Annotated in this window: 99 protein-coding genes and 1 tRNA gene (1 of these 100 running past the window's edge); 43 read left to right on the forward strand and 57 right to left on the reverse strand. The window is 33.3% G+C overall.

Annotated elements, in window-relative coordinates; translation table 11 throughout:
- Positions 1-320: 320 nt before the first annotated feature.
- The 4 genes from AAYQ05_RS18870 to htpG form a co-directional block, all read right to left on the reverse strand.
- Positions 321-1,073, reverse strand: coding sequence for a DUF4369 domain-containing protein (locus tag AAYQ05_RS18870; RefSeq protein ID WP_343544896.1), 753 nt, complete (start codon positions 1,071-1,073; stop codon positions 321-323).
- A gap of 133 nt (positions 1,074-1,206) precedes the next feature.
- Complete coding sequence (locus tag AAYQ05_RS18875) at positions 1,207-2,040, reverse strand: hypothetical protein (RefSeq protein ID WP_343544897.1); 834 nt, start codon at positions 2,038-2,040, stop codon at positions 1,207-1,209.
- Positions 2,041-2,185: 145 nt separating this feature from the next.
- The gene (locus tag AAYQ05_RS18880; RefSeq protein ID WP_343544898.1) at positions 2,186-3,451 is read right to left on the reverse strand and encodes a patatin-like phospholipase family protein; all 1,266 of its coding nucleotides are present in this window, start codon (positions 3,449-3,451) and stop codon (positions 2,186-2,188) included.
- A gap of 176 nt (positions 3,452-3,627) precedes the next feature.
- Positions 3,628-5,508, reverse strand: a complete 1,881-nt coding sequence (htpG, locus tag AAYQ05_RS18885; RefSeq protein ID WP_343544899.1) for a molecular chaperone HtpG — start codon at positions 5,506-5,508, stop codon at positions 3,628-3,630.
- A 203-nt stretch (positions 5,509-5,711) separates the two neighbouring features.
- Here htpG and AAYQ05_RS18890 point away from each other — a divergent pair, with 203 nt between their 5' ends.
- From AAYQ05_RS18890 to AAYQ05_RS18900, 3 genes are all read left to right on the forward strand, one after another.
- Positions 5,712-6,218, forward strand: a complete 507-nt coding sequence (locus AAYQ05_RS18890; protein ID WP_202005805.1) for a lipocalin family protein — start codon at positions 5,712-5,714, stop codon at positions 6,216-6,218.
- Between the two features lie 19 nt (positions 6,219-6,237).
- Positions 6,238-6,933 (forward strand): YiaD family glycine zipper/OmpA-like lipoprotein, encoded by a 696-nt coding sequence (locus tag AAYQ05_RS18895; RefSeq protein ID WP_111424469.1) that lies wholly within the window; start codon positions 6,238-6,240, stop codon positions 6,931-6,933.
- Between the two features lie 106 nt (positions 6,934-7,039).
- Positions 7,040-7,990, forward strand: coding sequence for an ABC transporter ATP-binding protein (locus AAYQ05_RS18900; RefSeq protein WP_343544900.1), 951 nt, complete (start codon positions 7,040-7,042; stop codon positions 7,988-7,990).
- A gap of 108 nt (positions 7,991-8,098) precedes the next feature.
- On the opposite strand, the gene AAYQ05_RS18905 is transcribed toward AAYQ05_RS18900, so the two are convergent.
- Positions 8,099-10,510 carry an alpha/beta hydrolase family protein gene (locus tag AAYQ05_RS18905; protein ID WP_343544901.1) on the reverse strand — a complete coding sequence of 804 codons (2,412 nt, stop codon included), beginning with the start codon at positions 10,508-10,510 and terminating at the stop codon, positions 8,099-8,101.
- A gap of 261 nt (positions 10,511-10,771) precedes the next feature.
- Between AAYQ05_RS18905 and AAYQ05_RS18910 the strand changes: the two genes are divergently transcribed.
- Together AAYQ05_RS18910 and AAYQ05_RS18915 are read left to right on the forward strand one after the other, a co-directional pair.
- Positions 10,772-11,779 carry a 3-oxoacyl-ACP synthase III family protein gene (locus tag AAYQ05_RS18910; RefSeq protein ID WP_008464493.1) on the forward strand — a complete coding sequence of 336 codons (1,008 nt, stop codon included), beginning with the start codon at positions 10,772-10,774 and terminating at the stop codon, positions 11,777-11,779.
- Positions 11,780-11,916: 137 nt separating this feature from the next.
- On the forward strand, positions 11,917-12,588 hold the full coding sequence (locus tag AAYQ05_RS18915; RefSeq protein ID WP_343544902.1) for a copper homeostasis protein CutC: 672 nt from the start codon (positions 11,917-11,919) through the stop codon (positions 12,586-12,588).
- 94 nt (positions 12,589-12,682) lie between these two features.
- On the opposite strand, the gene AAYQ05_RS18920 is transcribed toward AAYQ05_RS18915, so the two are convergent.
- On the reverse strand, positions 12,683-15,103 hold the full coding sequence (locus AAYQ05_RS18920; RefSeq protein WP_343544903.1) for a TonB-dependent receptor: 2,421 nt from the start codon (positions 15,101-15,103) through the stop codon (positions 12,683-12,685).
- A gap of 330 nt (positions 15,104-15,433) precedes the next feature.
- Between AAYQ05_RS18920 and argS the strand changes: the two genes are divergently transcribed.
- The 5 genes from argS (at position 15,434) to AAYQ05_RS18945 (ending at position 23,558) form a co-directional block, all read left to right on the forward strand.
- Positions 15,434-17,212: an arginine--tRNA ligase gene (gene argS / locus AAYQ05_RS18925; protein WP_343544904.1), complete on the forward strand. Its 1,779-nt coding sequence runs from the start codon at positions 15,434-15,436 to the stop codon at positions 17,210-17,212.
- 416 nt (positions 17,213-17,628) lie between these two features.
- The gene (locus tag AAYQ05_RS18930; RefSeq protein ID WP_343544905.1) at positions 17,629-20,826 is read left to right on the forward strand and encodes a SusC/RagA family TonB-linked outer membrane protein; all 3,198 of its coding nucleotides are present in this window, start codon (positions 17,629-17,631) and stop codon (positions 20,824-20,826) included.
- A 14-nt stretch (positions 20,827-20,840) separates the two neighbouring features.
- Positions 20,841-22,271 carry a SusD/RagB family nutrient-binding outer membrane lipoprotein gene (locus AAYQ05_RS18935; protein ID WP_343544906.1) on the forward strand — a complete coding sequence of 477 codons (1,431 nt, stop codon included), beginning with the start codon at positions 20,841-20,843 and terminating at the stop codon, positions 22,269-22,271.
- A 14-nt stretch (positions 22,272-22,285) separates the two neighbouring features.
- Positions 22,286-23,047: a BT_2262 family domain-containing protein gene (locus AAYQ05_RS18940; protein ID WP_343544907.1), complete on the forward strand. Its 762-nt coding sequence runs from the start codon at positions 22,286-22,288 to the stop codon at positions 23,045-23,047.
- Between the two features lie 58 nt (positions 23,048-23,105).
- Positions 23,106-23,558 (forward strand): lipid-binding protein, encoded by a 453-nt coding sequence (locus AAYQ05_RS18945; RefSeq protein WP_343544908.1) that lies wholly within the window; start codon positions 23,106-23,108, stop codon positions 23,556-23,558.
- Between the two features lie 89 nt (positions 23,559-23,647).
- Here AAYQ05_RS18945 and AAYQ05_RS18950 read toward each other — a convergent pair whose 3' ends face one another.
- Entirely contained in the window at positions 23,648-24,550 is a 903-nt protein-coding gene (locus AAYQ05_RS18950; protein ID WP_343544909.1) for a DUF6607 family protein, read from the reverse strand.
- Positions 24,551-24,655: 105 nt separating this feature from the next.
- On the opposite strand from AAYQ05_RS18950, the gene AAYQ05_RS18955 reads away from it, so the two are divergent.
- The 11 genes from AAYQ05_RS18955 (at position 24,656) to AAYQ05_RS19005 (ending at position 38,890) form a co-directional block, all read left to right on the forward strand.
- The gene (locus AAYQ05_RS18955) at positions 24,656-26,722 is read left to right on the forward strand and encodes a TonB-dependent receptor plug domain-containing protein (protein WP_343544910.1); all 2,067 of its coding nucleotides are present in this window, start codon (positions 24,656-24,658) and stop codon (positions 26,720-26,722) included.
- Positions 26,723-26,748: 26 nt separating this feature from the next.
- Positions 26,749-27,375, forward strand: a complete 627-nt coding sequence (locus AAYQ05_RS18960) for an HmuY family protein (protein WP_343544911.1) — start codon at positions 26,749-26,751, stop codon at positions 27,373-27,375.
- Positions 27,376-27,653: 278 nt separating this feature from the next.
- Positions 27,654-29,132, forward strand: a complete 1,479-nt coding sequence (locus AAYQ05_RS18965) for an SGNH/GDSL hydrolase family protein (protein ID WP_281633829.1) — start codon at positions 27,654-27,656, stop codon at positions 29,130-29,132.
- A complete protein-coding gene (locus tag AAYQ05_RS18970) occupies positions 29,129-30,550 on the forward strand; it encodes a GDSL-type esterase/lipase family protein (protein WP_343544912.1) in 1,422 nt (473 codons plus the stop codon). The genes AAYQ05_RS18965 and AAYQ05_RS18970 overlap by 4 nt, the downstream gene beginning before the upstream one ends.
- A 1-nt stretch (position 30,551) precedes the next feature.
- Positions 30,552-32,234 (forward strand): MBOAT family O-acyltransferase, encoded by a 1,683-nt coding sequence (locus AAYQ05_RS18975; RefSeq protein ID WP_343544913.1) that lies wholly within the window; start codon positions 30,552-30,554, stop codon positions 32,232-32,234.
- 249 nt (positions 32,235-32,483) lie between these two features.
- Positions 32,484-33,848 carry a signal recognition particle protein gene (gene ffh, locus AAYQ05_RS18980; protein WP_095929402.1) on the forward strand — a complete coding sequence of 455 codons (1,365 nt, stop codon included), beginning with the start codon at positions 32,484-32,486 and terminating at the stop codon, positions 33,846-33,848.
- 155 nt (positions 33,849-34,003) lie between these two features.
- The gene (locus AAYQ05_RS18985) at positions 34,004-34,891 is read left to right on the forward strand and encodes a bifunctional 5,10-methylenetetrahydrofolate dehydrogenase/5,10-methenyltetrahydrofolate cyclohydrolase (protein ID WP_281633826.1); all 888 of its coding nucleotides are present in this window, start codon (positions 34,004-34,006) and stop codon (positions 34,889-34,891) included.
- A gap of 393 nt (positions 34,892-35,284) precedes the next feature.
- Positions 35,285-36,211: a magnesium transporter CorA family protein gene (locus AAYQ05_RS18990; RefSeq protein WP_281633825.1), complete on the forward strand. Its 927-nt coding sequence runs from the start codon at positions 35,285-35,287 to the stop codon at positions 36,209-36,211.
- A gap of 314 nt (positions 36,212-36,525) precedes the next feature.
- Positions 36,526-37,140 (forward strand): hypothetical protein, encoded by a 615-nt coding sequence (locus AAYQ05_RS18995; RefSeq protein WP_343544914.1) that lies wholly within the window; start codon positions 36,526-36,528, stop codon positions 37,138-37,140.
- Positions 37,141-37,148: 8 nt separating this feature from the next.
- Positions 37,149-37,439 (forward strand): winged helix-turn-helix domain-containing protein, encoded by a 291-nt coding sequence (locus AAYQ05_RS19000; protein WP_343544915.1) that lies wholly within the window; start codon positions 37,149-37,151, stop codon positions 37,437-37,439.
- 59 nt (positions 37,440-37,498) lie between these two features.
- Complete coding sequence (locus AAYQ05_RS19005; protein WP_343544916.1) at positions 37,499-38,890, forward strand: DUF4153 domain-containing protein; 1,392 nt, start codon at positions 37,499-37,501, stop codon at positions 38,888-38,890.
- A 41-nt stretch (positions 38,891-38,931) separates the two neighbouring features.
- Here the strand turns inward: AAYQ05_RS19005 and rluF are convergent, their stop codons facing one another.
- The 5 genes from rluF to AAYQ05_RS19030 all read right to left on the reverse strand — a co-directional run bounded on the left by rluF (position 38,932) and on the right by AAYQ05_RS19030 (position 43,219).
- Positions 38,932-39,795, reverse strand: a complete 864-nt coding sequence (gene rluF, locus AAYQ05_RS19010) for a 23S rRNA pseudouridine(2604) synthase RluF (protein ID WP_343544917.1) — start codon at positions 39,793-39,795, stop codon at positions 38,932-38,934.
- A 115-nt stretch (positions 39,796-39,910) separates the two neighbouring features.
- Positions 39,911-40,258, reverse strand: coding sequence for an antibiotic biosynthesis monooxygenase family protein (locus AAYQ05_RS19015; RefSeq protein ID WP_343544918.1), 348 nt, complete (start codon positions 40,256-40,258; stop codon positions 39,911-39,913).
- Between the two features lie 37 nt (positions 40,259-40,295).
- Positions 40,296-41,168 carry an alpha/beta fold hydrolase gene (locus AAYQ05_RS19020; RefSeq protein WP_343544919.1) on the reverse strand — a complete coding sequence of 291 codons (873 nt, stop codon included), beginning with the start codon at positions 41,166-41,168 and terminating at the stop codon, positions 40,296-40,298.
- A 173-nt stretch (positions 41,169-41,341) separates the two neighbouring features.
- Complete coding sequence (locus tag AAYQ05_RS19025; RefSeq protein WP_091496387.1) at positions 41,342-42,121, reverse strand: zinc ribbon domain-containing protein; 780 nt, start codon at positions 42,119-42,121, stop codon at positions 41,342-41,344.
- Between the two features lie 3 nt (positions 42,122-42,124).
- Positions 42,125-43,219 (reverse strand): Nif3-like dinuclear metal center hexameric protein, encoded by a 1,095-nt coding sequence (locus AAYQ05_RS19030; protein WP_343544920.1) that lies wholly within the window; start codon positions 43,217-43,219, stop codon positions 42,125-42,127.
- A gap of 98 nt (positions 43,220-43,317) precedes the next feature.
- Between AAYQ05_RS19030 and lpxK the strand changes: the two genes are divergently transcribed.
- Positions 43,318-44,340: a tetraacyldisaccharide 4'-kinase gene (lpxK, locus tag AAYQ05_RS19035; protein ID WP_343544921.1), complete on the forward strand. Its 1,023-nt coding sequence runs from the start codon at positions 43,318-43,320 to the stop codon at positions 44,338-44,340.
- Between the two features lie 24 nt (positions 44,341-44,364).
- On the opposite strand, the gene AAYQ05_RS19040 is transcribed toward lpxK, so the two are convergent.
- From AAYQ05_RS19040 to lipA, 3 genes are all read right to left on the reverse strand, one after another.
- Entirely contained in the window at positions 44,365-46,536 is a 2,172-nt protein-coding gene (locus tag AAYQ05_RS19040) for a tetratricopeptide repeat-containing hybrid sensor histidine kinase/response regulator (protein WP_343544922.1), read from the reverse strand.
- A gap of 26 nt (positions 46,537-46,562) precedes the next feature.
- Positions 46,563-47,561: a type I glyceraldehyde-3-phosphate dehydrogenase gene (gap, locus tag AAYQ05_RS19045; protein WP_343544923.1), complete on the reverse strand. Its 999-nt coding sequence runs from the start codon at positions 47,559-47,561 to the stop codon at positions 46,563-46,565.
- Positions 47,562-47,637: 76 nt separating this feature from the next.
- Complete coding sequence (lipA, locus tag AAYQ05_RS19050; protein ID WP_343544924.1) at positions 47,638-48,504, reverse strand: lipoyl synthase; 867 nt, start codon at positions 48,502-48,504, stop codon at positions 47,638-47,640.
- A 299-nt stretch (positions 48,505-48,803) separates the two neighbouring features.
- On the opposite strand from lipA, the gene AAYQ05_RS19055 reads away from it, so the two are divergent.
- Together AAYQ05_RS19055 and AAYQ05_RS19060 are read left to right on the forward strand one after the other, a co-directional pair.
- Positions 48,804-49,679: a M48 family metalloprotease gene (locus AAYQ05_RS19055; RefSeq protein WP_343544925.1), complete on the forward strand. Its 876-nt coding sequence runs from the start codon at positions 48,804-48,806 to the stop codon at positions 49,677-49,679.
- A 201-nt stretch (positions 49,680-49,880) separates the two neighbouring features.
- Entirely contained in the window at positions 49,881-50,756 is an 876-nt protein-coding gene (locus tag AAYQ05_RS19060) for a M48 family metalloprotease (protein ID WP_343544926.1), read from the forward strand.
- Between the two features lie 57 nt (positions 50,757-50,813).
- On the opposite strand, the gene AAYQ05_RS19065 is transcribed toward AAYQ05_RS19060, so the two are convergent.
- The 11 genes from AAYQ05_RS19065 to recF form a co-directional block, all read right to left on the reverse strand.
- Positions 50,814-51,194, reverse strand: a complete 381-nt coding sequence (locus tag AAYQ05_RS19065) for a PH domain-containing protein (protein ID WP_095929421.1) — start codon at positions 51,192-51,194, stop codon at positions 50,814-50,816.
- 63 nt (positions 51,195-51,257) lie between these two features.
- Entirely contained in the window at positions 51,258-51,995 is a 738-nt protein-coding gene (locus AAYQ05_RS19070; protein ID WP_343544927.1) for a DUF4184 family protein, read from the reverse strand.
- Positions 51,996-52,084: 89 nt separating this feature from the next.
- Positions 52,085-52,906, reverse strand: a complete 822-nt coding sequence (locus AAYQ05_RS19075) for an energy transducer TonB (protein WP_343544928.1) — start codon at positions 52,904-52,906, stop codon at positions 52,085-52,087.
- 159 nt (positions 52,907-53,065) lie between these two features.
- On the reverse strand, positions 53,066-53,617 hold the full coding sequence (locus AAYQ05_RS19080; protein ID WP_281633811.1) for an RNA polymerase sigma factor: 552 nt from the start codon (positions 53,615-53,617) through the stop codon (positions 53,066-53,068).
- On the reverse strand, positions 53,608-54,714 hold the full coding sequence (locus tag AAYQ05_RS19085; protein ID WP_343544929.1) for a glycosyltransferase: 1,107 nt from the start codon (positions 54,712-54,714) through the stop codon (positions 53,608-53,610). The genes AAYQ05_RS19080 and AAYQ05_RS19085 overlap by 10 nt, the downstream gene beginning before the upstream one ends.
- 84 nt (positions 54,715-54,798) lie before the next feature.
- Positions 54,799-55,413 (reverse strand): FMN-binding negative transcriptional regulator, encoded by a 615-nt coding sequence (locus AAYQ05_RS19090; protein WP_343544930.1) that lies wholly within the window; start codon positions 55,411-55,413, stop codon positions 54,799-54,801.
- Between the two features lie 64 nt (positions 55,414-55,477).
- Entirely contained in the window at positions 55,478-56,491 is a 1,014-nt protein-coding gene (gene murB, locus AAYQ05_RS19095; protein WP_343544931.1) for a UDP-N-acetylmuramate dehydrogenase, read from the reverse strand.
- A gap of 108 nt (positions 56,492-56,599) precedes the next feature.
- Positions 56,600-57,703: a pyridoxal phosphate-dependent aminotransferase gene (locus AAYQ05_RS19100; RefSeq protein WP_343544932.1), complete on the reverse strand. Its 1,104-nt coding sequence runs from the start codon at positions 57,701-57,703 to the stop codon at positions 56,600-56,602.
- 158 nt (positions 57,704-57,861) lie between these two features.
- On the reverse strand, positions 57,862-58,908 hold the full coding sequence (locus AAYQ05_RS19105; protein ID WP_343544933.1) for a glycosyltransferase: 1,047 nt from the start codon (positions 58,906-58,908) through the stop codon (positions 57,862-57,864).
- A gap of 101 nt (positions 58,909-59,009) precedes the next feature.
- Positions 59,010-59,687, reverse strand: coding sequence for a DUF2461 domain-containing protein (locus tag AAYQ05_RS19110; protein WP_343544934.1), 678 nt, complete (start codon positions 59,685-59,687; stop codon positions 59,010-59,012).
- 195 nt (positions 59,688-59,882) lie between these two features.
- A complete protein-coding gene (recF, locus tag AAYQ05_RS19115; RefSeq protein WP_343544935.1) occupies positions 59,883-60,962 on the reverse strand; it encodes a DNA replication/repair protein RecF in 1,080 nt (359 codons plus the stop codon).
- A gap of 242 nt (positions 60,963-61,204) precedes the next feature.
- Here recF and AAYQ05_RS19120 point away from each other — a divergent pair, with 242 nt between their 5' ends.
- The 7 genes from AAYQ05_RS19120 to AAYQ05_RS19150 all read left to right on the forward strand — a co-directional run bounded on the left by AAYQ05_RS19120 (position 61,205) and on the right by AAYQ05_RS19150 (position 68,338).
- The gene (locus tag AAYQ05_RS19120; RefSeq protein WP_177212178.1) at positions 61,205-61,984 is read left to right on the forward strand and encodes a tetratricopeptide repeat protein; all 780 of its coding nucleotides are present in this window, start codon (positions 61,205-61,207) and stop codon (positions 61,982-61,984) included.
- A 78-nt stretch (positions 61,985-62,062) separates the two neighbouring features.
- Positions 62,063-62,635, forward strand: coding sequence for a 6,7-dimethyl-8-ribityllumazine synthase (gene ribH, locus AAYQ05_RS19125; RefSeq protein ID WP_343544936.1), 573 nt, complete (start codon positions 62,063-62,065; stop codon positions 62,633-62,635).
- Positions 62,636-62,771: 136 nt separating this feature from the next.
- On the forward strand, positions 62,772-63,452 hold the full coding sequence (locus AAYQ05_RS19130; RefSeq protein ID WP_343544937.1) for a DUF6624 domain-containing protein: 681 nt from the start codon (positions 62,772-62,774) through the stop codon (positions 63,450-63,452).
- 159 nt (positions 63,453-63,611) lie between these two features.
- On the forward strand, positions 63,612-65,552 hold the full coding sequence (gene mutL, locus AAYQ05_RS19135; protein ID WP_343544938.1) for a DNA mismatch repair endonuclease MutL: 1,941 nt from the start codon (positions 63,612-63,614) through the stop codon (positions 65,550-65,552).
- Positions 65,549-66,361, forward strand: coding sequence for a rhomboid family intramembrane serine protease (locus AAYQ05_RS19140; RefSeq protein ID WP_343544939.1), 813 nt, complete (start codon positions 65,549-65,551; stop codon positions 66,359-66,361). The genes mutL and AAYQ05_RS19140 overlap by 4 nt, the downstream gene beginning before the upstream one ends.
- Positions 66,362-66,403: 42 nt before the next feature.
- Positions 66,404-67,267: a rhomboid family intramembrane serine protease gene (locus AAYQ05_RS19145; RefSeq protein WP_343544940.1), complete on the forward strand. Its 864-nt coding sequence runs from the start codon at positions 66,404-66,406 to the stop codon at positions 67,265-67,267.
- 18 nt (positions 67,268-67,285) lie between these two features.
- Positions 67,286-68,338: an endonuclease/exonuclease/phosphatase family protein gene (locus AAYQ05_RS19150; protein ID WP_281633799.1), complete on the forward strand. Its 1,053-nt coding sequence runs from the start codon at positions 67,286-67,288 to the stop codon at positions 68,336-68,338.
- Here the strand turns inward: AAYQ05_RS19150 and AAYQ05_RS19155 are convergent.
- The 7 genes from AAYQ05_RS19155 to AAYQ05_RS19185 form a co-directional block, all read right to left on the reverse strand.
- On the reverse strand, positions 68,335-68,949 hold the full coding sequence (locus tag AAYQ05_RS19155) for a WbqC family protein (protein ID WP_343544941.1): 615 nt from the start codon (positions 68,947-68,949) through the stop codon (positions 68,335-68,337). The genes AAYQ05_RS19150 and AAYQ05_RS19155 overlap by 4 nt on opposite strands.
- 124 nt (positions 68,950-69,073) lie before the next feature.
- Positions 69,074-70,654, reverse strand: coding sequence for a signal peptidase I (gene lepB, locus AAYQ05_RS19160; RefSeq protein WP_343544942.1), 1,581 nt, complete (start codon positions 70,652-70,654; stop codon positions 69,074-69,076).
- A gap of 57 nt (positions 70,655-70,711) precedes the next feature.
- Positions 70,712-71,413 (reverse strand): 4-hydroxy-tetrahydrodipicolinate reductase, encoded by a 702-nt coding sequence (dapB, locus tag AAYQ05_RS19165; protein ID WP_177212186.1) that lies wholly within the window; start codon positions 71,411-71,413, stop codon positions 70,712-70,714.
- Positions 71,414-71,453: 40 nt separating this feature from the next.
- Positions 71,454-72,014, reverse strand: coding sequence for a DUF5683 domain-containing protein (locus tag AAYQ05_RS19170; RefSeq protein WP_177212187.1), 561 nt, complete (start codon positions 72,012-72,014; stop codon positions 71,454-71,456).
- Positions 72,014-72,916 (reverse strand): ParB/RepB/Spo0J family partition protein, encoded by a 903-nt coding sequence (locus tag AAYQ05_RS19175; protein ID WP_281633797.1) that lies wholly within the window; start codon positions 72,914-72,916, stop codon positions 72,014-72,016. Before AAYQ05_RS19175 ends, AAYQ05_RS19170 begins: the two co-directional genes overlap by 1 nt.
- 5 nt (positions 72,917-72,921) lie before the next feature.
- Complete coding sequence (locus tag AAYQ05_RS19180) at positions 72,922-73,689, reverse strand: ParA family protein (protein ID WP_008464569.1); 768 nt, start codon at positions 73,687-73,689, stop codon at positions 72,922-72,924.
- Positions 73,690-73,907: 218 nt separating this feature from the next.
- On the reverse strand, positions 73,908-74,312 hold the full coding sequence (locus AAYQ05_RS19185) for a septal ring lytic transglycosylase RlpA family protein (protein ID WP_343544943.1): 405 nt from the start codon (positions 74,310-74,312) through the stop codon (positions 73,908-73,910).
- Between the two features lie 227 nt (positions 74,313-74,539).
- Here AAYQ05_RS19185 and AAYQ05_RS19190 point away from each other — a divergent pair, with 227 nt between their 5' ends.
- Positions 74,540-76,711, forward strand: coding sequence for a pectate lyase-like domain-containing protein (locus AAYQ05_RS19190; RefSeq protein ID WP_343544944.1), 2,172 nt, complete (start codon positions 74,540-74,542; stop codon positions 76,709-76,711).
- A gap of 240 nt (positions 76,712-76,951) precedes the next feature.
- Here AAYQ05_RS19190 and AAYQ05_RS19195 read toward each other — a convergent pair.
- Positions 76,952-77,026: transfer RNA gene (locus tag AAYQ05_RS19195), tRNA-Pro, on the reverse strand.
- Between the two features lie 176 nt (positions 77,027-77,202).
- On the opposite strand from AAYQ05_RS19195, the gene trxB reads away from it, so the two are divergent.
- Positions 77,203-78,150, forward strand: coding sequence for a thioredoxin-disulfide reductase (trxB, locus tag AAYQ05_RS19200; RefSeq protein ID WP_177212190.1), 948 nt, complete (start codon positions 77,203-77,205; stop codon positions 78,148-78,150).
- Between the two features lie 123 nt (positions 78,151-78,273).
- On the opposite strand, the gene AAYQ05_RS19205 is transcribed toward trxB, so the two are convergent.
- The 5 genes from AAYQ05_RS19205 to AAYQ05_RS19225 all read right to left on the reverse strand — a co-directional run bounded on the left by AAYQ05_RS19205 (position 78,274) and on the right by AAYQ05_RS19225 (position 82,647).
- Positions 78,274-79,134, reverse strand: coding sequence for a GIN domain-containing protein (locus AAYQ05_RS19205; protein ID WP_343544945.1), 861 nt, complete (start codon positions 79,132-79,134; stop codon positions 78,274-78,276).
- 83 nt (positions 79,135-79,217) lie between these two features.
- Positions 79,218-79,952: a head GIN domain-containing protein gene (locus tag AAYQ05_RS19210; protein WP_343544946.1), complete on the reverse strand. Its 735-nt coding sequence runs from the start codon at positions 79,950-79,952 to the stop codon at positions 79,218-79,220.
- 3 nt (positions 79,953-79,955) lie between these two features.
- Positions 79,956-81,707 carry a PspC domain-containing protein gene (locus tag AAYQ05_RS19215; RefSeq protein ID WP_343544947.1) on the reverse strand — a complete coding sequence of 584 codons (1,752 nt, stop codon included), beginning with the start codon at positions 81,705-81,707 and terminating at the stop codon, positions 79,956-79,958.
- Between the two features lie 3 nt (positions 81,708-81,710).
- On the reverse strand, positions 81,711-82,043 hold the full coding sequence (locus AAYQ05_RS19220; RefSeq protein ID WP_008464689.1) for a PadR family transcriptional regulator: 333 nt from the start codon (positions 82,041-82,043) through the stop codon (positions 81,711-81,713).
- A 124-nt stretch (positions 82,044-82,167) separates the two neighbouring features.
- Positions 82,168-82,647: a DUF4870 domain-containing protein gene (locus AAYQ05_RS19225; RefSeq protein WP_343544948.1), complete on the reverse strand. Its 480-nt coding sequence runs from the start codon at positions 82,645-82,647 to the stop codon at positions 82,168-82,170.
- Positions 82,648-82,877: 230 nt separating this feature from the next.
- Here AAYQ05_RS19225 and AAYQ05_RS19230 point away from each other — a divergent pair, with 230 nt between their 5' ends.
- Entirely contained in the window at positions 82,878-83,330 is a 453-nt protein-coding gene (locus AAYQ05_RS19230; protein ID WP_281633791.1) for a DUF4442 domain-containing protein, read from the forward strand.
- Positions 83,331-83,449: 119 nt separating this feature from the next.
- Here the strand turns inward: AAYQ05_RS19230 and AAYQ05_RS19235 are convergent, their stop codons facing one another.
- The 9 genes from AAYQ05_RS19235 to AAYQ05_RS19275 form a co-directional block, all read right to left on the reverse strand.
- Positions 83,450-83,608 carry a hypothetical protein gene (locus AAYQ05_RS19235; protein ID WP_281633790.1) on the reverse strand — a complete coding sequence of 53 codons (159 nt, stop codon included), beginning with the start codon at positions 83,606-83,608 and terminating at the stop codon, positions 83,450-83,452.
- A 117-nt stretch (positions 83,609-83,725) separates the two neighbouring features.
- On the reverse strand, positions 83,726-84,409 hold the full coding sequence (locus AAYQ05_RS19240) for a hypothetical protein (RefSeq protein ID WP_343544949.1): 684 nt from the start codon (positions 84,407-84,409) through the stop codon (positions 83,726-83,728).
- A 6-nt stretch (positions 84,410-84,415) separates the two neighbouring features.
- The gene (locus AAYQ05_RS19245; protein WP_343544950.1) at positions 84,416-84,838 is read right to left on the reverse strand and encodes a hypothetical protein; all 423 of its coding nucleotides are present in this window, start codon (positions 84,836-84,838) and stop codon (positions 84,416-84,418) included.
- Positions 84,839-84,944: 106 nt separating this feature from the next.
- A complete protein-coding gene (locus AAYQ05_RS19250) occupies positions 84,945-87,188 on the reverse strand; it encodes a multicopper oxidase family protein (protein ID WP_343544951.1) in 2,244 nt (747 codons plus the stop codon).
- A 201-nt stretch (positions 87,189-87,389) separates the two neighbouring features.
- On the reverse strand, positions 87,390-89,924 hold the full coding sequence (locus AAYQ05_RS19255) for a heavy metal translocating P-type ATPase (RefSeq protein ID WP_343544952.1): 2,535 nt from the start codon (positions 89,922-89,924) through the stop codon (positions 87,390-87,392).
- Between the two features lie 304 nt (positions 89,925-90,228).
- Positions 90,229-90,789, reverse strand: a complete 561-nt coding sequence (locus tag AAYQ05_RS19260) for a helix-turn-helix domain-containing protein (RefSeq protein WP_281633787.1) — start codon at positions 90,787-90,789, stop codon at positions 90,229-90,231.
- A gap of 2 nt (positions 90,790-90,791) precedes the next feature.
- Complete coding sequence (locus tag AAYQ05_RS19265) at positions 90,792-91,322, reverse strand: DUF3347 domain-containing protein (RefSeq protein WP_343544953.1); 531 nt, start codon at positions 91,320-91,322, stop codon at positions 90,792-90,794.
- A 98-nt stretch (positions 91,323-91,420) separates the two neighbouring features.
- The gene (locus AAYQ05_RS19270; protein ID WP_343544954.1) at positions 91,421-91,696 is read right to left on the reverse strand and encodes a hypothetical protein; all 276 of its coding nucleotides are present in this window, start codon (positions 91,694-91,696) and stop codon (positions 91,421-91,423) included.
- Positions 91,697-91,846: 150 nt separating this feature from the next.
- A complete protein-coding gene (locus AAYQ05_RS19275; protein WP_177212555.1) occupies positions 91,847-92,680 on the reverse strand; it encodes an AraC family transcriptional regulator in 834 nt (277 codons plus the stop codon).
- A gap of 103 nt (positions 92,681-92,783) precedes the next feature.
- On the opposite strand from AAYQ05_RS19275, the gene AAYQ05_RS19280 reads away from it, so the two are divergent.
- From AAYQ05_RS19280 to AAYQ05_RS19295, 4 genes are all read left to right on the forward strand, one after another.
- Positions 92,784-93,950: an MFS transporter gene (locus tag AAYQ05_RS19280; RefSeq protein WP_343544956.1), complete on the forward strand. Its 1,167-nt coding sequence runs from the start codon at positions 92,784-92,786 to the stop codon at positions 93,948-93,950.
- A 628-nt stretch (positions 93,951-94,578) separates the two neighbouring features.
- Positions 94,579-97,824, forward strand: a complete 3,246-nt coding sequence (locus AAYQ05_RS19285; protein WP_343544957.1) for a SusC/RagA family TonB-linked outer membrane protein — start codon at positions 94,579-94,581, stop codon at positions 97,822-97,824.
- Positions 97,825-97,842: 18 nt separating this feature from the next.
- Entirely contained in the window at positions 97,843-99,645 is a 1,803-nt protein-coding gene (locus AAYQ05_RS19290; RefSeq protein ID WP_343544958.1) for a RagB/SusD family nutrient uptake outer membrane protein, read from the forward strand.
- A 37-nt stretch (positions 99,646-99,682) separates the two neighbouring features.
- Positions 99,683-101,254: a DUF5123 domain-containing protein gene (locus AAYQ05_RS19295; RefSeq protein ID WP_343544959.1), complete on the forward strand. Its 1,572-nt coding sequence runs from the start codon at positions 99,683-99,685 to the stop codon at positions 101,252-101,254.
- 115 nt (positions 101,255-101,369) lie between these two features.
- Here the strand turns inward: AAYQ05_RS19295 and AAYQ05_RS19300 are convergent, their stop codons facing one another.
- From AAYQ05_RS19300 to AAYQ05_RS19315, 4 genes are all read right to left on the reverse strand, one after another.
- Positions 101,370-101,942 carry a pentapeptide repeat-containing protein gene (locus AAYQ05_RS19300; RefSeq protein WP_343544960.1) on the reverse strand — a complete coding sequence of 191 codons (573 nt, stop codon included), beginning with the start codon at positions 101,940-101,942 and terminating at the stop codon, positions 101,370-101,372.
- 25 nt (positions 101,943-101,967) lie between these two features.
- The gene (locus AAYQ05_RS19305) at positions 101,968-102,168 is read right to left on the reverse strand and encodes a hypothetical protein (RefSeq protein ID WP_281633779.1); all 201 of its coding nucleotides are present in this window, start codon (positions 102,166-102,168) and stop codon (positions 101,968-101,970) included.
- 70 nt (positions 102,169-102,238) lie between these two features.
- On the reverse strand, positions 102,239-103,156 hold the full coding sequence (locus tag AAYQ05_RS19310) for a helix-turn-helix domain-containing protein (RefSeq protein WP_343544961.1): 918 nt from the start codon (positions 103,154-103,156) through the stop codon (positions 102,239-102,241).
- A 1-nt stretch (position 103,157) separates the two neighbouring features.
- The gene (locus AAYQ05_RS19315) at positions 103,158-103,721 is read right to left on the reverse strand and encodes a DUF6642 family protein (RefSeq protein ID WP_281633777.1); all 564 of its coding nucleotides are present in this window, start codon (positions 103,719-103,721) and stop codon (positions 103,158-103,160) included.
- A 171-nt stretch (positions 103,722-103,892) separates the two neighbouring features.
- On the opposite strand from AAYQ05_RS19315, the gene AAYQ05_RS19320 reads away from it, so the two are divergent.
- The 4 genes from AAYQ05_RS19320 to AAYQ05_RS19335 all read left to right on the forward strand — a co-directional run bounded on the left by AAYQ05_RS19320 (position 103,893) and on the right by AAYQ05_RS19335 (position 107,880).
- Positions 103,893-104,498: a 5'-methylthioadenosine/S-adenosylhomocysteine nucleosidase family protein gene (locus tag AAYQ05_RS19320; protein WP_343544962.1), complete on the forward strand. Its 606-nt coding sequence runs from the start codon at positions 103,893-103,895 to the stop codon at positions 104,496-104,498.
- A 316-nt stretch (positions 104,499-104,814) separates the two neighbouring features.
- On the forward strand, positions 104,815-106,617 hold the full coding sequence (locus tag AAYQ05_RS19325) for a glycoside hydrolase family 2 protein (protein WP_343544963.1): 1,803 nt from the start codon (positions 104,815-104,817) through the stop codon (positions 106,615-106,617).
- 100 nt (positions 106,618-106,717) lie between these two features.
- Positions 106,718-107,347 carry an MgtC/SapB family protein gene (locus AAYQ05_RS19330; RefSeq protein ID WP_343544964.1) on the forward strand — a complete coding sequence of 210 codons (630 nt, stop codon included), beginning with the start codon at positions 106,718-106,720 and terminating at the stop codon, positions 107,345-107,347.
- A gap of 11 nt (positions 107,348-107,358) precedes the next feature.
- Positions 107,359-107,880 carry a GNAT family N-acetyltransferase gene (locus AAYQ05_RS19335; RefSeq protein ID WP_343544965.1) on the forward strand — a complete coding sequence of 174 codons (522 nt, stop codon included), beginning with the start codon at positions 107,359-107,361 and terminating at the stop codon, positions 107,878-107,880.
- 60 nt (positions 107,881-107,940) lie between these two features.
- On the opposite strand, the gene AAYQ05_RS19340 is transcribed toward AAYQ05_RS19335, so the two are convergent.
- From AAYQ05_RS19340 to AAYQ05_RS19360, 5 genes are all read right to left on the reverse strand, one after another.
- The gene (locus tag AAYQ05_RS19340) at positions 107,941-108,783 is read right to left on the reverse strand and encodes a DUF4249 domain-containing protein (protein ID WP_343544966.1); all 843 of its coding nucleotides are present in this window, start codon (positions 108,781-108,783) and stop codon (positions 107,941-107,943) included.
- 4 nt (positions 108,784-108,787) lie between these two features.
- Positions 108,788-111,406 (reverse strand): TonB-dependent receptor, encoded by a 2,619-nt coding sequence (locus tag AAYQ05_RS19345; RefSeq protein WP_343544967.1) that lies wholly within the window; start codon positions 111,404-111,406, stop codon positions 108,788-108,790.
- 99 nt (positions 111,407-111,505) lie between these two features.
- Entirely contained in the window at positions 111,506-112,348 is an 843-nt protein-coding gene (locus tag AAYQ05_RS19350; RefSeq protein WP_343544969.1) for a FecR family protein, read from the reverse strand.
- A gap of 13 nt (positions 112,349-112,361) precedes the next feature.
- Entirely contained in the window at positions 112,362-112,571 is a 210-nt protein-coding gene (locus AAYQ05_RS19355) for a hypothetical protein (protein ID WP_177212225.1), read from the reverse strand.
- Between the two features lie 46 nt (positions 112,572-112,617).
- Entirely contained in the window at positions 112,618-113,139 is a 522-nt protein-coding gene (locus tag AAYQ05_RS19360) for an RNA polymerase sigma factor (RefSeq protein WP_343544970.1), read from the reverse strand.
- A gap of 304 nt (positions 113,140-113,443) precedes the next feature.
- Here AAYQ05_RS19360 and AAYQ05_RS19365 point away from each other — a divergent pair, with 304 nt between their 5' ends.
- Positions 113,444-115,343, forward strand: partial view of a cyclin family protein gene (locus tag AAYQ05_RS19365; RefSeq protein ID WP_343544971.1) — the 5' portion only. Its footprint extends 1,730 nt past the window's final position; 1,900 of the gene's 3,630 nt are visible here — the first part of the coding sequence; the start codon lies at positions 113,444-113,446; its stop codon lies beyond the right edge, outside the window.

Genomic DNA, 115,343 nt, shown 5'->3' on the forward strand with positions numbered 1-115,343 from the left:
GATGTAGCTCAGCTGGCTAGAGCAGCTGATTTGTAATCAGCAGGTCGTGGGTTCGAGTCCCTCTATCGGCTCAAAAACCATCACAGAAATGTGGTGGTTTTTTTTATGCCCGAAAATGAAAATCCAAGAATGAAAATCTAAAACCATAGCATTGTTTTGACCACGGGAAACGCATTGAAGGGATAAATCGTGTTGTGATAATTTATTTGCGTTTTAAAGGTTGAAAACTACTAATGGTATATTTTGTATGTCTTGCGGAAATTTAATTGATTTAAGCATAAAAAAAACGCCCTGAATTATCAGGGCGTTTTTTTTATGTTTTATTCAGCTGGAGTGGGAGCTGTTGCAGCTGCCGGAGCTTTTTGTTCTTTTTTGATTTCAGCTACATACTTGGTAAGCTTTTTTCCATAAAGTGATTGAGCTACTTTTGGAGTCATCGATTTTTGAATCGTATCTAAGAATTTGATATTGATGTCGTAAATCTCTGCTAAAGCAATGTAAGGCGCTACTTCGTGATCTTTATTGTTAATGGCGAAGTTTGTAGCGTACAAATATTTTCTTTTAATGTTTGAATCTTGTTTTGCCTCAAGGCTATCAAGAGCTTTTTGATCTTGTCTTTTTAAAGCTTTAAACTTTGCTTCAACCATAGATAGGTTCTCATCTCTAAAACGAGTATTTATTTTTTGATATTCTTCGTATAACTCCTGGTTTTTAGATCCAGTAATTTTTGCGCTAGCGATGAAGTTGTCTAAATTGGTTTCAATATTAATATTTCCTGGTTCAGCAAAGAATAAAATATTATTGTCTAATGAATTTGTTACTCCTCTGTCTAAATATAGATATAACATTTCAGGAGATTCTAATTTAATATCTCTTTCAAAAGCAGAGTTTCCATCGATTTTGATGCTATCGATAGCAACAAGGGAAGTGTCAACAATTCTTTGGATATATAAAGTTCCGGTTTTTAAGCCTTTAATGTTTCCTGTGATGTGTAAATTATCAGCAGCTGTTTCTTTTTTGCTGCAAGATGCTAATACTGCAAGAGTAACAAAAGCAATTAATGTTTTTTTCATTGGTTTTTGAGATTTTGGTGCAAAATAAAGAAAATAGTTTAAATGTAAAGAGGCAGATGTTTTATTTTTTATAAAAAAAATAAATCCCAATCTATTTCTAAATTGGGATTTTAAAGTCGTGCAATAAAAGGTCTTACATCGATAAATTAAATGAAGAGCCGTTTTCGTGTGTATAAGTGTAAAGTGCGTCACAGTCATTGTTGCCATAATCTACCACGCCGTTTAAAATGCCTCCTTGTACTTTTAATTGTCCTTTAGAAATAAATAGGCAAGAATATTTTTTGATCAATGGTTCTTTTACAGTCAAAGTAAGTGTTTCGCCATTCGAAGCTGTTACTGTATGCGTGCCTTCTGTAACTTCATATACATTGTCAGATAAAACAAAAGGAGTATCTACACCAGCAGTTTGTTTGGTAGTGTAAATTCCTGAATTGGTATAAACTCCTCCTTCCAGGTCAGTTAATTTACCATTAGTAACTTTTCTAGTCCATTGCGGTACAGTGGCAACTGTTGTAGTATTGGTGTACTCGATAGTGCCTTCCAGTTTTATACCTTTTATAGAATAGTCAATTCTCTCGATTGTCATTTTACTTCCTGTTTCAGTGATTGGTCCAAAAAGTGTGACTTTTAGTTTTCCTTTTCGTGTAAGGTTGTTTCCGTCTGTACATCCCGCAGTTCCAAAATCTGCTAAAAAGACTTTAGGATAATTTCCTCCGTTCGGCGTAGTAATGGTAATCGTTGCGCAAACTCCAGGAGCTGTCTCTGCGGTTTTTCCAGTTGTTGAGGTAGTTGTTGAGATTAAAAGACCAGTGTTAAGATCCATTTCGTTTGAAGTGTCAACAGCAATTGAGGCTCCAATGCTTGTTAGGTTTGTTGAGACTGTGTCTTCGTGATTGTCGCTTGAGCAAGAAACGTATAAAAGTGCTGTAGCGCAAATAGCTGATAGTAAAATAGCTGTTTTTTTCATAATGGGGTGTTTTGGATTAGATTAATAAGGCAATCAAAAGTAATAAAAAAACGAATTACAATTAAAAAATCCTGTAATGGTTAGTTACAGGATTTTATAACGGTTTTTTGAAAAAAAAATTATGGTTGGTGTTGTTAGGAGTAGTTTAAACAGATTTGTAATAATTGCTTTTGGCCTTTCTGATTTTTTTGTATTCTTCCCAATTAAATCGGTTTAAGAAATCGGCAGCATTTTGAGCGCCACGAATAAACAGATCAATTTTTGCATCATCGGTAAGATTAAAGTTTAGCCAATTATGGCTTCCGGTATCAATATATCCGATGAGGTTTTTAAAATCTGGATTCTTTTGAAGGAATTCAGAATCGTAGCCGTAGCGTGAAGTGTCAAATATTGAGCCTATTAAGTTGGAGAATTTTTCATTTTTATTGATTTCGTTTTTGTCGTAACCCAATTTGATTCCGAAAGTTGGAGAAGCTGGAACATTCATGTTTTCATGAAAAATATCTATCGGGAAATTTGAAATAATACCGCCATCCATAAACATAACTTCCGAAGGCACTGATGTTCGTAGACAGGTTGCATCATTCCATTTGTTCCAAGCATCTATTCCGCTTGGAATATTTTTAATTTTAAAAGGAGTAAAAAATAAAGGAATCGACATAGAAGCGCGAACAAAATCGGCTGGATTTTGAACATCAGGGTTGGAGTAAAACAAATCGATCATTTTTGGAAAGATGATTTTGCTTTCGGTAGTAATATCGGCAGTAATTATGGCCATTTGGCTCCAATGATCTACCCGAGTATATTCTTCTTTGTCTCCATTATTTAATCTGTTTATTCGATATAATTGATTTTTGTCTGAAACGCCTTTTTCTCTCAAAGCTTTCAAATCGGCATAATTTTTTATTCCTTTTTGCGAAAGGAGATTGGTCATCCATTGATGAAAATTATTTCCAGGATTCAGTCCTAAATCATCTTTAAAATTGTCCACCACCTGACAGCCTTTCATTATTAATTTTAGATTTCCAGCATCACTTAAAAGTGCATCAATAAATTCGCGTGCATCATGATCGCCATCAACAAAATCGTATAAATTTTTATTACATAAACAATCTAGAATCCATTCCGATTTTTCAATATCACAAGTTCCCGCAGCAGCCATCAGCATGGTGTTGATGCTTCCTGCAGAAGTTCCTGCGAGACTTAAAAAACGGATTCCCATTTTTTCTAATACGTATACATATCCAACAAGTGCAATTCCGAGCACGCCGCCACCTTCTTGTACAAGATCTACATATTGGCAATTGTTGTTGTCGACAATGTCAGAGAATTTTTTGCCTTTAATCTGTTCTTTTAAATCCTTTATAATTGCTAGAATTTCTCCATTTTCTGTAAATTTTCTTTTATCCATGATTTCTAGAATTTTAGATTTGTTGTTTTGGTTTTAATTTATTGACTTTCAAAATTATGCAATCATGTTTTGCAAGAAAAGGGGAGAATAGCCCTTTTATTAAGGGTGATTTTAGTGCAAAAAAAATCCTGCAAAACTTAATTTGCAGGATTTTGGAAATATTTATTTTCGAATGATTATTTAATCATCTCGAAACTTCTTTTTACGAAAGCGGTAAGCGCTTCACCTTTTAAAAGGTTTTGAGACAATTTAGCTAAATCTAATGCTTGTTTAACCAAATGCTCTTGGTGCGTTTTGTCTTCTGTATTTAAGATGCTTGAGGCCAAATCAGAATTGGTGTTTACAACCAGATTGTACATTTCTGGCATATTGCCCATTCCGAACATTCCGCCGCCTGTCTGACTCATTTCTTTCATTCTTCGCATAAATTCTGGTTGCGTTATAATGAAAGGAGCAGCCTGAGAATCCATAGCTTCTAGCTGAACGCTGTATGCTTTTGGAATATATGCTTCTAATGAAGTTTTTAAAGCAGCTTTTTCGTCATCAGATAATTTTGAAATCGTATTTTCTTCTTTTTTGACTAAGTTGTCAATATGGTCAGAATCTACACGAACAAAAGTTACATCTTTATTGTCGTTTTCAATTTTTTGAATCAAATGCGAAATAATCGGAGAATCTAAAAGCAATACTTCGTATCCTTTGTCTTTCGCTGCTTCAATATAAGAGTGCTGTGCATCTTTGTTTCCAGCATAAAGAACTACAAGTTTACCATCTTTATCAGTTTGGTTTTCTTTTAGTTTTTCTTTTAATTCTTCTAAAGTAAAATATTTATCGTCTACAGTTGGATACAAAACAAATGCGCCCGCTTTTTCGTAGAACTTATCTTCAGAAAGCATTCCGTATTCTAAAACGATTTTAATATCATTCCATTTTGCTTCAAAATCAGCACGGTTTTCATTGAATAAAGCTTTCAGTTTATCGGCTACTTTACGAGTAATGTAGTTCGAAATTTTCTTAACCGCACCGTCAGCCTGTAGACCAGAACGAGAAACGTTTAATGGAATATCTGGAGAATCGATCACACCTTTTAACATCGTCAAGAATTCAGGTACAATTCCTTCTACGTTATCTGTAACGTAAACTTGGTTTTGGTACAGCTGAATTTTGTCTTTCTGGATCTGCATGTCACTTCCTAATTTCGGGAAGTACAAAATACCAGTTAAGTTAAACGGATAATCTACATTTAAATGGATGTTAAACAACGGATCTTCAAACTGCATTGGATACAATTCTCTGTAGAAGTTTTTGTAATCTTCATCAGTTAATTCAGAAGGCTGTTTTGTCCAAGCTGGATTTGGGTTATTGATGATGTTATCAATTTCAACAGTTTCATTCACATAATCCTCTGGAGCATCTTCTGGTTTTGGAAGCGTTTCAGTTCTTGTTCCGAATTTAATCGGAATAGGCATGAATTTATTGTATTTGTTTAATAAGCCACTGATTTTAGAATCGTCTAAGAATTCCAAAGAATCTTCTGCAATATGAAGAATGATTTCTGTTCCGCGTGAAGTTTTGTCAGCTGGTTCTAGAGTGAATTCAGGACTTCCGTCACATGTCCAGTGTGCAGCTGGCTCATCTTTGTATGATTTTGTAATGATTTCAACTTTTTCAGCTACCATAAAAGCAGAATAGAAACCAAGACCAAAATGTCCGATAATACCAGAATCTTTAGCAGAATCTTTGTATTTGTCTAAGAATTCTTCAGCGCCAGAAAAAGCTACTTGATTAATATATTTTTCAACTTCATCAGCAGTCATACCTAAACCTTGATCGATAATGTGGATTTTTTTTCCTTCTTTATCCACTTTTACTTCGATAATCGGGTTTCCGTATTCAACTTTAGCTTCACCAATGCTGATAAGGTGTTTTAATTTTAAAGTAGCATCAGTACCATTAGAAACAAGCTCGCGTAAGAAAATTTCGTGGTCGCTGTATAAGAACTTTTTAATTAAGGGAAAAATGTTTTCTACTGAAACATTAATTTTACCTGTTGCCATATTTTTTAATTTTTGATTTAATTTGATGATTTTCATTTGTTCAAATAGAATACCAATTGTTTTTTGGGTGACAAAATGTCGCAAATGTTAATTTTGAAAGAAAATAAATGGATTGTAAAACAAAAAATAACTGAACGAATCGTATATTTGTGGTACAATAATTGTTAAAAAGACAAATATTAATCCTAAAAAAATTGTACAAAATGAAGAAGAGTATTTTAATGTGTATGATTGCCGCTCTGTTTTTTGCGTGTAAATCATCTTCGTCCACTGCAGCTTCATCTTCTGAGGCTACTACACTTTCAACTAAACTTGACAAGAAAACTCAGGTAGCTCTAAAAGGGAATTGGGTTCTAACTAACGTATCTTATCCAGGTTCAGATTATATCAAAGTAAATTCTTTCGATCTTGCCGATTCTAAATGTTTCATTGGAAGTACTTGGAGTTTTATTTCTAATAATAATAAAGGAAATATGGCTTTAACATCACCAAGTTGTACTGGATTTTCTTCTCCAATTGTATGGAGTATAAACAGCCAAGGTTTGTTTGTGCTTAAAATTCTTAACGCAGGTGAAAAAGCGAAAAAAGTAAGAGATGGATATTTACTAAAAGTTGATGGAGTGACTGAGAGTTCATTTCAGTTAGTAGACAATATAAATGTTGGAGGTCAGGTAAAAGATGTGGTCTACCAATTTCAAAGAGCTAATTAATATTTTAAAGGTATAAAAAATGAGAAAGATAAAGGTTTTAGGTTTAAGTAGTTTATTGGTATTAGCTAGCTTTTTTACAAGTTGCGATTCAGTAAAAAATGCAAATAACACGCAAAAAGGAGCAGGAATTGGTGCTGTAGCAGGTGGTGTTATTGGTGGTATTTTAGGAAATAATATTGGTCGAGGCGGTAACGCTGCACTAGGAGCTGTAATTGGAGCTGCTGTTGGAGGTGGAACTGGAGCTTTGATTGGTAATAAAATGGATAAACAAGCTCGTGAAATCGATCAGGCGCTTCCAGGTGCTGATGTTGAAAGAGTTGGTGAAGGTATTCACTTGACTTTGAACGAAAATGCAGTTCGTTTTGATACTAACAAATCATCTTTGACTACTCAAGCAAAAGCTAATTTAGATAAATTGATTCCTGTATTCACTGAGTACGGAGATACTAATATTGAAATTTTTGGTTATACTGATAATACAGGAAAACCAGAATATAATTTGACACTTTCAGGACAAAGAGCTGCGTCTGTTCAGGCTTATTTAGTTGCTAAAGGATTAAAAGCTAGCCGTTTCAAAACTTCAGGTTTAGGAATTGCAGATCCAATTGCAACAAATGATACTCCAGAAGGAAGAGCGCAAAATCGTCGTGTTGAATTCTCAATTACAGCAAACGACAAAATGGTAAATGACGCTAAAGCGGAAGCTGGAAAATAATTTCACAATAAAATAAAATATAAAAAAAGCTGTTTCATAATTGAGGCAGCTTTTTTTTGACTTTAGAAATTAAACATTGTAAATTTGACGTCTCATATTACAACTCATGCTCGACATACAAAATATATCTTTTTCGTACACCGAAAATCCTGTTATCAAAAACATCTCTTTTTCTATTGAAAAAGGTCAGAACATAGCCATTATTGGCGAGAGTGGCTGCGGAAAAAGTACCCTGCTCAAGCTTATATATGGACTTTACGATCTAGATGAGGGAAAGATTTTTTATGGGGATAAACCAGTTTTAGGACCAAAGTTTAATTTGATTCCAGGAATGCCTTATATGAAATATCTGGCACAGGATTTTGATTTGTCTCCTTATGAAACAGTTGCAGAAAATGTTGGTAAATTTCTATCCAATGGTTTTGCAAACATGAAAAAACTTCGTGTTCAGGAATTATTAGAGATGGTAGAAATGGATCAGTTTTCTAATGTAAAGACAAAATTCTTAAGTGGAGGACAGCAGCAGAGAGTCGCTTTGGTAAGAGTTTTGGCTTTAGAACCAGAAGTAATTTTATTAGATGAGCCATTTAGCCAGATTGATGCTTTTAGAAAAAATGCATTGCGCCGTAATTTATTTCGTTACCTAAAGCAAAAAGGAATCACTTGTATTATTGCAACTCACGATAGTACCGATGCTTTGTCTTTTGCAGATCAGGCAATCGTGATGCGAAATGGAGAAGTCTTGGTAAAAGATGATCCAGCAAAAATATATGAAGATCCGCAAATTAAATATGTTGCTTCTTTGTTTGGAGAAGTAAATGAAATCCCAACTCATTTATTATTATCGTACAAAGACGAAAATCATAAAACGCTAGTTTATCCGCATCAATTTAAAATGGTTTCAGAATCAAAACTAATGGTAAAAATTAGAAGAACTTATTTTAGAGGAAGCCACTATTTAATTGAAACTGTTTATAAAAGACAATTGATTTTCTTTGAAAGTGAAATAGATTTACCGCTTGAGCAAGAAGTTTTTCTGGCTTTAAATTATTTATAATTAGGGAATGTGTCAATTAGAAAATTAGATAATTTCTAATTGTTAAAATAATAAACCCGACAAGTTTTAAAAACCTGTCGGGTTTACTTTTGGAATCAAATTATGAATTTAGTTTTTCAAATATTTTTCTAAAAATTGATCTTGTTCCCAAAGCAAATGAAGAATGTTTTCTTTAGCTACATAACTGTGAGATTCTTTTGGTAGAATAACCATTCTTGCAGGAGCTCCTAAACCTTTTAATGCCTGAAAGTAACGTTCTGTCTGTAAAGTAAAAGTTCCAGGATTGTTATCTGCTTCTCCGTGAACCAATAAAATCGGAGTTTTCATTTTTTCTGCATTCATAAATGGAGACATTGCATTGTAAACTTCTGGAGCTTCCCAGTAATTTCGTTGTTCAGATTGGAATCCGAATGGTGTTAGAGTTCTGTTGTACGCACCACTTCTCGCAATTCCGCAAGCAAAAAGATTAGAATGTGTCAATAAATTTGCCGTCATAAATGCTCCGTAAGAGTGTCCACCAACAGCAACTTTTTTACGGTTAATATATCCTAAAGCATCAACAGCATCAATCGCCGCCGCCGCATTGTCTACTAATTGCGAAATGAAGTTGTCGTTTGGTTCTGTAGTTCCTTCACCAATAATTGGAAAAGCGGCATCATCTAAAACAATATATCCTTTAGTAACCCAATATACAAATGATCCATAATAAGGGAATGTGAATTCGTTCGAATTTTGAGTCGATTGCGAAGCGCTGTTTCTATCTTTATATTCTGCAGGATATGCCCAGATTAATAGCGGTAATTTTTCTTTTTTAGTTTTATCATAACCTGCAGGGAGATATAAAGTTCCCGAAAGTTCTAATCCGTCTTTACGTTTGTATTTAATAACTTCTTTACTAACGTTTTTAATGCTTTCAAATGGATTTTTGAAATCAGTAACTTGTGTTAGGCTGTTTTGTTTTTTTATATTCCTGAAAAAGTAATTCGGGTATTCACTCTTTGATTGAATCTGAACTAATATTTTCCCAGACTTAAAATCTTCAATTTCTAAGATATCCTCTTTTTTATCTTTGTATGGAGAAGTATAAATACGTTTTGATTTTAAAGTTTCCAGATTGAATTCGTCAACAAAAGGAAATTGTCCATCTTTGGTGTAACCTTCGCCAATTCTATACAAGTTGTTTTTTTCGACAGCTAAAACATATTTGTTGTAGGCATTTTTTCTTGTTTCGAAAACTCCAGGATCTGAATAAACATCCTGAGAATTTCTATCTGTAATCAATTTTGGCTCCTGACTTGGATTTGATGGATTTATTAAAAACGTTTTGGTATTTCTAGTATCATACCATTCTTCTGAAAGAACCGCTAAATTGTCATTCCCCCAAGTAATATCACTGAAACGCTGTGGTGTTTTTGCTAATGAAGATGCTTCTTTGTCGAAAGGCGCATCCCAAAGAAAAACTTCATCTCTAAAATTAACTTTGTTAGCAGGATCTCCTTCATCTAAAGCTACAACATAAGATAATGTTGCAGGTTTGTCGTTTCTCCAAGCCATTTCTCTTTTTCCTTTTCGAACAGCCATAAAACCTTTTGGCATAATTTCATTTAAAGGAACCTCATTTACCGTTTTAATTTCTCTTCCGCTTAAATCATAAACAACAGTTTTGAATGGAAATCTGTTCAAAGGAACTACATAAGAAAATGGTTTTTGAATTGTTGTCAGCATAATGTAATTGCCATCTGGTGAAATTCTTTCTCCTGCAAACATAGCAGCATCTTTATACAAAACAGCGTCACCATTTAGTTTTACTTTGTATAATTCAGAAGTTATGCAGTTTTCAAAATTAGCTTCGTCATTTTTGTTTTTCAACATATCAGGATAGGTTCTGTTTTGCGATTTCTCTCCTGAGGTATTCGAAATAATTGGGCCAGTAGGCAGATCCTTTTTAGAGTCCAAAAGCGGCTGTCTGTTTTTAGGAAGCATTTTTACTAATATAGTTTCACTATCCAAAAACCAGCTAAACGGATTTCCAAGATTTGCATTTACTCTAGCCTCTGTAAGTTTTGTTGCTTGTGCTGTTGCCACATCCAAAACCCAAAGCTCAACGCCAGAATTTGTAGTATGAGAGAATAAGATTTTTTTGTCGTTTGGCGACCAAAGAATGTTTGTTATTTTTGGATTTTCAGGCAGTCCTTTAACTTGAATTTCTTCCTTTCCGCTTATTTTTCTTAGTTTTAGATTGTTTAGGTAAGTTGCAGTACTTGAAATATTAGTAACAGGATTAATTCTTAAACCTGCCAAACGAACTTCGTCTTGATTGAGATCATCGAGCGTTTTATAAGTATTGCGATACATCAAGAGCATGTTTTCTTTTTTTGTATCCATAGACACAGAAGGCGCTCTTTGATAATCTGCCAAATCTAAAATGGATTTAGAAGGTTTTTGATAAGTTAGATTCTCTTGAGCAAAAGAGAAAAAACTTATATTTAAAAATAAAAACAGCGTAACCTTTAATTTCATAGTTTAAATTTTATGGGTTCGTAATAGTATTCAAAATGTTTGTCTAAAATACTTTTATGTTGTTACATCTTGGCTCTTATTTTTAATTTTTTTCAATATTTGTGTCTTAATATTGTCTTTTCAAGAAGTAAATGATCATAAGTCACTTTAGAATTAAAATATATTAAATTGCTAATAACGAAAAAAATAGTATTTTGTGTACGTATATTTTAAAGTATGCGTAAATTTGCAATCCAATTTTTTAATAAATAATAATAGATTATGTATCATTCAAAAATAGCTGGTTTAGGATATTATGTTCCTTCCAATGTAGTGACTAACGATGATTTGTCTAAGATAATGGATACCAATGATGAATGGATTCAGGAAAGAACTGGAATTCAGGAAAGAAGACACATCATTCGTGGAGAAGACACTACGACTTCAATGGGAGTAAAAGCAGCTAAAATTGCAATAGAACGTTCTGGTGTTGCCAAAGAAGATATTGATTTTGTAGTTTTTGCTACATTAAGTCCAGATTATTATTTTCCAGGACCTGGAGTTTTGGTTCAAAGAGATTTAGGTTTAAGAACAGTCGGAGCGTTAGATGTTAGAAATCAATGTTCTGGTTTTGTTTATGCATTATCTGTTGCAGATCAATACATTAAAACTGGAATGTATAAAAATATCTTGGTTATTGGTTCTGAGGTTCACTCTACAGGATTAGATATGACCACTCGCGGACGTGGAGTTTCTGTAATTTTTGGAGATGGAGCAGGAGCGGCAGTTTTAAGCCGTGAAGAAGATTTGACAAAAGGAATTTTATCTACGCATTTGCACTCTGAAGGAGAGCATGCAGAAGAATTGGCATTACAAGCACCAGGAATGGGAGCGCGCTGGGTAACTGATATTATTGCAGATAACGATCCAAACGACGAAAGTTATTACCCTTATATGAATGGACAATTTGTATTTAAAAATGCTGTTGTTCGTTTTGCAGAAGTAATCAATGAAGGATTAGAGGCGAATGGTCTTCAGGTTTCAGATATTGATATGCTGATTCCGCATCAGGCGAATTTGAGAATTTCTCAATTCATTCAGAATAAATTTAAGTTGACAGACGACCAAGTTCACAACAATATTCAGAAATACGGAAACACAACGGCAGCGTCTATTCCGATTGCTTTGACTGAGGCTTGGGAACAAGGAAAAATCAAATCTGGAGACACTGTAGTTTTAGCAGCTTTCGGAAGTGGATTTACTTGGGCAAGCGCTATTATTAAATGGTAAATTAATTCATCTTACATTATATTTAAAACCTGCTTCTTATTGGGAGCAGGTTTTTTTTATACTTTAGTATTGAAAAATAAATTGCACAATTTTTGTTGTTCTTTGCAATAACAAAACAGAAGAAATTATTCTATTAAATGAAAAAAAATCAACTAGAAATAGCTTGTTTTAATTATGAATCGGCATTGATTGCTCAAGCAAGCGGTGCGGATAGAATTGAGCTATGTGAAAATATGAAACTGGGAGGAACTACTCCAAATTCTATTTTGGTAGTAAAAGTTCGTGAAAGCGTAAATATAAAAATGCATGTTATTATAAGACCTCGTGGAGGTGATTTTGTTTATTCGGATGAAGAGCTTACCGAAATGAAACAAGATATTAAGCAATATAAAAAATTAGGGGTTGACGGTTTTGTTTTCGGAATTTTAAAAGAAAACGGAAAAGTTAATAAAAAGCAGAATAAAGAATTGGTGCATCTTGCGCATCCTTTATCGTGTACTTTTCACCGTGCGTTTGATGTCGTTAAAAATCCTGAAAAAGCACTTGAAGATGTAATTGACTGTGGCTTCAAAACCATTTTGACTTCAGGTCAAGGTGTAAATGTAGAAGAAGGAATTTTGGCTTTAGAAAGACTTCAGGAATTGGCAGGAGATCGAATAGAAATTATGCCAGGTGGCGGTTTAAGGTCTTCAAATATAAAATTATTGCAAGAGAAATTAGATCTTACTTTTTATCATTCGTCTGCAATTACAGATAACTCAGAAACGGCAAATCCAGAAGAAATAAGGGAATTGCGTAACTTTTTATAGAACTAAAAATAAAAAAGTCTGGAGGTGGCAATCTCCAGACTTTTTCTACAAGAAATTATTTAAAATAGTATTAAAAAAATCTTCTTAGGTGAGATTAGAACATTCCGCCCCCGCCTTTATTAGTATTATCATCTCTTTGTTTACGCTGTAAATTTTTGATTTTTCCGCCTCCAAAGTTGTAAGTTAAACCAAAATAAACTGTTTGGCTTTCCCATTTAAACTGACCTGCTTGAGGATAAGGGTTTAATGTGTCGAAAGCATATTTCATAGTATTGAAGACGTCGTTGAAACGAACACTTAAATTCATTTTATTGTCTAGCAATGTATAACGTGTACCAATGTCCATTTTGTACATTTCGTGGCTATTGTTCTGAAGCCCGTCAGTAGCGCCTCTATAGAATCCGAAAGCTAAGAAGCTTAAACGTTTGTTTACTTTAAAATTAGAGTTCATACGTCCATTAAATGCAGCAACAGTAACGGTTTTATTTGTTGGTCCAATTTTATTTTCTTCTGGGATAAAGGCATATATAACTCCTGATTGATCAATGCTAGAAAAATCAATCGACGGCTGAATGTCCCACCATTTTGTAATTTTATAATTGAATGACATTTCAAATCCGTAGGCAGTATTATGATCAAAATTTGTATAACTCATAATTTGCTTTTGCTCACTTGGATCGTTAGGATCTGGATATAAAATCCTGCTGATTTGATCATTAATGCTTCTCACAAAAACACCCGCTGTAAAACTTCCTTTTTCAAGCGTTTTAGTATAATTTACTTCGATAGAGTTAGTAAATTGAGGTCTTAATTCTGGGTTTCCTATTGAAGTTACTAGTGGAGTAGCAAATTCACGAATAGGTTTTGTCTGCTCTAAACTTGGGCGATCTACACGACGGCTGTAGCTTAATTGCAAAGTATTTTTCTCAGTCAAATTATAGGTCAAATATGCCGATGGATATAAAGTGATGTAATCATCATCAAATTTCTCTTTTCCATAATTTAAATTTGCCTGTACTTTATAGCTTTCAAAACGTGCACCTACTTGATAGCTTAGCTTTTTAAATTTCTGCCCAAATGTTACATAAGCAGAATAAATATCTGTGTCATAAGTATAGTGAGACGTTTGATCTGCTACAGGAAGTAAAGGATTTCCGGTAATATAATCGTTTTCTGTTCTTGTGATTCTTGCTTCAGCTCCAGCTTCAAGCGTTGTTTTTTCGTTTAATGGATTAACGTAATCAATGTTTACAGTACTTAATTTTCTGGTTCCTTTTAAATAATCTTCATAGAAAACATTTCCAGCAGTATTGTCTGTTTTTGTCGTTTCCGTATCAAAAGAAGCATTTTGTGTTTCTTTATTATCACTATAATTTGCTTCAAAATCTAAAGTATGGCCTTCTTTTTTAAAGATGTGTTTGTAAGCTAAATTATAAGTTCCAACTCGGTCTGGTCCCCAATATTTTGACTTTTGCAAAATATTTGAAATGTCAGAACCAGTTACATTATTGTAATCAATATTAGTATCTACATAACCTTTTCCGTCAGATTTGTTTTGGTTGGTATAAATAGATAAAGTGTTGTGATCATCAATTAGATAATCCATACCAATCTTGTATAAATAAGACTCATTATCATTCAAAACATCTATATTTTGAGTAATATCTTCATCAAATCTTTGGATAAAACCTTTATTATGATATGTTCCAAAGTTTTGCCCCACATTTCCAAAGAAATTTACTTTCCCTGTTTTATAGTTCAAATCTAAAGACTGATTGTATTTTGCAGTTTCACCAAAAGTAATACCACCACTGTAGCTTCCATTAAAACCTGTGTTAGCATTTTTATGCAAAATAATATTAATGATTCCAGACATTCCTTCCGGGTTATATTTGGCACTTGGATTAGTAATTAACTCAATTTTTTTAATTGAAGTTGATGGAATCTGTTTCAATAACTGAGCAGGGTCAATGTTTGTAGGGCGTCCGTCAATTAATACACGAACATTATCATTTCCGCGAAGCGAAAGTTTTCCGTCTTGATCCACATTTACAGAAGGAATATTATTCATAATATCAGATGCCGAAGCTCCTGCAGTTGTTAAGTCCTTTCCAACTGTAACTACTTTTCTGTCAATTTTTTGTTCGATAGTAGAGCGTTCGCTAACAATGTTAACACCTTTAAGCTGAGTTGCTTCTTCTTCTAAAGAAACATTTACAGTTGCATTTTTTTTGTTTTCGCTCAAAAGGACAGAACCGATATATTTTCTAAATCCAATGTATTGAATTTCGATCGTGTAACTTTTTAAAGCAATATTTTTAAATGAAAAGTCTCCGTTATCGTCTGAATTAACGCCTGAAACTACTTTTCCATTTTCTTTAAGCGAAACAGTGGCGTAAGAAATTGGTGCATTGTTCGATTTTTCTGTAATTTTTCCAGAAATACTTCCATTATTCTGGGCCTGTGCTGTTGCGATTATACCTAATAACGCAAACAGAAAGAGTTTTAATTTCATGATTTTTTACTGATTATTTTTGATTTGATTGATGATGATTTCGTTTTGTTAGCTTTTTCTTTTTTGTTTTTCCTGACTTCAAAAAAAAATTAAAGTCTCTATTAAGACTCTTTTACGGTTGATATGTTACAAGAAATTCTATAAAAAAGTATATTTTTTTTCTCATTGACTGTTTTGTAAGAGATTACGCTTTTGGATTTTTGATAATTTTAATAATTAATATCTATATCTTTTTGTCAAATTGAAACTCTTTTCTTGAATTTAATATGTTTTTGATTTTCTCTAATTGATGAATAAGCAGTATCTTTGCTCACTTTAAAATAAGTTTACATGTCATTATCACAAATTCTTACACCTTCTATACAAAAAGCAATACAAGCATTATTTGATGTTACTGTTGATAAAATCGAGTTTCAAACTACTAGAAAAGAGTTTGAAGGAGATATTACGATGGTAATTTTCCCTTTGCTAAAAGTGATTAAAAGTAATCCGGCTGAATTGGGAAATAAAATTGGAAATTATCTAGTAGAAAATGTTTCTGAAGTTGCTCGCTTTAATGTAGTTTCTGGTTTCTTGAATATTGTGATTTCAGATAGTTATTATCTAGATTTCTTTAATGGAATAAAAGACCAAAAACAATTCGGTTTTGTAGCTCCAAATCCTGAAGAAAAGGCTGTTATGGTAGAATATTCTTCTCCAAATACCAACAAACCTTTACACTTAGGACACGTTCGTAATAATTTATTAGGATATTCTGTTGCAGAGATTTTAAAAGCTTCTGGTAAAAAAGTGTACAAAACTCAAATTATCAACGATAGAGGAATTCATATCTGTAAATCGATGCTGGCTTGGGAGAAATTCGGAAACGGAGAAACTCCTGAAACTTCTGGTTTAAAAGGGGATAAACTAGTTGGTAAATATTATGTAGAGTTTGATAAAGCTTACAAAGCCGAAATAAATGGTTTAATAGAAACTGGTAAAACAGAAGAAGAAGCTAAAAAACAAGCACCAATTATTATCGAAGCACAAGATATGCTGAAAAAATGGGAAGCTGGTGATGAAAAAGTAATTGAGCTGTGGAAAAAAATGAACGAATGGGTTTATGAAGGTTTCGCAACAACTTACACTAATCTTGGAGTTAATTTTGATAAATATTACTACGAAAGCAATACTTATCTTTTAGGAAAAGATGTTGTTCAGGTAGGTTTAGATAAAGGAGTTTTCGAAAAAGATCCAGACGGTTCTGTTTGGATTGATTTGACAGATGAAGGTCTTGACAGAAAAATTGTTTTACGTTCTGACGGAACAGCGGTTTACATGACACAGGATATTGGAACAGCCATTCAGCGTGTAAAAGATATGCCAGATGTGGGCGGGATGGTTTATACAGTTGGTAACGAACAAGATTATCATTTTAAAGTATTGTTCTTAATTCTTAAAAAATTAGGTTTCGACTGGGCTTCAAGTTTATATCATTTATCATACGGAATGGTAGATTTGCCATCTGGAAAAATGAAAAGCCGTGAAGGAACTGTTGTAGATGCTGATGATTTGATGCAAGACATGACCGATACAGCAAAACAAATCTCAGAAGATTTAGGAAAATTAGACAGCTATTCTGCCGAAGAAAAAGCAAAACTGTACAAAACAATTGGTTTAGGTGCGTTAAAATATTACATTTTAAAAGTAGATCCTAAAAAACGTATTTTGTTTAATCCAGAAGAATCTGTTGATTTTGCTGGAAATACTGGTCCTTTTATTCAATACACATACGCGAGAATTCAATCAATAATCCGTAAAGCCGATTTTGATTTCTCAAACAAGATTGAAATTGAGGAATTGCATGAAAAAGAAAAAGAATTGGTAAAACAAATTGAACTTTTCCCAGAAGTGATTCAGAACGCTGCTCAAAATCATAGTCCAGCGTTAATTGCCAACTACACTTATGATTTAGTAAAAGAATATAACTCTTTTTACCAATCGGTGCATATTTTAGGAGAAGTTGATTTGACAAAAAAAATATTCAGAGTGCAGCTTTCTCAAAAAGTTGCCGAAGTAATTAAATCTGCATTTCACTTATTGGGAATTGAAGTTCCAGAAAGAATGTAGGAAAAAAGATTAAACAGTTAACAGTGAAAAAAGCCAATAGTTTTTAGACTATTGGCTTTTTTTATTACTTTTTTGGCTTTTACGGGACAAAAGTAGGAATATACTTCTTTATTTTTGCTTCTGTAGAAATGATTATAAAAATAGTTTGTTGCTTAAGCTATGCTCAGTATTAGTATAGTGTGTTATCTATGAGCTTTTTAAGATATTTTTCCTATTATTATTTTTAACTATTTTGAATTAGTAAGCTTTTAGAAAAAGTGATAAAGGAATAAAAACCGTATGGATTTATAATCTATGCGGTTTTTTATTTTTTGTAGGTAAAATATTTCAATTTATTATGTTAATTAGTGATTAATTCTTGTTAAAATTATTTTAATTTTTTAAGTTCGCCCCATAATAACTCAAAATAAAAAATAATGAAACAAAAATTAAAAGGATTAACAGTGCTTTTTTTTGTGTTTGCGTTGCAATTTACTTTTGCCCAACAAAAAAAAATTACGGGGATCGTTTCAGACAATGCAGGAGTGCCTTTACCAGGTGTTAGTGTTTTGATCAAGGGAACTAAATCAGGAGCTCAAACTGATTTTGATGGAAAATATGTGATTAATGCCAGCTCGAATCAAGTTTTGGTGTTTAGTTACATTGGGATGAAAACGCAGGAAGTAGCTGCAAGTTCTTCTATAATTAATGTAAAAATGGTGGATGCGGGTGCACAAGAACTTGAAGGGGTTGTTGTAACAGCCTTTGGTATTAAAAGAGAAAAAAAATCTCTCGGTTATGCTACAACTACTTTGAAATCAGATGCGCTTACTCAGGTTGTTAACACTAACCCATTTGAAACACTTTCTGGTAAAATTGCGGGAGTTGATATTACAGCTCCATCACAACCGGGAGCTGCTACAAAAGTGGTTATTCGTGGTTTAAATACGATTACTGGTAATTCAGGTCCTCTCTACATAGTTGATGGTACTCCTATAAACAATACCTCTACAGGTACTAGTAATAACGGAGTTGCATCTGTTAACAGATCTTATGATGCTGGAAATGGAGTAAGTGACTTAGACCCTAATAATATAGAAAGTATGACGGTACTAAAAGGAGCTGCTGCTTCTGCATTGTATGGATCACGAGCTGGTGGAGGTGTAATTATTATAACTACTAAAAAAGGAAAAGCGAATTCAGGTATTAAGGTTGACTTGTTAGCTTCAACAGAGCTAAGCGAAGTTGCACGAGTGTCCCATTTGCAAAATGAGTTCGGACAAGGATGGAGTGGAGCTGGATATACTGCTGGTGGACCTAGTAATGAAAATGGTTCTTGGGGGCCAAAATTTAATGGAGAAATCAGGCCATGGGGAACAGTTTATAATAATAGTCAACAAATTAAACCATACGTAGGTTTAAAGGATAATATTAGAGATTTTTATAATACAGGAATATTATCTACTCAATCTGCAAATATTAGTGGTGGTGGTGATACTTCAGATTTCTCTTTAGTATTTTCAAATGTAAATAGTGATGGAGTAGTACCAACAGATGTTGATTTGTATAAAAAGCAATCTTTAGGTTTTAATGGCGGATTAAAAGGAAAAAGAATTAGTTTAAAAACTTCATTAAACTATATATATAAAGATCAAAGTGTTGTGAATTCTGGTCAGGGTGATAATGCAGGTCAAGGAACTACATTACAGCAGAATTTAATCCAAATGCCTGTAGATATTAGTATAATTGATCTAAGAGATTATAAAAATAATATTTTTAATTCTCCAAGCTACTTTTTTACTCCTTATGCTGCGAATCCATATTTTACAATTAATGAAAATAGTACAAAAATTTACGGTAATAATATTTTTGGGAATGTAAATTTAAGCTATAAAATAACAGATAAGTTAATAGCTACTTTTCAGATTGGTGGAAATATAAGAGAGGAGAGATTAAAGAGTTACGGAGCAATCGTTGATTACCTGCCAGGAAGTGCTCAAGCTAAGGCTGGTGCTAGTAAAGTTGTGGGTGGAGTTACAGAAAGTAGATCAGAATATAGTGAATTTGATACATTTTTCAATCTTAACTACACTACAAATTTAAGTGAAAACTGGACATTGAATCTTTTAGGTGGTATAAATTACAATAAAAGAGAGTCTGATCGATTGGTTAATACTATTACGAATTTAGGAGTTCCAAACTATTATGAGCTTTCCAATTCTTCTATAATGCCTACAATTACTCAAACTAATACTTTGAGAAAGACGGGAGCAGTTTACGGATCGGCTGAGTTTGCTTTTAAAAATAGATACTTTGCAACTATTACAGGTAGAGAAGATATAACTTCTACCTTACCAATAGGAAACAATGCCTATTTTTATCCATCTTTATCATTAGGTGCTAATGTAATTGATACGGAGAATACATTTCTAAAACTGAGAGGAGCCATTTCTAAAATTGCAAATGACACCGATCCTTACAAGACAGCAAATTCTTATGTTCCTGGCGCAGCAGCAGCTTATTTTGGTAACATCTTATCTCCAATTGGCGGGGTAAGTTATTATGAAGCATCTGGAACACTTGGAAATTCAGAATTGAAGCCTGAAAGTACTGTTGAATATGAAGTTGGTGCCGAAGGATCATTCTTTAAAAACAGAATTAGCTACGATGTTGCTTTATATTACAAAAAAACTTCTGACTTAATAGTTAGTTCTCCGTTAGACCCTTCTACCGGTTTTTTAACGAAATCTGTTAATGCGGGAGATCTTATAAATAAAGGTATAGAGTTTTCGCTTAGTGCAAGTCCTATTAAAAATAAAGACTTTACCTGGAGCTTAACTTACACATTTACTAAGAATCTTAATGAAGTAACAGAATTAAAAGGAGAACAGTCTTATGTTGATATAGCAACTGCATATGGAGTAACTTATAGAGCTGCCAAAGGACAACCTATTGGCTCATATTATTCTTTAGTGCCAAAAACGACCCCAACCGGTCAGCCTATTGTAAGTGCAGCAACAGGTATTAATGTTGGAACTAGCGATGTGCAACTTATCGGAAATTCTCAACGAGATTTCGTTATGGGGTTACAAAATACATTTAAATATAAAAACTTCAATTTAGGTCTGTCATTAGACTGGAAGCAGGGAGGAGAGTTTTATTCTTATACAAAAAGATTATCGCATTTTGTAGGGAACGGTATTGAAACGACTTATAATGACAGAAATCCATTTATAGTTCCTAACTCAGTTAATGAGGTTGTAAACGCAACAACAGGTGCGGTAACATATGTAGAGAACACAACTCCGGTTGCTTGGGATAATATAAGTAATTACTATAATACGTCAAGTAATTTAGGTATTGAACAAACCCATGTTATAGATAAAACTTTTGTGAGATTGAGAGAGGTAAATTTGAATTATGACTTTCCTTCTGCAATTAGCAAAAGTATAGGATTAAATAAGATAACACTTGGTATTTATGCGAGAAACCTATTCATGTGGACTCCAGGAGATAATCCGTATGTTGATCCGGAAGTAAGTACTTACGGAAGCGGCGTGCTTTCAGATTTGGGAGAATTTGGGGCCAACCCATCACAAAGATCACTAGGTGGAGTTTTAAAATTATCATTCTAAAAAAGTATTTAAAAATGAAAAAAATAATAACATTAATAACAGCTGTTTTTTTATTGGTGTCATGTGATGAAACATTTGATATTAATAGAAATCCAGATACATTGGGTTCAGGGCAGGCAAATAGTACCATTTTCCCTGCGGGTATTACAGGGCTTGTAGGCGCACAAGGGTCATATTACGCCATAATTGGTGGCTTTTGGTCTCAATTTTGGACTCAAAATAATACTTCTAACCAGTATAAAACTATCGATCAATATAGTATAGGTACAAATGATTTTGGAGCTGCTTATACAGCAATGTATGATGCTTTAAATGATATTAGAGTTGTAAAATCGCAAGCTGCTAAAGAAGGAAACACAAAATATTATTTAATGGCAACTATACTTGAGGTTGAAGGGTCGCAGGTATTAACAGACCTATATGATGCGATTCCATATAGTGAAGCTAATAATCCAAATATTTTACAACCTAAGTTTAATAGTGGAAAAGAAACTTATGATTTAATGATTTCTGACTTGAAATTAGCTTTATCAAAAGATTTAAGCGCTTCTGTAGGAGATGGACCAGGAAATGATGATTTTCTTTTTAAAGGAGATATGACAAAATGGACAAAGTTTGGGAATACTTTATTGTTAAAACTTTACATGAGATTAACAAAAGTAGATCCAACATTAGCACAATCTGGGATTACAAATTTAATTAATTCAGGTGCAACATTTTTGGATACTGATGATGCGGGAATGACTCAGTTTATTGATGCAGCTGATAGAAGTAACCCATTATACGAAACTGACAGAAGAAAATTAAACAGTACTTTAAATTTAAGAGCAAGTAAAACTTTATATTCTTATTTGCAAACTAATGCAGATCCGCGTTTGTCGAAATATTATGGAGCTGGAAATCCAAACAATCAGGGAGATTTCTTAAATACTGCTACTAATCTTTCGTTAGTTACGTTGAGTCCTACAACATCAGTATTCTTTATTAGTAAAGAAGAAAGTAATTTTCTACAGGCAGAAGCTCTTGTGAGATATTATGGAGGAGCAGGAGCAAAAGCTAAATATAATGCAGCTGTTACAGCTGCCATGGCAAGATTTGGAGGAACAGCAACTGCGTTTCTAACGGCTGGTGGGAAATATGAATTTCCAGCAGCGGGAGTAACTGCACAAATTGAGGCAATTATTACTCAAAAATGGATTGCTAGTTTCCCTGGTAATGGTTATGAATCATTTATAGAACAAAATAGAACTGGCTATCCAAAAATATCAGCTGTTCCTCAAACAAGTGATTCTTATGTTCCTGGGCAATTTGCTATTTCTGTAAACAATCAAACAGGTAATCTATTCCCAAAAAGAATTGTACTTCCTAGTACTGTAAGAAATAGAAATCCAAATGCACCAGCTTTAAAGTTAATTACTGACTCAGTTTGGTGGGATGTTAAATAATAAAAAAATAAACGATGAAAAATATATTTATTAAACTGACAGTTATGGTATTTTGCAGCATGCTTTTTATTGCCTGTGATACAGACTCAACTGGAAATGTGTCGAGAGTTACCAATTATCCTATTATAGAAATAAACGGTGCTAATACAGTATTTACACCAATCGGTACAGCTTTTACGGATCCTGGAGTTGTAGCAAAAGAAGCTGGAGCTATTATACCTACAATAGTAACCTATTCGGGAAATTTTAGAGGAGCTAAAACATTAGATATTAATCAGGCAGATGAATATACCCAGACTTATACTGCCACGAATAAAGATGGTTTTAAAACAAATTCAACTAGAAAAGTAATTGTTTATAAAACGGGTGATTTAGTGAACAGCATTGAAGGAGTTTATCTTTCTACAACAACTAGAAACGGCACATTATTACCTGCCTCTCAAGGAAGTTCAGTAGATCAGAAATATATCTATATCTGGAAAAATAGTAATGGAACTTATGGAGTATCTGATGCCTTTGGCGGCTGGTACAGTATTGGTAGAAATATTGGTATAACTTCTGCAACTCAAGGAGGAACGATTTCAGGTACGATTTCTACAAATACTTTTACTTTTCCAGGGGGTATTTTAAGTAATCAATATTTTGGTGGTACAGCCAGCATAACCAAATTAACAGTTAACGCTGGAAGTAAAACATTAGTATTGACAACTAATTGGACCGCAAGTGACGGTACGCCTTATTCTTTTGTTTCAACATTAACTCAAGTGCAATTTTAAAAATCTAAAAATGAAAAAAATAAAACTAAACGTAATATACATATTTGTAACAATGCTGATGCTTGTATCGTTTACGGCTTGTGATGAAGTTGGGAATACTGATCCAGGAGGAACATCAGTAGAAGCTATGGCAGGAAGTTGGTATATTACTCTTACTGATTCAGATGGACATATTGTGAAAGAACACGCTTTGCATTCAACTTATAATACTGCGGCAAATGACAACACTATGTGGATTGATGATGCAAAAAAAGGATATGTGATAAAATGTATAGTAACAGTAGATACTAAAACTGGAACTTTTTCTGCAGTCTCTGCTGATAATGTATTAGACAAAGGAACGAAAGTTACTATCACTGATGGTAAAATTGAAAAGGGAGTTGGATTGTCTAAAGGTGGACATAAAGTAGATAAAATATCATTTAGGGCTCATTTCGATTATGATAAAACCGGATATGATATTCTTTATGAAGGTCATAGAAGAACAGGTTTCTTAGAAGATGAGTATTAATAACTTTTCACGCTGAAAGATCAGTCTTTTACAAACAAAAAAGCCGGAAGTGTAGAAACTTCTGGCTTTTTTATAACAACTAATTCTAATTATTTAACAAATTTGTCAATGATTTTATCAGATTCTCCTTTTGACGCATCTGGTTTCAAATCAAATAAAAGAGAATAAAGTGCTTTTCTATCAACTTTAGCTTCTAGGTTTAAGTCTTGGTGTCTGTCAAAAAGAGTTTGCCATTTGTCACGAACATTTTTCCAAAGAGCATTGTTTTCTTTCCACCATTTTTGTCCTGCAATACATTTTGAATCAGGAACTTTTGTGTAAACATCAAATCCTTTTTCTTGCGCTAATAAAACATCTTTTCCTGCATCATCGCGAACCAATTTGTCATTGTCTTGCTCATGATTCCATCCTGTAGCAGTAATTTCGTGGATGTTTCTTCTTTTTAAAACATTATAATCGTTACGTTTTGTCTGCTCTCTTCTTGGAAGTGGTGCATCGGCAACGTTTGCCCAATAGTCTTGTCCGTCAACATGTACCCAAGTTGAAGATCCTTCATATCTTGGACTATCGTCTACTTGATATACTTTTTGAGTCCACTGACCTTTAACCGCTTTTTTATCTAATTTCTTGTATTTCCAAGAATTGCCTTTGTCAAAAGTATATAAGTCTGTGTTTTCGTAAAGCCAATCTTGTCTCCAGTGTTTGATAATCATATCAGGACTTACAATAAGTAAATGCTGCATTACAATTTTGTTTGGAGTATCTTCTAATAGCTCAACCCATTCTAAAGCAGATTCGTGTTTAGTCTCAGAAGGTTTATAAGTAAGAGAATCTTTTGGGTAAGAGAAAGTTTCTGTGAAATTGAACTTCACCTCATAACAACCGCACATCGATTTAATAGATTTTATGTCTTGTTGTTTCTTGTCCTGACTAAATCCAAGACCACATGTTAAAGCCATAGCGGCTGACAAAAAAAGGCTTTTTGAAATCATAACTTATTGTTTTGTTTTTAAATTTTTCGCAAATATATAAATTTAATTTAGAACAATTAAAAATAGTTATATATTTGCATCGATTATTAAGACTGAATAAAAATAATGAACTTTAAAATTACTCTTTTTGCTGTTGTGCTTTTTTGTCAAATTTCTGTTTCTCAGAATGTTAAAAAAGACAGTGTGGAAACAAATGAATTATCGGAAGTAAAAGTTACTACTGCAACTAGAACAGAAAGAGTGCTTTCATCTTTGCCTTTGCCTATGACAATTATTACGTCTGAAGCAATTATGAAGTCTGGTGTTACAAGATTAAATGAAATTTTAAGCGAACAAACCGGTATTATTTTAATTCCTGACGAAAGTGGTTTTGAAGGAATTCAAATGCAAGGATTGGATGCGGCTTATACTATGATTTTAATTGATGGAGTGCCGTTAGTGGGTAGAAGTGCTGGTGTTTTGGACTTATCTAGGGTTTCTGTGGGAAATATAGAAAGAATAGAAATTGTTAAAGGGGCTTCTTCAGCATTGTATGGATCTGAAGCAATGGGTGGAGTAATAAATGTAATAACAAAAAGACCAAAGAAAGATACATTTACAGGAAGTCTTTCTTATAGATATGCGACTTTTAACACCAATGATGCTAACACGAATTTGTTGTGGAAGAAGAAGAAGTTTTCAGCTAATCTTTTTGCTAATTTTTATTCTACAGATGGTTATGATTTAGATAAAAGTACGCCACTAAAAAATGTGGAGCCATTTTATAATTTTACAATCCAGCCTAAGATATATTACGATTTTTCAGAGAATTTAAAGTTAATTGTAAATAATCGTTTTTATGATATGAAAATGGATAATGTGGCAATTATCGATTCTGAAAACTATAAGGGTGATGCAAAAGAAAAAGAATGGAATTCGCAAATTAAATTTGAGCATAAATGGAGCTCAAAAGTGTATTCTGAATATGAGTTTTATACCACAAATTACAAAAATGATTCCTTTTTAAATGATAAGAATAACGCTCTATATGAGAGTGCTTATTACAATCAATGGTTAGTTCGACCAGAAATTCGAACAACGCTTTCATTAAAAAATGATAAACTAACAGGTGGAGTTGGATTAAATTATGAGACTTTAGACAGAACTTATTTTGAAAAGCAAGTAAATTTTAACTCGCAATATATTTACCTGCAATACGATTACAATCCAACTGAGAAATGGAATGTTCTTGCTGGATTTAGATATGATAATCATAGTGAGTATGCCTCACAGTTTAGCCCAAAATTAGCAGTCAACTATAAGGTTAATGAGAATTTTTCTTTAAAATCTTCTGTTGGTTATGGCTACAAAGCACCAGATTTTCGTCAATTGTACTTTGATTTTACAAATCCATCGGTTGGATATACGGTTTTGGGATATAATGTTGCAGAAGATCGTTTGAATCAACTTGAAGAACAGGGGCAACTTTTGTCTAGAGTAGATGGAGTAAATTTTGGTGAACCGTTGAAGCCAGAAAGTTCAATAAATGTCAACCTTGGAACTTTTTACAAAAAAAACAAATTAAGACTAGACGTGAATGCTTTCTATAATTCAATAGAAAATTTAATTGATACTCGAGTTGTTGCCCAAAAAACTAATGGTCAGAATGTCTTCAGTTATTTTAATATTAGTAAAATCTTTACTTACGGTCTAGAGTTTAATTCAACTTATGATTTTACAAAACAATTATCAGTATCATTTGGCTATCAGTTTTTAACAGCAAAAGACAAATCAGTTCTGGATAATTTTCAAGATTACCAATACATCCGTAACTCGGATTTACAAACGATTCAAATTAAAAAATCGGATTATTTCGGATTGTTTAACAGATCAAAACATACGGCCAATGTTAAATTCTCCTACACGATCCCTAAGATAAAAACCGATATCAACTTACGTGTTTTTTACAGAAGCAAATACGGAATGTTTGATACAAACGGTAATCAGATACTTGACAAATATGACACATTTGTTGATGGTTACTTCTTGACAAACCTGTCAATTTCAAAATATATCGGAGATAAATTTATGCTTCAGGCAGGAGCCAATAATTTATTTGATTTTACAGATCCAAGCCAAATCAGCAACTTGGCAGGCAGACAGTTTTTTGCACGAATTCAATATAATTTTTAATCAATATTTATTTAAACCTTTTCAAAATGAAAACAAAATTCTTAAAACTTTCGCTTTTAGCATTATTTATTTTTACAGCATCTTGCAGCAGCGATGATGATAAAAATACAGTAGCACCAGTAGTAACTACAAAAGTTTCTAATATTGCTGCACCACAAACAGGTGGTCAAGGACAGCCAGCTGGAGGAGCATTTGCAAAATTCAGTTTTTCCCAAAATAAAATTGTAACTGACGATAGTTGGGATATCGCTTTCCGTGGTACATCAATTATTGTTAATGGAGGAGCAAAAATTAATGCTACTGATACAGGAGAACCAGAAAGAAAAGGACAAGGAGCAGTAAGTATTGTTTCAGGTATTTTTGCAAACGTAACGGCATTTCCTGCTTCTAGTACTTTTGCTCAAGATGCATCTACCGTTTATTCAATCCCAACAGGAAGCGGAAAAGGCTGGTATTCTTACAATGCAGAAACTCATATCATTTCTCCTATTGCAGGAAAAGTATTTGTTGTAAAAACACACGATGGTAAATATGCAAAATTTGAAATATTAAGTTATTATAAAGATGCACCTGCAAGTCCAACACAAACTTCGGAGTCGCCTTACTATACTTTTAATTTTGCTTACCAAGCAAACAGCACTACTACATTCTAATAAAAAATAATAATCTAGAATAGTTTATTTTATAAAATGTACTCTTAAATAAAAAACATCAAAAATCTAGTTAATCATTAGCTTTGTTTTTTTTATTTTTTTTTGATAAGGAGGTTAGAATTTTTCTAACCTCTTTTTTTGTTCTACTTTCTTGTTAAAATCAAATAGAAACAAAATGTTATTCTATCTTTGCACAAATTTTTTCTGCAGTAAGTTAACGATTATTGAATTGGTTTAATTTTTGAATGCAGTTCCTCATATTTTATTATAATTATTAAGTGAATACAAAGTCTTATTTTTTTCAGTCTTTTGCAATCGTGGCTTTAGCGCTGGTTGCTTTTATTGGGTTTAAACAAATCCTTCCAGATAAAATATTTTCGGAGACTAAATTAGATTCTAAAAATATATTGATAGATAGTATGCTTTTAGAATCTGTTGCCGACGATTCATTATCGCTAGACAAAGACAGTATTGCAAAAAGTGAGCAAGCGCTAAACGGGCAGAAAATTGTTTTTGATGAAACAGAGGGAATTGAATTTCCTGCGGAAACATTTGAAAACTATAAAGGATATCAATATCTGATTTCTTTCTATGAGAAATTGTATCAGTTAGAAAAAAATCCGCAGAACAAAGTAAGAATCGCTTATTACGGAGATTCTATGACCGATGGAGATTTAATCGTTCAGGACGTTCGTACCAATTATCAGGAACGTTTTGGAGGAAACGGTGTTGGTTTTGTTCCTATTACTTCAGAATCTGCAGCATCGAGAGGATCTGTAAAATCAACTTATTCTAAAAACTGGAAAACACAGTCTTATTTAAATGTAAAAAGACCAACGAGCCCTTTTGGAGTTAACGGACATGTGTTTTTTGCCAATGATAGATCCAATTCAACTTGGGTTCAGTACGAAGCTGGATTGAATAAATATTCGACTTCATTAGATAATGCAACATTATTTTATGGACGTTCATCTAAGGTTGGAAAAGTGAATTTCATTATAGGAAAAGATACTCTTAAGAAAAGTCTTTCTCCAAATAGTTTAGTTAACACGCTAAAAGTTTCATCAGGAAGTTTAAAAGCCTTTAAAGCAAATTTTGTACAAGCAGACTCTATTCCGATTTATGGATTTAATTTTGATAATGGAAGCGGAGTTCATGTCGATAATTTCTCTCAGCGAGGAAATTCAGGACTTCCAATTTCGACGTTTAATGCAGATGTAATGAGGGCTTTTAATAATAGCTTAAGATACGATTTGATCATTCTGCACTATGGAACCAACGTTTTAAATTACGGCACAAAAAATTATTCTTGGTATGAAAAAGGAATGACGAAAACCGTTAATAAAATAAAAGAATCATTTCCAGGCGTTTCGATTCTAATTGTTTCAACTGCTGACAAGTCAACAAAATATGATTTAGAAATGAAAACCGATTCGGCTGTAGTTCCTTTAATGAAAGCACAAAAGCATTATGCATTAGAAACTCATGCAGGATTTGTAAACCTATATACTTTGATGGGAGGAGATGGTTCTATGATAAAATGGGTTGATGAAACTCCAGCCAAAGCCAATAAAGATTACACACACTTTAACCAGCGCGGTGCAAAAGCAATCGGTAATTTACTTTATGGACAGTTAAATAAAGGATACGAAGAATATAAGGAACTCAGACAAAAAAGAGATGCTGAAGGGACTAAGCCAAAACCAGTAAAAAGAGCCAAACCCGATTCCGTTTCAGTAACAAAAGACAGTGTATGATAAATAAATTAATGGTTTTCTTTTGTTGTCTTTTTTTTACAACAAATGAAAAAACTCCAAAAACAGACGTACAGCCAATACCAAAAAGCATGATTCAAAAAATGGATACCGCAGCAATTGATGCGCCTTCTGATGGTCAGATTTATAACGCAAAAGCGATAAGTGATTTTTTTCATAAACTGGAAAAAAATGAAGATCAGAAAAATCAGAAAATCAATATTGTACATATTGGAGATTCGCATATTCAAAGTGATTTGATGACAAATGAAATCAGAAAAAAACTGCAGCAGCAATTTGGCAACGCAGGACGTGGTCTGGTTTTTCCGTATCAATTAGCCAGAACAAACGGATCTTATAACGAACGTTTCAAATCGAACAGAACTTGGGAGAGCTATAGAAATATTTACCCAGTAAAGCAATGCCCTATTGGATTATGCGGTATTGGTCTTTGGAGAGATTCAGGCGGATTTGTAATGGAGATGAACATAAAAGATCCAGCGTACAAATTCAATACAATAAAAATTATTACGCCTCAAAATCAGAATATGTTTGATTTGGCTATTTCTTCTAAGATCAATTCTATTCAGACAACAGAACGAAGAGTCATTACGCATAAAATTAAAAAAGGGGAAGTGCTTGGAAGCATTGCAGATAAATACAATGTTTCTGTTGCCGAGATTAAAAGAGAAAATCGTTTAAAGTCGAATAATATCCGTGCAGGAAGAACTTTAAAAATCTCAACAAATGAAACAAGGCCAAAGACCATTTCAATGTCAGAGTTTGTTCCGTTGGCAATCGAATCAGATTCTTTCTCACATTATTATAATTCAGAAAATGCTTTAAGCCGAATTTTCTTGATTCCGAATAAAGAAGCAAAAGATTATGAGTTAAACGGAATTATCTTAGAAAAAGATGCCCCAGGCGTTATTTATAGCAGTATTGGAGTAAACGGAGCTAAATATTCAGATTACAATAAATATCCTTTATTTTTTGAACAGCTGAAATCATTACATCCAGATTTATTGGTTTTTTCATTAGGAACAAATGAAAGTTACGAGAAATTGGATGCTGGAGGTTATATTAAAGAATTACGAGAATTTATACAGAATGTAAGAGCACAGAAAATAGATGCGCCAATAATTGTAATGACACCACCGCCATCTTTGCTAAGAAGAAAACCAAATACATATATCGATGATTACACTCGTCACATTATTGATATAGCCCAAAAAGATGATTTTGCTGTTTGGGATTTGTACGATGAGTTTGGAGGCATGAGCGGAATCAAACAATTGAAAGTTCAAGGATTAATAGGGCCAGATTGGGTTCATTATTCAAAAAAAGGATACGAGAAACAAGGAAATCTGTTTGCTCAGGCGTTTTTAAAATCATACGATAATTTTAAATTAAAGAAGTAAGTTGACAACAATAGATAGCATTAATAATTGGTTCATTCAAAATTTTGGTGCAATTACAATAGAACAAGTTAAGAGTTGGTTTGTTTACAACGAAGACGAAAAACTTTTATTCAATACCGGTTTATTCTTAGGTTTATTTCTGGTTTTCTATTTTGTGTATGGTTTTTTACGCAAAACATTTTATTTGAGATTAACGTATGTTATTCTCTTCTCATTATTCTTTTACTATAAATCAAGCGGGATTTATTTTCTGCTGTTATTGCTTTCGTCAGTCGTAGATTATGGTTTGAGCCAGATTATTTACCGAGAAAGCAGAGATGGAGTTAAGAAATTTTATTTGGTAATTAGTGTCATTTTGAATTTGGCACTTTTAGGCTATTTCAAATACATGAACTTTTTGATCGTGACGTACAACGATATGTTTCATGGTCATTTTGAACTTCATAATGTTTTTCTTCCTGTTGGAATTTCGTTTTATACGTTCCAATCTATGAGTTATATTATTGAGATTTATAGAGAAGAAATTAAACCGACAAAGAATTACATCGAATATTTATTCTTCGTGTCATTCTTCCCTCAATTAGTTGCGGGACCAATTGTTCGTGCGAAAGACTTTTTGCCTCAGATTTATCAAAAATTAAATCTAACAAAGCAAGATGTAAACAACGCCTTGTTTTTGATTATTGGAGGTTTAATCAAGAAAACAGTAATCTCAAATTACATATCTGTAAATTTCGTTGATCGTGTTTTTGATACGCCAATGAGTTATACTTCGTTCGAAAACTTAATGGCTTCGTACGGATATGCCATTCAGATTTATTGTGATTTCTCTGGATATTCAGACATGGCAATTGGTATTGCATTATTGCTTGGATTTAAATTGCCAGTCAACTTTAGAACTCCATACAAATCGACTTCGATTACCGATTTCTGGAGAAGATGGCATATTTCGCTTTCGACTTGGTTAAAAGACTTTTTATACATTTCGATTGGAGGAAATCGAGAAGGATCTTTCGCAGGATATTTATTCCCAAGTTTATTTTTCTTCGGATTATTGCTTTGGGGAATGTCTTGTTATAATGAGAGTGTAATTCCGCTTATTATTGCAGGAGCCAGTATTTTAATTTTCGCTTTGTCATTTTTACTTTCAAGCAAAATAAAACAAACTTTAGTAACCAATTTTAACCTGTTTACTACAATGCTTTTAGGAGGTTTGTGGCACGGAGCAGGAGCACAGTTTATTGTTTGGGGGGCATTACACGGATTAGCATTAGCGGTTCATAAAATATTTATGGAATTCTTTCCTTCGAAGAAAGATAAAAGTCCGAATTTCTTATGGAGATTTTTTTCAATCGTAATCACTTTCCATTTTGTAGTTTTCTGTTGGATTTTCTTCAGAGCAAGAGATTTTGAAACGGCATTACAAGTAATTAATAACATCGGTCAATTAACATTTGAACCAGAACTTTGGAAAACAATTGTTTTAGGTTATAAAAATGTTTTCGGATTAATGTTGTTCGGTTACGTTTGGCATTTCTTACCAGAAACATTCACCAACGGAATGAAATCTATTTTTGACAAAACACCATTATTAGTAAAAGCAATAATTTTAGGATTTGTCTACTGGATTGTTTACGCAACAGCAGTAGCAGGATCACAACCATTTATATACTTCCAATTTTAAAGGTTCATAGCCACAAAGGTACAAAGGCGCAAAGGTTTTATTCTTTGCGCCTTTTTTCTCTCGCAGATTTTGCTGATCTAGGTGATTTTTCTCATACCCAATTTAAAAAATAATCTTTTGAATCTGCTAAATCTGCGAGAAACAAAAAACTTTGTGCCTTAGTGGCTTCGTGGCAAAATTGGGTGGAAATAAAAATTGCCTGAAATATCTAATTAGATTATCTTTGCACTTCTATATAAAGAAAATGATATGTTTGATAATTTAAGTGATAAGTTAGATAAAGCGTTCCATATATTAAAAGGACACGGTAAAATTACAGAAGTAAACGTTGCCGATACTTTAAAAGAAGTTCGTCGTGCTTTGCTTGATGCCGACGTTAACTTTAAAATTGCTAAAGATTTTACGGCTAGAGTAAAAGACAAAGCAATTGGTCAGGACGTATTGACAACCTTACAGCCAGGACAATTATTAGTAAAACTGGTAAAAGATGAGTTGACAGAATTAATGGGTGGAGATGTTGCTGGTGTTAACTTATCAGGAAATCCAACTGTTATTTTGATGTCAGGACTTCAAGGTTCTGGTAAAACTACTTTCTCAGGAAAATTAGCAAACTTCTTAAAAACGAAGAAAAACAAGAAACCACTTCTTGTAGCGTGTGATATTTACCGTCCTGCGGCGATCAACCAGTTACATGTTGTGGGAGATCAAATAGGTGTTGAGGTTTACTCGGAACCAGAAAATAAAAATCCTGTAGAAATTGCTCAAAATGCAATTAAGCATGCTAAAGCAAACGGATTCAATGTTGTTATCGTCGATACAGCAGGACGTTTAGCAGTAGATCAGGAAATGATGGACGAAATTGCACGTGTTCACAAAGCAATTCAGCCACAAGAAACATTGTTCGTTGTAGACTCTATGACAGGACAAGATGCTGTAAATACAGCAAAAGCGTTCAACGATATCTTGAACTTTGATGGAGTTATCTTAACGAAATTAGATGGAGATACTCGTGGTGGAGCTGCACTTTCAATCAAATCGATTGTAAACAAACCAATTAAATTTGTTGGTACTGGAGAAAAAATGGAAGCAATTGATGTTTTCTATCCAGAACGTATGGCTGAGCGTATCTTAGGAATGGGAGACGTTGTGTCTCTTGTTGAAAGAGCTCAAGAACAATTTGATGAAGAAGAAGCAAGAAAACTTCAAAAGAAAATCGCTAAAAACGAATTTGGTTTTGATGACTTTTTAACCCAAATTCAACAAGTAAAGAAAATGGGTAACATGAAAGACTTGGTTGGAATGATACCAGGTGCTTCAAAAGCCATGAAAGATGTTGAAATCGAAGACGACGCTTTCAAACATATTGAAGCGATCATTTATTCGATGACTCCAGGAGAAAGAAGCAAACCAGCTATTATCGACGTAAAAAGAAAAGCTAGAATCGCTAAAGGTTCGGGAACTAAAGTCGAGCAAGTAAATCAGCTGATGAAACAGTTTGACCAAATGAGCAAGATGATGAAGATGATGCAAGGCCCAGGCGGAAAAAATCTGATGAAAATGATGGGTGGTATGAAAGGGATGCCGGGTGGTATGCCAGGAGGAATGCCGAAATAATAAAAAGAGTTTCAAGTTTAAGGTTTCAATTTAAGAGACCAAAACTTGAAACTTTTTTAATTCAATAAAAATTAAGTTTCGCAAGTAACGTGACCCGAGGCTAAAGGCCGACTTGGCGAAGCAAACATGAAACGTTAAACTTGAAACAACACACAATGCAACTACTAGACGGTAAAAAAACATCTAACGACATTAAAAACGAAATTGCAATCGAAGTTCAATCTATAAAAGCAGCTGGAGGAAAAGTGCCTCATTTAGCAGCAGTTTTAGTGGGTAATAACGGAGCAAGTTTAACTTACGTAGGAAGTAAAGTAAAATCATGCCAAGAGATCGGATTTGATTCAACTTTAGTTGCTTTACCAGAAACCATTACAGAAGACGAATTATTGGCTAAAATTAAAGAGTTAAACGAAGACGACAATCTAGACGGATACATCGTTCAGTTGCCTTTGCCAAAACATATCGACGAACAGAAAATCTTATTAGCAATCGATCCAGACAAAGATGTAGACGGATTCCATCCAACTAACTTTGGAAGAATGGCGCTTGAAATGGAAAGTTTTATTCCGGCAACCCCATTCGGGATTATGGAATTGTTAGAGCGTTACAAAGTAGAAACTGCAGGTAAACACACAGTTGTAATTGGAAGAAGCCATATCGTAGGACGCCCAATGAGTATCTTAATGAGTCGTAAAGGAAATCCTGGAGATTCGACAGTTACATTAACTCATAGTAGAACTAAAGATTTAGCAGAATTCACTAAAAATGCAGATATTATCATTACGGCTTTAGGAGTCCCAGAATTCTTAAAAGCAGACATGGTAAAAGAAGGAGTAACGGTTATCGATGTTGGAATTACACGTGTAGAAGATGCATCAAACGCAAAAGGATACGTTATTAAGGGAGACGTTGATTTTGACGGAGTAAGCAAAAAAGCATCTTTCATTACACCAGTTCCGGGTGGAGTAGGACCAATGACAATTGCAATGTTACTTAAGAATACACTTTTAGCAAGAAAAATGAGAAGCGCAAGAAATAAGTAAAATTGCGTCAAAATATATTATAAAGCCTGTTCGATTGAGCAGGCTTTTTTATTTTTTAAACACATAGAAACATAGAATTTAATTTTTAAAAAAGAATACAAAAGAGAAACAAATTTCTTCCACATAGTTTGCTCAGACTCCTACTATGTTTATTTAAAAAAGTGAAACGCCTTTTCTACAGTTACAATATCTATGTCTCTATGTGTTTAAAATCATCTCAAAGTGCCATTTTAATATATTATTAATAGATTAAAGTTTTGGTTCTTAAAAATAAAGGATACTTTTGCACCACTTAAAAAACACTTCTCCAAATGGACGATTATTATTCGTTAGTATTAAATTAAGCAGCTTTTGAAAATTTCAAAATGCTGCGCTAAAAACCTGTATTTTGAAATGAAAGCCTTTTACACAAACAACAACGGATTGGTAGAAATCCAAAAATGGACTTCAAATTGCTGGATTCATATCGAATCTCCAACAGAATCAGATAAAAATTACTTATTAGAAGAACTTCAACTTCCTGAAGCCTTTTACAATGATATCGAAGATATCGACGAAAGACCTCGTATCGAAATAGAAGACGGCTGGACGCTTATCATTATGCGTATTCCGATTAAAAGCGGAGATGTCAAAATTCCGTTCCATACCGTTCCACTCGGAATCATATTTAAAGACGATATCTGTGTTACCATCAGTTTTTATAAAACAGAAATAATAAAAGATTTTGTTGCCTATTCACAACGCAAAAACATCGAAATCGAAGATAATTTCAATTTAGTGCTAAGATTGCTTTTGTCGTCAAGCGTTTGGTATTTGAAATATCTAAAACAAATCAACCATAAAATAAAACTGGCAGAAGATAATTTAGAGAAATCGATCAAAAATGAAGAATTGCAAGCGCTACTTCAAATCGAAAAATGCTTTGTATTCTTTATTACCTCTTTAAAAGCAAATGACGTTTTGTTTCAAAGAATCAAAAACTTAAAAGCACATAAAGCTAGTTACGATCCAGAATTATTAGAAGATGTTGAAATCGAATTAAATCAGGCACAAGATACAGCCAATATTTACAACAACATCTTAACAGGAATGATGGATGCTTATGCTTCTGTAATTTCTAACAACATGAATAATATCATGAAACAGATGACATCAATTTCGATCATTTTAATGATTCCAACCCTAATCGCCAGTTTGTACGGAATGAACGTACCAAACGGATTAGAAGAAAGTAAATACGGAATCTGGATTCTGCTTCTAGTTTCAATAATCTTATCCACTTTTGGAGTATTTTTATTCAAAAGAAGAAGATGGTTTTAATTTAAAATCTCGTAATAATAAAAGCCTGTTTGTTAAGAATGGGCTTTTTCGTTTTTATATTTTGGGCGTGACCGTATCGAGATAAGAAGGCAAACATACTTTACTCATATACGCCTTCTTATCTCGATACGGTCGGGCTATCCGCGCTACTTCGGTAGCTAGCTTCTATCCCTCACGCAATCATTTTCATAAGAAAGTTTCGTTTTTAAAAAGGTTTGCAGAATCCCAGAGGGCCGAAATATTAAAAATAAAATCACTTTTTTATTTGCCAATTCGAAATAAATAATAACTTTGTAACGCAAAGTACTTTAATTATGAATCAAAAGCACCAAGAAGATTTAGCACATATTCGTTCCATGATGGAGCGCTCTTCAAGATTTATATCATTAAGCGGACTTTCAGGAGTTTTCGCTGGTCTTTCAGCTTTAATTGGCGGAATCTATGTATATCAGCTTTTCAAAGTAAACGGTATCGATTATCTAAACGATGGGCATAGATTATATTCAACCAATCTGGTTTCAGAATTATTCTGGATCGGAATCATAATTATGGTTGTTGCATTGGTATTTGCTGCTTTTTTTACCATTAGAAAAAGTCGAAAATACAATTTGCCAATTTGGACTTCGGCAACAAAAAAAATGCTGTTTCATTTGGCAGTACCCCTTATAACTGGCGGGATCTTTTGTCTGGCTTTAATACATTATGGGAACTTTGGTTTAGTGGCTCCTGCAACATTAATTTTTTACGGACTTGCTGTTGTAAACGCAGAAAAATATACATTTTCGGACATAAAATATCTTGGTTTCTCGGAACTGATTTTAGGATGTATTGCACTTTTTAATATAGGGTATGGATTGATTTTCTGGATTTTAGGATTCGGAATCTTGCATATCGTATACGGATTAGTGATGTTCAAAAAATACAAATAAATAACCCAATGGGAATTATTGATAAACTAAATAAAGATTTTGAAAGCCGTGTCAGACTGGGGATTATGTCCATTCTGATGGTTAACGACTGGGTAGATTTTACCGAGATGAAAACGCTTTTAAATATCACCGATGGTAATTTAGCGAGTCATTCCTCTGCGCTTGAAAAAGCAGGTTATATAGAAGTAAAAAAAGAATTTATAGGCAAAAAGCCTAGAACCTCTTATCAAGTTACCGATTTGGGGCGTGTTGCCTTTAAAGAGCACTTATCGTACCTTGAAAAATTAATGAAATCCTAATAACGCTATTTTTTTATCTAAAAACTTTGAATTGCAAAGTACTTTTAAGTCTATCGATCATGAAAAAACATCAAATTATCTTAGCTTGTACAGCGGTTTTTATACTGCTTTTTTACAACGAATCTGTTGGAATCAATATTTCTATTTTTGGCGTTTTACTCACGCTTTTAATTAGTTATTTCTTTCAGGAAAAGATGGTAGAGCGATCACATCTTGTTCTTGTAATGACCTCTATTTTGTCTTGTTTTGCTTTTGCTTGGTACGGAGATGCGGCATCATTTTTTGCTTTAGCACTATCAATTTTATTTTTGCAATTCAAAACACAAAATGATGAACTCAAAATAATTCAGGTTTTTCCTTTAATATTTTTAAACGGATTTACTTCAATCGGCCGAATATTCATCTTTAAACAATGGCTTCCAGAACGAAAAATCCATAATGATTTTGCGAAAAAACTAGTAGCTTTTGTTCTTATTCCGGTTATCTTTCTCGGATTGTTTTTCATTGTTTACTCTTTCGGAAGCGATCATTTCTCTTCATTATTTACAGATTATGAACTAGATATCAATTTACCGCAATTAATTGCAATGTGTGTTTTAGGATTTTATATCTCGTTTAGTTTCTGGAATTATTGGGTTCCTGATGTTTGTTACGAATACAATCCGAAATTGAACAATGATTTCACAAATGTTTCTGAAGTAAAAAATCAAAGCACTTTTTCTTTTTTAGATCTTGATTTTGAAAGAAGAAGCGGGGAAATCACATTGTTTCTGTTAAACATCATGCTTTTAGTTTTTATTGGAACTTACAATTATGAGCAATTCTTTGAAGTGGTCAAAAAAACAAATTTAAGTGCAGATACACACGAACGTGTAAATGCTGTAATTTTTTCAATTCTAATGGCAGTTGGAGTAATTCTGTTTTATTTTAAAGGCGGATTTAACTTTGACGAAAAAGCCAAGTCTTTAAAAAACTTAGCTAAAGTATGGCTTGCACTAAATGTCATCTTAATTGTAAGTGCTATGATTAAGAACACAGAATATGTTTCTTTTTATGGTTTAACATACAAACGTCTTGGAGTTTATGCTTTTTTAATCTTAGCTATTATCGGATTAGCAGTTTCATTTCAGAAAATAAGAAAGCAAAAAACCAATGCTTATCTTTTTAACCAGATGGTTTGGTATTTCTACGGAACAATTCTTTTATGCAGTTATATCAATTGGGGAAACCTTGTTACGAATTATAATATTTCAGTTAATAAAGGAGTAGAACCTGTCTTCTTAAGCGGTTTAAACTTTAATGATGATGCACGTCGTGAATATTTTGAAAAAAATAATTTAAACGGAAAATATGTAGAAGCTCTTCGAGAAAATTTGATTTGGAATTATCAAGACGCCAGTTTTTTATCTAAAGCGCTGTATTATGAATTTTTGAATAAAGAAAAGAAATAGAATAAAATGAGAAATCCCATTCAACTGAATGGGATTTTTTTTTATTTATTATCTCCTCTTTTTTTAAAGCGAGGATCGTGTTTTGAAATAAATGTTGTTCTTCGACTTGAATTTTGAGTCGAACCTTGAGTTGAACTTCTGTTTGAATTTCTATTCTGATTTTCTACTTTCGGAAGACTAGCTTCTTCTGTTTTGCTAGAAGGTTCAATTAATTGATTTAATTCTTTTATCTCAGCATCGGTTAAATCTCTATATCTTCCAACAGGAACATCCAAAGAGATATTAATGATTCTAATACGTTTTAAGGCTGTAACTTCATAACCCAAGTATTCAGACATTCTTCTAATCTGACGGTTTAATCCTTGCGTTAAAATGATTTTGAAAGTGAATTTGCTAATTTGCTCTACTTTACATTTTTTGGTAACCGTATCGAGAATCGGAACACCATTTCCCATTCTCTGAATAAAACGTTCTGTAATAGGTTTGTTTACTGTAACGGTATATTCTTTTTCGTGGTTATTTCTTGCACGGAGAATCTTGTTGACAATATCGCCATCATTGGTCATAAAAATTAATCCTTCACTGGCTTTATCCAGTCTTCCAATTGGGAAAATACGTTTTGGGTAATTAATATAATCAACAATATTATTTTTAACTTCAAGGTTAGTCGTGCATTCAATTCCGACAGGTTTATTGAAAGCCAAATAAACTAATTTTTCATTTTTCTCTACGATTAATTTACCATTAATACGTATTTCATCATCTGGCGAAACTTTAGTCCCCATTTCAGCCACAGCGCCATTTATTGTCACGTGTCCTTCTTCAATTAATTTATCAGCTTCACGACGAGAACAATATCCTGTTTCACCAATAAATTTATTAAGACGTTTTAAATTTTCTTCCATACTGCAAAAGTAGACAAAAGTTTAGACATCTTGGGATTTTAGATTTCAGACTTTAGAGAAAAACTTAGTCCCGATAGCTATCGGGATAGTGGCTTAGAATCTTAGTACCTTTTTTTTAAGATTCATGAAAAATAGAACTGTCTTCCGGAGTTTCTTTTCTGTCAAACATTCCATAATCACGGACTACAGATGCAATTCTTAAATGATAATCTTTGAAAACTTCATTTCTGCCTTTTGCCTGAGCTGCACGATGCATCTCTAGATTTCTCCATTGTTGAATGCTTTCTTCATCTTTCCAAAAAGATAAAGACAGCACTTTTGAAGGATCAGTAAAACTTTGAAATCGCTCTATCGAAATAAATCCTTCAATATGGTCTAATTCTGGACGCAGACTCGCTGCGATATCCAGATATTCTTCTTTTTTTCCTTCGTTAGGGATTACTTCAAAAATTACGGCAATCATTTTGATTTTGGATTTTAGATTAAAAAAGCTTAGAGTCTTAGCGACTTAGTGGCTTAGAAACTTCAGAAAACAGAAACTCAATCACCTTGTCATACAATTCATCATCATGCATTCCGTGACCTAAACCACTGGTTTCGATAAACTGGCTGTTTTTCCAGTTGCTGGCTATTTTTTTTCCTTCTTCAAAAGCTACAATCTTATCTGTCGTATCATGAGCAATAAAACCTGGAATAGTAAATTGAGAGGCAAATTTTTGTCCCGAAAAATCTTCCAGTTTAAAATTGAAACGATTGACGAATTTGCTTTCCAAAAGAGGCAGCATTCTTCTATTCAAACTAAGCATCGAAATATAATTGTTAATCAAAGTTTTTAAATCAGAAGGAGCGCCAAGAACTACCATTTTGCTAATGCTTGTATTCGGGAATAAATATTGATGATAGACACAGGCAGCACCGCCAATAGAGTGTCCAATTATGATTTCTGGCTGATATTTTTCTACGGCTTTATTTATAAATTCGGCGTAAAGTGGCACATTAAATTCTTTTCCGCTACTTTGTCCGTGTGCAGGCGCATCAATTGCAATAATAGTGCTTCCAGATTTTTGAAGATGCGGTAAGGTTTTTTTCCATCGTGCAGCATTGCTTTCCCAGCCATGCACTAATAGAATTTTGGTTTCATTTCCTTTCCAGATGTAGGTTTGAAAATGATGTTCATTATGATGAAATATTTCTGTTTCTGTATGTCGCAAAACTTTTGGAAGCTCCTCTTTTTTTAATCGGCCAATTCGAGGCTGGCTAAAAAGAGCATAAGAAAGTTCCATAGCTTTTTGCGGACGAACATAGCTCAAAAAATTAATGTAAGATCCAACTGATTTTAATGTTATGAACCGAATTCCTTTTTTAATTCCCAAAACTTAAATTTTTTCTAAAGGTAAAAAATGTTTTGCCACTCCCGATAGCTATCGGGATAAAAGGATTAAAAAGATTTTATTCAGCATAAGAATAATTTAATCTGAGTTAATCCTTTTAATCTGTGGCAAAAAATAAGTAAAAAAAAAGTCCCGATTTAATCGGGACTTGATATTTAGAATTTTGCGAACAATTGTTCCATTTTTTCTTTTTCTTCTTCAGCTAATTGTGTATCAACTAAAATTCTTCCAGAGTGCTCATCTGTGATGATTTTCTTTCTTGAAGCAATTTCAACCTGAGTTTGTGGTGGAATTGTAAAGAAAGATCCAGCAGAAGCTCCTCTTTCGATAGAAACAACAGCCAATCCATTACGAACACTGCTTCTGATTCTGTTGTAAGCAGCTAATAATCTATCTTCGATTTGTGCAGCATACTCAGCAGATTTCTCAGTTAAGAAAGTTTCTTCTTTCTGAGTTTCAGCCATAATAGCATCTAACTCAGATTTTTTATGTTTTAAATGAGAGCTTTTAGCATCAAGTTTTTCTTTTAAATTAGAAATAACTTCTTTTTTGTGCTCGATAGAAGCTTTCATTTCTTTGATTTGCTTTTCAGCCAATTGAATTTCTAATTCCTGAAATTCAACCTCTTTTGTCAAAGAATTAAATTCTCTGTTGTTACGTACTGATTCTTGTTGTTTTGTGTACTTCTTGATAACCTCTTTATGCTCCTCAATAGCAATTTTTTTTGCTTTGATTTGCTCCTCAATCACTTCAAGTTCACCTTTCAGTTTCTCTGAACGAGTGCTCAAACCTGCAACTTCATCTTCTAAATCTTCAACCTCTAAAGGAAGTTCTCCTCTAACGTTTCTGATTTCGTCAATTCTAGAGTCAATAAGCTGTAAATCGTATATTGCTCTTAACTTGTCCTCAACACTTAATTCTTTCGTATTCGTCATATTTTATAAGTACTTAACTGGATTTGTATTTTCTTCCGATAAAATGATTGCAAAATTAAGAATTTTTTTTCGAAGATAATCAACAATATAATTTTTTGTATAGCGTTCGCTCTCAAAATGACCAATATCTGCCAAAAGTAACTTGTTTTCAGCTTCATAAAACTGGTGATACTTCAAATCAGCAGTCAAAAATGCATCTGCTCCAGCACTTATTGCGTTTCTAATTGCAAAACTTCCAGAACCTCCTAACACAGCAACTTTTTTTATTTTTTTGCCTAAAAAAGCAGAATGGCGAATTCCGTCGGAAATCATTTTTTCTTTTACGAAATGCAGGAAATCTTTTTCATCCATTTCAGTTTCAAATTCACCAATCATTCCTAAACCAATATTCTGATGAGAATTTTCAAGATTATAAATTTCATAAGCGACTTCTTCATAAATATGATTGGCAAAAAGCGCTTTTAAAATTCGGGATTGCAAGTGCTTTTCAAAAGTAACTTCAATTTTTATTTCTTCAGTTTCGGTTAGTTCATGACGTTCACCAATTACAGGATTACTTTCAGAATTTCCTTTGTATGTTCCAATTCCGTTTGAGTTGAAACTGCAATTGTCATAATTTCCAATTGTTCCTGCGCCAGCTTCAAATAAGGTCTTACGAACTTTATCTGCATTATCTGGAACGGTATAAGTAATTAGTTTTTGAATGAAATTCTGTTTTGGAACTAAAACTTTGGTATTCACTAAACCTAATGCATTACAGAAAATTTTATTAACGCCTTGAGAATGATTGTCTAATGCTGTGTGGACTGCATATATTGCAATGTCATTTTTAATTGCTTTTAAAATTGCACGTTCAACATAATTTTTACCAGTGATTTTTTTAATTCCAGAGAATAAAATTGGATGAAAGCAAACTACCAGATTGCAGTTTTTTGCAACAGCTTCGTCAATTACATTTTCTAAGGCATCGTGGCAAACTAAAACACCAGTGCTTTCGGTTTCCGAATTGCCAACTAAAAGTCCAACATTGTCAAAATCTTCGGCGTAAGCCAAAGGAGCCATTTCTTCAAGAACCGATATAATATTTTTGATTTTCATTTTAAGATTTGTTTCAAGTTTTAGGTTTCATGTTTCAAGTTCTTTGACTTGTGCCAAAACCTTAAACAAATTAACGAAAAAAATTATACTTTCGTAAAATGAACTTACTTCGAAAAATACTTTTCCCATTCGCAATTTTATACGGATTCATAACTTCAATCCGAAATTTTCTTTTTGATAAAGGAATTTTAAAATCGACTTCATTTGATCTTCCTGTTATTGCTGTTGGAAATTTAAGCGTTGGCGGAACTGGGAAAACACCACAAATAGAATATTTAATTCGATTGTTGTCTGATAAATATAAAGTGGCAACTTTAAGCCGTGGATACAAAAGAAAATCAGAAGGTTTTGTTTTAGCAGATGAAAATTCGAATGCTGAAATTTTGGGTGACGAACCCTTTCAGTTTTATCAAAAATTTCCAAATGTAATGGTGGTTGTAGATGCCAATCGTACAAATGGAATTCAGAAGTTGCTTTCGCAAAATGAGAAACCGGAAATTATTTTACTGGATGATGCTTATCAGCACCGAAAAGTTAAAGCAGGTTTTTATATTTTGCTGACTTCTTACGGAGATTTGTATGCAGATGATTTTATGCTGCCAACAGGAAATTTGAGGGAAAGCAGGAGTGGAGCAGAAAGAGCCAGTATTGTAGTCGTTACAAAATGTCCAGGTATTTTAACGGAAGAAGAGCAAGCAATAATAAAGTCAAGATTGAGGCTTAATTACAAACAACAGTTGTTTTTTAGTTTTATTGATTATGATAATGTGATTTATGGTAAAAATGAAAAAATTACTTTAGGCGAAATTAAACCAGAATCAAAATTGCTGCTGGCAGGAATTGCAAAACCAAAACCATTTTTTGATTATTTAAAGAATGAAAACGACGAATGTCTGATTTTTCCAGATCATCATCATTTTTCTGATAATGATTTAGATGCGATTCAGAATAAAGCAAACGGAAGAAAAATCATTACAACCGAGAAGGATTATGTTCGATTAAAAGACTCAAAGTTAGTTTCGCAATTATATTATCTTCCAATTAAAAGTTCCTTCATCAATCATCAGCAAGACTTCGATGCTGCGATTTTAGAGTATGTAAAAGAAAACTTAGAATCTTAGCTTCTTAGCATCTCAGAACCTTTTTTAATCAAAAAATTTAGCAATTGTAGTATAGAATTCATCTGGAACAAAAGGTTTTGTAATCACATCATCCATTCCGTAAGAAAGAAGCATGTCGCGATTTTCATCGAGCGAAATAGCTGTTAAAGCTATAATGGGAGTCGTCTTGTCAAATTCACGAATCAGTTTAGTTGCTGTAGTTCCGTTAATGCCAGGAAGATGGACGTCCATTAAAATCATATCAAAACGTTTGATTTTTAGAAGTTCAACAGCATCTTCTCCATTGTCAACAATCTCGCAGGTAATGTTTTTGTTTTCCAGCATTTTGCGAGTGATCATTTGATTGATTTTGTTGTCCTCAATCAATAAAATAGATTTGTTTTTCAATTGTTTGTCATTATAAGGTTTTACTTCTTCGATTACTTCCAATGGTTCGTTATTGATTTTGAAATTTAATTTGAAGGTAAACGTAGAACCTTTACCAACTTCACTTTTTAGTTTTATTTCGCCTCCTAAAAGTTCGATTAACTTTTTTACAATAGTAAGACCAAGACCTGTTCCGCCGTATTTTCTGTTTACTTCGATAGAACCTTGAGAAAAGCTTTCAAAAACTGACTGAAGTTTGTCTTCTGGAATTCCAATTCCAGTATCGACGATCTCAAAATAAACAGTTGCTTCTTCTCCTTCTTGCGAGTATAATTTAGCAATAACGTTTACATGTCCGTTTTGAGTAAATTTTAAAGCATTGTTGATTAAATTAAGTATGATTTGAGACAGTTTTGTTGGATCGCCAATTAAATTATCAGGAATCGCTTTGTCTATTTCTAAGTTGAAGTAGTTTTTGTTGGCAGTAGCTAGTTCTTTTAATGAGCTTTGAATATTAAAAAGCAATTCTTTTAAGTTAAAGCTAATATTTTCAACTTCAACTTTGGTTGAATCAATTTTATTAATTTCTAAGATTTCATTGATAAAAGTAGTCAAATAGTTTCCAGAGAATTTTAAAGATTCTAAATATTTGAGCTGTTTTTTCTTTGGTTTGTCTTCGAGCAAGATATGCGTAATTCCGTTAATAGCATTCAACGGTGTCCGGAGTTCGTGACTTACGGTAGACAAAAACTCAGATCTTGCTTTTGATGCTTTTTCTGCTTTGTTTTTGGCTAAAATCAATTCCTTGTTTTTTTCGCGAAGCAGTAAATTGTTCTGGTTTCTTATGATGTTGTTTTTGTACAAAGCCAAACTCAAAAGCGATAAAATAGAAATTAAGGCAATGGCCAAAATGCTGACTAGTTTAGAATAGCGATAGGTCTTAAGCTGAAATTTTTCTTCGCTTTCTCTTTTAATAGTATTGTTTAAAGATTGATTTTTTTTGAATTTTTCATATTCATTCAAATCAATTTTAGCATTTTTTAATCTTAAAAGATAATTTTCTAGCTGATAATGTTCGTCAAGATAAGAATACGCCAAATCATAATTTTTATTCTGCTTATAGTATTGGCTTATTGCTAAAACGATTTTCGATTTTTTAGGGAAATCATTAATTTTAGAATTGTAATCTAATGCTTTGTCAAAATATATAATTGCTGAATCATTTCGTTTAAGCTGTCCCTCAATTAAACCAAGCTGATAATAGGCGTCTACTTTTGTTTTTATATTTGCACTATTATCTGGTTTTTTAGCAATAGTTTTAAATGTTTTTACTGCAGATTTAAGATCGTTGTTAGTCTTAAATGCCAAAGCTTTTTGATAATCTAATACCTCCGCATTATCTTTGATGTTTAGCTGTTTTAATAAATCTTGAGCTTTTGTATAATAAATAGAAGCTGTTTTGTAATCGCCTTTGGCAGTATTGGTTACGCCAATATAATGCAATGCTAAAGCTTTTGTGCAGCTAGGTTTTAGGGTGTCAAATAAAGAAACTGTTTTATGAAAGTTTTTTAAAGCGTCTTCAAATTTTTTCTGGTTGTAATAAATTTTACCGAGTTTAAAAGTCTGATTGGCCAAATTTTCTTTTTTGCCATTTTCTTCGCAAAAATTAATTGACTTCTCTGTGTAAAAAATTGCCTGATTGTATTTTTTATTGTTAAGATTGGTGTTGGCCAGTTTGTTATAATAGGTCACGCTATCCGTATTCTTTATGGTTTGAGAATACAAAAACGAGTTAAAAAAACAAACAACAATAAAAAGACAGTATTTCATGTATGGCAATGCTATTACAATGAATCTTATTTTTTTCTTATTAGTAAAATTAAATCGATCAACCTTGATGAATAGCCAATCTCATTATCATACCAGCCTACAACTTTTACCATTTTATCGCTAACCGATGTTAGCTGAGCATCAAATAAACAAGAATGTGTATTGCCAATTACATCAACCGAAACAATCGGATCTTCGGTATAATCCAATATTCCTTTTAAATTTGTTTTTGAGGCTTGTTTGAATGCTTTATTAATTTCTTCAATGCTTACAGCTCGTTTTACATTGAAGGTTATGTCTGTTAATGAACCGTCTGGAACCGGGACTCTAATGCCACAGCCACCCATTTTATTGTGCAATTTAGGAAAAATTTTTGTTAATGCCTTAGCTGCACCTGTAGTTGTTGGAACAATCGACTGGCTGGCACCTCTCGCACGACGTAAATCCTTATGTGGTTGGTCATGAAGACTTTGGTCTGTCGTGAAAGAATGTATGGTAGTAATGTAAGCTTGTTCAATTCCACACAGTTCTTCAATGATTTTAATCATCGGAGCAGCGTTGTTAGTGGTACAGCTTGCATTTGAAACTATATCTTCATTTCCATCCAAAATATCTTCGTTTACACCAAGAACTACCGTTTTTATGGTATCAACCTCTGAAGGAGCAGAAAGAATAACTTTTTTTGCCCCAGCATCTAGATGCGCATTTAATTCTTCGTGTGTTTTGTATTTACCTGTCGATTCGACTACAATATCAATCGAATGGGATTTCCAATCTATGTTTGCAATGTTTTTTTCATGAAAAAAGAAAAAATGCCTTCCATCTACAATAATGCTATTTTCATCGTGACTTACTTCGGCTTTCAAAACGCCGTGAATACTGTCATATTTAATTAAATGCGACATGGTTTTGTTGTCTGCAATGTCATTTATAGCAACGACTTCGATTTCGGGGTGATCTAAAAGAAGACGGAATAAATTTCTCCCGATTCTTCCAAATCCATTAATGGCAATTCTTGTTTTCAATGTTTTATTTATTCGTTTAATTGTTTAACCGTTTAATCGGTTTTACAATTAAACGATTAAACGGTTAAACTTTTTTTTATAAAATATGTTTTTGTGCTTTGTATGAAGAACGAACAAGAGGTCCGCTTTCGACGTGTCTAAAACCTAACTCAAGACCAAATTTTTCGTATCTGGCAAATTGTTCTGGCGTGATAAACTCTTTTACTGGAAGATGTTTTTTACTTGGCTGTAAATACTGTCCAATTGTTACAACATCAACATTTGCATTTTTTAAATCGGTCATTGTCTGGAAAACTTCATCTTCTGTCTCTCCAAGACCAAGCATAATTCCAGACTTAGTTCTGTTAATTCCTTTTTCTTTTAAATAGCGAAGCACTTCCAAACTTCTGTCATATTTTGCTTGAATACGAACCTCGCGAGTTAAACGGCGTACAGTTTCCATGTTATGAGAAACCACTTCAGGATTTGCCTCAACAATTCGATCTATATTTCTTTCAATTCCTTGAAAATCTGGAATTAAAGTTTCAAGAGTAGTTTGCGGATTCATTCTACGGATAGCTCTTACAGTTTCCATCCAAATAATAGAACCTCCATCTTTCAAATCATCCCTGTCAACGCTAGTAATAACAGCATGTTTGATATTCATGATTTTAATAGAACGCGCTACTTTTTCAGGTTCATCCCAATCTACCGTTTCAGGTCTTCCGGTTTTTACACCACAGAATCCGCAAGAACGAGTGCAAACATTTCCTAAAATCATAAAAGTCGCTGTTCCTTCGCCCCAGCATTCTCCCATATTTGGGCAGCTTCCCGAAGTACAAATGGTATTTAAACTATATTTATCAACTAAACCTCTAAGCTCAGTATATTTTTGTCCGATAGGTAATTTTACTTTTAACCACTTTGGTTTTGTGGTAGGTATATTTTCAGCGACTGTTTCCATATATCAATGTTCAAAGTACAAAGATACGGAATGTAGTTTATTTTGAGATGTTTATTTGCTTTTCGTTTGCATATGTTGTTTGTGGTTAATATTTAAGATAATTTAATTCAATTGTTAATAGTTTGTTTTTAAGTGTGATTTTGGACTTGTTTTTTAATTTATGCTTAAATTTTTAATCTTGAGTTTCATTTTTATGGATTATAAAACTTCAGCCTTAATCTGTTACAAATTTGGCTTCTTGGGATTTTGTAAAACTATTTATGTAGTAATTTTGCTGTTAATTTAACAGTTTTAAAACCATGAAAAAGAGAATTATTGTATTAGGAGTTTTATTTGCAATTTTAAGTTTAACCAAAACAAATGCGCAGATACTTTCAGATAAATCGATGGGGGCTTTAGGAAAAGGTGTTTCAGGATTTACTTTTAGTGATGCAGATGCAGCCGCTTTAGCTAAACAATCTATTGCAGAATTGGATGCAAATAATCCAGTTGCGGGCCCAAAAGATGGATATTCAATTCGTTTAGATCGTTTGTTTGGAAAACATACTACTAGCGAAGGAGTTACTTTAAATTATAAAGTGTATCTAGTAAAAGATATAAATGCTTTTGCATGTGCTGACGGAAGTGTTCGTGTATTTGCAGGTTTAATGAATATCATGGATGATAATCAATTACTAGCCGTTATTGGTCATGAAATCGGACATGTTGTTAATCACGATACAAGAGATGCCATAAAAGCTGCTTATAAAAAAGAAGCTTTGCTAGATGCAGCGTCATCGCAATCAGGAAAAATAGAAACCCTTACCCAATCTCAATTGGGGCAACTAGGAAGCGCTATGATAGATAGCAAACACAGTAGAAAACAGGAATCTGAGGCAGATAGCTTTTCTTACGATTTTATGAAAAAAAATGGCTATGATGTTAATGCGGTAGAATCGGCTTTTAGAATTCTTCAAAATTTAAGCGAAGGAGCAGAGGCATCTTTTATGACTAAGATGATGAGTTCTCATCCTGATTCTGGAAAAAGAGCAGATACAGCAAAAAAGCAAGCAACAAAAGATGGATTGTATCATGCTTACGAACAGCAGAAAATTGATAATACAGCTCCTGTAACACAAACGAAGAAAGCAACTACTACAACAACAAAGAAAACAAGTAAAGCAAAAAAGAAATAAGCTATACAGGATTCAAAACCGGTAAACCAAAAAAAAAGGTTACCGGTTTTTTCTTTTTATGATTAAACTAAAATCGATTGTAGGTTGATTATCAGCTCATAAAAATGTTTTATCTTTATTTGTTGAAAAACAAGTTTTGAGTGAAATTAAAATAGCATTCTGTTATGCTACATTTGTTGTTAAATTGTAATTATAAAAAATATGAAAAAGAAATTTATAATAGTAGGACTTTTATTTACAGCATTTGGTTTAACTAAAATGACTGCACAGATTAATTTTGGCGATAAAGCAATTGGAGCAGTTCAAAAAGGAGTTACAGGTTTTACTTTCAGTAATGCCGATGCGGCAAAATTATCTAAAGAAGCAGTAGATAAATTAGATGCAGAGCATGAAATTGCTGGACCAACCGATGGTTATACTTTAAGATTAAATCGTGTTTTTGGAAAGCATGCTTCTGGAGACGGATTTACTTTAAACTATAAAGTATATAAATTGAAAGAAGTGAATGCTTTTGCAACCGCAGATGGAAGCGTTCGTGTTTATTCTGGATTAATGGATATTATGGATGATAATGAACTGATTGCGGTAATTGGACATGAGATTGGGCACGTAGCAAACAACGATTCTAGAGATGCTATTCGTGCAGCTTATCAGAAAGAAGCTTTAATGGATGGAGCAGCTTCTCAATCGGCGACTGTGGCAACGGTTACAGACAGTCAGCTTGGGAAAATTGGAAGCGCAATTATTGATAGTAAATACAGCCGTAAACAAGAGTCGGAAGCAGATTTGTTTGCTTATAACTTCATGAAGAAAAACGGTTATGATGTAAATGCTGAAGAATCGGCTTTTAGAATTTTGGCAAAAATGAGTGAAGGATCTGAAGCTTCGTTTATTGATCAGATGATGAGTTCGCATCCTGATTCTAAAAAAAGAGCAGATGATGCTAAGAAAAGAGCAGAAAAAGATGGTTTGTATAAACCGTATGTGCAACAGAAAATTGTAAATACAGTTCCTGCAACTACCACTAAAAAAGCAACTACAACCACAAAGAAAACAACTACGACGAAAAAGAAATAAGAGTTGTCTCTTAAAGTATAAAACCCAGCAAATTTCTGTTTGCTGGGTTTATTTTTTTTATCCTAATACATGAAAAGCAAGAATCTTTTGCACTTCATAAACATTAACCGATTTATTGAATTGTTTTACAATGCTCGGGTGTTGTTCGCTTGAAATCCATATTTTTAGTTCAGCATCCAAATCAAAAGTTCCTGCAGTTTCTACGCTGAATCTCGTAATGCTTTTGTAGCCAATAGATTTATATTCTGTTTTACTTCCTGTGATTCCTTGTACATCTACTAAGATTAATCTTTTATTGGTAAAAATGAAGGTGTCACGAATAAGTTTGAACCCCATTTCGATTTCTTCATTTGCAGTTAAAAGCTGTCCGTATTTTTTAATTAAATCTTCTTGGCTTACTGAACCTGCATTGCCAAGAATGGCTGAAAATATTCCCATTATTCTGTTTTTAATTTAGTTAAAGTGATTTCTGTTTTGAAGGAGTAAATGTAGTGGATTTTGTTAATTTTTTTGAATTGATTTGAATTTAATTATTAGCGGAATCGCTGTTGTTGAAAGTAAAAAAGATGCTATAAAGGACACAACTAAATTTCCAATGTTCAGAGCTTTTGGATTTATTATGAATCTCGTGAATAAAATTGCTATTGTAAACAAAATCGCAGAAATCCAATAAAGTTTGTTGATTGAGGTTTGAGAAGTAAATTTTATTGGAAGCTTAATGAAAAATATTAATAGGATAATAGTTCCAATAATGGTACTTAAATGCTGAGCTATTTTCCATAGCGGAATTTCATATCCAAAAATTGGAATTGTGTTTTGTAAAGTTTCAATGTGGTTGACAAAAAAGCCATGTTTATGTGTAAAAGCATCCCAAAAAATATGAGAGAATATTCCAATTAATAAAGAAATTAAGACGATAAGCCAATTTCTTTTAAAATAAATATTCCAATTGAAATCTGTGAAAACTAGAATTCTGTTTTTTATGAATGACGGTAGATTTTTAAATAAAAGATTTCGGATTAGATTGTGAAAGAGAAAAGTTAGCAAAAGGGCAAGAGGTAAATCAAACCAAAAAATACCATTTAAAGTATGACTATAATCGCTTTTAACTTTCATTCGGAGGAAATATTCAAAATCAGGAGTTAAGCTTCCGATTATTAATGCTGTTATGGAAAACCATGATTTTGGTAAATATCTCAAGGGAAGAATTATTGCAGGATGGGAAAAAGTGAAGGGCATTGAGTTGGTTTTTTAATTTTGATTAATAAATTAAATGTAACAAAAAAAGCAGAACCTAAGTTCTGCTTTTGCTTTTCAAAATATTTATATTATTCTACTTCTGTTTTTATTGTGATAGGAAGGTTATATGCCGTTCTCACTGGTTTTCCGTCTAGAATTCCTGGAGTCCATTTTGTTTTTAATGATTTTAAAACTCTAATGGCTTCTTTTCCCATTCCGTAACCTGGATCGTTTTTAACAATAATGTCAGTGATCGATCCGTCTTTTTCAACGACAAATGAAACATACACTCTTAGTGTTTTTTCTACGTCAAGTTCTGGTCTGTGGAAATTGTTTCCAACATACTTGTAAAACTGAGCAATTCCACCTGGAAATTCTGGAAGTTTATCCAAAATCGCAGTAGAAACGGGATCATTGCTTGGTGGTGCAACCGAAGCAACTTCGCCATTTCCTCCTCCTGTTGTAGGTAAGGTATTAGTAGCAGTTCCTGTTCCAGAAGCATTTTCTACAACTGGTGCATTTTCTGTATTAGGAGCGATTTCCTTAACAGCTTCTTTTGTTGTTACTACTACAGGATTGGTTAATTGAACCGCTTCTGTTTGGCTTGCTGTAGTTTGTTCAACCATAGGAGCAGGCGGGGCAGGTGGTGGTGGCACAACAGTTGGATCAACGTGTACAATTGTAGGTTCGTAAATCCTAGGTTCTGGTTCGACTTCAACAGGCGAAGTCTTTAATTTGCTAATAAATACGGGTGCACTTCCTAAAGCCGTTATTAACAATAAACCCATAAAGAGAGCTGTAACAGAATTTTTGGAATTCTCCTGGCGTAATTGATATGCGCCATATTCTTTGTTTTTGTTCTCGAAAACAAGATCGGTCCACTTGTTTTCATAAATGCTTAATTTAGACATAATTTTTGGGTTTTAAGGTTAAGTAACTTTAAATCATACGCAGAAAAGGTTTAGGTTTGAGCTAACAACGTAAATGTTGTAGTTTTTAATGTTTATTAAAATGTATTGTTTTTAAGAATAAATATGAGAATAATTTATTCTTTGATTAAAGATAATAAATTATCTATTACGTTCGATAATTTCGGCTAATAATTTTTTAGCGCGCAAAAGTTTTACTTTAACGCTACTTAATGGTTCGTCAATCTTAGCAGCAATTTCCTGATAAGACATTTCCTGAAAATAACGAAGCTGAATTACTTCTTGATAGTGTGGTTTGAGTTCTTTGATGCATAAGAGCAGACGGGAAAGATTCTGTTCTTTAATTAAAGCATCTTCTGCAGATGGAGTAGGATCGGCAATGTTGTATGCCTGCTGGTCTTCGTTGTCTGTGATTTCTATAAAAAGATTAGTTTTCTTTTTTCGAAGTAAATCGATATAGACATTTTTTGCAATGGCAATAAGCCAGGTGTTAAACTGAAACTCTGAATTATAAGAGGCTATTTTGTCAAAAGCCTTGGAGAAAGTTTCTATTGTAATATCTTCTGCGGTAGTTTCGTTTTCGGTACGTTTGAGCATAAAAGCATACACCTCATTCCAATAATGATCTAATAAAAAAGTAAAGGCGATCTGATCGCCTTTTTTTGCTTTTTCTATTTTAGAATTTATTTCCAATATACCGGTTTTGAAAAGATATTAGTTATAAAGATATTAATTTGCGTTAATATAAGCGCTATCTCAACAACTGGAAACCAAATTTTAATATCTTTTTCTTTTAATTTTCCTGCTGAACATCCAATTACGATCCATACAACAGTATAGCGAGTTGCTAAAATTGCCAATACAGCGATCCATTGAAATTGAAATGCTAATAATATAATAACTAAAATAAAGAAGAATAATTGTGAAAGGAAAAATAATCCCAGCTGCATTTTGTCAAAAAACTTATAATGCTCTGCTGTAGAAATATGTCTTCTTTTTTGAGTAAACCATTCTTTGTATGTTTTCTTAGGTTCTGAATAGGTAAAACTCTCAGGTGTATAAGAAATGGTAGTGTTGGTTTTATTGGCTGCCTGATTAATGAACAAATCGTCGTCACCAGAACGAATCTGAATGTGGTCAATAAAGCCATTTACTTTAAAAAACTCTTCTTTTTTATAAGCAAGATTTCTGCCGACTCCCATATATGGAAGGCCCATTTTTGCCCATGAAAAATATTGAATCGCAGTTAAGATTGTTTCAAAACGAATGATTTTGTTTAGGAATGAACGCTCTACTTTTTCGTAACCTCCATAACCTAAAACGATTGTTTTGTTCATGGTAAACTGCGAAGTCATAGAAGTAATCCAATCTTTAGAACTTGGAAAACAATCAGCATCTGTGAAAAGTAAATAATCTTTTTTGGCAGCTTTTATTCCAAGCGTTAAGGCGTATTTTTTGTTTCCCCAAAAGGCTTCGTTATTTTCAACTTTTACCAAACGGATATTAGAAAATTCTTTTTCAAATTCTTCAAAAACCTCAAGAGTTTCATCGCTGGATGCATCGTCTATTAGAACAATTTCAAAATCAGGATAATCTTGTTGTGCCAAAAGCGGAATATATTTTTTTACATTCTCTTCTTCGTTTTTTGCACATACAATTACAGAAACAGGAAGATTTTTAGGCTTCACATGCTGAGGCTTGGCAAATGCAAATTTTCCAAAAACTCCGAGATAATAAAAAAGTTGAACTGCAACTACAGCAATAAAAAAGTAAAATATGTATATAAGCATCTGATTTATTTGATTCTATTAATTTCACGTTTTGCGACTGCAAATGTACTTATCAATTCGCTAAATTCAATAGCTAAAACCGATTTACTTTCGGCATTTTGACATTTCTTTTGCAACAGCAATAGACTGAGGGTTTTCGGTTTTTTCCAATTCCGAAATTATGTTTTTGTAATTATGGTCGTCTCGATTTTGTGAGAGTTTTTTGGTTGCTTGAATTTCTTCAATTTCTATTTCAAAACCAAATATTCCTCGGGCTTCACGCATTGTTTTTTCAGATAAATCTTCAACACGTACAGGGTTTTTAGAATTTACTTCGTATTTGTCTACAAGCTTTTTTAATTGTTCTATCGAAGTTTCGTAATCAACAATCTTGATTTTTCCATAAACATGTACGGCTATATAATTCCAAGTCGGAACATTTTCATGATCGTACCAAGAGGAAGAAATATAACTATGCGGACCTGTAAAAACAGCCAAAACCTGATCGTTTGCTGCAAAACCTTCTGCTTGGGGATTCAGTTTTGAAATATGTCCTTGCAAGATTTCTTTTCCATCAGCATTCACTTTCAATTCTATCGGAATATGTGTTGCACATAATTTTCCGTTAGTTTGATTAATCAGGATTCCGAAACTATTTTCTTTTATAAAAGCTCTGATTTCTTCCTGATTTTCGTTTTTGTATAAATCTGGTGTATACATTTTTCTTTTTTTAGGTTCAAAGGCTCAAAGTGACAGAGGTTCAGAGATTTTGGAGCCTAAATTTCTAAATCACGTTTACTTCCGCTTCAATCTGAATGCCGAATTTTTCAAAAACGGTTTTCTGAACTTCTTTTGAAACGGCTAAAATTTCTTGTCCTGTAGCGTTTCCGTAATTTACCAAAACTAAAGCTTGATTTTTATGAACTCCCGCGTCTCCAAAACGTTTTCCTTTAAAACCTGCCTGCTCAATTAGCCATCCTGCTGGAACTTTTACTTCAGTTTCTGAAACTTCATAAAATTTCATTTCTGGAAATTTCTGGTGGATTTTCTCAAAATCTGATTTTAATAAAATCGGATTTTTAAAGAAGCTTCCGCTATTTCCTAATTCTTTCGGATCTGGCAATTTACTTTGTCTGATGGCAATTACGGCATTACTTACATCTTTTAAAGTGGGTTCTGTAATGTTGTTTTTGGCCAATTCAGCCAAAATATCTCCATAAGAAGTATTGATTTTATGATTACGTTTCGTCAATTTAAAAACAACCGAAGTAATAATATATTGGTCTTTTACTTCATGTTTGAAAATACTTTCGCGGTAGCCAAAATTACATTCCGCATTGTCGAAAGTTTTCATTTCCTGAGTTGCGATATTCATGGCTTCGCAAGAAACAAAAGTGTCTTTTATTTCGGTTCCGTAAGCGCCAATATTCTGAACTGGAGTTGTGCCGACATTTCCCGGAATAAGAGACATGTTTTCTAATCCGCCAAAATTATTGGCGATGGTCCAAAGAACGAAATCGTGCCAGGTTTCTCCTGCTTGACTTTCAACCCAAACAAAATCATCGTCTTCTTTAATTATTTTTTTGCCTTTTAAGTCGATATGAATAACCAGCGCCTCAATATCTTTTGTCAAAAGCATATTGCTTCCTCCTCCCAAAATGAATTTTTTCTCGTTTTTGTTTTCTGCTAAAACTGTTTTCAATTCATCAATAGAATGAACGGCAACAAATTGTTTAGCACTGGCTTCAATGCCGAAAGTATTATATTTTTTTAAAGAAAAATTGGATTGGATTTCCATAAATAAAAGGCTTTTTAAGTTCCGAAACTTCGGAAAAATTCTGAGATCAAAAGTAACGATAATAATTTATTTGAGTAGATTTTCTATAAAAAGACTTTTCTCTAGATTTTATTTTATCGCTTCAATAAATCGCTGCATTTCTTTCATTGTGCCAATGGTGATTCGCGTCCATTTTCCGTTTTCTTCATAGATTTTTGTTCCTTGTATATTGTGGGCTTCCAATTGCTTGAAGAAATCTTTTTTATAATTGTCTAAAGAAAAATAGATGAAGTTTGCGTGCGAAGGAATGCACGTTAAATTAAGTTTAGTAAGCTGCTCGATGGTATATTTTTTTATTTCTTCATTTGCCGCGTGTACTTGCTGAATGAATTTATCATCATTCAGCGACGCCATCGCCGCAGCTGTTGACATTACACTGACAGACAAATTTGGAGAAGATTTTAAAGCGCTAAGTTCTTCAATTGTTGACGAAGATGCAACGGCGTAGCCTATACGAGCGCCAGCCAGACCATACATTTTTGAAAAAGTTTTTGTAATGATTAGGTTTTTATTTTCTACAACAAGATTGCTTAGTGATTTTTCTTTTGTGAAATCAAGATATGCCTCATCCACAAAAACAATTGCTTTTTTAGATGCTTCTTTTACAAAAGAAACCAGTTGCTCATAATCGCAAATTGTTCCAGTCGGATTATTGGGATTGCAGATATAGATCATTTTTGTGTCAGAATCAATTGCTTTTAGCATTGCAGTTAAATCATGCTTTTTATCGACAGTTAGCGGAACTGTGATTTTTTTTAAACCTAATTTCTCAGAAGGAAATGCCCAATAATTAAAGGTTGTTTCGGCCAGTATAAAATTGCCTTTTTGTAAAGCAGTATATTGAAGAACTAAGTCTAGAATTTCTGTTGAGCCAGCGCCAAGTAAAATATTCTGGTTTGAAACATTATTTTTTGTAGCAATAAGTGCAATTAATTCGTCTGAAAGATTCCAGCCATATCGATTACTATTATTGATGCTTTTTTGCATGGCAGCGCGAGCAAGTGGAGAAGGCCCATAAGGATTTTCATTTGATCGTAATAATATGGGCGATTGGTCTAAATCTGGAAGTATATATGTTTCTGGTGCAGTATTTGCGAATGTTTCAAATTGGCAGAGGCCTAATCCAACTGCACCTAAACCTATTTGTTTTAACCAGTTTCTTCTATTGCTCATATTACTTAAGAATTAAATTAGACAATTTATTTTAGTAGTATGTCGTTGAGTTTCAATAAAAGTTACGGCTTGTTTTTTTACCGCAAAGACACAAAGTTTGCGCAAGGTTCGCTAAGCTTTATGTCCTTGAGTAAATCTTTGCGAACTTTGCGGTTAAATTATTTTCTAGAATCAATCAATTTATGATATCGATCAGCAATGATTTTCATATTAATATCATAATTCGCGTTTTCTTCTACGAATTTTCTATTCCGAATAATAGCCTGATTTCGATATTCAGAATTCTCAAAAGACCAAATCAATTCATTGGCCAGCATTTCTGTATTGTCAATTTCAATCAATTGCCCATTTTCTCGATGCGTAATCCAACTTTGGTTTCCTGGAATGTCTGAAACTATAGGATAACATTTGCATGCCATTGCTTCAAATAAAGATGCCGAAACACCTTCGGTAATTGGCATACTGATATAGATATTCGATTGCTGTAGCAATTTTGGAAGTTCTGTATTTGGAATTCTTCCTATAAAAATTACTTTTTTTTCTATTTGTAATTCTTTAGCCAAATCTTTCAAAAACTGCAGTCTTGTTCCGTCTCCGACAATTGTAAGCGTGAAGTCAATTTCCTTTTGATGTAAAATTCCAAAAGATCTTAAAATAGAATCATGTCTGTATTCTGGCATAAGCGACCGCGTTACGATTGCTTCAATTTTGTCTGAGGTGTTTGTCGAAGGTGTGAAAAGCGATAAGTCAATTCCTTTTGGAAGGACGAGAACCTTGTTCATGTCAACGCCAACTTCTTTCATGTGAATGGTCATAACAGGTCCCCAAGCATGAATTAAGTGCGCTTTTTTGAAAGCATATTTCTGAATGAATTTTTTAAAAGGGTATAATTTAGATTCCTCTGGCCATAAATCGGTACGGCCTTGCTGTGCGATCGCAATGGTTTTTGATCCAGATAATGCGACGAGAAAACCATAACTGGTGGTTCTTTCTGCAATCACCATGTCTGGTTTCTCTTTTTTAATGATTTTTCGAATAGAAAGAGGAGAGAAAAGATACTCTAAAATGCGTTTGAATCTATAATTGTTTGATGTTTGAAGTTCCCAAGTAATAATTTCAAAATCACCAAATTCTTTTAAACCTTTCATCCAGGTTATAGCATCGGCACGGTAAGATTCTCCAAGAAAAAGTATTTTCCTTTTCATTTTAATTGTTGTTTTTTGCCACAGATTAAAAAGATTAAAAGGATTTTTAGGTGTTGCGAAAATTAATCTGTGAGAATCTGTGAAATCTGTGGCAAATAAAACTAAAATTCTTCAGTATCTAAAGCTCGGTTTATAAATTCATTTAGAGGTTTTAGGGCAATCAATTTCTGGCTTATCTTTTTCACGAAGTCTTTTTGGGTAACTTCGGAGATGTCGTATTTTTGAGTTGCGGTGAAACTTTTCAGTTTTAAGAACTCAATTGCAGGATGATCTTTTTCGTAACCGCGAGGCATGCTTTTAAGCGAATTGTTTTCGTTGATGTCTAAACTTCCGAATTCTTTTTTGAAATCTTTATTATTTAAGATTTCCTGCAAATCATCATAGAAAAAAGCAATTTCTTTACGAACTTTTTTCAGATCTTCAGATTCAGGAGAATAAAATCCGCCTGCTATAAAACTTGCGCCTTTTTCAATATGCACATAATATCCGGCGCGGTTTAAACCTTTGGTTCCTCCAGACATCCAGATTCCCAAATGCGCTTTGTAAGGAGATTTGTCTTTAGAAAAACGAATATCACGATTAATTCTAAAAGTGCAATTTTTAACTTCTAATAATTCTAAAGAAGGATCAAGCGGTTTCATTGCATCTAGAAAATCGCTTACCAATTGATGGTAGTCTTTCTTGAAAACTTCATATCGTTTTTTGTTTTCCTGAAACCATTCTCGGTTATTGTTCTTTTTTAAATCGTCTAAAAATTGCAATGATTCTTTCGCTAACATATTCAGTGTTTTTTGATTGCAGTTACTTTTTTTCTAATTCGTTTTTTTAGTTTGCCACTAATTGCACGAATTTACACTAATTTATTTTCTTATTTAGCCACAGATTAAAAGATTTACACAGATTGAATCATTTTAATCCTTGCGATCTGTGGCAAAAATAATTCGCGTAAATTCGTGTAATTCGTAAAAAAAACTTTACAAATTAAACATCTTATAAGTCTGATGTGTCGATTTCACAATTGCTTCAGTTCTTTCGGGATGAGTGTCTGAGATGAAAAGCTGTCCAAACGTTTCGCTATTGACCATTTCGACAATTTTGGCAACACGGGTTTCGTCTAGTTTATCAAAAATATCATCAAACAATAAGATAGGCTTTACGCCACTTTGCTTTTTTAGAAATTCAAATTGGGCCAGTTTCAAAGCAATCAAAAAAGATTTCTGCTGTCCTTGCGATCCGAATTTTTTTATCGGATGTGAATCAATTTCAAAAGATAAATCATCTTTATGGATTCCAACACTGGTATATTGAAGTGCGCGGTCTTTATTGATGTTTTCCTGTAAAAGCACTAAAAGGTCTTTCTCAAACAAATGACTTTCATAAACCAACTGCACACTTTCTTCCGATCCCGTTATTACTTGATGGTGCTTATTAAATATAGGTATAAACTGTTCGAGAAAATCTTTTCGTTTTTCAAAAATAGACTTTCCATAACCGTTTAATTGTTCATTATATATAGATAAGGTATCGTTGTCGAAAACATGATTTAAAGCAAAATATTTTAAAAGAGCATTTCGCTGCGTAATCACTTTTTGATATTGAATGAGTTCGTGCAGATAAGTGGAGTCTAATTGTGAAATTACGCTATCCATAAATTTACGGCGCGTTTCGCTTCCTTCAATAATCAAGTCACGATCTGCGGGCGAAATAATTACTAGCGGAATAAAACCAATATGATCTGAAAATTTATCATATGCTTTTCCGTTTCGTTTTAGCACTTTTTTTTGTCCCTTTTTTAAACTGCAAACAACTTGTTCTGTTCTTTCGTTTTTTTCTAGTTCAGCATCAATAACAAAAAACTCTTCACCGTGTTTGATATTTTGCACTGCCAACGGATTAAAATAGCTTTTGCCATATGCTAAATGGTAAATAGCATCGAGCACATTGGTTTTTCCAATGCCGTTTTTTCCAACAAAACAGTTGATTTTGATGTCGAAATCAAAACTTGCCTCTGAAAAGTTTTTGTAATTGAATAATGAGATTTTGTTTAAATGCATTTTTTAGAGACTCCAAGTATAAAAATTGCTGTTTTTGAGCAGTAAAAATTTGAGGGTGCAAATTACCGAAAATTATCGATATAATTGGCTTTGGAGGTGTTTCAAACTGATTTATTTTAGCGCTTTCGCGAAAGGACAAGCGAAATGCAAAAATATTTTTTTTAAAATAGTGATAAAATTGAAATTTTTTACCTCAGTTTCAATAAAAATTTTATTTTTGCCGTTCACTAAATAAATTTTAAATGGCAACTTACAATAAAAGAGGATATAAGACACCAAAAGAAAAGGAAGTAAAAGAAGTTACTGAAGAACAACAAGTAATTATTGACGAAAAAGACAGTACTACAGCTGGAGTTTTCTCAAAATTAGATGAGACGGCTTCAAAAACTGAGGACTGGGTGGCTAAAAATCAAAAAATCATTATTGGTTTAGTTGCTGGTATTGCAGTTGCAACAATTGGATATTTGGCTTACCAAAAATTCATTGCAACTCCTAAGCAAGAAGAAGCTGCAAGTGAAATGTTTGTTGCACAGCAAAACTTTGAAAAAGCTGTAAACGGTGTTTCTAGCGATTCATTATTCAAATTGTCATTGAATGGTTCTGAAGGTAAATTCGGATTTATTAAAATTGCTGACGAATATTCTGGAACAGATGCTGGAAACTTAGCAAACTACTATGCTGGTATCGCTTACTTGAATACTGGTAAATTTGATGAGGCAATTAAATATTTAGGTGAATTTAAATCTGAAGATGTAATCTTAAGTGCTTTGGCAAAAGGTGCTACAGGAGATGCTTACTCTCAAAAAAATCAGCAAAAAGAAGCTTTAGATTTTTATGTAAAAGCTGCTGAATCTAACAAAAACGATTTTACAACGCCTCGTTTCTTATTAAAAGCTGGAAAAACTGCTTTAGCTTTAGGGCAAAAAGAAGATGCATTGAAATATTTTAATGACATTAAAGATAATTACGACAGTACTCCAGAAGCAGCATCTGTTGATGCTTTGATTGGATTAGCACAATAATTATACTATTTGAGTTCAGTTTTTAGATTTTAGATTCGTATTTTAGCAGTCTGAAATTTAATAACAAAAATAGTACAGATGGCTACTGAAAATAAAAATCTATCAGAATACGATAAAAACACAATCCCAAACGCGAAAGACTTTCGGTTTGGGATTGTTGTTTCTGAATGGAATGATACTATAACAGAAGGACTTTATAATGGTGCTTTTGACGCTTTGGTTGATTGCGATGTTCCTGCACAGCAAATTATCCGTTGGAATGTTCCAGGAAGTTTTGAGTTGATATATGGAGCTAAAAAAATGCTTCAGACTCAAAATGTTGATGCAGTTATTGTAATTGGATGTGTAATTCAAGGAGAAACAAAACACTTTGACTTTGTTTGCGAAGGTGTAACTCAAGGAATTAAAGACTTAAATGTTCAAACAGATGTACCTGTTATTTTCTGTGTATTAACAGATAATAATATGCAGCAGTCAATTGACAGAAGCGGAGGAGCTCACGGCAACAAGGGAACTGAAGCAGCAATTGCGGCAATCAAAATGGCATATATTCGCCAGCAGGCTTCAATAGCACACGTTTTTAATCAGCCGTTATTGACTTCAGGTGCGATTCAAATTGAAGATTCACCGAAGAAAATAGAAAACGAATAAGCACGTTTGTTTTAAAAAATATTAAAACCTATACTGTTAAATGTATAGGTTTTTTTTATGTTTTTTTTGTGATTGTCTTAAGTTATGTCAAGTTCAGAATTATATTACATTTGAGTTGATCTTTAATTTACTTTCTATGAAAAAATTTTTACTCTACGCTTTTGTTTTATGTTTTGTTCAAAGTTATGCTCAGAAAAAAATCAATGAAAATTTGAAAAAGGAGCTCGATTCTATTATGAAATCTGATCAGATTCTTAGGGAATATATCAATTTTGATACTTCTGAGAATCGAAAACAAGAAATAGTAAAAGAACTGGGACGTGAAAATGATCCGAATTTTAGAAAAGGAATTTGGCTTGAAATGAAAAAACGTGATTCTCTTAACTTGATTAAGATTGAAGAAATTATTAAGCAGTATGGTTATCCAGGAAAAAGTTTAGTTGGCGAACCAACCAATATTGCTGCGTGGTATGTTATTCAGCACAGTTCAAAAATTGGAGAATATTTGCTAATGATTGAGCAGGAAGCTAAAAAAAAGGAAATCCCTTTTACCTACTTTGCTAAAATGCAAGACCGCTATCTAACACAACAAGGAAAGGAGCAGATTTATGGAACGCAGGGTCAGATGAAACAAATAACAAATAAAGAGACAGGAAAAAAAGAGTTTTTTAATTATGTTTCTCCAATTCAAAATCCTGCTAAAGTTAACGATCGTAGAAAGAAAGCAGGTTTTACAACCACAGTTGAAGAAAATGCAAAAGAAATGGGAATGGAATACAAGGTTTATACCTTAGATGAAATCAAGAAGATGGACTAGTTTTTTTGTGTCTAACCCGCAATCATTCTGTTTTATAGATTGTTGTGGTTTTTGTTTTTTTTATGATTGTTCTTGTTCTAAAAGCCAATCAAAATTCACTAAATTTGTACTTCTTGGTTTGCAAAAACCTAATCTAAACTTTAAAACTATTATTGCTTAATGTCGAGTATTATTCAATTGCTTCCTGATCACGTTGCTAACCAAATTGCTGCTGGAGAAGTGGTTCAAAGACCAGCTTCAGTTGTAAAAGAATTGTTAGAAAATGCTGTTGATGCCAAAGCAACTGATATCAAATTAATTATAAAAGATGCTGGTAAATCGCTGGTACAAGTTATCGATAATGGAGTCGGAATGACCGTTACTGATGCTCGTTTGTGTTTTGCACGTCATGCAACTTCTAAAATTCGTCAGGCCGAAGATTTATTTTCGCTTGGTACAAAAGGTTTCCGTGGAGAGGCCCTGGCTTCGATCGCTGCAATTGCGCACATGGAAATGAAAACAAAACAAGATCAAGACGAACTAGGAACGCATATTGTAATTGAAGGAAGTAAATTTGTTTCGCAGGAAGTGGCAGTTTTGCCAAAAGGAACATCATTTGCCGTTAAAAACTTATTTTTTAATATTCCCGCTCGACGTAATTTCTTAAAGTCAGATACAGTTGAATTTCGTCACGTAATGGATGAATTTCAGCGTGTGGCATTGGCGCATCCAAATATTCATTTTAGTTTTTACCATAACGGAAGCGAAATGTATAATCTACCAGCAGCAGGATATCGTCAGAGAATTGTTGGTATTATGTCAGGGAAAACAAATGAAAAATTAGTTCCAGTAAATGAAGATACAGAAATTATAAATGTTCAAGGATTTGTTTGCAAACCTGAGTTTGCAAAGAAAAATAGAGGAGAACAATTCTTTTTTGTAAACGATCGATTTATAAAAAGCAGTTTCTTGCATCATGCGGTAATGTCTGCCTACGACGGATTGCTGAAAGACGGTTCTCAGCCAAGTTATTTCTTGTACCTTCAGGTTCCGCCAAATACAATTGATATCAATATACATCCGACAAAAACAGAAATTAAGTTTGACGATGAGCAGGCTCTTTATGCTATTTTAAGAGCATCAATAAAACATAGTTTAGGGCAGTTTAATGTTGCTCCAGTTTTAGATTTTGATCGCGATGCTAATTTAGATACGCCATATCATTATAAAGATGTAGAAGTGGGGATTCCAACCATTCAGGTTGATGGAACTTTTAATCCTTTTACTGATGATAAAACCAATCAGCATTATAGTAAGGCTGCTTCGGGATCATCTGGATATAGTTCGGGTTCTTCTTTTTCGTCTTCATCAGGATCATCATCTTTTGGATCGTCGTATTCTGGTTTTTCTAAGAGAGTAGAACCGACTGCAAGTTGGGAAAGTTTGTATGTTGGGTTAGATGTTGAAAATCCAGAAAGTATAGAAAGTTCCCCTTTTACATTTGAAAATGAAGAAGTGACTTCTTCTTTATTTGATGATGAAGAAGTAGAGCAAGCAACGCAGAAAACCTATCAAATACATAAAAAATATATTGTATCGCCAATAAAATCAGGAATGATTATTGTGGATCAGCAGCGTGCGCATCAGCGAATTTTGTACGAACAATTTTTGCTGAATATGACAGTTAATCAAGCTTCGAGCCAGCAGTTGCTTTTTCCTTTAGATTTGTTTTATTCGGCTTCAGAAATGAAACTGATAGAAGAATTGAAACCTTCTTTGGAAACAACTGGATTTGTTTTTGATGAAAGTAAAACAGATCACGTTGTAATTTCTGGAATCCCTGTAAATATTACAGAAAGTGAAGTCTCGCAGGTAATCGAACAATTATTAAGCGATTTGCAAGACGGAATTCCAGCAAACAGCTACAGTCAGAACGATACAATTGCCAAGTCGATGGCTAAAAGTTTAGCGGTTAAAACAGGATCTTATTTAACCGAAAAAGAACAAGATAATTTGGTAAACGGTTTGTTTGCCTGCAAAGATCCAAATATTTCACCTTTTCAAAAACCTACCTTCATTACCATGCGTGTTGAAGATATAGATAAAAAGTTTGCTTTATGATGAATATCACGCCAGTAGTTAAACAACTGCTAATTATTAATATTATATTTTTTATTGGCTCTCAGTTAGTGCCAGTTTCTTATGACTATTTAATGTTGTATTATCCTGAAAGTGATAATTTCAGGCTTTGGCAGATTATTACGCATATGTTTATGCATGCGCCATTGCCAAACTTTGCTCATATTCTATTTAATATGTTTGCATTATACAGTTTTGGTTCGGCTTTAGAGCATTTTTGGGGAGGAAAAAAATTCTTGTTTTTCTATATCTCTTGTGGCTTAGGAGCGGCATTGCTTCATACGGGTGTAAATTATTTGCAAATACATTCTCTTTTAGATTCTGTATCTAATTTAAATTTGTCTAAATCGGATCTTCATGTAATATTAAATGCTGATTATCAGTCTCTTTTTGATTCAAATGGTAAAATGGTTCAGGGTGAAGTTTTGAATATTTTAAGCCAAGCACATTGTAATCAAGAGCAGTTTAATATATTGAGGGAAACAAGCTTCATTGTGCAATCGCCTGTTTTAGGGGCTTCTGGAGCAATTTATGGTTTGCTTACAGCTTTTGCCTTTATGTTTCCAAATGCTCAACTGGCGCTATTGTTTATTCCTGTTCCAATCAAGGCAAAATATTTTGTTCCTGGAATTTTAGCAATCGATTTGTTTTTAGGTTTTAAAGGAAGTTCTTTATTTGGAAGCGGTGGAACTGGAATCGCACATTTTGCACACGTTGGTGGTGCAATAGCTGGCTTTTTAATGATGTTGTACTGGAAAAAAAATCAGTTTAATAACAACCGTTGGAATTAATTTTTAACTTTAAAGTACGAATTCTAAAATAGAAGAATTTTTATGAATATTCTAGACGATTTAAAATTACAGTATAGATTGGGTGGTATCGCTATGCGAGTTATGTATTGGAACATAGCATGTTTTATTGTATCGCTTATCTTTTTCTATCAATTTTCAGTAGGTCAGTTTGCTTTTCCGAACTGGTTGGCTTTGTCGTCAGATCCTCAGGTTTTTATGATTAAACCTTGGACTTTTTTAACGTATGCGTTCTTTCATGACGGATTTTTTCATCTGTTATTCAATATGATGGTGCTTAATTTTGCTAGCACTCTGTTTTTGACTTATTTTACTCAAAAGCAATATTTAGGGCTATATCTTCTAAGCGCTCTTTTTGCAGGAGTAGTTTTTGCGCTGAGTTTTTATTTTTCTAATATCAGCGGTTCTATTGTCGGAGCTTCTGCTGCTATTATGGCTATTTTGGTGGCCGCAACAACTTATTCTCCTTTAATGAATGTGCGATTATTTCTCTTCGGAAATGTGAAACTTTGGCACATTACTGCTGTTATTATAATTTTAGATTTAATGCAGTTTCGTCTTGGAAATATGGGCGGACACATTTCACATCTTGCTGGTGCTTTCTTCGGATTTGCCTATATTAAATTGCTTCAGAACGGTACTGATTTAAGTATTATTGTTTCTAAAACGTTAGATTTCTTTGCAAATCTTTTTAAAAAATCTCCTACGACCCCATTTACAAAAGTTCATAAAAATTACAAAAAACCTACAGAAAAAACGACATCAAGAATTGTTACGAAAGATAAAACGCAACAACAGATTGATGAGATTTTAGACAAAATAAGCCAGTCAGGGTACGATTGCCTGACGAAGGAAGAAAAAGAGTTTTTATTTAAAGCTGGAAAATAAACTTGTAGGAGACTAAATATGAAAAACCTCTCTTGGTTTAATAAAATAATGTTCTTTTTGAACATAGTGCTGACTGTGCTTACATTTAGCATTTATGTTTTACCTTTTTTAGCACCTAAAAGTTTTCCGCTTTTATCGGTGCTTACCTTGTTTATGCCTGCTTTTTTTGTGGCCAATATACTTTTTTTTGTCTATTGGGGAATTCAGTTTAAAAAACGGCTCATTTTGTCTGGTTTGGTTCTGCTGACCGGAATTACATTTATTAGTAAATTTTATAAGTTTTCTGGAAAAGAGTATGTCAAAGACGAAAAGGATTTCTCTGTAATGAGTTATAATGTGCGTCTGTTTAATGTTTTTAAATGGCTGGATCGAGATGATATTCCGTCAAACATTAAAGCGTTTATAGACGAAAAAGATCCAGATATTCTATGTATTCAAGAATATTCAAATTCGGCACATTTAGATTTAAAAGTATATCCGCACCGTTATATTTTTATTGATGGTAAAAAAATTAAGACAGGACAGGCTATTTTTTCTAAATTTCCTATTATAGACGAGGGAAAGATTATTTTTCCTAAGTCAGATAATAATGTAGTTTACGCTGATATTAAGCGTGGAAAAGATATTATTCGTGTTTATAATATGCATTTGCAGTCCATTAAGATATCTCCAGACGTAAGTGAGATTTCAGATGATATTGATAATGTAAATCAGAAGAAATCACAGCGTATTTATGCTAGAATTAGCAAGGGATTCACGCAGCAGCAAGAACAGGCAGAAATTTTTAAAGAGCATATCAAAAAATGCAATTACCCAATTATTATTTGTGGAGACATGAATAATAGTCCGTTTTCTTATGTGTACCGAAATATAAAGGGGAAGCTTAAAGACGCTTTTGAAGAGGCTGGAGAAGGTTTTGGCGCAACCTATAAGTTTAAGTATTATCCAGCCAGAATTGACTATATTTTTACAGATACTAAAATGAAGGTAAAAGAATTTGAAAGTTTTCCTGATTTCGAAAACTCAGATCATTATCCTATTATGACTAGACTTTCGATAGATCAGTTTTAGATTATTGTCTGTGTTTTTAAATAATCCATTGCAAATTTACCTTCGTTAAAAAGTAAATCCAAAACACTTAAATTGTTGATGAAGCCATGTTTGTCGTCAAATACTTGAGTGTATTTCTCGAAAGAATTAGTGTCTTTTTTTCCATTTGCTAAGTGTCTGAAATCGGTAAAATTGGCAACTTCATGAAAATATTCTGTTGTTCTTCCAAATTCCAGTTTCATTCGAAGGCATTTCGTAACAATGTCTAAAACTTCGAAGTTTAAATCCATTAAAAATTGGTGTTTTTTCTCGAAAATAGGAATGATGTCATCTTCGAAATACTCAAAGAAAGGAGAGCTTCTATAAGCTGCTTCAAGCGATTTAAAATGCTGTTTCTGCCAATCAAATTCATTTTCGATCAAAATATCTTTTGTCTTCTGATGCGTTGCTTTAGAGTGCTTAACAGGAATATTTAATAATTGAATTCCATTTGGACTATAAATGTAAGTTCTGTTTCTATTGGTCTGTTTTTGGAAATTATCTTCCATTTCAAAAGTAATACTGTCAGATTGCGCTATAACAGCAAAATGACTAATAGAAGGGAAATAAGTTGGAAGTATTAAGGAATTCATGATTTTAATTCTTGTTTAAATGTTTCAGGTTTCAAGTTTCAAGTTTTGTGTGAACTTGGAACTTGAAACCTGACTCAAGAGCTTGCTCGAACAGGCGTAGCAAACAAAAATAACTTTTTTTTAATTACGCTTTATTCTCTCTTCTTTTTTTCCAAATAAAATCTCCTACAAAGTAGATAGCAAGAAGTATTAGGAAGTATTTAAAATAAGAGTGTGGTTGGCCTTCACCATCAACAGTTGTAAATACTCTGTTCCATCGAATTTTATTGATGCCTTTCCCGTTAGTATCCCAGCTCATCCAGATGAAAACTGGTTTTCCTACAATATGATTTTCTGGAACGTAACCCCAATAGCGGCTATCTTCAGAATTGTGACGGTTGTCTCCCATCATCCAATAGTAGTTCTGTTTGAAAGTGTATGTTGTTGCGGGTTTTCCGTTTATTAAGAATTTTGAACCTTGCAATTCTAATGTATTTCCTTCATAATTAGTGATAATTTCTTTATAAAAAGGAAGGGATTCATTTGTTAGCGCAACTGTTTTTCCTGCCTCTGGAATATAAATTGGTCCCATGTTGTCTTGGTTCCATTTATTAATGTGAGGGAAAATGTCGTTGTTGTTTCCTGTGTCAATTTTTCGGATAACTGCAGTGACACCAGGAGTGTTTTTAAATCTTTCTGCTCCAGCTTCTGTTAGGGCGCCTAAATAAAGAGTATCTCTTTTTTCAACTCTATTGCCTGCAGCATCAATTTCAGTTCTAAAGCCAGCTGGATCTGTAATGTCTAATTCTTTAAAAATTGTTTCAAAATCAATTGGTGTTTTTTGGTCTAGAGCAACTGAATAAGAATATTGAGGTTTAGCTCTTTCTGGTAAAACTAATTTTTTACCATTAATAAAAACATAGCCATCTTTTATTGATAAACTGTCTCCAGGAATACCAACGCATCTCTTTACATAATTTGATTTCTTGTCAATAGGCTTGATAACACCTGGTCTTCCTTTTGGTTCAAAGAAATAATGAACCGTATCAACAGGCCAGTTAAAAACGACAATGTCGCATCGGTTTATTTTTTCGAATGCTGGAAGTCTGAAATATGGCAATTGTGGCCAACTTAAGTAAGATTTCTTTTTAGTTAATGGAATAGAGTCGTGAACCATTGGCAGGGCAACAGTTGTCATCGGAACTCTAGGGCCATAGTTTAATTTGCTTACAAATAAGAAATCGCCAATTAGCAAAGATTTTTCTAAAGATGATGTTGGAATTGTGTAAGGCTGTACTACATAAGTGTGTACTAATGTTGCCACTATAATAGCAAACAATAAAGAGCTGACAGTATCTGCCGCTTTGTTTTCAGGCGTTAATTTACGGTCTTTATGATACTCTAATTTCTGAGTGTAATTAACTACGTAGATATAAAAGCCTAAAGTGAAAAGCCCTAAAATAGTGTCTAAAGTTGATTTTTTACCAAAAGTTCTTAATGTCTCAATCCATACAACTGGAAACATGATTAAGTTGATAATCGGAATAAAAAGCAAGATAGTCCACCAAGTAGGACGCCCGATAATCTTCATTAAAACGATAGAATTGTATACCGGAATTGCTGCTTCCCAGCTTTTTCTTCCCGCCGCCTGATACAGTTTCCAAGTACCAAGAAAATGAATAATCTGAACAGCTAGAAAAAATACGAACCAAGAGTATAAAGTCATAATATTGTATTTTAAGTTTCAAATTTAGGAGGGAATGTAATCCTAAATTGTATCGATTTATTGTAAGTTTAAAACGTCTTTCATTGTGAAAATTCCTTGTTTTCCTGCAAGCCATTCGGCAGCAATAACAGCGCCAAGAGCAAATCCTTCGCGGTTATGAGCAGTATGTTTAATTTCGATACTGTCAATTGCAGAGTCATAAGTTACAGTATGTGTACCAGGTACTTCTCCAATTCTTTTTGCTTCAATATGAATTTCATTCTTTTTTGCTTCGTCCATTGTCCAATTTGCATAGCCGCTGTTTTCGATAACGCCTTGAGCTAAAGAAATAGCGGTTCCGCTTGGTGCATCTAGTTTATGGATGTGATGAATTTCTTCCATCGAAACTTTATAAGAATCAAATTGATTCATGATTTTGGCTAAATATTCGTTTAGTCCGAAGAAAATATTTACTCCTAAACTGAAATTTGAACTAGAGATGAATCCTCCTTTTTTCTCATTGCAAAGCGCAATCATTTCGTCATAATGTTCTAACCAACCCGTTGTTCCAGAAACTACAGGAACATTAGCGTTAAAAGATGCAGAAATATTGCTAACCGCTGCAGATGGAACGCTGAAATCAATGGCAACATCTGCTGTTGAAAGTCCGTCATAGGTGTTAAATTCATCTTTCTTTAAAACTATTTCATGACCTCTTTCTAAAGCAATTCTTTCGATTACTTTACCCATTTTTCCGTATCCTAAAAGCGCAATTTTCATTATGATTTGTTTTTTGATTTTTTAAATAGAGGCTGCTCTATTAAAACTTATAATTAAAGGTTAGTCCGACGTTTGGTTTAAATGTTACATCGTCGGGATAAATTTCTGGACGCATTGAAAGCCTTTCGTTTACATTAAATTGTATCAGTGCGGCATCAACATTGGCATCGATAATGTTTAAGACATAGAATCCGACAACAAACAAAGCAGATAAGTCTCTGTTTCTTTGGTAGAATTTTTGTCCGTCAACAAGACGGCTGTCATCCAAAAATTGATATTTGTCATCGTTGTAACCTTCTAATCTTCGTTTGTAGGCGTCACGATAATCGTGGTATTTTTTATTGTTGTCTATATAGAAATACAAGCTGGTTCCGATTGCTCCGTAGACCAATGGAATTTTCCAGTATTTTTTGTTGTATGCTTGACCTAAACCAGGCAAAATAGCAGAGTAAAAAGCTGCTTTTGCTGGCGTAAGCGGGTCTATTTCTTGTAATGCGGTAGTGTCTTTTACGACTAAAACCGTGTCTTTTTTTGCTTGGGCAAAAAGAGAAACGGTTCCTGTTAGAAAGAACAATAGACCAATGGGGACAATTTTATTCACTATCCGTTTATTAATTTTATAATTCTGTTAAAGTCGGCTTCAGAATTAAATGGAATTGTAATTTTTCCTTTTCCGTTACCAGCGACTTTTATATCAACTTTTGAGCCAAAATAATCGTTGAAAGTGTGTTTTTGTGTTTCTCTAACTACAAATCCAGCATCAGCTTTAGGTTTGCCATCTGCTTTTGGCTGCTGGCCTTCATGATAATTTTTAACTAAAGCTTCTGTCTCACGAACAGATAAATTTTGACTAACGATTTTTTGATAAATATCAGTCTGAACGTCTAAATCTTCAATGTTGATAATTGCTCTACCGTGTCCCATGCTAATAAAACCATCGCGAATACCTGTCTGGATAATCGGGTCTAATTTTAAAAGTCGTAAATAGTTGGCAATTGTTGAGCGTTTTTTTCCCACTCTTTCACTCATTTGTTCTTGAGTTAATTGAATTTCGTCAATTAAACGCTGGTATGATAAAGCAATCTCAATAGGATCTAAGTCATGACGCTGGATGTTTTCAACCAAAGCCATAACCAAAGATTCGTTGTCATTTGCAATACGAATATAAGCAGGAACATGAGTAAGTCCTACTAATTTAGATGCACGAAGACGACGCTCTCCAGAGATTAACTGGTATTTATTAAAATCTAATTTACGAACAGTAATAGGTTGAATTACACCAAGTTCTTTAATAGAAGTGGCTAATTCGCGTAACGATTCTTCATTAAAATTGCTTCTAGGCTGAAACGGATTTATTTCAATCGCACTTATTTCAAGTTCAATGATATTTCCAACAACCTTATCAGCATTTTTGTCTTCTACTGATTTAATGTCGTTTTCCGGATCTTTTAATAAGGCAGATAATCCTCTTCCTAAGGCTTGTTTTTTAATTACTTTTGTCATAAAAACTATTTACTGTTTTTCTTTATAATTTCTTGTGCTAAATGAATGTAGTTTACGGCACCTTTACTTGTTGCATCATAATTGATAATGCTTTCTCCAAAACTCGGAGCCTCACTTAATTTTACATTTCGCTGAATTACAGTATCAAAAACCATATCATTAAAGTGTTTTTGAACTTCTTCTACAACCTGATTAGATAAACGTAATCTTGAATCGTACATTGTTAGTAGCAAACCTTCAATGTCAAGATCTGGGTTGTGTATTTTTTGAATACTCTTAATAGTGTTCAGCAATTTTCCTAATCCTTCAAGTGCAAAATATTCACACTGAATAGGAATAACTACAGAATCTGCTGCTGTTAAGGCATTTAATGTTAACAAACCTAAAGAAGGAGCACAGTCGATAATGATATAATCATATTCTTCTTTTGCTTCTTCCAATGCTTTTTTAAGCATGTATTCGCGGTTTTCTTTGTCAACCAATTCAATTTCGATAGCAACAAGGTCAATGTGAGCTGGGATCACATCTACGTTTGGAGCTGTGCATTTTAAAACGGCTTCTTTTGGTGTTACAGTGTGCTCAAGTATTTGATAAGTTCCGGTTTCAACTGTTTCTACGTCAATTCCAAGACCAGATGTAGCATTGGCCTGTGGATCAGCGTCGATCAATAATACTTTTTTTTCTAAAACACCTAATGAGGCAGCAAGATTTACTGATGTAGTAGTCTTTCCAACGCCTCCTTTTTGATTAGCAATAGCAATGATTTTGCCCATTTATTTTCTGAATTTTGAACCGTAAAAATACAATTATTTATGGTTTCTGAAAATCTATTTTGTTAACATTTGTGAAAGTGTGCCTAATCGGGGTTTTATGGGAGTTTGATTGAAAATAATTTTAGTTATGAATAAAATTATTAGTAAGTTTTTTAGATAATTTAGCATTTGTTTCGCTGCAAAAATACAAGAATCTAATTTTGAAGTGAAAAAGTTTTTTATTTTAAAATTTCAATAGTCACACAAACTAAACCGCTTTTTTTATTAGATGTAATATCCATAAAGGCTCTTTTGCTGAGATCTATTTCCCTTCCTTTAACAAAAGGTCCCCGATCTGTAACTTCTACAATCACAAATTTTTTGTTCACTTCATTTGTAACTTTTAATAGAGTGCCAAAAGGAAATTTTTTATGCGCTGCGGTAAAATCATTGTTATGGAATCTTTTGCCACTCGCTGTTTTTCTTCCATTAAATCTATCATGATAATAAGATCCGTGTACGTTTTTCTTGTATAACATGCTTTTTTTGGTTATTACGTATGGATCAATAAGTAGTATGTTTTTATGTTGTGCGAATGTAGTGACAGAAAAAACTAATACAGTAAATAGTATGGTCTTATTCATTTTATTTTCTCTTTTTTTTGCGGGCAAAAAAACGCTATAAAAGAAAAAGAGATATGCCTAATAGGGTTTATTTATGTTGTAAAAAGACAAGATTTAGTGATTTTGTAGTGTTTTTGATAAGAAAATTGAGTCCCAAAACGGACTCGATGGTTGGAGATTATTGCTATTTTGGGCTTTCTTAAAATTACAATTATTACAATCTATCAAACCACAAAATGAACATTTTTATGAGTAAAAAAGCAATCTCATTTTTAGGAGTATTTACGTTTATGATGCTTTTAAGCAGTTTTGTTTCACCTTATTCTTCTAATGAAAAAATAGGAGGAAATAAAAAAATTGAACGCAAAATTATTTATAATAAAAAGAAGCATGCGATTACATTATCTTGGTCAGCTTTTGGTTCTTCGGGAAATTATATAATTACTAGAGGAGGCAGTCGTTTGGCATCTGATTTTGTATCGGTAGGATCAACTTCCAAATTAGCATTTACCGATAATAAACCTAGCAGAAATAAATACGAGAACTATTATAAAGTCAGCAGAAATGAAATTACCATTATAATCTCGCTTGAAAATCAGATTTTTGGCGATAATATGTATTTCTATGACAGAAAATATGAAAAAGCTGAAACGGCTAGAAATGATATCAATTCGCAATTTGGCAGTATTGGTTTAGGAGGGGCAAACGGCGAATGGACAACAAAACGTCAGGCTTATTATTTTAAGCCAAATGTAAATGGACAAACTTACGATATTGGCGGATCAGGTTCTGCATCGTCTGTAGAATCAAATGCAATAGAATTAGGGTTTTATTCTCATATTGGAGGTTTGGGTAAAGTGCCTTCTGATGTTAAATTAGGAGCAATATTTACAAGACCTCACCTTTCAGGTGGGGCAAATGCGACTTGTACATTTTGGCGTTCTGTAGAAAATGTTGAAGTAATGCGTGATTTTTCTTGGACGGTTTCTCAATCAACCAGTGCAAGAAGATTATTGATTGAAAGTACTTCAAAATATATTTCAGATATTGGGAATACTAATTTTTGGGGTAGTGGCGGTTTTATTGCCGATACTCATTATACATCTTCAAGGCCAAATTGGGGTGGACAGCAACAGTGGTACACAAGAAATGCTATTTTTCCTTCTGGCTCTGGGGCTATGGGAGGTTCTTATAATATGGTTTGGCAGGGATGTGTAAATCCTCCACAAGCAAATGATGCTAATTCGCCTATTCCGACAACGCCTATTATTAGAGAAAAGCCTTTTCTTTTTATTGATAATGATGGAGAATACAAAGTATTTGTTCCGGCATGGCAAAAGGATAGAGTAGGAGTTTCTTGGTCAGCGACTGATATGGGGAAAGGCCAAATTCAAGATTTGATTGCAAATTGGTATGTTGCAAAAGAAGGAGATACTGATACTGAGATAAATGCTGCATTAAAAGCAGGTAAAAATATATTCTTTACTCCTGGACATTATGCATTGAATGCTCCGATTCAGGTAAATAGAAAAGACGCCATACTTCTTGGTGCTGGTATTGCTTCTGTAACGCTAGAACCGACAGAGAAAAATACTTGGGGATGTATTTATGCTGATGATAAAGACGGAATTATCATTGCTGGACTTTTGATGGATTCATTAAATAGTACTACTTATCAGGTTAGAATTGGTAACGAAGGGGCAAGCGCAGATCATGCTGTAGATCCTATTTTACTTAGCGATATTACTTGTAGAGTAGGCGGAGTCCAATCAAAAAATATACAGATTCAGGCTTCTATGCAAATAAATAGTAATAATGTTGTAGGTGATCATTTCTGGTTATGGCGTGCCGATCATGGTTCGCAAAAAGGTGGCGATGCTCGCTGGCAAAGAGATAGATGCAAAAACGGACTTATTGTTGCGGGTAATGATGTAACGTTATATGCATTGTTTGTTGAACATTATCAGGAATATGAAGTATTATGGTTAGGAGAACGTGGTAGAACTTTCTTCTTTCAGAACGAACCTCCGTACGATGCTCCAAATCAAGCAAGTTGGAGTAGTCAAGGAGGAAGAGTTGATGGTTATGCGGCTTTTAAAGTAGCAAATACTGTAAAGGAACATCATACTATAGGAATGGGATCTTATGCTGTTTTTACAGGAACTGATGGGAATGTGAATAAGAAAAATGGTTTTGAAGCACCTAATAGTCCTAATGTAAAACTGGAAAAAATGTGTATCACACGTTTTGCAGGACCAGGAAATATTCAAAATGTTATAAATGGTACGGGCGGAAGCACAGCAACAGGTGTAAAACGCGTGGCATTATATAATAATGGTGAAGGCGTACAGCCTTTTGATGAAGAATTTGTTTTGCCTAATAAGGAATCTTATCCTGTTTATATAAGTATGGAAAAATAGTAAGAACGTTTTTTTTCGCCACGAATTCACGAATTTTCTTTTTAAATACTATATCTAAATATTATTCGAATTAATTCGAATAAATAATCGCAAAGATTTGAAAAAACAATTCGTGAATTCGTGGCGAATACTATTTATTTCGTTTCTAGTATGTTTACGAATAGCTAACAAAGTTGCAAAGTTTTTTATTTGAGTTTAAAGCAAAAAAAAAGTCTTTTCAAATAAATGAAAAGACTTTTGTCGGGGTGGCAGGATTCGAACCTGCGGCCTCCTGCTCCCAAAGCAGGCGCGATAACCGGGCTACGCTACACCCCGAAGATGTAATTTTGTTGTAGTGCCCGAAAGCGGATGCAAAGATATAAATAAATTTGATTTGTAAAAGGAAAAAATGAAAATAAATAAAACTTATTTTGATATAGCTATTTCAGATTTATTTTCGGCGTTATTTTTTATAATAAAGTTTACATTTGCAACTCAAAAAAACTATTACTATGTCAAATACAATCGAAAAAATTAAATGCCTTATTATAGGTTCTGGTCCTGCAGGTTATACTGCGGCTATTTATGCGGCTAGAGCTAACATGAATCCAGTATTATATCAAGGAATGCAGCCTGGTGGTCAATTGACTACAACTAATGAGGTTGAAAACTTTCCTGGTTATGTTGATGGAGTGACTGGTCCTGAAATGATGATTCAGTTACAGGAACAAGCAAAACGTTTTGGGGCAGATATTCGTGATGGATGGGCTACAAAAGTTGATTTTTCTGGAGATATTCATAAAGTTTGGATTAACGATACTATCGAATTACACTGCGAAACTGTAATTATTTCGACAGGTGCTTCGGCTAAATATTTAGGATTACCATCAGAACAGCACTATTTAAATATGGGTGGTGGAGTTTCTGCATGTGCTGTCTGCGACGGATTCTTCTACAGAAACCAAGAGGTTGTGATTGTTGGAGCAGGAGATTCTGCATGCGAAGAAGCACATTATTTGTCTAAACTTTGCAAAAAAGTAACCATGTTAGTTAGAAGTGAAAAATTTAGAGCTTCTAAAATTATGGAAGAGCGCGTTCGTAAAACTGAAAATATCGAGATTTTAATGAATCACGATACTGTTGAAGTTTTAGGAGACAACAATGTAGTTCATGCTATAAAAGCTTTAAACAAAACAACTGGCGAAACAATCGAAATTCCTGCAACTGGTTTCTTCGTGGCAATTGGCCACAAACCAAATACAGATATCTTTAAAGATTATATTACTCTTGACGAAACAGGATATATTGTAAATACTCCAGGTACATCTAAAACAAATGTTGAAGGTGTATTTGTAGCAGGAGATGCTGCAGATCACGTATACCGTCAAGCAATTACGGCTGCGGGTACAGGATGTATGGCGGCTTTGGATGCTGAAAGATATTTGGCTTCAAAGGAATAAGTTAAAAAGTTTCAGGTTTCAAGTTGTTGTAAAACTGAAATCTTTTGTAATAAAAAATCCCAGTCTAAAATTTTAGACTGGGATTTTCTTTTTCGTTATATTGATTTTTAAACTTTAAAAAGCTTACAATGTTGCTGCTTTTGGCTTTGCTGCACCTGGCTTTTTTATCAGTTTTGCTTCTTCGCTAAAGCGTGTAAGTTCTATTTTTGGATCACCATATAATGAAATTTCAGACTTGTCTCCAGCTGCTATTGCAATAGTGGTATCGGCAAAAATTGTAGCAACGGCAGAACCTTCAGCAGTAACATTTGCATCTTTCAAAGTAAATTTTGTTCCGGTGAAAACTGAATTATTGTCTAATCGAATAGTTGCTTTTTCGGCAATTCCTTCAATTGCTGCGGTTGCTTTTTGATATAAATCACATTTGAATTTTATTGCAGAAACCAATGTTTTAACGCCAGCATATTTACTCAATTGCAAACTTCCGTCCTCTGCTTTTAAGTTTAATTCTGTTCTAGACTTATCATCGGCAATTAAAGTAAATTTCTTTGCATTTACATTCAAATACAATTTAGAAAAATCAAGGCAATTCATTGTAATGTCATCCAATTGCAATTCTTGAATAGCATAAACTACTGCTTCATTTTTAGTGATTACTTTATTTAATGATTTAGTATAAGTAACTTTTACAGATAGTCTCTTGAAAATAGTAGATTCTTTATTGGTATATAAGCGAAGTGTTTTTTCTCTTAAATCCATTCCTACAATATCGTGCAGGTTATCATCGGCTTCAATTTTAATTTCGTTTTTCTCTCCTTGTTCCAAATAAACTTCTAGGTTATCATCGACTTCAAGGGCATCAAAACTTCCAACTTCTTTTATTGAGGTAGTTACAATTTTAGAACCTTTAATTTTTTCTCTTTTTTGAGCGAAAGTCAGAGTCGTAACAAATAATAATAGGAGTAGGGCTGTACTTTTTTTCATTAATTCTAGATTTGATTTTGACAAATATAAAAAAATCATCCACTTTTGGTGAATGATTTCGTTTATATTTAACAGTTATGATTTTAGCTTTTACTTACACTTCCTCCAGATGTTGCAGATTTTTCAATTGTTTTTGGAGTACCACTATAATTGATATTTCCGCCGCTAGAAGCATCTGCTTTTAGGCTTAAGATTGGGCGTACAGAAACTGTTCCGCCGCTAGAAGCATCTGCATGAATGTCATTAGCCATTAATTTTTCTGCATCAATACTTCCTCCGCTTGAAACCGAAGTCGTAAGGCTTAAAGCTTTTCCTTCTATATCTATAGAACTCCCGCTTCCAGCATCTATTGCAATTCTGTCAGATTCGATTTTAACATCCATCGATGCTGCGCTCGAAGCTTCTAAAGTAACATCTTCACTTTGAACAAATCCGTCAGTTTCAACAGTTGAAGCACTAGAAGCTTCAATTTTATGGACAACCGGCATTTTTACTGTTACTTTTTTTGATGTAATGTTACGGAAAGAGCTGTATTTGCATTCAATAATAAGCGTTCCGTTTTCTACTTTAGTAACAATTTCTTTTTGAAGATTATCATCAGCCTCAACTGTGATTTCTGTAGCATCAGACTGTACAATAACCAAATCGATAGCATTACTTACAGAGATGTTTTTAAATTCTCCTTGAACATTTCTTTTTTCTGTTGTAACATTTCCGCTTCCTTCAATTGCATTCATGTTAAAATTACATGAGGCAAATAATAAGGCTGTAACAGTCGCAATTATAAATTTCGTAATATGAATGATTATTTTTATCATGGTTTAGTTAGTTTTGATTACAACTCCGTTTTTATCAATAGTTAGTTTTCCTTTTTTTCCGTTTAAAACTTCTTTTCCATTAATTTTAACCGAAACTTCTTTTATAGTATCATTGGTGCTGCCAGTATTGTTTTCATAGTCATTTTCGTTGTCGTTCTCATAATCATTTTCATAATTGTTGTCATTATCCTCATCAGCAGGACAGTTTAAACATTTTACTTTAGATCCGATAACTTTGTAATTGTAATCTCCTTTATAATTAAGTTCAAAGAAATTGTCATCTGAGTTATAGTAATCTCTAACTGAAGAATCTGGTTTAACTAATTGCCCTTCTGGTAAGTAAAGATAGATGTCAACTTCTTGCCCTCTAAATTTATTTTTTACATCTGTCAGAAAATAGTTATCCAAAATTAAATGATTTCCACTAATTTGAAACTTATAATTAATTTTTTCTGCTCTTTTTTTAGCGTTTGTAAAAGAGTTTCCTCTTGCGCTTTTTTCGATCTGAATGAACGGAGCTAATTCATCTGTATGTAATACATGTAATCGTACATCGTTAGAATAAATCAATTCATTGTTTGCAGAATCTTGAACAAACTCAAACTCTCTATAGTGATTCAGGCTTTTTGTATAGTAATCGTTATACTTGAACTTAATGTATAAAGTATCAGCAGGTTTGATTGACAGAACTTTTTTCTCTACTACTTTATTGTCATAAGAAATTTCAGTTGCCTGTTTGATTCCGATGCTAGTAAGAATTGCGATAGAAATAATCCAAAGAGCTAAAAGCGTATATTTTGTAATATTTCCGATTGATTTTAAATTTGGAGATAACAGTTTAAATCCTAAAAGAGTTAAGAAGAAAAACGGAATTCCAACAGCAAAGAACATTAACAATCCGAATGACCATAGAGGATATTCTGTAAAGTTTCCGGCTTCAACAAAATTCTGCCAAGGGAAATCGATAAAAATATTAGTTCCTAAAGTAAATACGCCAATCAATAACATGATTAAGGTAGAAATCCCTGAGATAATTAGAATTACTCCTAAAAACTTAGCAAAGATTTTAAAAACAGTCATGACAAAGTCTCCAAATGAACTACTTATTCTCCCAGCTCCCGACTTTACTTGGTTTCCCATTTTGTCATAATCTGCATTTTTGAATTTTTCAGAAAGTGAATCAATTTCTTCGCGAACTTTTTTTTCGATGTTCGAAATAGTCACTGGTTCTCCTGTCATTTCCAATTTTTCAGAAGTTGTTACCGCTTCAGGAGTTACAATCCAAAGAACGAAGTAAGCTAAAATTCCCGTTCCAAAACCTGCAAAAACGAAGATTAAGAATATGATTTTAATCCAGACCGCGTCAATTCCAAAGTAATGTCCTAAACCTGTCGCTACACCGCCAATCATACCATTTTCTTTGTCACGATATAATTTTTTGTGTTTTCTTGCAGTATAGTTATTGAAAGATTGATTTGCATTTTCTTCGTCTTCAATTCTATAATCTTCTGGCTGCCCCATCACTGCAATCACTTCGTCAACATCTTTCAGTCCAACAACATGTTTTTCGCTTTTTTGTTTTTCTGTCAGTAATTCAGAAACACGCATTTCGATGTCTTTAATAATTTCATCCTGACCAGATGAGTTGTTAAGTGATCGTTTTATAGCGTCAAAATAGCGTGTCAATTTTAAGTATGCATCTTCATCGATGTGAAAAAACATCCCGCCTAAGTTAATATTTACTGTTTTGTTCATGACTTATTGATTTTGATTGGTGATTAGATTTACGGCGTCGGATAATTCTGTCCAAGTGCCGCTAAGTTCGTTTAAAAATGTTTGTCCTATTTCGGTTAATCCATAATATTTTCGTGGAGGCCCAGAGGTCGATTCTTCCCAGCGATAATTAAGTAAACCATCGTTTTTTAATCTAGTTAACAACGGGTAAACGGTTCCTTCTACAACTAGTAATTTTGCGTTTTTTAAAGTGTCTAATATTTCAGATGTATATGCGTCTTTTTCTTTTAATACAGATAAGATGCAAAACTCAAGAACACCTTTGCGCATCTGTGCTTTTGTGTTTTCAATGTTCATAATTTCATTTTGTTTTTTTTTGATTGAACAATTCGTTTTTTGATTGATGATGATTTGATTGATGATTGATTTCGAAACTTATATGATTTGATTGATGTTTCGACTATAACTTTTAATTTTTGTGTCACTTTATAAAAGGAATCGTAATCGGATATTTGTACAATTCTCCGTTTGAAGCTTTTATTGAAGCATAAATCACTAAAAAGAACTCAACAAATTTTAATAATCCGAAAAGGATAACAGCTGTTATGCCGATACTTAGAATTCCAATATTTGCTTGAAAATTAAAGTTTCTAATTACAAAATCGTCGTTATTAAAAACTGCTTCTAGTGGAAGATTCTGCAAGAAAACCGTAACGAAAATCGGTATTGCGATAAGTGCTAAAATCAATGAATAAAGCAAAATGCTTAATTGAAAGTTCAAAGCTTGTTTTCCGTGATGATCTGCAAATTCAGACTTGTCTTTATAGTTTGTCCAAATGATTAGAGGAAAAATATAGTTCCCAAACGGAATTATATATTGGCTTAAAGTACTCAAATGAGTAAATGCTGCTGTATTCTTTTCTGATGTTTTTTCCATGATGAGTGGTGTTGTTGTTTCCATGATTAAAAGTATATAGTAATTTCTTATGCAAATATATGTCTAAAAGACAGTATCTTGTTTTGCATAGTACTAATTATTAACAAAAATTTAACAAATTTAAAACTGCTAAATATAGGCCAAAACATTGAAAATCATTTGAAAGTAGCATGTTTGTTGACTTCTTTTGATATGTAAAGAATTTATTGTGCGTGCATAGTTTTTTTGTATTTTTACATAAAAAAATAAATTATATGGCACTTTCGGTATCAAAACTTAATAAGTTTGTCTTCTTCAAACTTCCTTCAGCATACTTTTGCGGAGTTCGCGTAAAGGACATAAATGAGAATAGCTGTACAGTAACAGTAAAACACAGATGGATCAATCAAAATCCGTTTAATTCAATGTACTTTGCTGTTCAGGCAATGGCGGCAGAGCTGACGACAGGAGCTTTGGTGATTTCTCAGATTCAGCAAAGCGGCAGAAAAATTTCAATGTTAGTAGCCAACAATAAGGGGAACTTCACAAAAAAAGCGACTGGTAGAATAACATTTGTTTGCAATGACGGGCATTTGATTGCTGATGCTATAAAGAAAACAATAGAAACAGGAGAAGGGCAGACGTTTTGGATGAAATCTATCGGAACAAACGAAGAAGGTGTTCAAGTCTCAGAAATGGATTTTGAATGGAGTATTAGAGTGAAATAGTTTTTTTTGCAACGAATTCATGAATTGCAATTTTTCAGGAACTTTGTCAAAGTTTCGTAACCGTATAAAAAAAGGCCTCAAATATTTTTGAGGCCTTTTTAATGAAAGTCGAATTTCATTTATTTTTTAACACAGCAAGATTTTGTGTCTTTTTTGTCTGTTGTTTTTTTACAGCACGATTCTTTTTTGGTTTTGTCTTTTGTTGCCGGTTTTGTGTCCTGAGCCATTACGCCAATAGAAAAGAAAGCAACTGTTACTACGGTGATTACTTTTGTCATTTTGTTTAAATGTTTTTTCGTGTTAGAGATTATAATTGGTTAATCAAATATAAACTGATTTTATATTACGTAAGAATAGTTTGATTGTTAATGTTTTGATAAAAGTGGATTCAAACATTAAAAGCCATAAGCAACTTTACGCTCTTTATATTGTCCTTTTTTTATAACCCAAACCAATTCATAACTTCCAGCACCATCGCTATTGCTTGAAGAAATGTATAAAGTGTTAGAGTTTTTGTCATAATTTGTTTTTGTATTAAAAAGACTTGGTTCGTATAAATCCTCGAAAGCATTTTTAGGGAGTTCGATAGTTTGGGATTCTATGGTTATCGTTATGGATTTAAAAGCTGTTTTAGGAATTCCGCCGTCAGTTCCCCAAAATTGTTTTCCATTGATTTTTTCTAGAAAAGATTTATCTTTTGAAAAGGTGAGTTTTGCAGTGCTTGATTCAAAATTTTTACTTTCAATACTAATAGCAATATCACCTTTCTGGAAAACAACTTTCGTTTTAGTTTCCTTTACTAACGGAATTTTCTCGAAATCTGATAAATACTTAACTCTATCTTTATATAAATAACCACTTAAATCTTTATTGTTTTTAGAATAATCTATATTGATCCAATTGTTTACTGGTTCAAAGCAATAGACAACAAAATCGTTGTTTAGCTTATCTGAAATGTTATTTCCTTTTGAAGCTTCTGTTCTAATATTTACATATCCGTCGTTATCTTTTATTACTGCAAATTGAGCAAAGGCATTTATTCTTGAAAGTATTATACATAAGAGAAATATTTTCTTCATATTAGTTTAGTTAAAAAAATTGTCGTCAATTTCAATGTTTAAAGATTTCATAATTATGCCTTTATAATTTTCTTTTAGTAATTTATGCATTGCTTGTTGTGATTTGATAACGATCTTATAGTTCTCATTTTCAATTTCAATGCTTTTAATAGATTTACTAATTTCACTAATATTTTCATCGTTCCATCTTCCTCTTCCAAAATAAATATAGCCATCTTCTTCTTCAGGGTTATGCGGGATTAAATTAAAAACAATCGAATCTCCTTTTTTCATTTCATCCAATTGATCGTTTTTAAATTGCGAGTTTATTATCAATTTTACTTTGACATTGCTTTCGCCTTTATTTGTAAAAAGAATACCCTGTGAAGGATCGCAACTAGTTAAAGTCATTGCACAACAAAGAAATAATGTAAAATACAGTTTTCTCATACTTGATATTAAGATAATTGGTTTTAGAAAACTAAGATAAAATTATTTCACTGTAAAGATGCTTTTCTAAATGAACTTAATTCACTTATATGGTTAAAGAAAAAAATTAATAATTCAAGTTCATTCCAAATCCAATTCCCATATCGCTATCATAATGTGTTGTAATTCCTATGTTTCGGGTTACAATGTATTTTAGTCCAGCCATATATTCTTTATCGGTATTCCACATTAGATTCATTCGGAGCATTTGGGATAGCGGAATATCTTTTCGCTCAAATTGTAAACGAACATTTCCATCGGTAAAAACTTCGATTTGTGCTTTTATGAGCATTGGTAAAGTATATTCAGCACCTAAACTAAAAACCGAACGATTGTCTTTGGTGTTTTTCTGACCGAAAAGATTCTGTTCCTGTTTGTCTATTCCCATTTTTCGGTAACGCCAATCAAAACCAATAAAAGGCATCAGCCACTGATTTTTTCCTATATATCTTCCAATGTGAGTTTCAGTTTCGTAACCATGTTCGTTATTATAACCCAATCTCCATTCGGTTCCAATACTCCATCTTGTGTTGCTGAACATTGCTTCACCGTCGTTTCCGTTAGATGCAAAATCATTTTCTGCTCTAAAATGAAACATTCTGTCGTCCATTTTCAGCATTTTAAAAGCCATTTCTGGATGATGAATTAGCGGATTTGGTGCTGAATTTTCATAACTAAAAATCCTTCCCATTCCAGCCATCATATGATATAAAATGTGACAATGAAAAAACCAGTCGCCATCGGCATTTGCTTGAAATTCGATCGTATCGGTTTCCATTGGCATAATATCAATCACATTTTTTAGCGGAGAATAATCTCCGTGTTCATTCAGAATTCTAAAATCATGTCCGTGCAAATGCATTGGGTGGCGCATCATCGAACCGTTGTATAAAACGATACGAACATTTTCTCCTTTTTTAATTAAAATTTTATCGGTTTCAGAAACCACTTTATTATCTAAACTCCAAACGTAACGATTCATGTTTCCAGAAAGCGTAAAACGCAATTCTTTAACAGGAGCATCTTTCGGAAGATTCGTTTTAAACGGAGATTTCAACATTCCGTAATTCAAAGTCACAATTTCAGAAGTTTCAGTACTGCCACTTTCCATTTTCATGCCTTCCATATTATGATTAGAATGATCCATTTTAGGTTTTGAATTTTCATCTTCACCCGAAATTTCTGGATACATTACAGCATTCATGTCCATTTTATTCAAAGACATATTCATGCCCATATCATTCATTTCGCCGTTCACTTTCATCATGTCGTTCATCATTTTCATTCCCTCAAAATATTTTAATTTCGAAAGATGATGAACAGGTTGTTTCTCTCCACTTCCTAAAAACAAAGCTGCAGATCCCGTTCTGTCTTCGGCTGTAGCCAAAAAGGCAAAAGATTTGTTATCTTCTGGAATAGTAACCACAACATCATAAGTTTCAGAAACGGCAATAATCAAACGATCAACTTCTACTGGTTCGACATCGTTTCCATCACTGGCAACAACGGTGATTTTCCCTCCGGCATAAGTCAGCCAAAAATAGCTTGATGCACCACCGTTGGCAATTCGTAAGCGGACTTTTGAACCTGGTTTGAGATCTGAAAATTGCTGTTCATTTTTACCATTAATCAGAAATTTTTCATAATAAACATCGCTGACATCCATTGCATTCATTCGTTTCCATTCGTTGGTTACTTTTGTCGAAAAATGTCCTTGTTTTACAGCTTCGGCATAACTTTGTGTTGTTCCTTTTTTAATCGCAAACCAATCATTGGCATTGTGCAGCATTCGCTGAATATTCTCTGGTTTTAGATCTGACCATTCACTTAAAATAACTGGAATAGTTGGCAAATCATCAATTCCTTTTCTGATAGTTGAATCGTCTTTTTTCTTATTGATGATAAAAAGTCCGTATAAACCAATTTGTTCCTGTAGCCCCGAATGACTGTGATACCAATACGTTCCGTTCTGAATAATCGGAAAAGTATATTTATGAGTTGTTCCAGGCTCAATTGGCATTTGAGTCAGGTACGGAACACCATCTTCCTTATTTGGCAGAAATAATCCGTGCCAATGCATCGAAGTGCTTTCTTTTTTGAGTTCGTTATGCACGTAGATTTCAGCAATATCGCCTTCAGTAAAAGTTAGAGTCGGCATCGGAATTTTTCCGTTTACCGCAATCGCACGTTTTTCTTTACCCGAAAAATTGACAATCGTATCACGAACATGCAAATCATAACGCACCACTTTTTGCGCCTTTAACTGAATAGCGATTAAAAAAAGCACAAGTATATATTTTATTTTTGTCATCGATTATAATTTTAAAGCGTTGGATTAAATTGAACACAGTTTAATTTTAACACATAGAAACATAGATTTTTGTGTCTAAAAAAGAGCATAAAAGAAACAAGTTTCCACACATAGCTAAACTATGTGCATTGGCGCAAGCGAAACGCCTTTAACCGCAAACCAGAACTATGATTCTATGTGTTAAAATAATTTCGCTTCAACTTACAATTTTAGATTTCGCAATCGTAAAGCATTTACGATTACGGATACAGAACTCAAACTCATTGCAACAGCGGCCAACATCGGCGAAAGCAATATTCCTAAAAACGGATATAAAATTCCTGCTGCAATTGGAACACCCAAAGTGTTATATATAAAAGCAAAGAATAAATTCTGTTTGATATTTGACATTACAGCATGGCTGAGGTTTTTAGCTTTTACAATTCCGTTTAAATCGCCTTTTACCAAAGTAATTTTAGCGCTTTCAATTGCAACATCTGTTCCAGTTCCCATGGCAATTCCGATGTTAGATTGCGCTAAAGCCGGAGCATCATTGATTCCGTCTCCCGCCATGGCAACAATTTTTCCTTGAGCTTGAAGACGTTCAATTTCTTTTAATTTATCGTGTGGAAGACAATCTGCTTTAAACGAACTCAAATGTAAATGTTCGGCAACTGCTTTTGCGGTGTTATGATTATCTCCAGTCATCATGATAACCTCAACGCCTTGATCGATTAATTCTTTGATCGCTTTAGCACTGTTTTCTTTAATGGCATCAGTAATGGCAACATAACCTAAAACAACATTTTCAATTGCGATGTACGAAATAGTTTTTCCTAAATTTTGTTCGGCAGTTACTTTTTGTTCTAAATCACTAGAAACAGAAACGCCGATTTCTTGCATTAATTTTTTATTTCCTAAAGCTACTTTCTTGTTTTCGATCGTTCCTAAAACTCCTTTTCCAGCAATAGTTTCAAAACCTTGAACTTCTTTTAAGGCACTATTTTTTGCTTTCGCGAAATTAACTACAGCCTGTGCCAATGGATGCTCGCTGTGCTGATTTAGCGAAGCAATATTTTGAAGCAGAAAATCTTCCTCATTAGTAACGGAATAGACTTTTTCTACAGATGGTTTTCCTTCTGTAATGGTTCCTGTTTTGTCGGTAATTAAAACATCAATTTTATTCATGTTTTCTAGAGCTTCAGCATTTTTGATCAGGATTCCGTTTTGAGCTCCTTTTCCAACCCCAACCATAACCGACATTGGAGTTGCTAACCCAAGCGCGCAAGGACAAGCAATAATAAGAACAGCAATCGCATTGATTAGTCCATAGACATAAGCGGGTTCTGGACCGAATTTCGCCCAAGCAAAAAAGGTTAAAACCGAAATAATAACAACAGTTGGAACAAAATATTTAGAAACACGATCGGCTAATTTTTGAATTGGAGCGCGAGATCTGCTAGCGTCATTTACCATTTGAATAATTTGAGAAAGCATGGTTTCTGAACCGACTTTTTCGGCAATCATTACAAATGATTTTGTTCCGTTTATTGTTCCAGAAATTACAGCATCGCCTGTTTTTTTATCAACAGGAATAGGTTCTCCAGTTATCATCGATTCATCGATACTGCTTTCGCTAGTAGTTATTTTTCCGTCAACCGGAATTTTTTCTCCTGGTTTTACACGAAGTAAATCGCCCTTTTTAATGTTATGAATAGAAATTACTTTGTCAATTCCGTTTTCAACCAAAGTAGCCTCAGTTGGCGCTAATTTTAATAGTTCTTTTATGGCTCCATTCGTTTGTCCGTGTGCTTTGGCTTCTAACAATTGTCCTAATAAAACTAAGGTTATAATTACCGTTGCAGCTTCAAAATACAAATGAATGGTTCCGTGATGTGATTTAAATTCAGAAGGAAAAATATCAGGAAAGAACATTCCGATAATACTGAAAAGGAAAGCAACGCTAGTTCCTATTCCAATTAAAGTAAACATATTTAAATTCCATGTTATAATGGATTTGTAGCCACGAACAAAAAACATCCATCCTGCATAAAACAATACTGGAAGTGAAAATAGAAATTGAACCCAATTCCATTTTTCGATAGACATTATATTGTAAAGCGGATTATTTGGAATCATTTCTGACATTGAAATAATGAAAATGGGAAGCGTAAATAAAATCGCAATTTTCATTTTCTTCAATAAATCATTATAAGTTTTGTTTTCTTCACTTTCAGAAGCTTGCATTGGAACCAGATCCATTCCGCAAATCGGACAATCGCCCGGTTCATTTGAAACGATTTCTGGATGCATCGGACAAGTAAATTGTGTTGCTGTTATGGCAACTTGTGGAACTAAATCCATTCCGCAAACCGGACAATCTCCAGGTTTGATGTATGTTTTGTCACCTTCGCAATGCATTGGGCAGTAATAAACGCCATTTGCACTGTGCACGTGTACTTTTTTAGTTTCTGTTTTATGATGATTATGGTTGTGATTCTCTTTTTTATGGCCAGAGCAGCAAGATTTAGCTTCGCCGTGATTTTTAGGAGAATCCATTTCAATAGTATAATTTCCTGCGGCAGACAAAACCTCTTGAAATTTTTCTGTTGCTACATGTTTGTCCATTGTTATTGTAGCAGTCGGAGGATTTAGAGTTACTTCTGCTTGAACACCTTCAACTTCATTTAAAGTTTTTTCTACTTTTTTGCGGCATCCGTCGCAAGACATCCCTGAAATTATATATTGATGAGTCATTGTATTGGTTTTTAAGTATTACAATGCAAATTTCTGAAGTAAGTCTGAGTTCGGTTTGTAGAATTTTGGGAATGATTTGTAAGATTTACAAAATGCTGTTTTTTTAACCGCAAAGGGCACAATGATTTTTGAAATGCTGGGTTTTATAAAAAGCACAAGGTTCGCAAAGCTTTGCGAACTATAAAAAGTTAGCCACAGATTAAAAAGATTAACACAGATTTTTAAAAATCCTCCCTTTAATCTGTGGCTAAAAAACTTTGCTCCCGATAGCTATCGGGATTGTGTGCTTTGCGGTTAAAAAAAGCTACAAATTCTCGATCTGAATACGCTTATTATCTTTCAATTGTTTAAATGAAGTAGGAGTGTAGCCAGTAATTTTTTTGAATTGATTGCTCAAATGCGCTACATTACTGTAATTAAGAATATCAGCAATTTCGCTTAATGAAAGCTCATTGTAAATCAATAATTCTTTTACTTTTTCGATTTTCTGATTGATAAAATACTTTTCGATTGTTGTGTTTTCGATTTCAGAAAATAAGTTGCTTAATGAATTATAATCTTGATTTAAGTTTTCTGCGAGATATTCTGATAGGTTGATTTTTAAATCATTGTTTTTATGATGAACCAAATCTACAATCAGGTTTTTTATTCTTTCGACTGTTTTCGTTTTTTTATCATCGAGTAGATCAAAACCCAAAGATTGCAGGTTTTCTAATAAAATTTCTTTTTGCAAATCGTTGATTTCTTCCTGTAGTTCAACTTCTCCTAATTCTACAGAAATAGGTTGAAGTCCAAGTTTTTCGAACTCAGACTTCACCACCATTTTGCATCGGCTGCACACCATATTTTTGATGTAAAGCTTCATATTTATTTGATCGTTTCTACCACATTTCCGCAAGTCAGCATCGAAGAACCATAATAAGGATTCTTAACTGCTTTTTCTTTGCTTAACCAATCTGCATCTGCCATTGGGCAATATTGTTTATAGATTGGCTGTTCTGGACTTGAAACTTTTATTAAATCGTAAGTGCTTTTAGACAATGATTTAAAAGTTTCGCGTTGTTTTTTAAGATCTGTTGTAGTTGAAATACTTTTGGCATCTGCAGTTAATTTTTTTACCACTTTCATCCAAACGGTATGTTCGTTGCTTTTTAATTTGTCCATTTTTACGGCAGTAATAGCAGTCAATAAAGTTGCAGCTTTTGCCGAAGTTAATTTGCTATCACTTTTAATAAGTGCATCTTTTACCGAAAAATAGGCATCGTAAACAGATTGCAACTGACTTGCATCTGCAATTTCTGTTGTTCCTGATTCAGCTCTTAATGTATTTGCCTGAATATTATTTGCACTAAAAAATACTGTTAGTACAGTTGCTAAAGCTATAATTGATTTTTTCATTGTATGTATTATTTGATTAAAGGATTTTAAATTTCCTTTAAAGTTAATTAAAAATTCGTTTAAATAAGACCCAATATGGGCTGTCAACAATTCAATAATTATATTTTAGGCTTAAGCCAGATAGAAGTGAATCCTGTAGAAATATCAGATTTGTTATAAGAGGAAATGGTGTTTTTTAAAGAAAAATTGAATACATCGTTTTGTAGATCAAAATTATTTGAATCTAAAATAACAAATTGTAGCATAGAGGTATTACAGCTAGAATGACGGCATTTACCATCGCAATCTTGTTTTTCTTTTTTAGAAGTCTTCTTTTCACAGCACTTTTTAGAGCAAATGTCAGTTTCTTTCGAAATTTCTTTATGATGTCCCATGTTACATGCGTAATTAACGTTAGGATTCAGAAAGAAACTCAGCGTTAGGAAAAGCATTATTATGTGGACTTTTTTGGTCAAAGAAATTGTTTTATGAATACAAATTTAGTTAAAAATATTCGCAGAAATTATTTTTTAAGATTTCGATAACTAGAGTTTTTTAAAATCGGTTGGTTTCATGTTTCTGCGTTTTTTGAAATAATTGGTCAAATGACTTTCGTCTGTAAAACCAAACTCGTAGGCAATTTGCTTAATGGGCAATTGATTATTGTGAAATCTCTTTTCGATTAAAGTCATTCTTAAATTATGAATGTATTCGCGATAACTAATGCTGAAAGTTCTTTTAAAATAAGCACTAAAATAGGTTTGAGCAATATTGAAATGTTCTGCAATTACTTTTATCTGAACCAGTTTTGGCTGATAAATATTCTGATGTATGTAATTTGCAATTTGTTCATTATCCAAATGTTTTGATGTCATCTGCAAATTCATGCATCGTATAGTTTCTTTGATAAGCCCAAAAATGGAAAGAATCTGATAGAATACAATTGGAGAATTAGTAACATCAATATACTCTCCGTATTTTGTAATGTTCTCGACAGTATTTTTTAGGATAGTTTTGCAAGGTTCATCAAATTTTAAAACCGTTTCTTTTAAAATTTTATCGCGCATAAAACTTTCAGGTGTATGAATCAAGAATTCGTCACACGTTAAGTTTTGTTTTGAATTAAAATAATTATCGGTGAATTTTATAAAAATAAAACGAGTACTTTTTTTAATGTCGAAATAATGTTCGTCATCAGGAGAGATTACAAATAGATCGCCTGCTTTATAATGAAGAAGATTATTATTTATGTGATGAATGCCGCTTCCTTTTTTGATATAGATGATTTCGTAATAGGTATGGGTATGTGGCGGAAGATGGAATTTTTCTTCCTCAAATTCATCCAGAACAAGCGTTTTAAACTGATTTAATTTAGGCATAACTTAATTATACAATTTTATGTCGCAAATATACAATTTTTAATTCGCTTAATGGTCTTAATTTTGCCTCGTAGAAATCTATTCCTTTCTACATTAAATCAAAATGAAAAAAAGTCTTATTGCACTCTCTTTAGGAGGGTTAACTATTGGAATTACAGAATTTGTAATGATGGGATTACTCCCAGATATTGCTGCAGATATGAAAGTTTCAATTCCTGTTGCTGGATATTTAATTTCATCTTATGCACTTGGAGTTGTTATTGGAGCACCTTTATTAGTAATCGCAGGAAGAAATTATGCGCCAAAAAAAATGCTTTTGATTTTAGCTTTAATGTTGGCCGTTTTTAATGCTTTATCAATTATCGCACCTAGTTATAATATTTTATTTGCTTCTCGATTTCTTTCAGGTTTACCGCATGGAGCTTTCTTTGGAGTGGGAGCGGTAGTCGCAAGTCGTTTGGCAGACAAAGGGAAAGAAGCGCAGGCAATTTCTATAATGTTTGCTGGTTTGACTATTGCTAATTTAATTGGTGTGCCAATTGGGACTTATATCGGGCACCACTTTATTTGGCGTTATACTTTTGTATTAATTGCTATTGTAGGTCTGTTGACATTTTTAGCTATTTATTTATGGATGCCAAATCTAGAGAAAGGGGAAAGCGTGAATATGAAAACGCAACTTCAGTTTTTTAAGAAAACAGAAGCCTGGTTAATCATCGGAATTACAGCAATTGGTTTCGGAGGTTTATTTGCTTGGATTAGTTATATCGCGCCTCTTTTGATTAATGTTTCTAAATTTTCGCCAGAAGACGTTTCTTCTATCTTGATTCTGGCTGGGTTAGGAATGGTTGTTGGTAATTTCGTTGGAGGTAAATTGGCAGATCGTTTTTCGCCAGCACCAACAACTTTGGCTTTATTGCTTGTTATGTCTACAGATTTGATTTTGGTTTATTTCTTCTCATTCAATCAATATGTTTCTTTATTTCTAACTTTCTTAACTGGTGCCATTTCGTTCTCGGTTATTGCGCCAATTCAAATGTTGATGATTAGAACTGCAAAAGGAGCGGAGATGATCGCTTCGGCATCTCTTCAAGGAAGTTTTAACATTGGAAATGCCTTAGGGGCTTTTTTAGGCGGATTGCCTTTAGCAGCGGGATTCAGCTATTCTTCTCCTAATCTTATCGGAGTTGTAATGTCGGTTATCGGAATGATCATTACCTTTATATTGATGAGGTTACATCAAAAGCAAGTTCAGGTACAGCCTATATAATTCTAAAAATATTCAATTTTCTAAGCCCTTAACTTTTGTTTAAGGGCTTTTTTTGTACTTGTAAAGACATAAACTTATAGTCAAAATTACTTTTTCCCTCATTTTGTCGACTTTATTTATAGGTAAAATCATTGTAAATTTTAAAATATAAATGAAATCAAGATAAATTTTTTAGCATGATTTTAACTTTTTAAGTGTAAAAATAACACCTAATAATTTCGTAATAGTTATTGATGTAATCGATTGTTTTTTTTATAAAAATCGAATCAAATGCACGAATAATAAAAATATATTTAATATTTTATCTTAAGATAAATTAGATATGTTATAGAAAAAGTCGCTATATTTTTTAATATGTAATTTTTTTTATGAAATTTTTATGAAATTTTATTTTTCGTTTTAAAAAAATATCTATGTTTGTGTAATCGATTACAACTTTGTTTTTAATCTTCGAAATCGATTAAGTTATATGATGGAAAACAGAGCAAGAATAAAGCTTTGGGGGAGAGGTAAATAAATTACTGTTAAATAAAAACCACAAATATTAACTATAAAATGAATTGAAAGTAACCACAAAAAACCACTTAAACCAAAAAGAAAAAACTTTTAATAACTTAAACAATCAACCATGAACTTTAAAGAACTATTAAACAAAGGAGCAAATTTTTGCTTTAAACTTGTTTTCTTACTGTGCTTATTGATCGGTAGTCAAGTACACGCTCAGGGCACAACGATAGAGGGAACCGTGAAGGATGCCGCGGGACTTTCTCTTCCTGGGGTAAACGTCTTAGAAAAAGGAACTAAGAACGGAACTTCTACCGATTTTGACGGGCATTACAAAATAAAACTGACTAATCCGAAAGCAGTATTAAGTTTTTCATTTATAGGTTTTCAGAGCATTAATATTCCAACAGAAGGAAAGACAAAAGTAAATGCAACAATGATTGAAGATTCTAATAACTTGAATGAAGTTGTTGTAATCGGATATGGGACCGCTAAGAAATCTGATTTAACAGGTGCTGTGTCAACTATTTCAGGTGCTGATTTAAAAAAGGTGCCGGTAGCAAATGTTGCTGAAGCTTTAACAGGTCGTATAGCGGGTGTGCAGGTGACTACTGCAGAAGGTTCTCCAGATGCAGATATTAAAATTAGAGTTCGTGGAGGTGGTTCACTTACTCAGGATGCTTCGCCTTTAATTATTGTGGATGGATTTCCAATCAATAATATGAATGACATTTCTTCATCTGATATTGAGACAATGACTGTTTTAAAAGATGCCGCTTCAACTGCAATCTACGGATCACGTGGTGCAAATGGGGTAATTCTTATTACAACAAAAAGCGGAAAAGATGGGAAAATGGCAGTAAACTTCAACATGTTTTACGGTATGAAAACCATGGCGAAGAAAATTGATGTTTTATCACCAGAGGATTATACTAAATGGCAATATGAATATGCCTTATTATCTCAAGGGACTCCAAAAGTAGCTTCTGATCCAGATTCATATACTAAGTATTTTGGAAATTGGCAAGATCATGATATGTACAAAGGTGTGAAAGGGGATGATTGGCAAGAGCAGATTTTTGGACGTACAGGTGAGGTTCAAAGCCGTGATTTAGGAATTAGAGGAGGAACGGATAAGCTTAATTATAATTTTAATTATGCTCATTTTGATGAAAAAGCGATTATGGTAGGTTCAAACTATAAAAGAAACAACTTAGCATTGGCTTTAAAAAGTAAATTAAATGACAAGATTGACGTTGGTTTTACTATACGTTATTCAGATACAGAGATTGATGGTGGAGGTGTAAACGAACAAAATGAGAAATCTTCATCAGATTCACGTATGCGTACTATTGTGGGTTATGCTCCAATTCCAGTTGCAGGTTTAACTACTGAAGATGTTAATGGAGATGGAACAGATATGTTAATTAATCCTTTTACATCTATTTCGGATAACGATCGTCAGCAGTTTCGTAAAAACTTTAATATGTTGGGAAGTTTTGGATGGGAAATTGTTGATAATTTAAAATTGAAAGTAGATTTAGGTCTGGACAATTTCAACAACCAAGATTATCGTTTTTACGGACTAACTACTTATTACGTAGCAAACTCACCACTGGCTACATTACAGAATATGCCAGCAATGATTATGTCAGATGCTAAGGAGAAACGTTTTAGAAATGCTAATACGCTTACTTACGATTTTAAAAAATGGATGGGTGATGATCATCATTTGAATGCTCTTGTTGGGGAAGAAAACATTACATATAGTTCAAATACTGTAACAAGCACTATTCATGGCTATCCAACGTTTTTTAATTTTGATCAAGCCAAAAAATTAACTACGCAAGGAACTCCTCAATCTGTTGATAATTATTACAGCCCAGATGATAAATTATTATCATTTTTTGGACGTGCGAACTATGACTACAAAAACCGTTACTTACTTTCAGCGACATTTCGTGCCGACGGATCTAGTAAATTTTTAGCAGAGAATCGTTGGGGCTATTTTCCAGCTTTTGCAGCAGGATGGAAAATGTCAGAAGAAAATTGGTTAAAAAATAAATCTTGGTTAAGCCTTTTAAAGTTAAGAGCAAGTTATGGTGAAGCAGGAAATAATAATATACCTGTTGGTCAGCAAATTCAAATTTTTCAATCTACAGCAACATCATGGATCAATGGCGTTACTAGCGTTTGGGCACCTTCTAAAACAATGCCTAATCCTGATTTGAAATGGGAAACAACTGTAACTCAGAATTTTGGTTTAGATTTCGCATTTTTCAAAAATCGTCTAAGTGGTAATTTTGATATCTATAAAAATATTACTAGCGACTTATTAATTAATTTCCCAGTTGCAGGATCTGGATATGATTTCCAATATCGTAACATGGGAGAAACTCAAAATAAAGGTTTCGAAGCTACGATAAATGTTGTTGCAATTGAAAAAGCTAAATACGGATTGAATTTTTCATTCAATATGGCAGTAAACAAAAACCGTATCAATTCATTAGGTATGATGAGCGACTTTGGACAAGGTACAGGATGGGCTTCTTCACAAATTGGAGATGATTATCTTATAGCAGTTGGCGGTTCATTAGGTAGTATGTATGGTTATAAAAATGATGGAAGATATGAAGTTTCTGACTTTGATTATGTTGGAGGGAAATATGTTTTAAAAAGCGGAGTAATTAATACTTCAACTTCTTTAGTTGGTGATGGAAATAGTCTTAGACCTGGAGATATGAAATTAAAAGATATCAACGGAGATGGTAAAGTAGATATTAACGATAAGACAGTTATTGGTAATGTTAATCCTAAAAGTTCTGGAGGTTTCGTTATCAACGGTAATGCTTATGGATTTGATTTAATGGCCGCTTTCAATTGGAGTATTGGTAATGATGTTTATAATGCAGATAAAATTGAGTTTTCGACAGCTACTGCATCAGGAGAATATAAAAACTTAAATTCTACAATGGCTGATGGAAAAAGATGGACAAACTTGGATCCTACTACGGGCCAATTAGTAACAGATAATCCGCAAGCTTTAGCAGCACTTAATGCTAATACAACAATGTGGTCTCCATATATGAGATCTGCCATCTTTACTGATTGGGCAGTTGAAGATGCATCCTTCTTAAGATTGAATACCCTAACATTAGGATATACAATGCCTGAGATGTTTACTTCTAAACTTGCAATTTCTAAATTGAGATTTTATTTGACAGCAAGTAATGTTTTTGTTTGGACTAACTATTCTGGTTCTGATCCAGAGGTTTCAACAAAAAGAAAAACTCCACTTACTCCTGGAGTTGATTCGAGTCCATATCCAAGAAGCAGACAAATGATTTTTGGAATGAATCTTAATTTCTAATTTAAAAGACAACACAAAATGAAACATAAAATAATAATAGCGGGATTGATTATTTCGGGTCTATTTAGTTCTTGCCAGCAATTTGAAGATGACTATTTAGAAGCGCCTGCACAATCAACATTAGATGCTTCTATAATTTTCTCTACTGCGGGACTTGCAAAAGGAGCTATTGACGGAATAAAAGTGCCATTTGCTGAAACGAACTCTTATCGAGGAAGATTTTTACCTTATTACGGATTAAATACAGATGTAGAATGGTATAATACTTCGCAAACAGCGGGAGATAAATCAGATTTGTGCGTGTATGATGCGAAGCCAAGTAATACAGAAATGAATACTACCAATAATGCTTATGCTATGATGTATTCAGGAATTGAGCGTGCAAATGTTTGTATTCAGGGATTACGTCAATATGGGAATCCTATGCCAGGAACAGAATTAGGGCAGTTATTAGGAGAAGCTTTAACACTAAGAGCCATTTATTATGCTGATTTGCTTAAGTCTTGGGGTGATGTTCCTGCTCGTTTTGAACCTATTAGTAGTGCTACTTTATATTTGCCTAAATCAAACAGAGATATTATCTACAAACAATTAATTGCAGATTTAGGAGAAGCTTCAACATTAGTTGCTTGGCCTAACGAAACTTCTTACACAAGTACAGTAGAACACGTAAATAAAGCTTTTGTAAAAGCATTTAGAGCACGTTTGGCTTTGGCAGCAAGTGGTTACCAGCAATATCCTGACGGCGTGAGAAGAAGTAATGATCCAGAACTTTCGGTAGCTTCTATGTATGCTTTGGCATTGAGAGAATCTCGTGAAGTAATTCAAAGCGGTTCTGCTCGCTTGGAATCTACTTTTGAGGGATTATGGAGAAAATACAATGAAGAAAATACTGCTGCAGGAGGAGAATCTCTTTGGGAACTTCCTTTTTCTGATGGACGTGGTAGAATGTTATTCACTTTTGCTGTAAAACACACAGCTGCTGCTGATCAATTTCAGGCTAATGGAGCTAACCGTGGAGGTGTAGCAGGACCATTACCATTTGTTTTCTATGACTATGATCAATCTGATGCTCGTAGAAATGTTACTTGTGTGCCTTACAAATATGGTGCAGCAGTTAATGGTATTGCAAAACAAGAGTTAGGTTCTTTAGATACATGGTATTTTGGTAAATACCGTTACGAATGGATGAAACGTTATGTAACTTCTACAAATGATGATGGAGTTAATAAAATGTATATGCGTTATGCCGAGGTGCTTTTAATTGCTGCTGAAACAGCAAACGAATTGGAAGGCCCAAGTGCAGCTATGCCTTATTTGAAAGAAGTTCGAAGAAGATCATTTTCTTCAGCAGATCAAGCGGCTAAAGTTGAAACTTATGTTAATGCTTTAACTAGTAAAGAAGCAATGTTTAATGCTCTTGTTGATGAGAATAAATATGAGTTTACAGGAGAGATGGAACGTAAGCAAGCGCTTATCCGTTGGAATTTGCTAAAAGCAAACTTAGATAAAGCAAAACAAAAAATGGCAGAATTATCTACTCGTACAGGACAATATGCAGATGTGCCAGCTACTTTGTATTATAAATATCAATCGGATAATGTAAGTTTAGATGTATATGGACTTAATCGTGGAGAAACTACAAATCCAGGAATATTGTATTCTTCTACTCCTTGGACATGGACAGGTACAGCTGCTGACACTAAAATAGCCTCTTTGTATAAAGTAGGGGTTAATCCTGATAATAGACAATTCTGGCCAATATGGCAAGTGTTTCTTGATGCAAGTAATGGTCAGTTAAAAAATGATTACGGTTATTAACATTTTTCAAAAAACTAATAATAAATTATAAGTTATTATGATGAAAACAATAAATATATTTAAAGGATTAATAACCGTATTACTTCTTTCTGTAGCTGTTTCTGGCTGTGAAAGTTATAATGAAGCGTTATTAGACGATATAGGAAATACAAGAGAATTTTCTCCAATTGGACTTAAAGCGACAATTAGAAATAAAACTATTGTCGAACTAGATTGGACGGTTAAAAAAGGTGAAAATGCAGATCATTTTGTAGTAGAATTTAGTGCCGATGACCCTAGTTTCACTACAATTTATAAAACTATTAATGTAGCACCAAAAGAACTTCCTATACAAGTGCCTCTAGAAGGAGAGACAGTTTATTCTATTAGAGTAAAATCTGTTACTTCGGGACTACAAGATTCAAAATGGTCAGTTATAACTGCCACGACATTATCAGAACAAATAATGTTTCCTGTTCAAGATGCAGATATTGAAGCAACTCAAGTTACATTAAGATGGGTTCCAAATAGCGCTGTGACACAAATTACCGCTATGCCTGGAAATATCGTGCATACTATCACAGCTGCTGAAAAAACAGCTGGAGTAGCTACTTTAACAGGCTTAACACCTGAAACCGCTTATACAGCAATTTTATACAACGGTACGAAGAAAAGAGGTGATGCAACATTTACAACAGGAATAGATATTGGAACTGGAATATTAGTTAAATTAGGAGATGATGTGCTTCAAAAAATTACTAACGCACCTTCTGGATCTGTTTTAGTTTTCATGCCAGGCGATTATACAGCTCAAACAGGGACAATAGCAGTAAATAAAACATTGACATTAAGAGGTTTGAGACCAGGTGATAAACCAAAACTTAAGTTCAATTTCACTCTAGCCAACAACCCTAATAATGCAAGCGAAGTAGTTAATTTCTCTTTAGTTGATATCGATTTAAGTGGAGCAGGAACGACTGGTGGCGCGATTGCAATTAGTTCGCCAGCTACAACACAATTAGGTGATGTATTAATAAGCGGCAGTTATGTTCATGATTTCCCATCTCAATTAATGTATGGAAATGCATCTGCAAAACTAAAATCGTTCACCGTAGATAATAGTATTATTAAAAATGTAAATACTGCTTCTGGTGCTGATTTTATCGATTTCAGAACTGCTTATGTAGCAAATGTATCTTTAACAAAAAGTACATTTGACAATTGTTCATCTCGTGATTTCATACGTTTAGACGCAGCAGCAGGGCTAACAGGAACAGGATTAACAAGTAACGTGTTAATTGATGGATGTACAATTTATGCTCCAACACTTCCAGCTGCTAGTAGAATCTTGTATGTACGCTTTGTTACAAATGCTTTAATAGTGCGTAATACGATATTAAATGTTGGATCAGCAGTTTATACAAATACTACAGCAACAGCCGTTCCGACGTTCTCAAATAATAATAATTTCAATTCGCCTAATTTACAGTCTACAGCAAGTAACAATAGACCAGATGCTTCTGCAACTGTATTAGATCCTCAATTTACAAGTGCGTCAACGGGTGATTTTACTATTAAGAATCAAACATTAATTGATAGAAAAGTAGGAGATCCACGTTGGATAAAATAAAAATCGTGGTTGATTAAATAGAGAAAAGCGGGATACAATTTACTTTGTAATCCCGCTTTTTTAGATTTCAGTCACACTTTTCAGCAACTGAAAACTGTGACTGAAATCTAAAAAATCATTCAATAGATAAATCAAATTTTTCTAACAAACCTGCAAGCGCTGTGTGCGAAACCTTTGTTCCTTTAATCTTATTTTCTGACGGATCAAAAGCATAGTTTCTAGAACTTCTAAAATCTGTTTTTTCTAAAATGCTTTCCACGAAAGTGGCGCCAGAAAGATCACAGTTTTTAAAAATGGCCAGCGATAAATCAGTATTAGAAAAGTCAGTTTCTTTTAGAGAACACTCGGTAAAGTTGGTTTTCTTTAGCTTCTTGTAAATAAAAGTAGAATAGTCTAGAACGCAATCTTCAAAATTCATCGAAAATAAAAAGCTATTGCAGGCACTAAAGTCAAGTCCCATTAATTTACAACCAATAAATTTGATGTTTTTCAATCCCGTATTTCGCAAAGTTGTCAACGAAAGATTGCAGCTTTTAAATGTGCAATCTAGAAAGTCGTTATGGCTCAAATCACTTTTAGAAAAGTTACAGTTATTGAATTCGCAGTTTACAAATTCGGTATTGGCTAAACTTTGATCCGAATAATCAATCGTTTCAAAAGTTCGGTTTTGGTATAATTTTGATTCCATATAAATTTAAAAAGGCATGTAAGGTTTATTCTAATTCGATACAATCGAATACAGGATTATTTTCAAGTAAGGCTGCAACATTCAATTCGCTGTCAACTCTCAGAATGTTGTCGCAATCTTCTAGATCAAAATTCCACAAAGAATCGGGTAATAATTCATTTAGAAGCGCAGAAGCCGATTCAAATTTGGCCTCGCTATCAACGGAAGTTTTAAAAACATAAATCATAATTTGCATTTTTGAGGTAGCAAATTTCTGAAAAACGTCTACATATTTGTTAGGATTCTCTAATCAATAATTAGGACTTATCAATCATTTTTCGATAACGAATAGGAGAAATTCCTTCTGTTTTTTTAAAGAAACGACTAAAGTAAGATTGATCTTCAAAGCCTACTTGCGTTGCGATTTCACCTACAGAAAGTGTGGTTTGAAACAATAAATATTTAGCTTCAAGCAATATGTTTTCGTCAATCCATTTAACAGCAGATTTTCCTGTTATGGTCTTAACACATTTATTCAGATGGTTTGGAGTAACATTTAGTAGAGATGAATAATAATTAACCTGATGCTGTGTTTTTATATGATCATGAATCAGCTCTTTGAATTTTGCTGTAATAGCTTCAGCAGCCGAAATATTTTTCACAGTTTTTACAGCATTTTTATTCATCTCATAAAACAAAGTAATGAGATAGGATTGTACAATATTCAAATCTGCAATTGTGGTTTCTGAATATTCCTTTTTCAATCGTTCCAGAATATTGGTTATGGCGCCAACATCTTCAGTTGCTAGTTTTATTTTTGGATCTCCAGAAATTTTCAGAAAATCAAAATCGTTAAGAAGTTCGCGACTGCCGTACTTTCGAATCAAAATATCAGGATGAAATTGGCAGATAAATCCTTTATGAATATTGTTAACATTATCAAGCGAAAAAATCTGACCAGCCGGAACCATAATAATTTCGTTATCAGTCGTGACATATTCTTGATAGCCCAATTTCATTACATGCTGACCAGAAGAAATAAAAATCAAAGTATGGCAAGAATGTTTAGAAGGAGGAACAGGATGTTGCATCTGCATCATTTCTTCGATTTCGAGACAGAAAAAATGATCCGAATTCGATTTGAAAAGTAAGTGAATAGGATTGTCTTCTCCCAGAAACTTTTCTCGAAATCCTTTTGGATTATAGGTTTTTATTTTCTCTGCCTGCTTTTTCATTTTAATAATATAATCTAAAATCAAGCAGTTTGCATAGATTGTAATGTTTGGCATAAAGATCTTCAACGACTTCAATTAAGTTGTCGTTTTCCTGATACAAACTAAAAAAAGCTTTGTCGATGGTACTGCAACTCGCAATTTTATTATACGTAGAACCATAGCCAGAAATAGCTCTTGCTCCAGTAATATCCAAGAAATATTGTGCTTCTTCTTCGTTTAAATCTAAAACTTTAAGATTGGCAAAGTGAATAATTTTGCCTTTCATTTTTCCTTCAAATAATTCGGCAATTTCTTCGATGCTGTAGTAATAATCGTGAAGACAGATGTTGTTTTCCTGACCTGGCATTGCCAAATAAATAATCTCATAATCTTTGAAATTATGATCTTCGTAAAGTAAAATATTCAAACTCTCTTCTAAACCTTCGATCGTGTCGCAGGTTTTATGGATGCTTGAAATGCCTTGGTCAATAGCCAGCTCTTCCAGACATTTTACCACATTGGTCGGGGTATGATCGTCTATATCTTTAACGCCTTCAAGGCAGAAAATAAATTTTTCATTATCCATGCAGTTATTCTTTCTGGTTTTAAACTTTTTTACTGGTTTTAGCAAATGTATTTTTTAAATCATAAAATCCAATAGAGAAAACAGACTTTAACGTCTTTTTTTGATTTTAAGTTTAGGTTACAGCAACGTAAATTTTAAAGCGTATTTTTGTAAACCGAAAATAAATTACACATGATACAAATTAACCAAACGGCATCATTTGCTGTTGAAGATATATTATTCTGCTTTGCGCTTGAGTCTGAAGCTGCGGAAGTTTTTAGAGGTCAAAATGTCTTATTTACAGGAATAGGAAAAGTAAATGCTGCTTACGAATTGACAAAAGCGATTCAAAAGAAAAAGCCGTCCGTAATTATTAATTTGGGTTCGGCAGGAAGCGGCTGTTTTCAAAAAGGAGATGTCATCTGCTGTACCAAATTTGTTCAAAGAGATATGGACGTTCGTGGTTTGGGTTTTGCTTTATACGAAACGCCACTCTCGGGTTTACCGCCAGTTTTAGAATATGGTTTATTAATGGACAATCTTCAAGAAGGAATCTGCGGAACTGGAGATAATTTCGAAATGGGACATTGCTCAGATGCATACAATGTTGTTGATATGGAAGCTTACGCTCTAGCGATGATTGCCATGAAGGAAAATATTCCTTTCTTAAGCTTAAAATATATTTCTGACGGAGCCGATGATAATGCCGCCGAAGACTGGACGGTTCAAGTTCATAAAGCCGCAATTGCTTATGGTAAAATTTTAGGTTTGATAAAAGAATCAGAAGCCATTTCTTAATTGCAGTGGCTTTTGTCTTTTTAGGAAGTTGCTCCAGCGGAGCAAAATATTTGTAGCATAATTTAAATCTTCAGATTCAAAAAGCTCCAGCGGAGCGACACATTAATTTTTATTGAGACATATAGTTTTTATGAAAATACAACCCACAAATAGCAACAATACTCATTCTAACCTAAAACTGATAAGTATTTGATGGGTTATTTTGGTTAATCAAAGGACAGTAGTTTAACTCTGCATTAGAGAAACTTTTTAACTTTATGGTTTTCATTTTTTGATGAAAAACGAATTAACTATTGAAACCAAAATGATTTTTATTATGAAGAAAATTGCAATGCTCTGTTGTGCTTTTTTGCTGATGGGAAAAGCTGTGGCGCAGGAAATCCCGTTAGTGTCTAATATTTCAGCTCGAAACAATATTACTTTAAACGGAAAATGGAGATATATTGTAGATCCTCTCGAAAACGGATATTTTAATTACCGTTTAGAGCCTTTTAAGGACAACGGATTTTTCGAAAACAAAAAATGGAACACCACAGAACTTAGCGAATATAATTTTGCGACCTCATCAGTAATGGATATTCCGTCTGATTGGAATTCGAAAGATGAAAGATTGTTTTTTTACGAAGGAACTGTTTGGTTTCAGAAAGACTTTAATTATAAAAAAGACTCCAAAACCAAAGGAATTCTTCACTTCGGGGCAGTCAATTACGATGCGAAAGTTTATGTGAACGGAAAATTGGCAGGAACACACATTGGCGGTTATACGCCTTTCAATTTTGATGTAACCAATTTATTAGTTGAAGGAAACAATTTCGTAGTAGTAAAAGTGGATAACAAACGCCATAAAGACAACGTTCCAACGGTAAATATGGATTGGTGGAATTACGGCGGAATCACAAGAGATGTAACTCTGGCTCAAGTTCCGAATACGTATATTGAAGATTATTTGGTTCAATTGGATAAAAAAGAAAAAGGCAAAATTTCGGGCTGGATAAAACTAAACAGCGAATCGGCAAATCAAACAGTTTCAGTTTCCATTCCAGAATTGAAAATTAAAAAAAGTGTTACAACAGATGCTAAAGGAATGGCCTCTTTTGAAGTCAAAGCCAATCCTGTTTTATGGACACCTGAAAAACCAAAATTGTACGATGTTGCCATTTCTAAAGAAGATGAAAATATCAATGATAAAATTGGTTTTAGAACTATTGAAACTAAAGGCAAAGAAATTCTCTTAAACGGAAAAAAAGTCTTTTTACGCGGAATCAGTATTCATGAAGAAGCGCCTTTTAGATCTGGAAGAGCGTGGTCTGAAGAAGATGCAATTACATTATTGACTTGGGCAAAAGAATTAGGCTGTAATTATGTTCGATTGGCGCATTATCCGCATAACGAAAACATGGTTAAACAAGCCGAAAAAATGGGGTTGATGATTTGGTCTGAAGTTCCGGTGTATTGGACAATCTCGTGGACAAATCCGGATACGTATGCCAATGCCGAACGTCAGCTGCACGATATGATTTACAGAGATAAAAATCGGTGCGGAATCGTAATTTGGTCAATTGCCAATGAAACGCCTCATGGCGCTGATCGGGATGTTTTTTTAAGCAAATTAGCAAAATACGCAAGTACGCAAGATAATTCTCGTTTGATTAGTATGGCGATGGAAGTTACTTCGAGTTCCAATAATATCAATACGCTTCATGATAATATGAACGAATATGTTGATATTGTAAGTTTTAACCAATATTTGGGCTGGTACAGAGGAACTAATGAATCTTGTAAAGACATGCAATGGGTAATTCCGTACAACAAGCCTGTTATCATAAGTGAATTTGGTGGCGAAGCGTTACAAGGTTTACATGGCGACAAAAAAGAACGCTGGAATGAAGAATATCAGGAAGAATTGTATATTCAGAACACACAGATGTTTAATAGAATTGAAGGCCTCGCTGGAGTTTCACCTTGGATTCTCGTTGACTTTAGATCTCCAAGAAGACAGCTTGCAGATATTCAGGATTTCTTTAATCGTAAAGGTTTAATATCGAATAACGGAATAAAAAAGAAAGCTTTTTATGTAATGAAAGATTGGTACAAACAAAAAGAGGAAGAATATAAATAAGATAAAGTTAGATAAAGTGAAAAACCTTCAAAGTCGTTTTGATTTTGAAGGTTTTTTTGTGTTTTTTATGTAATTTTATTTGAAAAAATAGAAGACTTTAATGGATCTAGAAATTATCATAAGATTGCTTTTAGCAGCATTTTGGGGCGCTTTAATTGGTGCCGAAAGAGAATACAGAGGAAAAGCCGCTGGACTTCGAACTACAATAATGATTTCTGTTGGAGCTTGTTTCTTTACCTTAATGTCCCAATGGATCGGAGGAGAGGGAAATCCAGACCGTATAGCTTCTAATATTGTTACTGGTTTAGGATTTCTTTGTGCGGGAGTAATATTTAGATCAGACAACCATGTTTCGGGTATTACAACGGCAGCGACAATATGGTCGGTTGCGGCGGTTAGTATGGGAGTAGGAGCGGGTTATTATTTTGCTTCGGCTTGCGCGGCACTTATGATTCTTATAATTCTAACGATGCTAACTTTTCTTCAAGATAAAATTGATCTAATCAACGAACATAAAACGCTTCGAATAACCTTCAAGCGGTCAGATGCTGGTCATGCAAGATGTAAAGAGCTTTTTTCGACTTATGGTATAAAAGCTAAATTGCTGGTGCAGCATCGTACTGTAGATCATATTATTTTAGAGTGGCAGATACATGGTTCTAAACATGCTATAGAATCTTTGTATGCTTCGCTTTTGCAAGATCCAATTTTTGAGGAATTAGTTTTATAAAAATAAGAATAATGAATTTTAATTTACAACCCGTATTAGAGAATGATCTTTGTATTCTATCTCCTTTAGAAGAAAAGGATTTTGATGCATTATATAAAGTAGCTTCCGATCCTAAAATTTGGGAACAGCATCCGAACAAAGACCGATGGAAAAAAGAAGTCTTTGAAAACTTTTTTGAAGGAGCCATGAAAAGTAAAGGCGCTTTTAAAATTATAAATAAAGAAAACGGAGAAGTTATAGGAAGTACACGTTTTTACGATTTTAATCAAGAAGACGATAGTATTTTTATCGGCTATACTTTTTATGCTGTTTCATGTTGGGGAAAAGGCGTGAATCAAAGCGTAAAAAAGACCATGTTGGATTATCTTTTTGAGCATGTTTCGAAAGTGAAATTTCATATTGGTTCAGAAAATATCCGTTCTCAAATTGCAATTTCAAGAATAGGAGCCAAAAAAGTGGCCGAAGAAGAAGTAGCTTATTTTGGAGAAAAGCCAAAGTTGAATTTTGTGTATCAAATAAATAAAGAAGACTAGAAAAGACAAAAGCCTTAAACATTTCGTTTAAGGCTTTTGTCTTTTTATAAAATAGATTTTTTATTTCACCAAATAATCAATTTGATCTGCTTCGCAAAGTCTGAAATAGCCAAACGCAAAATTATTAGCATCTGAAGTATTTACAATATTCCCTCTAATATTTCCCGGCGGAACAGAAAAAGGATTTGAATTGGATGCTTCTAAAATTAATTTCCAATAATTGAAGAAGTTTTTAGAAACACCTCTGTGTGTAATTTTTACTGTATTTCCGGGTAACATTTTGTCTTCATGAGAATATCTTGTACTGATTTCGTTTCCGTTATAAAATTCATCATTTGTGATTTCATATTCCGGATAAATCAAAAATGAAGCTTGATAATCGGTTACATAATAATTGACCTGATCTGCAGGATCGTTGTAATAAAAAGTCAGTTCGATTATATCTTTTCCGTCAAAATCAGGAACAATTTTCTGTTCCACTTTATTAATTGGAGTTACAGAAGTCAGTTTTTCAACCGCGGTAAAACTTTGCCCTTCAGCAGTAATAAACAATTTATAATCGGCATCAATTACTGGAACAAAATTGGTGCATTTGTAAACTCCCGCTTCGGTTTCATTAAAAGTAAAAACATCTCCGTTGCTGTTCTCTATTCTTACTTGTGCACCCGAAACTTTTGGAGTAGAGCCACTATAATAAGGAGCCGTTTTACTAATTTTTATGGTTTGTTCCTTTCCGTCAGTTCCCTTTTTCCAGATAATTTCGGCATCGACAACCAATTTGGTTTCTCCTGTTTCTAGATCCAGATTGACCACATCTTCGCATGACGCAAAAGAAAAAACAAAAAGAAGACTCATTAATGCTAGCACTCTGTTCATTATCGTATATTTTTTTAATTTATTCATAGCATTAAAATTTAAAATTATAAGAAACCCCAGGAACAATTCCGAAAATCGAAAGTCTTCTGGTTTCATTTGCTCCAGTATCTTCATTGGTTGTAAAACTCATAGAAGCGGCATTTTTTCTATTGTAAATATTGTAAAGACTAAATACCCAATAGCTTTGCCATCCTTTCTTTTTATCTGGTTTTGGCGTGTAAGTTGCTGCAACATCTAAGTGATGGAAAAGCGGTAATCTATTTTCGTTTCTCAAAGAATAATTTGGAACGTGAATACCTCCCATTTCGTAATATCCATTGGCATACGTTACAGGCTGACCCGATTGTAAAGTGAAATTTCCATTAAAAGACCATTTCGGATTTAGTTCATAACTTCCTACAATGCTTAAATTATGCAGTTTATCATAACCTGACAAATACCAGTCGCCATTTGCAATTCCTGGTTCTTCTGGAGTTCTTCCAGGTGTTTTTTGTTCTGCTCTAGACAAAGTATAAGAAATCCATCCTGTGAAAACGCCAGTGTTTTTTCTAAACAATAATTCCATACCATACGATCTGGCTTTTCCGTTTAGAATAACCTGCTCAATATTATTGTTAGCCAAAACATCAGCCCCGTCAATATAATCAATACGATTTTGTACATTTTTATAAAATAACTCGGTTTCTAAAGAGTAATCTCCGTCTTTGAAATTTCTGAAATATCCCATCGCATACTGGTCCAAAAGCTGAGGTTTTGTAAAAGGTCCGCTTGGTGTCCATATGCTCATTGGCAACGGAGACTGTGTGTTTGATAAAATATGAATGTATTGTGCCATTCGGTTGTAGCTCGCTTTAATCGAATTTTCGTCATTAAAAGCATAAGAAAGAGCAGCTCTAGGTTCAAAATTATTGAACTTGCTGATGGTTTTTCCTTTTCCGTATGAGATGCTTCCGTTTGGTGTTCCTTCTTCATAAATTTTATATAAGGGATTGTATACTACAGCCTGACCATTCTCGTAAGTGCTGATGGTTTCGTCGCCTAAACGATAAAACATACTGTAGCGAAGTCCATAACGAAAAGTAAGTTTCTCAGTAATCTGGTTTTCAAAATCAACAAAAGCAGAAGCTTCTAATGCATATTTTTTATCGAGTTGCATATAATTAAACTGAGAATCTGGAGAAGTCGGTTTTACAACTCCAGGATTGAAATTGTAATACAAACCATCAACACCATAATTGATTTTGAATTTCTCAGACTGCTGGAAATTCCAATTATACTTCAAACCGTAACTTGCAATGTTGCTGTCCCATTTAAAACTTTCGATCGGAATTTCTAAATTAAATCTATAATCACTGTAGAAAGTAGATAGATTGCTGTTCAAACGATCAGAAAACTTATGTTTCCAGCTTAAGATTCCCATTGTGCTTCCGTAAGTACTGGCAAAACGATCATTGATATCGAATATATCATTTCCAAAATAACCAGAAAAAGACAGCGAGTTCTTGGCATTGAAACGATAATTTAATTTAGCATTCAAATCATAAAACATGGCTGAGTTATTATTGTCAGCCAGTTTCATGAACAAATGCGCGTACGAAGCACGTCCAGAAAGAATAAACGAACCTTTTTCTTTTTCTAAAGGACCTTGAACCAGTAACCGGCTAGAGATTAAACCAATTCCTCCGTTTACTTTATATTCTTCAAAATCTCCCGTTTGTTGGGTAACATCTAGAACAGAAGAAACACGTCCTCCAAACTTTGATGGAATCCCTCCTTTATATAAATCTAAACCATTAACAATATCGGCATTAAAAATAGAAAAGAAACCAAACATGTGCGAATCTGCGTAAACAGGAGCGCCATCTAAAAGAATCAAATTCTGATCTGCAGCACCACCGCGGACATTAAATCCCGAGGAAGCTTCTCCAGCATTGGTAACTCCTGGCAAAGTTAAAATTGATTTTAACGGATCAGGTTCGCCCATTGCAACAGGAATTTTTTTGATTTCCTGCATCGAAAGCTTATTAACACTCATTTGAGTATTTTTAATATCGACTGCCTTATTATTCATGATAATAACTTCTCCCAATTGCTGGCTGTCAGAATCAATGTTGAAATTGACTTTGGTATCATCGGAAACAGAAACACGTTTTTCCTCATTTTTAAATCCAACATAACTAACCTGAACACTATAACTTCCGTTTGGTACATCAATGCTATATTTTCCGTCGGGATCTGTAACAACACCAATCTCTAATTCTTTTATGTAAATGTTGGCACCAATAACAGGTTGCCTTTCATCGTCATAAACGTGACCGGTTAGCTTACTTTTTTTTTTGGCAGGTTTTTGAACTTGAGATTTCTGCTTTACAAAAATATTGCTGCCAACGATCGTAAATTGTACAGATGAAGTTTGATTTAATTCCGCAATAAGCTTGTTAACTTCGGTATTCTTAAAAGTGCTTTTTTTATTAAAATACTTTTTATTAGTATCAATCTGATCTGTAAAAGCAAATTTAAAGTCGGTTTGACTTTCAATTTGTTTGAAGAATTCTTTTAAAGTTACATTTTGATCTACAGTTACTGTGACGCTCTGAGCAGACATTCCTAAACTGAATAAAAAAAAGCACGCTGAAATTATATGCTTCATGAAATTTTGTATTTTTGAATATTATTAAACGGATTAACCTCGTGTTATCCTGAAAATTAGGAGGATGTGTAGTTTCGCGGCTTACATCCTTTCTTGTTTTTATTGAAAAGTGATCTGTTTTAAATCTTCATTTATTTCAAAGTTTAGGTTATACATTTCTGATAATAATTGTACAATTGTTTTTAAATCTTCTTTTTTATTGATTCGAATCGTGATTTTCTGATTCATATTTTCTTTAGGAAGAATCACCTTGTAACCATAGTTTTCTTCAATATAAAGACTTACTGCAGAAAGGTTTTCGTTGTCAAAATCTACAAATCGGCTAAATTCTGTTACTGAAGCAATTTGGTTTCCATAAGTAAATTTTTCACCTGGTTTCAAGATCCATTTTTGATCTTTGCCTTTCACATTCATTTGAACACTTCCTTCAAAAAGTTCAACAGTTACTTCTCTGTTTTCAGATTCTTTAACTGTAAATGAAGTTCCTAAAACAGTAGTTGTTGTTTCGTTGCAGAAAACTTGAAAAGGATGCTGTTTGTCTTTTTTTACCTTAAAATAAGCTTGACCTACAATTTCTATTTTTCTGTTTGAAGCGAAATTTTGCCCGAAAGAAATTTTAGATTTCGGACTTAACTCAACTTTCGAGCTATCTGGTAAAACAATAAACTTTATTGCTGAGGTAGTATTTTCAATTACGTTTTCGGCAAGAACTATGTTTTCGGCAGTAGGTTCTTGGTTAAAATAAATTCCAGTTCCAATAAGAACAAAAAGCAAAACCGAAGCCGCTGCATAAATACGCCAAGGCTTAAATTTTCTTTTCTTCTCTGAAAATGTTTTAGCATGAAATTGTTCCCACGAAGCTTCTTTTTCATTATCTGAATGTGCTGCAGGTTTTTCATTCCATAACTTTTCAAATTCCTCATCAAATTTTTCTTGATTCATTTTTTTTTAGCTATTAAATGATTTGACACTGAAATCCGTGTTTATTAAAAACACGATAAACCATTTCTTTAATGTCGCGGTTGGTTTCGATTTTCAAGATATTTTCCTGTCCCTGACGATCAAAATTTATAATACAGTCAGAAATAACAAACTGCAAAAGAGCTACAAGTAAACTTGCGTCTTTTTTTGTTCTAACATTAGTTTTATACGCTTCAATGTGCATTTTTAGTTCTTGTTTTTAAGTATAACAAACGAGAACTAAAAAGTTCCTAATGGTTTTCTATTTTTTTTCGAATAAATTTACTGGCGAGATAAATATGATTGGCAATGGTCTTCTCAGAAAGATCCGTTATTTCTGCAATCTCCTTATAGCTAAGGTTTTCCAGTTTGTGTAAAGTGAATATTTTTTGCTGCTGTTCTGGTAGCTGACTAATGAAATTTTGGAGTTTTTCTTGTCTTTCTTCAAAAATTCCCAAATCTGTTTCTTCCTCGGGCACGTCAACTTGAGCAGGATTAAGCTGTATTATTTTACGCTCTCTGTTAATGTGATTAATAATGATGTTTTTGCAGATAACAAATATCTGTTTGTCGAACAGCACTTCTTCGTTAAGTAATTCTCTTTTATTATATAATCTTATAAAAGTCTCTTGAACAAAATCTTCGGGGGTAAATACAGAAGAATTAAATCGTTTGGCAATATTTATAAGTTTATCGTAATAGTTGAAGTAGACTTCTTTGAAAGCTGCTTCATTACCTTTTTTTAAACTTAAAATAAATTTCTTATTGTCCATAACGAAAATATCGTGACTAGATTCCTAGTTCTAAACTCATTGGAGTCAATATTATTGTATTCAGAATTTGAGTAAACTCAAGTGAGAATGTAATAAGTTACAAAGAACCGTAATTTAATTTTAGATTTGACGCTGTTCTTAGAAAATGTTACACTTAATGTAGTATTTTTTTTAATTCTAGAGCGAAGATCATTCAAATGTCATTTTTATGAAATGGAGAATGATTTTCTTCCTTTTAAATGTTTTCTTTTAAAGTAAAATTAAACCAATAATTCCTACATTTACCCCAACCAAAATATAAACTATGGAGAATTTTATTCTTTTTGCCTTAATTGTAGGTATCGTTGTCTTGTTTAATAAGTTTAATAAATTAAAAGAAGAAAATGATCATCTGGATTCACTTTACAGAAAAAATAGAGATGATTTTAATACTTTGAAAAATGAATTAGCCAAGATTAGAAAGCAACTTTCACAATCTAATTTTATTGTTGATGACTCTAAGTCTATAATTGAGAAACGAGAGATTATTTTAGATCCTGTTGAAGAAGTTTTCTCGCCAGTTGTCACAGAATCATTTGCAGTTAGTGAGGAAGTTCAAAACGAAAAAGAAGTTATTGAAGAGTCAATCGAGCCATTTGTGAGTTTCGAATCTGCTTCACTTCCTAGATTGGATAAAAATGAAACTCCAGAACTAGAAGAAGTTTTAGAAACCAGTTCATTTAATGCTCTGGAATCGCAATCTGAAATGCAAGTTCGAGAAGAAGAAGTTTATGTAGAAAGTGCTTTTTCAATTTTCATGAAAAAACTCGAACAGCAGTTTGTCGAAAATTGGACAGGAATTCTTGGAACTGCAATTATGGTTTTAGGAATTGGCTATTTAAGCATTTACACAGCTTTGAAAGTATCGCCAATGTTTAGAATTTTAATTCTTTGGCTTTATGCTGGAATTCTAGTTGGATCCTATTACTTTCTGCAGAAAAAGGAAAAATGGTTTAAAACAGGACTTTGGCTGCGTAGTGCGGGAGCAAGTTTATTTTTGTTTGGTTGTTTTGGAGCTTCACAAATTCCAGCATTGACTTTTATTACTAATATTCCAATTGCTTATTCTCTTATTGGAGTTGGAATTGCGCTCAATTTGTATGTTGGATATATTATAAAGCAACAGACTTTTTTATCACTTCATGTAATATTGAGTATTTTAATTTTATGTGTAATTCCCGAAAAACTCTTAGTTACATTTTTATTGGCATCATTAACCGCAACAGCTGGAATTGTTTTATCGTATAAAGAAAAATGGGAATATCATTTATTGATCGTTATTTCAGGTTTTGTCCTATTTGATATTTGGTTTACCCAGGGAGAAAATGCCTTGACAGCAACAGAAAATTTGTTTGCTATACTCGGAATTATTTTGGTTTCTGTAAGTTGTATGTATATGCAGTATCGCAGTATTTATGCAAATACACGTTTTGATAAAATTGCTTTTTTAACCCATCTCATCAATTGGGTTTTATTTGCGGCAGGTTTAATTTTGCATTCGACAGGCAGTAAAATCAAAATTTTTGTTTTGCTGGCAGCGGGAATACTTTGTCTTTTTGCTGCTCTTTTTGCAAGAAAGAAAAAAATCTTTTGGCTGTATCATTTAGACGGAATGGTTTCGTTTGTACTCTTCGCTTTGAGTATTATAATGCTTAATGATTGGAAAGTTGGTTTTGATATTATTATCTGCGGCTTGTATCTTCTTGTTGTGACTTGTTTGTTTATTGTTTATAAAAGCAAAGAAATTTTACTGCATAAAATATTTTTGAGCATCAACCATATTTTATGTTTGTTTGTTTTTGGTTTTTTTATTCTCAATGTTAATCCATCTTATAATCAGACCAATGTTACTAATGTTTTTGCGTCAATTATTGTTGTGATGTTTATGGCGTTAATAGTTCCTATTTTTTGTGTCATAAAAAAAGAATTTTTAGAAATCGATTCTTTCATTGTCAAGAAGGATTTGAGTTTAAATGGAATTTTCTCTGTTTTACTTTCGTTTTTGTTTTTTATAAGCTGGTATCATACTATCGAAATTTCGTTTTATTATCCTTTAGTATTTCTGGCTTTATTGTGGTGTTCTTTACGATTCAAATTCAAAACAGATACTTTTGATCTTGGTAGATTTGTGTTTTTGCTAATTTCGATTGGCGTAGGATTAACTT

Source organism: Flavobacterium movens (assembly GCF_039581425.1).
GTDB classification, from domain to species: domain Bacteria; phylum Bacteroidota; class Bacteroidia; order Flavobacteriales; family Flavobacteriaceae; genus Flavobacterium; species Flavobacterium luteolum.

What these genes read in the sequence shown, in the direction of transcription:
- AAYQ05_RS19295 (WP_343544959.1), top strand. Translation starts at nt 99,683, where the DNA reads ATGATGAAAACAATAAATATATTTAAAGGATTAATAACCGTATTACTT.
- AAYQ05_RS19000 (WP_343544915.1), top strand. Translation starts at nt 37,149, where the DNA reads ATGGGAATTATTGATAAACTAAATAAAGATTTTGAAAGCCGTGTCAGA.
- AAYQ05_RS19290 (WP_343544958.1), top strand. Translation starts at nt 97,843, where the DNA reads ATGAAACATAAAATAATAATAGCGGGATTGATTATTTCGGGTCTATTT.
- AAYQ05_RS19245 (WP_343544950.1), bottom strand. Translation starts at nt 84,838, where the DNA reads ATGAGAAAACTGTATTTTACATTATTTCTTTGTTGTGCAATGACTTTA.
- AAYQ05_RS19075 (WP_343544928.1), bottom strand. Translation starts at nt 52,906, where the DNA reads ATGTCTAAATTAAGCATTTATGAAAACAAGTGGACCGATCTTGTTTTC.
- lipA (WP_343544924.1), bottom strand. Translation starts at nt 48,504, where the DNA reads ATGGAAACAGTCGCTGAAAATATACCTACCACAAAACCAAAGTGGTTA.
- AAYQ05_RS19310 (WP_343544961.1), bottom strand. Translation starts at nt 103,156, where the DNA reads ATGAAAAAGCAGGCAGAGAAAATAAAAACCTATAATCCAAAAGGATTT.
- AAYQ05_RS19330 (WP_343544964.1), top strand. Translation starts at nt 106,718, where the DNA reads ATGGATCTAGAAATTATCATAAGATTGCTTTTAGCAGCATTTTGGGGC.
- AAYQ05_RS19250 (WP_343544951.1), bottom strand. Translation starts at nt 87,188, where the DNA reads ATGACAAAAATAAAATATATACTTGTGCTTTTTTTAATCGCTATTCAG.
- AAYQ05_RS19350 (WP_343544969.1), bottom strand. Translation starts at nt 112,348, where the DNA reads ATGAATCAAGAAAAATTTGATGAGGAATTTGAAAAGTTATGGAATGAA.
- AAYQ05_RS19145 (WP_343544940.1), top strand. Translation starts at nt 66,404, where the DNA reads ATGAATATTCTAGACGATTTAAAATTACAGTATAGATTGGGTGGTATC.
- lepB (WP_343544942.1), bottom strand. Translation starts at nt 70,654, where the DNA reads ATGACTTTATACTCTTGGTTCGTATTTTTTCTAGCTGTTCAGATTATT.
- AAYQ05_RS19340 (WP_343544966.1), bottom strand. Translation starts at nt 108,783, where the DNA reads ATGAATAAATTAAAAAAATATACGATAATGAACAGAGTGCTAGCATTA.
- AAYQ05_RS19100 (WP_343544932.1), bottom strand. Translation starts at nt 57,703, where the DNA reads ATGAGCAATAGAAGAAACTGGTTAAAACAAATAGGTTTAGGTGCAGTT.
- AAYQ05_RS19255 (WP_343544952.1), bottom strand. Translation starts at nt 89,924, where the DNA reads ATGACTCATCAATATATAATTTCAGGGATGTCTTGCGACGGATGCCGC.
- AAYQ05_RS18935 (WP_343544906.1), top strand. Translation starts at nt 20,841, where the DNA reads ATGAAAAAAATAATAACATTAATAACAGCTGTTTTTTTATTGGTGTCA.
- recF (WP_343544935.1), bottom strand. Translation starts at nt 60,962, where the DNA reads ATGCATTTAAACAAAATCTCATTATTCAATTACAAAAACTTTTCAGAG.
- AAYQ05_RS18905 (WP_343544901.1), bottom strand. Translation starts at nt 10,510, where the DNA reads ATGAAATTAAAGGTTACGCTGTTTTTATTTTTAAATATAAGTTTTTTC.
- AAYQ05_RS18995 (WP_343544914.1), top strand. Translation starts at nt 36,526, where the DNA reads ATGAATCAAAAGCACCAAGAAGATTTAGCACATATTCGTTCCATGATG.
- AAYQ05_RS18915 (WP_343544902.1), top strand. Translation starts at nt 11,917, where the DNA reads ATGAAAAAAAATCAACTAGAAATAGCTTGTTTTAATTATGAATCGGCA.
- rluF (WP_343544917.1), bottom strand. Translation starts at nt 39,795, where the DNA reads ATGGAAGAAAATTTAAAACGTCTTAATAAATTTATTGGTGAAACAGGA.
- AAYQ05_RS19105 (WP_343544933.1), bottom strand. Translation starts at nt 58,908, where the DNA reads ATGAAAAGGAAAATACTTTTTCTTGGAGAATCTTACCGTGCCGATGCT.
- AAYQ05_RS19260 (WP_281633787.1), bottom strand. Translation starts at nt 90,789, where the DNA reads ATGAAGCTTTACATCAAAAATATGGTGTGCAGCCGATGCAAAATGGTG.
- AAYQ05_RS19220 (WP_008464689.1), bottom strand. Translation starts at nt 82,043, where the DNA reads ATGAACATTGAAAACACAAAAGCACAGATGCGCAAAGGTGTTCTTGAG.
- AAYQ05_RS19085 (WP_343544929.1), bottom strand. Translation starts at nt 54,714, where the DNA reads ATGCTTATATACATATTTTACTTTTTTATTGCTGTAGTTGCAGTTCAA.
- AAYQ05_RS19300 (WP_343544960.1), bottom strand. Translation starts at nt 101,942, where the DNA reads ATGGAATCAAAATTATACCAAAACCGAACTTTTGAAACGATTGATTAT.
- ffh (WP_095929402.1), top strand. Translation starts at nt 32,484, where the DNA reads ATGTTTGATAATTTAAGTGATAAGTTAGATAAAGCGTTCCATATATTA.
- AAYQ05_RS19265 (WP_343544953.1), bottom strand. Translation starts at nt 91,322, where the DNA reads ATGAAAAAATCAATTATAGCTTTAGCAACTGTACTAACAGTATTTTTT.
- AAYQ05_RS19140 (WP_343544939.1), top strand. Translation starts at nt 65,549, where the DNA reads ATGATGAATATCACGCCAGTAGTTAAACAACTGCTAATTATTAATATT.
- AAYQ05_RS18910 (WP_008464493.1), top strand. Translation starts at nt 10,772, where the DNA reads ATGTATCATTCAAAAATAGCTGGTTTAGGATATTATGTTCCTTCCAAT.
- AAYQ05_RS19090 (WP_343544930.1), bottom strand. Translation starts at nt 55,413, where the DNA reads ATGTATACACCAGATTTATACAAAAACGAAAATCAGGAAGAAATCAGA.
- AAYQ05_RS19320 (WP_343544962.1), top strand. Translation starts at nt 103,893, where the DNA reads ATGATACAAATTAACCAAACGGCATCATTTGCTGTTGAAGATATATTA.
- AAYQ05_RS18990 (WP_281633825.1), top strand. Translation starts at nt 35,285, where the DNA reads ATGAAAGCCTTTTACACAAACAACAACGGATTGGTAGAAATCCAAAAA.
- AAYQ05_RS19215 (WP_343544947.1), bottom strand. Translation starts at nt 81,707, where the DNA reads ATGAACAAAACAGTAAATATTAACTTAGGCGGGATGTTTTTTCACATC.
- AAYQ05_RS18930 (WP_343544905.1), top strand. Translation starts at nt 17,629, where the DNA reads ATGAAACAAAAATTAAAAGGATTAACAGTGCTTTTTTTTGTGTTTGCG.
- AAYQ05_RS19175 (WP_281633797.1), bottom strand. Translation starts at nt 72,916, where the DNA reads ATGACAAAAGTAATTAAAAAACAAGCCTTAGGAAGAGGATTATCTGCC.
- AAYQ05_RS19280 (WP_343544956.1), top strand. Translation starts at nt 92,784, where the DNA reads ATGAAAAAAAGTCTTATTGCACTCTCTTTAGGAGGGTTAACTATTGGA.
- AAYQ05_RS19150 (WP_281633799.1), top strand. Translation starts at nt 67,286, where the DNA reads ATGAAAAACCTCTCTTGGTTTAATAAAATAATGTTCTTTTTGAACATA.
- AAYQ05_RS19325 (WP_343544963.1), top strand. Translation starts at nt 104,815, where the DNA reads ATGAAGAAAATTGCAATGCTCTGTTGTGCTTTTTTGCTGATGGGAAAA.
- mutL (WP_343544938.1), top strand. Translation starts at nt 63,612, where the DNA reads ATGTCGAGTATTATTCAATTGCTTCCTGATCACGTTGCTAACCAAATT.
- AAYQ05_RS19285 (WP_343544957.1), top strand. Translation starts at nt 94,579, where the DNA reads ATGAACTTTAAAGAACTATTAAACAAAGGAGCAAATTTTTGCTTTAAA.
- AAYQ05_RS19070 (WP_343544927.1), bottom strand. Translation starts at nt 51,995, where the DNA reads ATGCCCTTCACTTTTTCCCATCCTGCAATAATTCTTCCCTTGAGATAT.
- AAYQ05_RS18920 (WP_343544903.1), bottom strand. Translation starts at nt 15,103, where the DNA reads ATGAAATTAAAACTCTTTCTGTTTGCGTTATTAGGTATAATCGCAACA.
- AAYQ05_RS19155 (WP_343544941.1), bottom strand. Translation starts at nt 68,949, where the DNA reads ATGAATTCCTTAATACTTCCAACTTATTTCCCTTCTATTAGTCATTTT.
- AAYQ05_RS19015 (WP_343544918.1), bottom strand. Translation starts at nt 40,258, where the DNA reads ATGATTGCCGTAATTTTTGAAGTAATCCCTAACGAAGGAAAAAAAGAA.
- AAYQ05_RS19025 (WP_091496387.1), bottom strand. Translation starts at nt 42,121, where the DNA reads ATGACGAATACGAAAGAATTAAGTGTTGAGGACAAGTTAAGAGCAATA.
- AAYQ05_RS19225 (WP_343544948.1), bottom strand. Translation starts at nt 82,647, where the DNA reads ATGGAAACAACAACACCACTCATCATGGAAAAAACATCAGAAAAGAAT.
- murB (WP_343544931.1), bottom strand. Translation starts at nt 56,491, where the DNA reads ATGGAAATCCAATCCAATTTTTCTTTAAAAAAATATAATACTTTCGGC.
- AAYQ05_RS19355 (WP_177212225.1), bottom strand. Translation starts at nt 112,571, where the DNA reads ATGCACATTGAAGCGTATAAAACTAATGTTAGAACAAAAAAAGACGCA.
- AAYQ05_RS19040 (WP_343544922.1), bottom strand. Translation starts at nt 46,536, where the DNA reads ATGAAATACTGTCTTTTTATTGTTGTTTGTTTTTTTAACTCGTTTTTG.
- AAYQ05_RS18880 (WP_343544898.1), bottom strand. Translation starts at nt 3,451, where the DNA reads ATGGATAAAAGAAAATTTACAGAAAATGGAGAAATTCTAGCAATTATA.
- AAYQ05_RS19235 (WP_281633790.1), bottom strand. Translation starts at nt 83,608, where the DNA reads ATGACAAAAGTAATCACCGTAGTAACAGTTGCTTTCTTTTCTATTGGC.
- AAYQ05_RS19275 (WP_177212555.1), bottom strand. Translation starts at nt 92,680, where the DNA reads ATGCCTAAATTAAATCAGTTTAAAACGCTTGTTCTGGATGAATTTGAG.
- AAYQ05_RS19190 (WP_343544944.1), top strand. Translation starts at nt 74,540, where the DNA reads ATGAGTAAAAAAGCAATCTCATTTTTAGGAGTATTTACGTTTATGATG.
- argS (WP_343544904.1), top strand. Translation starts at nt 15,434, where the DNA reads ATGTCATTATCACAAATTCTTACACCTTCTATACAAAAAGCAATACAA.
- AAYQ05_RS19185 (WP_343544943.1), bottom strand. Translation starts at nt 74,312, where the DNA reads ATGAATAAGACCATACTATTTACTGTATTAGTTTTTTCTGTCACTACA.
- dapB (WP_177212186.1), bottom strand. Translation starts at nt 71,413, where the DNA reads ATGAAAATTGCGCTTTTAGGATACGGAAAAATGGGTAAAGTAATCGAA.
- AAYQ05_RS18895 (WP_111424469.1), top strand. Translation starts at nt 6,238, where the DNA reads ATGAGAAAGATAAAGGTTTTAGGTTTAAGTAGTTTATTGGTATTAGCT.
- AAYQ05_RS19120 (WP_177212178.1), top strand. Translation starts at nt 61,205, where the DNA reads ATGGCAACTTACAATAAAAGAGGATATAAGACACCAAAAGAAAAGGAA.
- AAYQ05_RS19055 (WP_343544925.1), top strand. Translation starts at nt 48,804, where the DNA reads ATGAAAAAGAGAATTATTGTATTAGGAGTTTTATTTGCAATTTTAAGT.
- AAYQ05_RS19030 (WP_343544920.1), bottom strand. Translation starts at nt 43,219, where the DNA reads ATGAAAATCAAAAATATTATATCGGTTCTTGAAGAAATGGCTCCTTTG.
- AAYQ05_RS19305 (WP_281633779.1), bottom strand. Translation starts at nt 102,168, where the DNA reads ATGATTTATGTTTTTAAAACTTCCGTTGATAGCGAGGCCAAATTTGAA.
- htpG (WP_343544899.1), bottom strand. Translation starts at nt 5,508, where the DNA reads ATGGCAACAGGTAAAATTAATGTTTCAGTAGAAAACATTTTTCCCTTA.
- AAYQ05_RS18970 (WP_343544912.1), top strand. Translation starts at nt 29,129, where the DNA reads ATGATAAATAAATTAATGGTTTTCTTTTGTTGTCTTTTTTTTACAACA.
- AAYQ05_RS18985 (WP_281633826.1), top strand. Translation starts at nt 34,004, where the DNA reads ATGCAACTACTAGACGGTAAAAAAACATCTAACGACATTAAAAACGAA.
- AAYQ05_RS19205 (WP_343544945.1), bottom strand. Translation starts at nt 79,134, where the DNA reads ATGAAAAAAAGTACAGCCCTACTCCTATTATTATTTGTTACGACTCTG.
- AAYQ05_RS18870 (WP_343544896.1), bottom strand. Translation starts at nt 1,073, where the DNA reads ATGAAAAAAACATTAATTGCTTTTGTTACTCTTGCAGTATTAGCATCT.
- AAYQ05_RS19180 (WP_008464569.1), bottom strand. Translation starts at nt 73,689, where the DNA reads ATGGGCAAAATCATTGCTATTGCTAATCAAAAAGGAGGCGTTGGAAAG.
- AAYQ05_RS19240 (WP_343544949.1), bottom strand. Translation starts at nt 84,409, where the DNA reads ATGAAGAAAATATTTCTCTTATGTATAATACTTTCAAGAATAAATGCC.
- AAYQ05_RS18955 (WP_343544910.1), top strand. Translation starts at nt 24,656, where the DNA reads ATGAACTTTAAAATTACTCTTTTTGCTGTTGTGCTTTTTTGTCAAATT.
- AAYQ05_RS19210 (WP_343544946.1), bottom strand. Translation starts at nt 79,952, where the DNA reads ATGATAAAAATAATCATTCATATTACGAAATTTATAATTGCGACTGTT.
- AAYQ05_RS18960 (WP_343544911.1), top strand. Translation starts at nt 26,749, where the DNA reads ATGAAAACAAAATTCTTAAAACTTTCGCTTTTAGCATTATTTATTTTT.
- AAYQ05_RS19065 (WP_095929421.1), bottom strand. Translation starts at nt 51,194, where the DNA reads ATGGGAATATTTTCAGCCATTCTTGGCAATGCAGGTTCAGTAAGCCAA.
- AAYQ05_RS19110 (WP_343544934.1), bottom strand. Translation starts at nt 59,687, where the DNA reads ATGTTAGCGAAAGAATCATTGCAATTTTTAGACGATTTAAAAAAGAAC.
- AAYQ05_RS19360 (WP_343544970.1), bottom strand. Translation starts at nt 113,139, where the DNA reads ATGGACAATAAGAAATTTATTTTAAGTTTAAAAAAAGGTAATGAAGCA.
- AAYQ05_RS19230 (WP_281633791.1), top strand. Translation starts at nt 82,878, where the DNA reads ATGGCACTTTCGGTATCAAAACTTAATAAGTTTGTCTTCTTCAAACTT.
- AAYQ05_RS19335 (WP_343544965.1), top strand. Translation starts at nt 107,359, where the DNA reads ATGAATTTTAATTTACAACCCGTATTAGAGAATGATCTTTGTATTCTA.
- AAYQ05_RS19315 (WP_281633777.1), bottom strand. Translation starts at nt 103,721, where the DNA reads ATGGATAATGAAAAATTTATTTTCTGCCTTGAAGGCGTTAAAGATATA.
- AAYQ05_RS19270 (WP_343544954.1), bottom strand. Translation starts at nt 91,696, where the DNA reads ATGGGACATCATAAAGAAATTTCGAAAGAAACTGACATTTGCTCTAAA.
- trxB (WP_177212190.1), top strand. Translation starts at nt 77,203, where the DNA reads ATGTCAAATACAATCGAAAAAATTAAATGCCTTATTATAGGTTCTGGT.
- AAYQ05_RS18890 (WP_202005805.1), top strand. Translation starts at nt 5,712, where the DNA reads ATGAAGAAGAGTATTTTAATGTGTATGATTGCCGCTCTGTTTTTTGCG.
- AAYQ05_RS18945 (WP_343544908.1), top strand. Translation starts at nt 23,106, where the DNA reads ATGCTTGTATCGTTTACGGCTTGTGATGAAGTTGGGAATACTGATCCA.
- AAYQ05_RS19005 (WP_343544916.1), top strand. Translation starts at nt 37,499, where the DNA reads ATGAAAAAACATCAAATTATCTTAGCTTGTACAGCGGTTTTTATACTG.
- AAYQ05_RS18940 (WP_343544907.1), top strand. Translation starts at nt 22,286, where the DNA reads ATGAAAAATATATTTATTAAACTGACAGTTATGGTATTTTGCAGCATG.
- AAYQ05_RS18900 (WP_343544900.1), top strand. Translation starts at nt 7,040, where the DNA reads ATGCTCGACATACAAAATATATCTTTTTCGTACACCGAAAATCCTGTT.
- lpxK (WP_343544921.1), top strand. Translation starts at nt 43,318, where the DNA reads ATGAACTTACTTCGAAAAATACTTTTCCCATTCGCAATTTTATACGGA.
- AAYQ05_RS18875 (WP_343544897.1), bottom strand. Translation starts at nt 2,040, where the DNA reads ATGAAAAAAACAGCTATTTTACTATCAGCTATTTGCGCTACAGCACTT.
- AAYQ05_RS19130 (WP_343544937.1), top strand. Translation starts at nt 62,772, where the DNA reads ATGAAAAAATTTTTACTCTACGCTTTTGTTTTATGTTTTGTTCAAAGT.
- AAYQ05_RS19345 (WP_343544967.1), bottom strand. Translation starts at nt 111,406, where the DNA reads ATGAAGCATATAATTTCAGCGTGCTTTTTTTTATTCAGTTTAGGAATG.
- ribH (WP_343544936.1), top strand. Translation starts at nt 62,063, where the DNA reads ATGGCTACTGAAAATAAAAATCTATCAGAATACGATAAAAACACAATC.
- AAYQ05_RS18950 (WP_343544909.1), bottom strand. Translation starts at nt 24,550, where the DNA reads ATGATTTCAAAAAGCCTTTTTTTGTCAGCCGCTATGGCTTTAACATGT.
- AAYQ05_RS19060 (WP_343544926.1), top strand. Translation starts at nt 49,881, where the DNA reads ATGAAAAAGAAATTTATAATAGTAGGACTTTTATTTACAGCATTTGGT.